Below are 115,343 nucleotides of genomic sequence, written 5' to 3'. Positions count from 1 at the left end.
ATGCAACGCAAGTTGCCAAATATCACACCAGATACAGAAATGACGACAGCCATAGCAGAACTACAAAAATTTAAACTACTTGGCGCACCAGTATTTGATAAAGATAAATGCCTAGTCGGATTTATATCTGAGCAAGAACTATTAAAACCACTTACGCAAAGCAGTTATTTTTGTGATGGGATGGTTAAAGTATCGCAACTTATGCAAACAAAGGTAGTGACCGTTAGCGGCGATACCAATATTATTGAGCTTGCAGAGCAAATGCAGCCCGGTAAACCAAAAAACTACCCTGTTGTAGAGGGTGTTAAAGTAATCGGCATGATCAGCCGAGCTGACGTACTTAAAGCACTTTACGATAATTATATAAGTTGCCAAACGCGTTAATTAAACTGACATTACAAATACAAAAATGCCGCTTATATAAAGCGGCATTTTTAATATTCTTAAATTAACGTGCGCTAACGATTGCTGAAAGTTCTTTTTTATCGCCATCGCTTAAAAATGCTATTTCTAATGCATTTTTTTGGGCTTTTTCCATATCAGCTTGAGATAAGCCAGCTTTAGGTGCTGCAACGGTATATTCGTACTCAATTTCAATGCCTTCAACCGCAGGGTCATCAGTATTAATACACGCTAAAATACCGTGATCTAAAAACTGTTTAAGTGGGTGCTTAGCTAAATCGTTTACTGTACTGGTTTGAATATTACTTGTTAAGCACGACTCAATGCCAATACGGTTATCGCGTAAGTAATCCATTAGTTTTGGATCTTCAATAGCTTTAACTCCATGCCCTATTCGGCTTGCACCTAGCTCATTAATTGCTTGCCAAATACTTGGAGCACCGAGTGCCTCTCCAGCATGAATAGTCGAAGCTAAATAAGCATTTCGTACTTGTTTAAAGTGCTCTACAAACAACTCACCAGGAAAGCCAATTTCGTCACCGGCTAAATCAACAGCAACTAAATCATTTTTAAATGCGAGTAAAGCATCAAGCTCTTTTTGACATGTTTTTACGCCATAAGTACGCGATAAAATACCAATCAAGTTAGCTTTTATATTTGCATCCTTTGTTGCTGATTTAATACCATCAACAACCGCCTCTACAACCCCTTCTGGGTGTAAACCTTGGCTTTGTGCCATGTAGTAAGGGCTAAATCGAAGCTCTACATAATCAAGGCCTTGTGCTTGTGCATCTTCAATGTTTTCAATCGCTATGCGTCTACACGCATCGTAGTCGCCAAGTACAGTGACACCCCAATCTAACTTTTGTAAAAAAGCCATAAGGTTTGGCTCAGGGTCAATAACTTGAACATGAGGAATTAATGCCTCAACGTTATCTGCAGGTAACTCTATATTAAACTGACGACCAAGTTCTAATATGGTTTGCGCACGTACATTACCATCTAAATGACGGTGAATATCTAGCAAAGGTAATTTTCTATTGATCATAATAGCAACCCAGTTTAGTTAAATTTGCGCGCATGATACGCAGATATAGTTATTTTTCAAGTCTATATGGTTTGCGTTAAGTTTAAGCGGTCATATGTCTGCTTTTTGTGCAAAAAATAACGTTACTTATTTATTTGATAAATAATGCCAAAGAGTTTTAAAAAGCGTATTTGCATCAATAGGTTTGGTAATATAACTATTCATTCCAGAGGCTAATGCCTTTTTAACGTCATCATCATGGGCGTTCGCCGATAGCCCTATTATGGGTAAATCAATTAACCCTAAATCACAACGAATTACTTTTGTTGCTTGGAGTCCATCCATTTTTGGCATCTGAATATCCATAAGAACAATGTCGTAGCTATTTTCGGTTAGCTTTTCTATGGCTTCAAAACCATCATTAGCAATGTCAGCAATACACCCTTTTGTTTTTAAAATGGCACTGGCAACATGCTGGTTAAGTGGGTTATCTTCGACTAAAAGTAACTTATAGTTTGCGAATGATAAGGTACTTACATCTATTTCGTCGTATTGCTGTTGAATTTGCTCTGCCTTTGGTAAAGGCGATATAAGCGGCAAACTAAATGTAAATGTAGAACCTTTACCTTCATAACTGACTAAATCAATTGCACCACCCATTAACTCAACCAACTTTCTGCAAATACTTAACCCTAAGCCTGTACCACCATATTGACGTGAGGTTGAGCTATCGGCTTGCGCAAACGGTTTAAACAATTGTTTTTGTGCTTCGCTACTAATACCAATACCCGTATCGTTAATACTAAAGTAAGTCATTTTTTTCGACTGCCAAATTTTCAGAGTGATCTCACCTTCCCCTGTAAATTTAACCGCATTATTGAGCAGATTCAGCAGCACTTGTTTTAAGCGGATTGGATCGGTATTAATGACCAAATTTGATGTTTTATCAAAATCGAGACTTAACTTTATTGATTTAATGTCAGCTTCAAACTGAAGTAAATTAAGCATTTCATCCGCTAAACTCGCTACGTTAATAGGCTCTTGCATTAAGTCTAGCTTGCCTGCTTCCATTTTTGAAAAGTCGAGCACATCGTTTAATACCCGCAGTAAAACACCCAGTGCTCCATCTGCTTGTTCAATGTAACTCCTTGCTTGTTGCCAATCATTCTGTTGCAGCGCTAAATAATGCAGCCCTTTTATACCGTTAATAGGGGTGCGGACTTCGTGACTCATGTTTGCTAAAAACTGCCCTTTAATATGACTCGCTTCATCTGCTTTTTGTTTTTCTTTGCGTAATGTATGCGTTTGCTTAGCCACTTGTTCGCGAATTTGTATGTTTGTACCTGTAACTGAAATCAAAAATGTAATCAGTAACCACACAAACAACATACCTACTATTTGTGCAAGCCAATACATTAACCAAGACGTTCTAACTATTGGTTCATATAACTCGACCTGCCACATGCGTTTGCCAATCAACAATTGATATTCTTTAAACAGCGTTTGCGAGTTATCGGTATCGGCAATATAAATTGCCTGCTTTTTCCCTGGTATCGTTGTATCAAAAAAACTGACTGAAATTGAGTTGTTGTGATCAAATAATAGTGTTTGCGATAAGCGTTTCAGACTGACAATCGCTGCCACAAAACCTTGAAAATCATCTTCGGTAGACGACTCTCCAAAAACAGGATATAAAAAGAGTACACCGTCTTCAGCTGTATTTTGGACCAAGTTAATTGGCTCACTTAGTGCAAGTTCATTAAGCTCTTTCGCTTTGCTAAGCGCTGCACCTCTTACTTTACTAGAAGCTAAATCAAACCCTAAAACACCTTCATTATCTTTTAAGGGATATACATATTTTACAGGAAAGTAATTACTACGAGTACCTGCAGGTTGCCAACCTCCATCAAGTGACTTTTCTTTTATATATAAAGGTTTGCCTGTGGCTGTATTTTCATGTGTTTCAAAATCTGCGAGTTTATTTGCTGGTACATAAGGTATCCATTCAAATGCTAAAATTTCTTGGCTATAGTCCAACTGCTTTGAAGTAAATTGTTTAAACTCTTTGAAATCCACGTCATTACTACTAGCAAAAAATGTAGCTAACAATCCTAAGTGAGCAGTAATACCATCGAGCTTCTGGCTTATAGCATTTTGCACAGTAAGTATTTTGGCTTCTTGCTTTTGAATGTCTTTTTCTTTTTTAACACTGGCAGCGCCATAAAAACTAACGCTGATTAGTATATAAATTAATAGTGAAGGTAAAATTACCAACATACGGTGGCGTACTTGCGTGTAATTAAAGGCTGCGAGCATGAGTGGAGTAAATATAAGTACACCGATACTGTCGCCAATCCACCATGCTATAAAGCTATCAAAAATAGCATGCGTAGGGATCACATTATTCAATGCTAATAAACTAGTTCCCACACCTGCAGCAATAACACAGCATATTGGTCCTGCTACTATTAAGCTCTGCACACTGTGTTTTAAAGAAGATAAATCTAGTGGAGCCTTTATAACATTTACTATAATTTGACGACCAATCCAAGCCTGTAAAACAGAGGCTAAAGTGACGCAAATAGCTTGTAAAAGCACATTAAAATGAAGAATATCTACGGTGTTATCAAGATGAATTAAGTTAGTACAGAAAGCACCAAGAATAAGGCCAATAAATGACTTACGTCCCCAAATTAAAAAGCTCGCTAAAGCAATTCCTGAGGGTGGCCAAGAGGCGACCGCATAGCCATCTACAGAAAGAAGTGAGTTGCTAAAATACCCAGTAAAAAAGTAAGCACAAGCCAAGCTAAGGGTTAATATTAAAAACTTTCTCAATGCTTGTGCTCCTGAACTACAAAAAATGCTAAGTAGTTATAGTGTAGTCATTTATTGATATAAAACGAGCGCCTTTTCTGCTTGTGCACTATTTTTATAACTTAAAACAGCTTGTTCAGAGAACTGTTTTTTATTATCACTATTCAGTGCTTTATCAAAAATTCTAGCTGCTAAGTCATAATCACCTTTAGCATTAGCAAGGCAAGCCAGCGCAAGTAATAGTGAATTATTTGAATCATCCTTTTTAAGGCGTTCTTGTATGTTTATTTGCAACTTAGGCGCATCGGCTGCTGTTGCTTTACTTAATATATTGGCAAGCTCTAAGTGTTGCTCATTGTGCTTAACCATTTTAATTAAGTCACTTTCAATAGCAGCCAATTGACCTGCTTGCGCCATTTGCATTAAATATGCGGTGTGGGCATGAGCTTGCAGCTTTTTCGGTAGCTGTTTATATTTTTCACTCAGTTTGTCTGCATCTAACGCATTAAAGTAGGCACTAAATAACTGCGTCCACTGTGCATCAGTAAGTGCTTTTTTGCGTAATAAACGCGGCAAAAAATCTTCCAGCGCACTAAAGTGTTGTTGCTGTACTAATACTTCTGCATAAAGTTTTAACTCAAGTGCGGTGGCTTTTTTAGCTTCTGCGCTAATACGCATTTGTGATTCAATCGCGCTACTGTCGCCACTTGCCAACCATAGCTTTGCTACTTTTAATTGATGCTCTGGGCTTATTTCAAATAAACGCTCAAGTGCTTTATCTGTTTGATTATTAGCAAGCGCTGCTTTTGCAAGTAATGCTAAGCGAATATCTTCAAACTTATCTGGTACGCTATTACCCGATAGAGCCTGCTCTACATGCTCATAATCATCATTAATAGCACTCCACAGAGCCTGCTCAATAGCTACTTGTTTGCGCTCTTGGCTACGTGCAAAAAAGCCATGTTTAGTATTATGATAAATCGATAATAAGTAGCGGATTAGCTTATATGTTAAATATAAAACAACAGCGGTAATGACTGCCATTATACAAAACGATACTATCGTGCCTTCTATCGTCGTATTGTTAAATGAAATAAGTACATAACCTTTTTCATCTAGCACAAATGGAGTAACCGCTAGTACAACAACAATAGCTACAATTAAAATAATTAGCCCTATCATTGCGCCCACTCCTTAACCTTTTGTGTGCTATTTAAGGTTATTTTTGGATTAAAATTAAGCTGCTCTTTTTCGAGTTTAGACAACGCTTTAAGTACCGTTTTGGTTGCATCATCGTCTTGCTTAAAGTACTCACCAACTAAACGTTTTGCTTCACTTAAGGCGCTAAAGAAAATACTCGCCTGCTTACTCATAAGTGCATCTTGTGCCTGAGTTATATTAAGCTTGATTCGTTGATTAATTAAATGGCGCTCTTGATCTGTAAGTAATGGCTCAATGGAAACACCTTCGTGCTGGCGAATAGTAATAAAGCTATCCACAATTTTATTCCAGCTATTACTCAGGTTTTGCTGCCAATCACTCACGTCATCACTTAAAGCATTTTCATCTATTGCAGCCGCTTCTTCTGGCAAGTTAACCGCATTAAAAACTAAATTATCAACGCTATTAAGTGCACTGTTTAGCTGTAAATAAATAGCCTCTGTTGCTATAGGTTTAAGGCTATCAAGTGTTTGTATGTCTTGCATAATAGCTTGGCGAACTTCAACTGTTCCTGGGTGTTCGCTAAGTAATGCATCTAAGCGCTTTAAAACAGCACTAGTGCCTTGGTAATCTTTTTCAGCCCATAGTTTAAATTCAGCCATACGCTGTAAGCTGGTTACTTCTTGTGGGTTTAAAGACGAGCCTTGTTGCTGCGCTTTTTGCAGGGCTGCTTTTAGCTCTTGCTGATTTTGAGCTGCACTTTCACTTAAGGTTGCGGCTACTTTTTTCTCACTATTAAACAGCGCTTGCTGCAAATTAGATTGCGCCGATTTAAGTGCTTGCAGCTCTTGAACGAGTAACTTATTTTTCTCGCTTAACTCATTAACGGCTAGGTTTTGCACCTTACCAGCATTTAATTTTTGATAAAACTCGTATCCAACACCAGAGGCCACAATTAACGAAATAAGAAGCGCAAGTGCTGCAACCTTACTTACCTTTTGTTTGTTTTTTTCTGTCGTATTTTTTGTAGCTGCTGGCTCTTGCTTAGCTGATTTAGCTGAGGCCGGGTTAGCTATTGTTGATGTGGCTTTTTCTGCCGTAACTGGCTTTGACTGTTCGCTCATGTTGCTACCTTGCTGATTTATGCAGGTAAACATAGCATTATCGCTAGCCCCTGCTGCAATGTGTATATTAGCCGAACTTACCTGTTGCAACTTTAAATAAGCGGCTATCCGCTCGCTTGCAACATAAAATCGGCACTGTTGTAACCATTGTAGTTGGTGTGCAGTAAGGCTTTTAAATATAGCATCAACTGCTGCATTACTTGTTATGACTATACCGTGTACATTCTGGCTTTTCCAGTGGTCTGTCCAGTTAGGGGTAATACTTTCTGTGGGTTCACGTTTGTACACAACACAATTATTTAAAAAAGCACCGCGCTCTTTTAGCGTTTTAGCTAACTCAGGGCGGCCACCTTGCCCCTTAACTAACACTATATTACTGCCATCAACCTCGGCGAGTGATTTGAGCGCAAGCAACCCTTCTGAATCATACTGCTTTGGTACTGCTGCGCGCACACCAAATTGCTCATATATAATGTCGGCTGTTTGTTGTCCAACCGCATAAAACTGCGCTTTGGTGTTTATATCGGGTTTTAATTGCGAAAGTGCACTGACTGCATCTTGCGATATAAATATTATTTTATCTGCATTTAACAGCGGACTAAGTTCAGTGCTGGAGGGTGTTAAATGCGTTATTTTTAATACCGGAAATAAAGACGCCTGATAACCCGCTTGCTCAAGTTGCTGTGCAAGGGCTGCGCCTTTTCCTTCGGGCCGAGTTATCAGAATATGTGTCATTTATGCGTCTCTATAAACTTCAGCTAATATTTTGTCTGCGCCTTGAGCTAGTAATTTTTTAGCAAGCTCAATACCTAGTTCTTCTGCGTCATTTACATGACCTGTTACTTCGTCACGTAAAATTTCGCTGCCATCAACAGCACCCACTAAACCACGCAAATGTACCTGCTCGCCATCAACTAATGCATAAGCACCAATAGGAACTTGGCAACCACCTTCTAAATAGCGGTTCATCGAACGCTCTGCATTTACGCGAATACGTGTTTGGGTATGCTCAAGTGGTGCAAGTAATGCTTTTGTTACTTCATCATCAATACGACATTCAATACCTACAGCGCCTTGACCATTTGCCGGTAATGACACTTCTGGCTCAATGTAGTCAGCAATACGCTTACTCATTTTTAAACGAATAAGCCCCGCTGCCGCTAAAATAATAGCATCGTATTGGCCATCATCTAATTTACCTAAACGCGTATTTACATTACCGCGCAAATCACGAATATCTAAATCAGGGCGAAGTGCTTTAATTTGGCACTGGCGGCGTAAGCTCGAAGTACCCACAATGGCGCCCTGTGGTAGCTCGTTTAAATTTGCAAAATTGTTTGATACAAACGCATCACGCGGATCTTCACGCTCACAAATAGTATACAGCTCTAATCCTTCTGGGAACTCTACTGGCACGTCCTTCATAGAATGCACGGCAATATCAGCTCGGCCATCTAACATAGCTTGCTCTAGCTCTTTAACAAATAAGCCTTTACCGCCAATTTTAGCCAATGGCGTATCTAAAATTATATCCCCTTGCGTCGACATTGGGACTAATTCTACGCGCACATCTGCATGAAAACGCTCAAGCTCTGCTTTTACAAATTCGGCCTGCCAAAGTGCTAAGGCGCTTTTGCGCGTTGCGATGCGTACTAATTTTGTTTTTTCTGTCATAGGGGTATCCAATTAATTACTGCGTTTAGCTAGTTTTAGTCAGCTAAAATTCTAAACTCTTTTTGGGCAATTAAATTGCCTTGCTCATCAACTACATCAACACGCCAATGGCCTGTTTGTGTGTCCATGATATTTTTTGTTGAGTACGTTCTGTAGCGAGGCGAAGTAACATTAAGTGTAATTTCAGCCATAGTTTCACCTTCAAACGACCAAACATGCTTAACTTGCTGGCCTTGAAGATTTTTAATCTCACTAAAAAACGATACGCCTTCATCAAACTGACTTAATCTAATATCAGCAGCAAACACATTAGTGGGCTCACGCTTACTTACTTTACGAGTAAGTACCGCACGGCTAATTTTACCCGTGTCTATTTGCGCGCCCAAAGCCACACTTGCCACTTGTGCTGTCGGCGAAAAACCTTCAGTGCCACTCAATGCGCCATCATCACTTTCTAACTCTAAAAGTAAGTCGCTTTGACTGGCTAGCTCAGCTACGTTTTGAGCTTCTGCGGTTTCTTCTTGCACATCATTATCAAGGTTTGAGTTTAACTCTGTATTAATGCTTTCGCTTTGTTCAGTAACACTATCGTTGTTAGCCAATAAAACAGGGGGATTATTTACAAGCTCAGCTTCATCAGATGTATTACTTGAAATGCTTAGTTGAGCCTCATTTTGCTCAGCTGACAACGGTTCAATCCGAGCTTGCATTACCTCTGCAGGCTCATTAGGGGTAGTGTTTACTGATGATTCAGGCTCAACATCCGTTACTTCAACGCTTGCCTGGTTTTGAGCGTTACTGCTAAAGCTTAAAAATTGCTCCTGCTCATTTGGATGCTCACCTTGCTCAGCACTGGCTGACGTTGTTAAGCCATACACAACTGCTGCAGAGGTCATTAATACCAACATAGCAATACTCACAATACGACGCCAATTCCACTCGTAGCTTACCGTTGGTACACTCTCTTGTAGTTCGCGTTTAACATTTGCTTTAATAACTATTTTTTGACTCATATTGACCTCAGCGGTTCCAAAATTAGCTTAAACGAGCAATTAACCATTGGCGAATAGCTTGCAATTCTTCTGCGCAAACTTGGTGGGCCATTGGATATTCTTGCCAGCTTACATCCATGTTATGTGCTGTTAATACTTCAAACGCACTTCTTCCCGCACTATGCGGTACAACGTTATCTTGGCTACCATGAGCCATAAATACGTTTAAATCAGTATGCTTTGCTTCATCAGCAAATTTTTGCGGCACACACATATAAGTAGAAAGCGCCATAACACCCCCAAGCTTTTGCTCAAAGCGCGGTGCTAAATGCAGAGACACAACACCACCTTGAGAAAAACCAGCTAAAATTATTTTATTAGCAGGTATGCCATTAGCAATTTCTTTATTAATTAACTCTTCTACCTTTGCAGCCGAATCCCTTACGCCTTGTTCATCGGCACGCTTATCTAATTCTATAGATTTAATATCGTACCAAGAGCGCATTTCCATGCCACCATTTATGGTGACCGGTTGTACTGGCGCATGCGGAAAAACAAACCGTATACCAAGCTCACTTGGTAAATTAAGCTGCGGAGCTACTGGCGCAAAACCATCCCCAGAGTCACCTAAACCATGTAACCAAATAACCGTTGCTTTGTGCTCACTTTGGGCTGCATATTCTACAAATTCTAAACTCATAGTGATGATTGCCACTTAACTTCTTGGCCTGCTTGGCGAGTTGAGGCTTCATTTATAAACGCCCAAAATTCAGCGCCAGAACGGTTATCAATCCATAACCCATCACGCATTTCAAAATGATGTCCGTTAAACTTAGTCGCAACCCATACTTGGTGAAGAGGTGCTTGCTTGTTAATCACTATTTTACTTTTATCAGGAAAAATTATTTCTAAAATACCTTGTGCCGATTCGTAATCTAAATCAGCTTCGCAATCATCAACCTGCTCTTCAATAGTGAACATAAGAGCTTCGGCTAATTGGTGATATTCGTGTTCAGTCATTGTTATTTCCTTTGCAGGCGAGCCGCCTAATATTGGGTACGTTTTAGCTTTGAATTAGCTTTAAAAATGTGCAGCTAGGGCCTGTTAACCTTTCAGGATTGAAATTTGTTCTATCTAGGGGCGATTTAATCGCGGCGCGAGGTTTGTAACCTAGTGGACTAAGTTAAAACCGAGCAACAAAGAGTAAATCGTTCCTAGGACGAACCCAACGGGCAGCGCAAATTCAACCTCGAGAGATAAACAAGTCCTAGTGTAACAGGAATAAAATCATCCGCGAATAGCTGCATTTTTTAGATATTCTGTTACTCTGCGATTATAAAGCCAGCAACCGTATTAATCTAATGAAAGCGACACATACCTTACAATTAAAAAAACTATTAATAAGCACTGTACTGTTAAGCGCCTTAGCTGGCTGCGGACAAAGCGGTCCGTTATATTTACCAGAGCAACAAACAGAGCAAAACCAACCTCAAAATACAGCTCAGCCAGCCACTACCGCTGAGCAAGCCAAAATATCGCAAAGTCAGGAGCAATAAATGGATTATTTTAACTACAAAAACAACCAATTATTTGCCGAAGACGTCAGTGTGGCAAGCATAGCGCAGCAATACGGTACGCCGTGTTATGTGTACTCGCGCGCTACATTTGAGCGCCATTATTTAGCGTTTGCTAACGCCACTAAAAATCATAAAAGCTTGGTGTGTTACGCCGTAAAAGCAAACTCAAATATTGCCGTGCTTAATATATTAGCGCGCCTAGGATCGGGTTTTGATATTGTATCCAAAGGCGAACTTGCGCGTGTAATTAAAGCGGGAGGCGATGCTTCTAAAGTGGTTTTTTCGGGCGTGGCTAAAACAGCAGACGAAATAGCGTACGCATTAAAATTGGGGATTAAATGCTTTAACGTTGAATCAGCCTCTGAGCTTGAGCGTATTTCTGAAGTGGCTTGCGAGCTTAACTTAGAAGCGCCTATTTCTATTCGCGTAAACCCCGACATAGATGCAAAAACACATCCGTATATTTCTACTGGTTTAAAAGAAAATAAATTTGGTATTGATATACAAACTGCTGTAAGTGTTTATCAACAAGCAGCGGCTTTACCTGGTTTAAAAATTATTGGTGTTGATTGCCATATTGGCTCTCAATTAACTGAAGTAAGACCATTTTTAGAAGCCCTTGATAAACTCATGGCGCTTATTGATGAGCTAAAAACCAACGGTATTGAGCTAACTCACTTAGATATTGGTGGCGGTTTAGGCGTGCCATATAACAATGAGCAACCACCACACCCAAGTGAATATGCAGCGCAAGTTACCGAGCGCTTAGCTAACTATAAACACCTTGAACTAATTTTTGAACCAGGGCGCGCTATTGCAGCTAACGCAGGTATTTTAGTTACTCAAGTTGAATTTATTAAACAAAACCAAGACAAATTTTTTGCCATTGTAGATGCAGGTATGAACGACATGCTTCGCCCTGCGCTTTATCAAGCGTGGCAGAAAATCATTCCGGTATCAGTTCGCGACGACGAAACACCTACTCACAACTTTGATATTGTGGGTCCGGTGTGCGAAACCGGCGACTTTTTAGGAAAAGATCGTGAACTAGCGCTTAAACAAGGCGACTTACTCGCACAGCGAAGTGCTGGTGCATATGGCTTTACCATGAGTTCAAACTACAACTCGCGCCCGCGTGTTGCAGAAATAATGGTAGATGGTCAGCAGCACCATCTTATTCGTGAACGCGAAACTATTGAAAGCCTTTATCAAGGTGAGAAAGTTTTACCATAAACGTTTTTGTCTACTAGCTGCTCTGTGGCATGATTAGCACAGAGCAAAACCGAATTAGAGCGCTATGTTAGTTAATTTTTCCAAAATGCACGGCTTAGGCAACGACTTTGTTGTGATTGATAACATTACACAAAATGTTTTTTTGTCGCGAGATCAAATCAAAAAACTGGCAGATCGCCATTTTGGCATTGGCTTTGACCAATTGCTAATGGTTGAAGCGCCATACTCTCCTGATCTCGACTTTCATTATCGAATATTTAATGCCGATGGTACCGAAGTAGAACAATGCGGTAACGGCGCACGCTGTTTTGCCCGCTTTGTACGTATGAAGGGCCTTACTAACAAGCATAAAATTACTGTGTCGACCAAGTCGGGCAACTTAACGCTCTACATAGAAAAAGACGGTCAAGTAACGGTTAACATGGGTCATCCAAATTTTGAGCCAAGTAAAATCCCTTTAAAAGCGAGCAAGCGTGAGCTTACTTATATTATTAGAACCGAAGAACACACTGTATTTAGTGGCGCGGTATCTATGGGTAACCCGCATTGCGTGCTAGAAGTTGACGACGTAACTACCGCGCAAGTTGATATATTGGGTCCATTACTTGAAAACCACGAACGTTTTCCGCAAAAAGCGAACATTGGCTTTATGCAAGTTGTATCGCATGAACACATTAAATTAAGAGTGTGGGAGCGAGGCGTTAACGAAACCCTAGCCTGTGGCACAGGTGCGTGTGCAGCAATGGTTATTGGTCACATGCAAAATAAATTATCAACAACCGTTCAAGTAGATTTACCAGGCGGTAGCTTACAAGTACGTTGGAGTGGCGAAGGTCACCCAGTACGCATGACTGGCCCCGCAGAGCATGTGTTCGACGGGCAAGTAGCGCTATGAGCGAGCTAAGTAAAGAACAGGTTATTGATTACTTACATCAACATCCTGATTTTTTGGTTCAACACCCGGAGCTACTCGCACAACTTGAGCTGCAACAGCAAGCTCAAGGTGCAACGTCGCTGGTACATATTCAGCAACGCCAATTACGCGAGCACAACACGCTTTTAAAAAACCAAATAGATGCTATGAGCAAGCATGCAACGCAAAACGAGCTCGTATATCGCTTGTTTAGCCAGTGCCATCGCCAGCTTTGGAATCATGACGATTTTGACACTCTTGCAAATAATCTGCGTAATATAATATGCTCAAGTGAAGATGTTAGCGACTGCAAATTAGTAAAATATAATCCCGAGTACGACGAGCTTATTTCACATCGCCTTACCCATTCTGGGCATTATTTAGGGCGTATTAATCAGCAAGAGCGCGAATTATTATTTAGTGAAGATACACAATCCGTCGCTATTTATTTAATTGGCGACACCAAGCACCCTATCGCTATTTTGGCGTTTGGTAGCAGTAACGTAAACCATTTTGAGCCCGCTCAAGATAATCTGTTTGTACTCGACTTTATAAACGCATTACACCTGCGGTTGCAAAAACTAGCATGAGTGACGATGCGCCTAATATTACCCAGTTAAGCGACAGTTGGCGTACACCCATAACGCTATTTAGCGATTATTTAAAGTTTGAAAAACAATATTCAGCGCACACCGTTAATCAATATGTAAGCCAGCTTGGCTTTGCAGCCCTTTATTTTAGCAAATTATGTGATGACTGGTTTGGCGTGCAAGGCGAGCATATTCGCCGCTACAGCATGGCACTACGCTCAAAACAATTAAGTGGGCGTACTATTAGTTTAAAGCTCAGCTGCATTCGTAGTTTGTATAAGTTTTTAAAAGCAAAAAATATTGCCGAGCAATCGCATTACCATAATCCGGCGGTGGGTATAAAAGGTCCTAAGTTTGCAAAGCCCCTACCTAAAAATCTCGATGTGGATCAAATGGCACGCTTGCTCGAAATACCCGACGACGAGCCTCTCGCAATTAGAGATAAAGCAATGATGGAGCTTATGTATTCATCAGGGCTGCGTATAAGTGAGTTAGTTGGCGCTAACATGCAAGATATTAGTGCTGCCAATGGCGAAATTTTAGTGCGTGGTAAAGGCAATAAAGAGCGATTAATTCCGGTGGGCAAAAAAGCGTTAGATGCATTAAAAAAATGGCTCACAATACGCCCTCAGTTTGCAAAGCCCGATGAAATAGCAGTATTTTTAAGTAGCCAAAAAAATCGTATTTCGATTCGCCAAGTGCGCCTGCGTATGCAAGAGTGGGGAATAAAACAAGGCATTAGCTCGCAGGTTCACCCGCATAAGCTGCGCCACTCGTTTGCGTCACATATTTTAGAATCATCTGGTGATTTACGCGCCGTGCAAGAATTACTAGGGCACAGCAGTTTGTCGGCTACACAAGTATATACACATTTAGATTTTCAGCATTTAGCCAAGGTGTACGACAACACTCACCCTCGCGCAAAAAAACGAACTGATTAGGAAAATAAATATGATCCGATTTAATCGTGCTATTAAGCCATTTTCTGTCATGAGCTTTGATTTAGACGACACGCTATACAGCAATCACCCTATTATAAAAGCAGCCGTTAAAGCCCAACAAAATTATTTAAACGCACTACGGGGCTATCAAGAGCAAGGTCCAAAGTACTGGCAACTATGCCGAGAACTTGCCGTAATACAAAACCCAGATCTCGCGGATGATGTAACTAAATGGCGCAAACACACCCTACGTTTAGCGCTTTCTAAACTTGGGTTTACCGCAGATGAAGTAGAGCGCCATGCAAATGCCGCCTATAACGCCTTTGCCGACGCGCGCAGCAACATAGTAGTAAGCGATGACGTACTTAACTTACTAGATAACCTAGCCCAGCACTTTACGCTTGTTGCAATTACTAATGGTAATGTTGAAATTGAACGCTTTAACTTACACGATAAATTTGAACTCGTACTGCAAGCAGGTATGCACGGTAAAGCAAAACCTCACAGCACCTTATTTGATAAAGCAGCCACACATTTAAACGTTGCTAAAAGCGATATTTTACATATTGGTGATAGCCTAGATACCGACGTACAAGGCGCAAATAATGCCGGTTGCCAATCGGTATGGTTAAACGATCAAGGTGCCAATTATGCTTATAAAGGGCTGGCCGATATTGAAATAGCCAATATTCATGCCTTAACGCACTTTATTAAATAATACCAATTGCATTAAATAAGTGTTCTATTATAGCGCTAAGAAAATAGCACAATAACAAGGCGAAAATTGTGACATATAGTTGTTCTATATGAATAATTTTTAACGCAGTTAGTGAGTTATTTAATGCGATAAAATGATCATGTTTTAATAAAATTGGTATAACCTATTAAAAATAAGAGGTCACAATGAGCCACTATACCAAGCTAATCACCTTGCTATTAATTGGCTCGCTTAGCCTTAACGCTTATTTATTATGGCCGCAGCCTGCGTTAACTACACCACAAAAAACGCAAAGTGCCCAGCAAAGCATATCGCCTAAACAACAAGATACGTTACTAAATACGGCAAAGCAGCAATTTAAACAACACCAATTTGAAGTCGCACTTAGTAGCTATCAACAACTCAAAAACAGCAATCCAGAAAGTGCAAAAAAACTTTATTCATCGTGGCTGATACAGCTTAAAACATGGCTAAATAGCAATTTATTACTCAGCGAATCATTTCTCAATGCGCTATTAAATAACAGCCCTTATAACGTAGAATTACTTAATTTACAGGTTGAGTATTTAATAAATAGTGAGCAAACACAAAACGCCATTATTGCTTTATTTGAGCTGAATTCATTACTACCTGCTGATCAGCAAAACAACGTAAATACACGCTTAAATACGCTCACTCAAAACGAATTACACACGTTAACTGAGCAACAAAATTGGCAAGCTATTATTGAGCAAACACAAATTTGGCTTGATTATAAAAGCGATAACGCGCAGTTTTTATATCCGCTTGCGTACGCCTACTTTCAGCAAGGCGATTTAATTAGTGCACAAGCAACCCTTGATCGAATGCCAAACCAGCACAATCTAAAAAGCCAAGTGCAAACACTGCAAGCTATGATCAATAAAGCACAATCGCAAGACGACTTTGTTGCTTTAACGCCTTACGGCGCGCATTACTTAATAAACACCGAAATAAATAATAATCTATCGACCGAACTAATGATTGATACAGGCGCAAGCGTAACCTCACTACCTACAAGTATAATTGAGCAAATTTCGCCACAGCCTTTATATTTAGGCGATATAACAATAAATACAGCGAATGGTCAAATTGTTGTAAAACGTTATCAAATTGAATCGTTTAAAGTGGGCTCGCAAATTATTTATGGCTTTGAAGTGCTAAGCATTGAAAACACACGCGGACAAGGTTTGCTAGGGATGAACTTTTTATCGCGATTTAAATTCAATATAAATCAGCAAACAGATGAGCTAGAGTTGAGCGCTAAATAATTAAAAATCCAAAGGTAACACATGACACTAAATAACTATTTAAAAGCACTTGCTGAAAATCCAAAAAGCATTCAATTTACCGATACAATGGCGGTGATTGAAGCAAATTACGACTTTACTGCATGTGGCTTTAATAACCATGGATTACTTAGCGCTGCGAGTGAGAACAACGGCTCATGTAAAATTTTTGCGTTTGCTAAATTAAACGATTTAAGTAAACAAAATACGTTAGATTGCTTTGGTAAGTTTTACCGAGAAGACGTGCTGCAAAACCCAAAAGGCGATGATCACCTAAATATTCGCACTTTTATGTTAGCACCAGAGGCAACACCTTTTTTAGGTATTACCTTTGAAGGCGAGCCACTAAAAGAAAAATAGCCAGCAAAAATTAAAGTGGCTTTTCCATAAAGTAACGCGTACCTGAGCGTGGGTAATTATTAAGTTGATACTTAACACTATAACCGCGCTTTTCGTAAAAAGGTTTTGCTTGAAAATCAAGTGTATCAAGCTGAGCAGTTGTTGCTCCTAGCTCAATAGCAGCTTGCTCAAGTGCCGTTAGCAATTTATCTGCAAGCCCTTTACCTCGTGCACTATCGCTACACCAAAGCCAACTAATCATCAGCCAATTTCCAAACACACACCCACTAATACCGGCAACAAGCTCGCCTTGCTCATCAGTAAATTTATAGCCTAATGGCACTCTTTGCGCATCAAAATGCTGGGCGTTAAATTCAACCATTTGTGCGCGAAGCGCTGAGTTTAACGCATCGGTATTATCTACTTTTAATTGATACATTTATCGCCCTTAAAAAGCAGATACTAGCAAATTAGCTCAATCAATAAAGATTATTTTTACCGTAAGGTACTTCAAGCATATTGCTGCCGGTTTTTTCTGGCTGGCCGCACATTTCATCGTAAGCGCTTGTTTGGCGCAGTACCATTTCGGCATACGCTATTTTGTCAAAACGCTTTTGAACATGCAGTGGGCTTAGCGCTCTTAAAAACTCACCGCTGTTTTCTGTTACATAGTATTCAACGTTATTAATCATTACTGATACTTGATAAAGCGCCATATCTAACGAGTGAACAATGACTTTTTGTAGCGGCTCGTGCTTTTTTAACTGTGAAAATTTAATACCCATCTTGGCTACCTTTTTATATTTAACCTGAGTTCTGGTTATTTAACATTATCGATACGCAGCTTTGCTATAATCACGATCAAATTTTTATTAGCCGCTGGCGTCACACGTTATGAGCACAAAAATCCGACTCGCTAAATATATTGCCCATGCAGGTATTTGTTCTCGTAAACAGGCATCGCGTTTAATTGATGAAGGTGTTGTGACTGTAAATAATCGCCCAGCAAATCATATTGATCACGTTGATGAGCAAGACACAATAATAGTGAACGAAAAAGAAATTAAAGGTGCTGCCGATTTAGTTTATTTTGCGTATCACAAACCAGTGGGTATTGATTGCAAATTAAATATTGATGACTCAGCCAGCCTTATCCACCATTTGCCCAATCTCACCCGTGTTTACCCTATTGGACGATTAGATAAAGACTCTCGCGGTTTACTTATTTTGACCAACGATGGGGATTTTTGTAACCAACTAATACATCCTGACTTCCACCAGCCTAAACATTATTTAGTCACCGTACATAAGCCTTTAGACGATGCTTTTTGTAAAAAAATGGCAGCAGGCGTACCCGTTGATAAACACATAACCCTACCTTGTGAGGTAAGTAAAATAGCCAGTAACCAGTTTAGTATTGTTTTAAAGCAGGGGCTAAACAGGCAAATACGTAAAATGGCGCATTACTGCGGATACAAAGTTATTGATTTATATAGAGCGCAATTTAGTGACCTTGTACTTGAGGATTTAAACCTCCCTGAAGGGCAGTATATCCGCATTAATAAAGCTGATATTTTAAAAGCCCACAGCTAACCTCCTGCCTATTAGTTTAAATAACACACTAAAAAGTTAAAAAATAAACTTGCATTTATGGATTACAGGTGTAGTCTTTTATTAAAGATTACATTTGTAGGCAATAGCATGATTGAGTTATCAAAAGCAGAATTTGACGTGCTCGACGCACTTTGGATTAACTACCCCGCCACCGCGAGCCAAATAATTGAACGCTTAAGCGACGATAAGCAATGGCACGAAAAAACAATTAAAACCCTACTAGGTCGACTAGTAAAAAAAGGCGCACTTACATTTGAAAAAGAAGGTCGCCAATATATTTATATGCCGTGTATTGAGCGCGCCGACTACACCTTAAAAGAAAGCCAAAACTTTATTGAGCGCTTTTTTAGTGGGCGTATTGCGCCACTTGTAAGTGGTTTTGCTAAATCGGAGCAGCTTTCTCAGCAAGATATAAACGAGCTTAAAAAAGTCATAGATGACTGGGAAAAAAACCAAAAGTAAGGGATTAACATGGTTATTCAAACTGGTTTTAATTGGTTGATTGAGCAGCAATTACTATTAAGTATTTTGTTTTATGGATTTATTTTACTCGAGCGATTTGGTTTAAAAGCCCTTGGCTCACGGTTTGTATATAAATTAGCATGGCTATTACCTGCAGCATTGGTTATTGCTAATTTACCAAATGCGGTTAAACCACTGCAAAATAGCAATATTAGCCATTACTTAATCACCCCTAACCAGCCCTTTATACATGAAATGGATATTAGCTGGGCGCTCATGTATGCACTTATTACCGCAGGGTTATTAATAGCTAGTTTTATTACGCATACCCGTTTTGTTAAAAGCCTGCAGTTAACTGAGTTAACACAATTTGAAGGCACTCTTGCCACTGGTGTTAAAACCTACACCAGTCAACATGTAGCCACACCAATGGTGGTCGGGATTTTAAACAGCAAACTGGTGTTACCGAGTAACTATAATACTCAGTTTGATAAAGCCACATTAGCGCTTATTTTAGAGCACGAAAACGTACACATTAAACGCAAAGACAACTTAACAAACGCACTTATATTACTGCCTACTCTTTTACTTTGGTTTAACCCACTAGCTTGGTTTTGTTACGCAAGTATGCGCCGACTACAAGAGCTGACTTGTGATGAACGGGTACTTAGCAATAAAACCACACAACAACATATTTTATATAGCAAAGCCTTAATAAACTGCGCGGCGAATGCGCCCACAGGGCTTATGGCTTATTCACACTACGGAGATAAAAAAACCATGTTACAACGACTAACTAATATAAAACACAGCGGGGAGCGTTCAAAGTTTGCTAAAGGTGGCTTATTACTTGTAGCCGCAAGCATGCTAAGCGGCTTAGCAATTGCAAAGCAACCAGAAGTAAATAAAACGCAAGAGGAACATATTTCACCAACAATACGCATTGAACCTGTTTATCCAATACAAGCAGCTCAACAAGGGATCAGCGGCTCTGTTGTATTAAAATACGATATTGCAGCAAACGGTAAAACAAAAAACATTAGTGTTATTCAATCTAAACCTAAAAATGTTTTTGATAAATCAGCGAAAGAGGCGCTAGCAAAATGGAAATATAAAGCATCAGATTCAGGTTTTGAAGATGTACTTGTGCAACTAGATTTTGCGATTAATAGTGAAGTGGCGCCTACCGATTTAATAGAGCGAATTAAAGTATCGCATTAACACCTCGAGTTGTTCAAGACTACAAAGCAAGCGCCCTTTTAGGCTGCTTGCTTTGTGGTTTTACGCTATAAAGTTACAAACTCACCACAATCATGGCAATGGCTGTACCCAAACCAATAAACCACACTAATGAGCGAATTATATCTAGGTTCATATAGTAAAATACGCAATACAAAATACGCGACACAATATGCGTAACAGCTAGCATTTCGGTTACTGCACCTACAGAGTTAGTGCCCAGTACAACTGCAATAGCGACAGCAAAAACAGCAAGCGATTCAAAACAGTTTTGATGAGCAGCAAGCGCCCGTGCACCAAAGCCGGTTAATTTTTTTTGTTGCGCCCTAGGATGTTTATTGTCGTATCGACCTAATTTTGCCATTGCTATAGCAACCGGCACTTTTGCAAAGTAAGGCATTAATACCGCAAGTAATGCACATACAACTAATGTTGTCATAATTTATCCTTTTGATGTTTCGGATAATTTAGCATAAGCGAAATAAAAAAGCCGCCAGATGCGTTTTATGACAAACGCTGGCGGCTAACAATAACATCAGGCTTACTATAGCTAAATTTATCCTCAAACCCGTGCGACATAATGTCGCAGATGATGAATATTCAACATCATAGTTAATGCATCGCTTTACTTCACAAAGCTTGTTAACTTTACTGCCTTACATTTTAACGATGACGACCATGACCTGGATATTTTTCACTTTTTTAGCCGCCTTTATGCAAGCATGGCGTAATGCCTTGCAAAGTAAATTAAGTAACGATGTGAGTGTGGCTGGCGTAACCCTCTCTCGCTTTATTATTGCAGGCCCTATTGCTGCCGTGTATTTATATGGCCTTTATCAATATCAAGATACCGCCATGCCTACGTTTAATAATGCCTTTTGGGGATTTATTGTAGGCGCAAGTGTGATGCAAATACTTGCCACTGGTTTAATGGTTAAGTTATTTAAAATGAATAATTACGCCGTAGGTGCTGGTCTTGCCAAAAGCGAGGCGTTAGTGGCTGCTATTTTAGGTGTATTATTTTTTGGCTCGGCACTTTCTTTACTCGGCTGGCTTGGTGTGTTTTTTGGCGCTATTGCCGTATTGCTACTCAGCGGCATAACAAGCGTTAAACACTTTAATGCTAAAACGGCATTACTAGGCCTTGCTTGTGGTACTTGCTTTGCACTTACCTCACTGTGGGTACGTGAAGCGAGCTTAAATTCAGGATTATTATTCCCACACTCAGCCGCTTGGGTTTTGCTGTTTGTAATTAGCTTACAAACACTAATACTACTGGGCTATTTATTATTAAAAGAGCCGCAAACGCTCAGTAAATTGTGGTACTACAAAGGCACTACAGCCGCTATTAGTGTTTTTAGTTGTATCGGCTCTATTGGCTGGTTTAGTGCAATGAGCTTACAACATGTTGCTTACGTTAAAACACTTGGACAGGTTGAAGTATTTTTTACCATGCTAATTGCCGTACTTTGGTTAAAGCAGCCACTTAAAAAACAAGATACTGCAGGCTTAATACTCATAGCCATTGCCGCTGTTTTGGTTATGTTGCCGAATTAATGGCAACATAAAAAAGCGCAGGCTTTTATACCTGCGCTATTCATAATTAAGCGTTTATTCAAATTACCAATTAAGAGCTGATTTTTAGTGTTATCACACCACTAATAATCATTAATACTCCCGCAATACGACCAAACGTAGCGGCATCGTTATAAAACAATATACCCACTAAAAACGTACCGGCGGCGCCAATACCAGTCCACACCGCGTATGAGGTGCCCATTGATATTTGCTTTTGGGCAAGCCACAACATAAAACCACTCGCGACCATAAATGCCACCGCTATTGCAATACCCTGCCAGCGAGTATCTGAGTTTTGCGAAATTTTTAAACCTATCGGCCAGCCAATTTCAAGTAAACCGGCAATAACCAAATAAATCCACGCCATTAAACATCTCTCTTTTTCAATATAACTTCATATAAATCTTCGCGACGATCTTTTAAGTTACGCACTGTGCCTTCGCTGTGAAGAATTTTTAACTTATCCATATCAAGGTCACTAAATAACAGCATTTCTGTATTAGGTGTGGCTTCGTTAAGTGTTGCATCGTGCGGGAACGAAAAGTCCGATGGCGTTAACACAGCCGATTGTGAGTACTGCACATCAAGGCTTTCTACTTGTGGTAAGTTACCTACCGAGCCTGCAATAACCACATAACATTCGTTTTCTATTGCACGCGCTTGTGCACAATGGCGCACACGTAAGTAGCTGTTTTTAGTGTCGGTCCAAAATGGGACAAACAAAATATCTAACCCTTGTTTTGCTAATATGCGTGAAAGCTCAGGAAACTCTACGTCATAACAAATTTGAATACCTACACGCCCAGCATCGGTTTCAAATACAGCAATTTTGTCGCCGCCTTGAATAACCCAATCGTTTTGTTCATGCGGGGTAATATGTATTTTACGTTGCTCGTCTATTTTACCGCTGCGGTGGCATAAATAACTTACGTTATAAATTTTATCGTCTTCGGCAAGCGGCATAGAGCCGGTAATAATATTGGCGTTGTATTCTATTGCCATACGCGACATCGCGTTTTTAAACGTTTCGGTATATTCCGCTAAATAACGAATCGCTTCAGTTTGGTTGCTTTGATTTCCTAAGCCCATTAATGGCGCGTTAAAAAACTCAGGGAATAGGATAAAGTCACTTTTGTAGTCAGATACGGTATCTACAAAGTATTCAACCTGTTTTAGCATTTCTTCAACCGATTCAACACAACGCATTTGCCATTGCACAGCACCTACGCGCACAATTGATTTAGTTGACTCGAGTACCGTGTCGGTTGGTTCATACATAATGTTATTCCACTCAAGCAAAGTGGCGTAACCAACTGACTCTTGATCCTCCGGTAGGTACTTTTTAAGTAAACGCTTTACCTGAAAATCGTTAGATAACTGAAAGCTTAAAATAGGATCGTATAACTCTCTCTGATCTACTTTTGCAATGTATTCCATTGGCGTCATTTCACTACTGTGATTGTAATAACGTGGAATACGACCACCCGCTAAAATAGCGCGTAGGTTATATTGGCGGCACAGTTCTTTACGGGCATCATAAAGGCGACGACCTAATCGCATGCCTCTGTGAGTTTCGCTAATGGCCACATCTAAGCCGTATAGCGCATCGCCGTCGGTATCGCTAAATACACGGTCGTGACCATCTGCAATGTCTTCGTACGTATGCGGGTTTGAAAAACGTGTGTAATCAACTTGTACACTTAATGCTAAGCCCACCAGCACACCGTCATCTACAATACCTATTTGCCCTTCAGGAAATTGGTCTATTAATCTAAAAATGGTATGACTTGGCCACGCACCACCTAAATCGGGATACGCTTGATCCATCAAGGTTTTAATTTGCGGATATTGCTCTCTGGTTAAGTTACAAATTTCAAGATGGGTTTTTTCTGCCGACATACACAACTCCTTTAGGCATAAGAAAATAAAAGCCGAATGTACGCTCGATTAAATCAAGAATACACTCAGCTTTGTATCATGTTTTTTACTTTAGATGTACTACTTTAAACTGCGATAAAAAAGTGTGGTTACTTTCTCTTTTGGTAACCAGCCTGCGTATTCAAGACCAAGTTCTGCCAATGGATCGGCTTTAAGTACTTGCTCTAAGCTTGCATTATTTTGCATTGCTTTTAGCATCACATCTTTCGCATTTTGAACTAGCTTACCATACGCTATCAGTCCTGAACGGTCACTTACCTTACCGTGTCCTGGTATTACTTTAGTGTTGTCGTCAATTTGTTTAACTACATCGTCTACTGCCGCTAAAATACCATCAACGCTGCCGCCGCTATCTACATCAACAAACGGTAAGCTGCCAAAATTAAAGTAAATGTCGCCCATGTGCACTATGTTGTCGTTACTAAAAAAGACAACCGAGTCGCCATCGGTATGTGCATGTTCGTAATGCACTACATGGGCGTGTTCATTATTAAAATGCAGTTTTAAATCGTGACCAAAACTAATGCGCGGTAAAAAGTCTGACCCTTCTCCATGCTGCTCTTCTAAACGTTTATGTACATTGTCGTGTGCTATAACGTGCGCACCCGCTTTAGCAAAGTTTTCGTTGCCACCGGTATGATCGCCATGATGATGTGTATTAATAACAAACTCTGCACTGCCTGGTTTTAAATCGCTAATCGTTTTTTTAATATCATCTGAGAGTTTGGCAAACTGATCATCAATAATATAAATGCCATCATCACCTACACTTGCTGCAATATTACCGCCTTGCCCAAATAGTACGTATACATGCTCACTTAGCTTTTGTGCTGTTACTGGTCCCTCGTCGGCTTGCGCTGCTGTACTTAGTAATAAACCTGTTATTAATGCGGGTAATATTTTTTTCATTTTAGTTCTCTGTTGTTTTATTGGTAATTATATAGAACGTGTTTAGCTATACTTTAGTTCATCGTGTCGGCTTTATTACTATTTGATGTATTAACTCTTGAGGCAATAAAGGTGTATGTTTACCCTCTACGTAATCACTAAACCCCGCTCTATAAAATTCAGAAAGAGGGTGCCCCGATTGCCCACCCGGAATAGCTAAAATTGCATGTTCTAAATGCCCAGGTTGGGCAATAAAGCGCTGCGATGCGCCAAAACTACGTCCTTGTACGGCGGGCATGTAGCTATCACCAAAACCCGCTGCTGTGGGCATATTTAATAACTTAGCAAGTAACGGCATTTGCTTTGCAAACGGATGCTCTATCACTAACTCATTGACCTTGCCCCACTGCCAGCTTTGTACATTATTACCAAATTGCTCAGTAAGCTTAGTGATAGTTTGGTTAAATGCACCGTGTAATTGTGCATCCCAGCTTTTAAATTGCGGGTTTATCCACGTATCGGGTTTGTTATTAATAAGCTGCCAAACTGCGGGCTCTAAATCTCGTTTTACGTATTTAAGTGTGCCTTGCTGTTTATTTAATTGGCTTTCAATATTACTAAATAAAATATTAATCACTTCATCGCGGTAGCGCTTAACTAAGGTATACCCTATGGAGGTTGAACACGCACATTGCTGCCAATTTTCGAGCGCTGTTATATATTGCTGATTTTTAGTTTTATCGGCTTTTAATTGCTTTAATAGCAGAGCATGCCAAGGCATTAAAAAGCGAGCTTGATTATCGAGCTGTAGTGCGTAAAAGTCGCTCTCTGCAAATGTTTTTTTTTCAAATAATCTATCGCGAATTTGACTCGAACGTGCACCGAGTGCATAGCCACCATTGCCAAAACGCGCGTTATCTTCAGCCGATACCACGCGAGAATTACCAGTCCATAATCGACCGTTTTGTGGGTTTTTAATAAAGGGACGTTCTAATTCGGTTTGCTGCCAAAGCACTGAGTAGTCATCGGCATTTACGCCAAGCTCACTTGGCGTTTTACGAGCAGGTATACCGCCCATATTTTTCCACGCTGCGTTACCTTGGCTATCTACCACTATTAGGTTTTGCACAGGTATTCCTACATCGCTTGCTACAGCAAGTGCATCATCTACTGTTTTGGCTTGCTCTAACTTTAAGAGTTGCATATTAACGGCGTAAGGCTGATGTGCAGCCCAGCTCAATGCATAAGGTTTTTCGTTAATGTATTTTACAGGGCCATATTCGCTGAGTAGTAATGAATAGTTTTCAACCTCCCCATCGGGTAATGCAATAGGTTCATCTACTTGCCATGTTTTACTATCATCGTTTAATGCAATCCAATCGGCTGTATCTAAATAACCGTTAGTAAATCCCCATGCAACATTGTTGTTAGTGCCAACAACAATGGCAGGTGCTCCGGGCAGCGATACACCGGTCACCTGAGTCTGCTCACCACTGTGCATGTAATTTAATTGTGCCCTGTACCAAATTACAGGTACTGCCATCGATAAATGCATATCATCCGACACCATACCAGCACCTGTTTTAGTAAGCGTTCCCGTAACAGCCCAGTTATTACTGCCGCGCTCTTGGTTGGCTTCAATACTTTTAACTGTATGCTCTGTTTGAGTGGGAAAAGTAGGTATACCGGCGTTATAAGGCGTTAATTTACTGCCATCAAGTGCGGCTTGGTACTTACTCGGTTGCGTTAAAAAATCAACCATTTGCTTTGTGTACGCTTGCTCAATTTGAATGAGTGCTTGGTCACGTTCAAATGTGGCGCTTTGTAAATCAAGGTACATGCTAAATATCACAAGTAGGCTGTCTTCGCTTTGCCATGGCTTTTGTGTTGCACCTGTTAGTAAATATTCAAAGCTTGAATACCCTACTTGCGCTAAACCTTCGTTTACACCTTGAGCGTAACTTTTAAGTAATTGCTTATCGGTCTCAGCCAGCGTTTGTAAAATAATTTGGCTGCGTTTACGCAATTGATGAAAACGCATTTTTTTATCGAGCCCCAACGCGGCTTCGCCAAATAATTCACTTAACTCGCCTGCGGCATTACGTCTTAGTAAATCCATTTGAAAAAATCGGTCTTGCCCATGCACATAACCTAAACCATAGGCTGCATCGTTTCGGCTATTTGCATTTATTACTGCTTGCCCTAGTGCATCGCGCGAAATTTTTACAGGATCTACTACCGCGTTACTACGTCCGTTTCCATCAAGGGCAGGTAAACTTAAACTAAGTACCCCATAAACAACGGCGGTACTTGCCAGCCCTAAAATCACAATTAATAATAACAAGCGTTTGATTACTTTAAACATCAACCTTTCCTTTGCACGTTTTGACCAAGCGTTAAGGACATATAATAACCACAGTTTTATTAAATAATAATGTTCTTGCTCGCAAAGGGTGAAATAAACATCAAAATCCACGATAATGTCAGCTCCACACATCGTGCAGAACTAGTTGAGATCAATATGACTGAAAAAACATTTATCAAAGGTAAAGACCGCGACCTAGAATCGTCAATCTTTACCATGCAAAACAAGCTTGAAGCCCTACACATTAATGTTGAAGAAGCGCTTTGGCTTAACCCTGTAGCTAACTGTTATTCGGTTCATATAAAAGACAGTGACTGCGGTGTTATGTTTACCAATGGTAAAGGCGCAACCGACAAAGCCTCTATTGCCTCAGCACTCGGTGAATACTTTGAGCGTTTAAGCTGTAACTACTTTTTTGCAGACTTTTATCTAGGTGAAGAATTTGCCAATGGCGAGTTTACTCATTACCCAACCGAAAAATGGTTTAAAGTTGAAGGCGACGAAGTACCACAAGGTATTATGGATGAAAGCTTATGGGATTACTTTGACCCAGAGCGCGAACTAAACGCATCACACCTTTTTGATTTTAACTCTGGCAATATTGATCGTGGCATTTGTACCCTGCCCTACACTCGCCAACGCGATAACCAAGACGTATACATTCCGGTAAACGTTATTGGTAATATTTTTGTATCTAACGGTATGAGCGCAGGTAACACAAAATTTGAAGCTCGCGTACAAGGTTTATCAGAAGTATTTGAGCGCGCGATTAAAAACCGCATCATCGCCGAAGGCATTTGTTTACCAATCGTGCCTGAAGACGTTGTTAAGCAATATCCTAAAATTCACGAAGCGTGTGAAGAGCTTCGCAGCCATGGCTTTCATTTACGTATTGCCGATGCATCACTTGGGGGGATTTACCCAGTAATGAGCGTAACGCTTATTAACCCAACTGATGGTTCTGTATTTGCTTCTTTTGGTGCTCACCCATCATTTGAAGTTGCACTTGAGCGTACCGTTACCGAGTTACTACAAGGTCGTCGTTTAGATCAACTAGATGTATTCCAACCTGCAACATTTGATAACGATGAAGTAGCAACACCAGAGAACATTGAACTGCACTTTATTGATTCAAGCGGTTTGATTTCGCATGATTTCTTCCGTGCAAAACCTGACTTTGAATTTGTACACTGGGACTTTAGCGGCACAACAGAGCAAGAATATAACTTCTGTACTGACCTGATTCACAGCATGGATCACGATATATACATCATGGATTACACGCACTTAAACGTATACGCATGTCGTATTTTAGTGCCGGGCATGTCAGATATTTACCCTGTTGATGAGCTTATTTGGCGCAACAACAACGAAGGCGCAAAATTTCGCGAAGCATTCCTATCGCTTGATCAGTACGATGCAGAGCAATGGATGGAAATTTACGACAGCCTAGAAGAAGCCGGTCATAGCGATATTATCCGCGCCGCAGAATTTATTGGCTTAGCAACTGATGCCGACACACCATGGCACACACTGCGTATAGGTGAGCTTAAAGCGCACCTATGTTTAGCCGCAGGCAGCGAAGAAGCCATTGATTGGGTTGACTGGATACTTCATACAGGCCAAGTAAACGAAGATGCAATGCGCCACTTCCGCTGTTTAAAAGCGATTCTTGAAATTAAATACGATGACGAGCGCGAATACGCTGATTACCAAGATGCATTAGGCTTAATGTTTGGTGCTAATAATGTAGCGCTGGCTATTGAAATTGCCGAAGGTGAAAAACAATTTAACGGTTTAACTTTTCCAGGTTTATCGCTTGAAGGCTTTAAAAAGCATGCGGCACTACTTGATGGTTACCGCAAGCTACAAGTAGCAAAGCAAAATCATTGGGCACGTGAAGTTAGCGATTCGTAACTCGCTAAACTACTAATTATAAAAAATAAACGGCGCATTTGTTAATGCGCCGTTTTCATTTATGTCATAAATTAGCTATAGTTAATTTGCCTAAATTAACGCCACGATGTAGCTAATGCCACCGTCTAGTAATAACAAAAAAACGAATGTTCATAACTTTAAGCTGACCTTTTGGTTATCGCTTACGCTAACTGTACTAGTTGGTGTTGTTCTTGATCGTATTAACTATAATCGTGTAAAAGATGCTCACCGCCTACAAATTCTTTCAGAAGTAAGTACTTATAGAGCTCAACTCGAATCAACCTTAGTTTCTAATATTCAACTAGTACGGGGTTTAGGTGTTGCCGTTGCCGCAGAACCGGGTTTAGAACAAGAACGCTTTGAACAAATCGCAGCCCCTCTTTTTGATACATCAAATGAACTTCGTAATATTGGTGGCGCTCCCAATATGGTCATTCAAATGACCTATCCTTTAAAAGGGAACGAAAAAGCAATTGGCCTTAATTTTTTAGATAATAAAAATCAGCGTACTGATGCACTTAGAGCCCGCGATACCAACACAATTATTATGGCAGGACCGCTAACATTAGTTCAGGGGGGGGAAGCATTAATCGCCAGGGTTCCGGTGTATACCCCTCCCAATAATGAGTTTTGGGGCTTGTTGTCGGTTGTACTCGATATTGACAAGGTTTATATCAATTCTGGCGTTTACGAATTAGAAAAACAGTACAACGTTGCCATTCAAGGACGTAATGGTTTAGGTAAAAAAGGCGAGTTTTTTTTCGGCAATCAAAATATTATTCAGCAAGATCCTCTTGAGTTCACTCTAAATTTTCAAGGCGGCAGCTGGCAGTTATATGTAGCGCCAAAAATCGGTTGGAGCCCTCCTATTTCATCAATATGGTCACTTCGGTTATCGATTATTATTATTTGCGGATTATTAATCTGGGCCTTTTTATTCTTTTTGAAAATGCTTAATCGTCAGCAACAAAACGAAAAAATGCTTGAAGCAATGAGTGATCTAGCTCAAATAGGCGCATGGTCATTTAACTTAGAAACTAAACAAGTGTATTGGTCTGATATGACCAAAAAACTATTTAAATACCCATTAAATAACCAACCAGAATGGCCTAAAGATTTAAACTACTTTAAAAAAGGCACTAGCCGAGAAACAATTAAACCTTTAATTGAACGAGCCATAAAATATGGTGAAAGCTACGAAGTTGAATTAGAAGTAATGGATGCAGAAGGTGAATCTGTTTGGGTACTCGTACATGGTGAAGCAGAACGAAAGAATGGACGATGCACACGCATTTTTGGCTCACTACAAAATATTGATACCCGTAAAAAAATTGAATTAGAAAATAATAAAACCGCATTACATAACGAAATTTTAGCTTCTCTTACCGTTAATAAATTAATATTAAATGGGCAACTTAGCCAATCGAAAGATATTATCACTAAGGCAATCTGCCAAGCATTCGATATTAAACGTGCCAGTATTTGGTTTTTTAATGAAGACAAGTCTCAACTAAGCCCCTTTGCCATACATAGCAAACATTCGTCTAGTGACAAAATTGACTCTATTTGGCTAAGAAAAAACAACCCCGGCTTTTTTAATGCAATAGATCATCAAGCAGTATTTAATGCACCCGATGCACTAGAACACCCAATACTCGCACCAATTAAAGAGCAGTATTTAATGCCACTCGAGATTAAATCAATGCTGTGCGTAATTATTCCTGCGGGAAGTGGTGCTATAGGCGTTGTTTGCGCCGAGCAATGTCAATCCAAGCGCCACTGGTCTAAAAACGAAGAAAGCTTTTTAATTGCCGTTGCAGCGTTAATTGGCAGCTTGCACTCGAGCCAGCAACGAATTGAAACTGAACAAAAGCTGGTTGCCGCCAAAGAAACTGCAGAACAAGCTGTTGAAGCTAAAAGTGAATTTTTAGCAAGTATGAGCCACGAAATTCGCACACCAATGAATGGTGTTTTAGGCATGCTTAATATAATTAAGCAAACGCAACTAGACCTACAGCAAAAGCATCATATCGAACTTGCTCAGTCATCAGCTCAATCTTTACTTAATATAATTAACGACATATTAGACTTTTCTAAAATTGAAGCCGGTAAGCTCGATATTGAAAACGTGCAATTTAACCTACCTCGGTTATTAGGAGAAGTGGTTGAGTCGTTTGCTTTAAAAGTAGAGCAAAACAATACAAAACTTATTTTAGATGCCACTCAAATTACAGTTAGCGAAATAATTAGTGATCCGAACCGCTTACGCCAAATTTTGAATAACTTAATTGGCAACGCCGTTAAATTTACTATTGATGGCGAAGTAGTTATTACCGCCAAAGTGGATGAAACAACGGATGGCTCGTTCCTACAATGTTCGATTATTGATACTGGCATTGGTATTGACCCTAAAAAACAAGCGTCGTTATTTGATTCGTTTACACAAGCAGATACCTCAACTACACGCCAGTTTGGGGGCACAGGGCTTGGCCTTGCCATAGTAAAACAACTGTGTGAGCTGATGAACGGTGAAGTAAGCGTAAACAGCATGCAAGGTGAAGGAAGTACATTTTCTTTCACAATACAAATACAGCCTCGCTTAAGTAAAGAACAAGATTTACCGAGTCATTTAATTAAAAACAAACATATTTTAATTATTGATGAGTGCTCGTTAAATGCAAATACAGCCAGCAAACAACTCACAGTATGGGGTGCAAAGGTTAATTGCATACATGACTATCTTGAGGTTGATGATTATTTAAATAATGTAACCACCCACCCTGAAGCTATTTTAGTTGATTACTACTTTTTTGAAAAAGCGCCGCAAACGCATATAACTGCGCTTAAAAACTTTATAAATATGCATAGTTGCAAGTTAGTTCTTATGGCGCCAATGAGTTATTCACCTGAGGAGTCTAAAGTAGGTATGGAAGTCGACTGTATGATTTTCAAACCACTCACTCCCTCTGATTTATTTGACTCACTCACTAACGATAAATACATTGAACAACAGCAGCAACAAGCACAACTACAAAATAAACTAACTAAAGCACCAGTACTCGATTCATCAGAACCACAACTACTGCTCGTTGAAGACAATAAAATAAACCAAGTAGTTGCCTCGGCGCTATTAAAGCAAGCAGGTGTGACTTTTGATATTGCTGAAAATGGGCTTGAGGCAATTGTAAAACTCAATGCAAAACAAGGTAAGCCATATAAGCTAGTTTTAATGGATTGCCAAATGCCTGAAATGGATGGCTACCAAGCCACTAAAGCCATTAGAGAAGGCGATGCAGGTAAGGGTAATGAAAATATTACTATTATTGCACTTACAGCCAATGCCATGCAGGGCGATAAAGAAAAATGCCTAGCAGCAGGCATGAACGACTATTTAAGTAAGCCGCTCGATTTAGCCGCACTAAAACCTAAACTCCAGCAATGGCTTGGTATCCAATAAAGGTGTAAGCTAATAAAATACGCTTACTAATTTGAGATTATTTATGCAGTTATCAGCAAATCAACAACGTATTCTTGGTTGCTTACTAGAAAAACAAAGCACAACGCCAGAACATTATCCGCTATCGTTAAACGCTCTAGTGAACGCATGTAATCAAAAGTCTAATCGCGATCCTGTGTTAAATCTTACAGATAGTGACGTGCAAAACGCACTTGATGAACTAATAGACATGCGCTTGGTAACTATAGATGAAGGGCTTTCTGGTCGAGTAAATAAATACGACCACCGCTTTTGCAACACTGAGTTTAGTAATCTGCAATTTTCTGCTCAGCAACGTGCCATTGTTTGTTTATTACTTTTACGTGGTGCCCAAACCCCAGGTGAATTAAGAACTCGCAGTGCTAGGCTTGCTGATTTTAATAACGTAAATGAAGTAGAAACAGCGCTCAATAAACTGATTGAAAGCGATTACGCCCGTAAATTAGAACGAGAAGCAGGTAAACGCGACAGCCGATACATTCATTTATTTGGCGAACAACAAAATAATCCCGCCGATGCCTTTGTTGCTCTACCAAGCGAAGTAATTAAAGATAAAGAATTAAGTGATTTACTGGCAGAAGTAGAAGAATTAAAAGTAGAGCTTCGCAGAATAAAAGCTCATTTAAAACTTTAATTAATTAAAACTAAATCACATAATAAGTTTATTGCGTATCACATATTAAATTTTATAAGGAGCTGGCAATGCGCGCCGAAATTATGGCTGAAATGAAGGTTCAGCCAACTATTGATGTAAATGCTGAGATAACTCGCCGGGTTGCTTTTATTAAAGCACGTTTAGTAGCAGCTCACTCACGATCACTAATATTGGGTATTAGTGGTGGTGTTGACTCATCAACTTGTGGCCGCTTATGTCAACTTGCCGTAAACGAGCTAAATAAAGAACACGATACTGACAAATACCAATTTATTGCTGTGCGCTTACCTTATGGCGTACAAGCCGATGAAGACGAAGCGCAAATGGCGGTTGATTTTATCCAGCCAAGTAAACGTATGACCGTAAACGTACAACCTGCTGCTGATGCACTGCATGAGCAAGCGATAGCTGCTGTAGTTGGCTGTGGTGAAGCACTGCCTGAGCAAGCTCAGATAGATTTTATTAAAGGTAATGTTAAAGCACGCCAACGTATGGTTGCTCAGTACGAAATTGCAGGTTTTTGCCAAGGCTTAGTAGTGGGTACCGATCATAGTGCTGAAAACATTACTGGTTTTTATACTAAATTTGGTGACGGCGCGTGCGATTTAGCTCCGCTATTTGGTTTATCAAAACGCCAAGTGCGTGCACTTGCTACTGCACTCGGTGCCCCAGCTTTATTAGTAGAAAAAGCACCTACAGCTGATTTAGAAAGCGACCGCCCAGGCTTAACAGATGAAGAAGCACTTGGTTTGAGCTATGAGCAAATTGATGACTTTTTAGAAGGTAAATCTGTTTCTAAAGACGTTGAACAAAAGCTTGTAAGTATTTACATGCGTACACAACATAAGCGCCAACCAATTCCGACAATTTACGATTAATGTTTTAGTAAATAAAATAAAGCAATTAACGCCTTTGAGGATTAATTGCTTTTTTGATCGGCAGATTAAGAAACTGCGTATATTTTAGTAAATTAACGCTTTAAATTTTATAATACCAATTGCGTTAAATTAGTGATCTATTATAGCCCTAAGAAAATAGCGATAGATCGATCTTGTTTTAACAACATTGGTATAAGTTACCCGCCAAAGAGAACACTGCCTTATATGACATCGCCCATCTTAATTACCGGCGCAGGCCAACGTATTGGTTTAGCGCTCGCTCAGCATTATATAGCCCAAGGGCAGGCTGTTATTATTACGTATCGTACTCGCCACAACGCTGTTGATAAATTAGAGCAACTAGGCGCTGTATGTATTTATGCCGATTTTAGTACCGATGACGGTATAAGTGCATTTATAAATACGCTTAAAGAGCATACAACATCGCTGCGCGCTATTGTTCACAATGCATCAAGCTGGGACTGCGAAGCTAACAATCCTGACTTTGCAGTACTGTTCGATAATATGATGCGTATACACGCCAAAACACCGTATTTAATTAATTTAATGTGCGCTGAGCTGCTTATAAACTATCAGCAAAGTGAAAAAGTACCTGCTGATATAATTCACCTTACTGATTATGTAGTTGAAACAGGCAGCCCTAAACACTTAGCTTATGCAGCAAGTAAAGCAGCTCTCGATAACTTAACTAAATCGTTTAGCGCTAAATATGCGCCAAACATAAAAGTAAACTCGGTTGCTCCATCACTCATTATTTTTAATGAACATGACGATGAGCAATATCGAGCTAAGACCCTTAAAAAATCATTAATGGGCATTGAACCCGGATGCCAAGAAATTATCAATAGCATTGATTTACTATTACAAAGCCACTACATCACAGGGCGCTCTTTGCCTGTTGATGGCGGCCGTCATTTAAAGTAAATATAAATAAACTGAGATATTTATGCACAATGAATTAAAAGAAAGTTACGAAAAAATCATCACCGCAGTAGGCGAAGATGCTAACCGCGAAGGCTTACTTGATACGCCAAAACGTGCTGCAAAAGCAATGGAATATTTAACGCAAGGATATCGTCAAACGCTTGATGAAATAACTAATAAAGCGGTATTTACATCTGACGCTGACGACATGGTGTTAGTGCAAGACATAGAGCTTTACTCTATGTGTGAGCATCATTTACTACCTTTTATTGGCCGTTGCCATATTGCTTATATTCCAAACGGTAAAGTATTAGGCTTGTCTAAATTTGCACGTATTGTTGATATGTTTTCACGCCGTTTTCAAATTCAAGAACAGCTAACGCATCAAATCGCTAAAGCAGTTGAAGAAGTTACTGGCGCTAAAGGTGTGGGCGTTATTGTTGAAGCAAAACACATGTGTATGATGATGCGTGGTGTAGAAAAGCAAAATTCAAGCATGCGTACATCAGTAATGTTAGGTAACTTTAGAAGCGACCCTAAAACACGCAACGAATTTTTGCAGCTTATAAAAGGTTAACCCTATGGCTAATGCAATTATTAACGTTACTAATTTGCGCCTGCGTACGTTTATTGGCTTTAACCCCGATGAGCGTGAAAAAAAGCAAGATGTAGTGATCAACCTAGAGATTCACTACCCTGCTGATGACGCGTGTAAAACGGATGAAGTTGACCAAGCACTTAATTATAAAGTGATCACCAAAGAAGTAATTAGCTTAGTAGAGCAAGGCCACTTTTTACTGCTCGAAAAATTAGTGGCTGAAATTCTTGCGGTTTGTCACGCACACCCAAGTGTTCATTACGCTAAAGCACGTGTTGATAAACCGCATGCACTGCGTTTTGCCGACTCAGTGTCGTTAACGCTTGATTGGGCTAAATAAGGCCTTAAAAAACTTATTTAAAAAAGCTTTTCGAATCCTACGGCAAGGGCGATAACCGCTAAATAGCGCGCGCCTTTGCCTAGTGTTACTAGTAATAAAAACAGACTAAAGCGTACTTTAAATATCCCCCCAATTACAGTTAGCGGATCGCCTACTACTGGCAGCCAAGCAAACAACAAACTATACACACCGTATTTATTAAATTGCTTTTGTGCGTTATCAAGCCCTTTTTGCGATACCGGAAACCATTTTTTATCTTTAAAACGCAGTACTTGTGTACCTAACCAGTAATTAACGCAGCTTCCCAATACATTTCCAAGTGTTGATACGCACCACATAAGCCATAAATTAACTTTACCTTGGGCAATCATCCCCACCATTATCACCTCAGAAGAGCTAGGCAGTAATGTGGCAGATATAAATGCGCTAATAAATAACGTGAGATAAAGCATAATGCCCTTATGGCTAAACGTAAAAACCCAGCCTATAGCTGGGTTTATAATACCAATTTTATTAAAAACATGATCATTCTAGCGTATTAAATAACTCACTAACGACGTTAAAAATTATTTATATAGAACAACTATGTATCATAATTTTAGCCTTGTTATTGAGCTATTTTCTTATCGCTATAATAGATCACTAATTTAATGCAATTGGTATAAAAATAACTGAGGTTTTATTTTATCAAATTTAAACTAAACGGGTAATTAAACTCTTTACCTTCGTTAGCTTTAATACTTGCCATTACAACCATTACAAACCCAAAAATTGCCACTATAGGTAGTAATATTAAGCCTACTGCTACAAACATCAGTAAAAAACAAACTACATATGCAATTGCCATCGTTATTTGAAAGTTAAGCGCCTTTTTACCGTGCACGTCAACAACTGGCATCTCATCTCTTTTAATTAACCACACAATTAATGGCCCAATTATTAAGCCAAACGGCACAATAAATCCGGCAAGCGCACTCAAATGGCATAACATAGCCCACATACGGTCATCTTTATTAACTGGTTCAACCTGTTGATTTTCTTCCATAACACTCTCCTTTTTGTTTTATGTATGTTGCCTCTTAACTAAACAAATGTCTACAAATCAACCAACGTATTTGTATTTAAAAATCACAGCGTAAAATCTTGTGATAAAAAAGTGATAAGTTTGTGAGAGTTTCTGGAGACGATTATTCAATACTTAACTCGAATCATCACTTACAGGAATAATAATGAAAACTTCTACATTAACAATTGCAATTCTTTTAGCGGCAGCTAGCCAATCGACTATGGCCGCAGAATTAGACCTAAAAGTTACTAACCTAACCAAGGGTATTCACTTTACTCCACTGTTAATTACAGCACACAACAGCGAAGACACACTATTTGAAGTAGCAACGCAAGCATCTACAGCATTACAAACAATGGCTGAAGGCGGTAATATTGCAGAGCTAGTTGCACAAGCAACTGCAGCGGGCAGTGATATGGCTGCAAATCCAGCTGAAGGTTTACTTGCACCAGCCGCATCTACAACGGCAACACTTACCACTATCGACGGTAACGAGTACCTATCATTAACTGCAATGATGCTACCAACTAATGATGGCTTTGTAGGCTTAAACAGCTGGAAAATCCCAACAGAAGCGGGTACTTACACAATTAATTTAAATGCTTACGATGCAGGCACAGAACAGAACAATGAGCTTGTAGTTGAAGGCTCTGGTGCACCAGGTACCCCAGGTATTCCTGCGGCTCCAGGTGGCGACGCTGGCACTGGCGGTACTGGTATATTAAGTGGTGATACAAATACAAGCATCCATATTCACCCAGGTAGCTTAGGTGATGACGATTTAGAAGCGGGTAATAGCGATTTAAGTAATACAGTACACAGATGGTTAAACCCAGTAGCGCAATTAACCGTTACAGTTAAGTAGGAGCATGATTATGTCATCTGCTAACAACCTTAAAAAAAGTCTACTAGTGCTTGCACTTGCAACCACACTTGCAGCGTGTAGCGATAATGATAACGACCCAGTTGTTGAAGAGCCGGTCGTTGTTGAGCCAATTGTTGTAGAACCTGTGATCAGTGAGTTTACTATTACTTTTAGTAACTTAACTGCAGGACAGCCTTTGTCACCACTCTCTGTCATTGCTTTTGAAGATGAAACACCTTGGTCATTCGGTACCACAGCTTCTGTTGGTTTAGAAATGCTTGCAGAAAGCGGTGCAAATGAAGAATACCTCAGCTATGAAAGTGCACTTGCTGCAGTTTCAGCTGAAGGCGCTATTGGCCCTGGTGAAACCACCACAGTAATAATTACTGTTGAAGAACAAGAAACGCTTAATTTGTCATTTGCTGCCATGCTTGGGAATACAAATGATGCTTTTACCGGTCTTAGTTCTTTAGATGTATCAACATTAGAAGTTGGCGGTTCGTTATCACGCACTACGACTGCTTATGATGCGGGTACGGAAGCAAATACAGAAACAGCTGAAACTGTGCCAGGTCCTGCCGCTAGCGGTGAAGGGTTTAACGAAATACGTGACGATACAGCCGATATAATAACGATGCATCCAGGCATTGTTTCAAATCAAGATGGATTATCTACATCAGCACTTGGTGTTGAACATAAGTTTGATAACCCAGTATCGAAAATAGTAATTACGCGCACGCAGTAACGTTCCAGCTTGTAATGGGGAAGTAAGGGAGCACGGATGCCCCCCTTTTTACGAGGTAATACATGCGTCACGAAAAAATATTAGTAGTAGAAGATGACAGAGAAATAGGTAAGTTAATTACCACGCAGCTAACGTCGCTTAACTTACATGTTGATCATGTTGTAAGCGCAGAACTTGCCTTAAAAAAAATAGCTAAGCATCCCTACGGACTTATTTTACTCGATATAAACTTACCCCAAATGGATGGTTTGAGCTTATGCCGAAAAATAAAAGAGCATTACCCAACTACCTCCGTAATTTTACTCACCGCGCTTAGTAGCGATATGGACAGAGTTATTGGCCTTGAAATGGGCGCCGATGATTATATTTGTAAACCCTTTTTTGCACGCGAATTACAAGCCAGAGTAAAAACCCAATTACGCCACAGAGCACAACTACTCGCTAGCCAAAATAACGACAACTCCCCCGTTGATAGCGAACAAACACTAAATGTAGGCTCACTCAATATAGAATTTAGTTCGCACCAAGTGTATTTAGGCAAGCAAGCCCTTAACCTTACCGCCACCGAATTTGATTTACTCGTTTACTTTGCACGCCATCCTAATCATGTTTTTAGCCGCCAGCAGTTACTCGATAAAGTATGGGGTTACCAACACAGTGGTTACGAGCACACGGTTAATTCACATATAAACCGCTTACGTGCCAAGCTAGAAGAACACCAACAAGCGCCTATCATCGAAACAGTTTGGGGTGTTGGTTACAAACTAAACCCTAGCCAACTCAATTAAGACACCTATTATGAAATTATCTTTGTATCAAAAATTAGCTATATCGCTAGTCGTGATTTTTTGTTTTATTTGCGCCCTAGTTTACGGCTGGAGCAAGCAACTGGAACTCACCTCAAAACACCACGCCGAACAAAATCTGCACTTAGCGTTAGCGGAACATTTAGTACAAGATAACCCACTAATAAAAGAAGGTGTTTACGACTATAAAGCGCTTGAAAACCTCTTTCATACCTTAATGTTATTAGGTCCTGCGTTTGAATTTTATTTTGTAGACGAAACCGGAAAAATTCTTACTTACTCAGCAAAGCCGGGTAAAGTTAAACGCACGCATATTAGTTTAACGCCTTTAAAAAGGCTGATTAACGACCCAAGCGCTGCACCTATTTATGGTGATAATCCTCGTAATAAAGAGCAACAAAAAATATTTTCAGCCGCGCCAGTATTTAATCAAGATAAGCTACAAGGTTATTTATATGTAATTATTGGTGGTGAGGCTTACGATACCTCACTAAGCACTGTAAAAAATAATGATAAGTTATGGCTAGCTGCTTTATGGCTTGGCTCTGCACTCGCATTTTTATTTATTGCGATGCTAATTTTACTACGTTTTTTTACCAACCCAATTCAGCGCTTAGCACGCGATGTTAGTAATATTGAAGCCGCTAACTACAGCCTTACCGACACCAAGCTAAGTAACTATTCAACGCAAAAAAGTAACGAAGTGCATAGTTTAGGGCGAAGTATTCAAGCCATGCTAACGCGTATTAATGAGCAGTTTAAAGCGCTTGAACAAGGCGATAAACAACGCAAAGAGTTACTAACTCACTTATCGCACGACCTACGTACACCACTTGCTTCACTGCAGGGGTTTTTAGAAGTATTAAATCAGTCAGGCGAGCAGCTAAGTAAAAAAGAGCAGCAAGAATACTTGCAGGTATCGCTTAATAATTGTGGGCAATTAAAGCTACTCATAGAGCAAATATTTGAGCTTGCTCACTTAGAAAATGGCGAAATAAGTATAAATAAAGAAACCTTTAATTTAGGTGAGCTTATTTACGATTGCATGGCAAAATTTAGTTTAGCCGTTGATAAAAAAGGCATTAGTTTGTCGGTAGAACCTGCGATTTGTGATTTTCCTGTGGTTGCCGATATAGCTAAATTAGAGCGCGTGTTAAGTAACTTAATTGATAATGCAATTAGGCATACCCCTCGCGGCGGCAGCATTGCAGTACATGTAAAACGCAGTGACGATAATCAACTATTTGTGCATGTATCAGACACGGGCGTAGGCATAAAAGAAGATGAGCTGAATGCTATTTTTGATCCGCACTACCAAGCAAGTAATTCTAATAAAGAAGGGCGCCAGCAAGGTGGTTTAGGATTGGCTATTTGCAGAGGGTTATTAAAACTGATGGATAGCGAAATTTACGTACAAAGTGAAATTGGTAAAGGCACTATGTTTAGCTTTAACTTGCCACAAAAAAAGGTGCTTTCTTAAAAAGCACCTTACATTTTTGTTTATTTTAAATATATAAATTAATTACTTTTTAATACCCGCTAAATCAAGCATAAATGCATAGTTTAGCGCGGTATCTTCTAAGCGCTTAAAGCGACCCGATGCGCCGCCGTGCCCTGCTTCCATATCTATTTTAAACAGTAACTTATTGTCATCAGTTTTATAGTCACGCAGCTTAGCAACCCATTTTGCAGGTTCAAAGTATTGAACTTGTGAATCGTGCAAGCCAGTCGTTACCAACATATTAGGATATGCTTGCTTAGATACTTGGTCGTATGGCGAGTAAGACAGCATGTAATCGTAATACGCTTTTTCGTTCGGATTACCCCACTCGCCGTATTCATTTGTTGTAAGCGGAATGCTCGCATCAAGCATCGTTGTTACTACATCTACAAACGGTACCGCAGCAACCATGCCTTTATAAAGCTCAGGCGCTTGGTTTGCTACTGCGCCCATTAATAAGCCACCAGCACTGCCACCTAACGCAAATATTTCATCTTTTGCACCATACTTTTGAGAAACCAGTGCTTTAGTTACGTCAACAAAGTCGTTAAATGTATTCTTTTTAGTGAGTAGCTTACCGTCTTCGTACCAAGGACGACCTAGCATTTGCGAGCCACGTACATGGGCAATTGCAAATACAAAACCACGGTCTAACAAGCTCAAGCGTGAGCTTGAGAACGTTGGATCCATGGTTGCGCCATAAGAACCGTAACCATATTGCAGTAGCGGGTTAGTGCCATCTTTTTTAAACGCATCTTTACGGTAAACTAAACTTACCGGTACTTTTATGCCATCGCGTGCTGTTACAAAAATACGCTCTGAAGCGTAATTGTCAGCATCAAAATCACCTAACACAACCTGTTGCTTAAGAAGCGTTTTATCGCCAGTCGCTAAATCTACATCGTACGATGAGCTTGGAGTGGTCATGCTTGTGTAGTAAACACGTAACGTGCTGCTATCTATATCGTTATTGCCATAAGTACCAATTGTATAAGCGCTATCGTTAAAGCTCAGTGGTAACTCTTTGCCTGTTTTTAAATTACGCGCAATCAACTTTGATTGGCCCATTTCACGTTCTTGGTAAACTAAGTAGTCATTAAATAAATCAATGCCTTCGAGTTTAATATCATCGCGCGCTGGGATCACACTTTGCCAATTAGCCTTGTCGCCTGCTTTATCAATATCAACTTTCATCAGCTGAAAATTTACAGCATTTAAATTAGTGACAATGTAGTAAGTATTCCCTAGCTTCGAAATATCATATTCAAGCCCTGCTTCGCGCTCAATTAAGCGTTTAGGCATTGCTTTGGTATCATCAGCACTTAATACAGATACGCCTGATGCAGCCGTGCTACTGTGCCAAATATAAATTTCCGATTCGTCTTTGCTTTTACTCATACCCATGTAGTAACTGGTATCAGTTTCTTCGTAAATTAGCTCATCATCAGCTTGCGATGTACCTAATGTATGACGATACACTTGGTAACCTAGTAGAGTTTGTAAATCTTTTTTAATGTAGTAAACCGTTTTATTATCGTTTGCCCACACAATGCCACCGTTGGTGCCTTCAAGTGTGTCTTCGAGTAATTTACCGGTAGTTAAATCTTTTATTTTTACGCTATAAATACGACGGCTAACAGTATCTTCGCCATAAGCCATTAAATTGCCATTAGGGCTTACATCTAAACCACTTACTGCATAATAATCATGACCTTTAGCAAGCTCATTTACATCTAAAATAACTTGCTGATCGGTACCTGCAAAATCGCTGCTGCGTAAGTAAGTAGTGTACTCGTTATCGCCACGTGTTTGTGTTGAGTAAAAATAATCACCGTTTTTAACTGGGACCGAATCATCGTCTTTTTGAATACGCCCTTTTAACTCTTCAAACAACTCGCTTTGCAGTGTTTTAGTATGTGCGAGCATTGCATCAGTATACGTGTTTTCAGCTTCTAAGTAGTTAATTACCTCTGGTGCTTTACGTTCATCATCACGCAGCCAATAGTAATCATCTATACGTGTGTCACCATGAATAGTCATTTCATGTGGCACTTTTTTAGCAACCGGGGCAACAGCTTGGACTACTTGAACCGTTTTAACTTGTGTATTACTTTTTTTGGTTTCTTCAGGGGCTTGATTACAGCCACTTAAAATAGCGAGTGATAGTGCTGCGAGTGCGAATGGAGTACGTTTCATCAGTCAAAGTCCTTGTTGTATTTTTATTCTTTATTAAGTAATTAAATATACCTATAAATTAGAGTTTGTAGTTGTTTAGTTTGTGAAGCAATGTAAAAAGGGAGCCGTAGCTCCCTTTGTATAACTATTAAGTTATAAAATTACTTTTGTTTACGACGACGTATAAATGCAAATGGCGCTACTAGTAATGTTAACCATGCAAGTGAGCCAGATGAGCTCTTTTTGCTTTCTGGTGCTACAGTCTCTACTACTGGTGGTACAACTTTAGTAATACTTACAGTAACTACAGCAGGAGCAGATACATTACCGCGTACATCAATTGCAACAACTTGAAGTTCAGCTGATGAATCACCAGTTAACAATTCAGTATTAGTTACAACCACTTGTCCATCCGCATCAATACCAAAACCTTGGTGAGTACTTGATTGAACGTAGTATTCTGACACATCTAAGTCTTGCTCAGACTCAGTGATAGTTAGTGCACCAACAACCGTTCCGTTAGCAGCATCTTCTGAAACACTAAACTCACCACCAACTAGCATTGGGGCGTCGATTGCAGGAAGCTCTAACTCAGTACTACTCATCACTTTAACAATATCCAAACCAGATGTTTGTGATAATGCAAATGGACCGCTTGCTTCAACAATTGCTTTTTCACCCGGTTTAAGTGAAGTAACTGCTTCGCCAGTTTCCATAGAAGTAAGCGTTACACTTGGAGATGCTCCAAATGTAGTTGAGCCTTCAATACTATCGGTCTGAGTGAATACACCGGTAACATATGAAGGGTAACCCACAGATGCTTTAAAGTTCATATTCTCACCAAGCAATGAACCATCAACGTTTAGTAGCTCACTACAAGTTGAGAAGGTAATAGTATCTTCACCGGCTGAGTGATAAAGCGGAGTAACCCATGCTAACGAATCGTTACCAGCGCCATCAGTTTCACCAATTACTGTACGGCTACGGCCAGGGAATGCTGTTTCACGACCGCGGTCGTTATAGTTTTGCATAACTTGATCATAAACACCGTCATTATCAGTATCAACTTCTAATCTGTAGCCTGCTTGGAATACATGCGTTAACGGGTCACGTAATTGAATTGATGACGTTACAAAAATACCAGAGTCACAAGAGCTATCTGCAAATGCAGAGAAAGTAGTCGCTAAAATATTAAACTCAGCTTCTTCTCGTGTTTTCTCTGTGCCTGTTGCAACAATGCTTTCTGCAAAAGGAGTAATATCTGTTTGGCCGCTATTTTCAACAATAAGTGCCATTTCGTTATCAATGATTTGAGACGAAACGCTTAATTCTGTCGCAGCTTTTGGCATTGCATGATATACAACGTGTAAATCGTGGTCTGTATCAGTGCTTGCGTCATTAAATACCAATGCACCATCAAACTCTACTGAAGTAAGAGCAGCGCTTCTTGCAGCAATGTCGTCTGCACTAAATGGGTTTTCTAATTCCCACGCTGGTAGTTTTGTTGGATCAACAGTTAGCGTCACATCAAAGTTAATTGACTGACCTGCAGGGATTGTTACCGACTCAGGGAAATCCCAGCTAATTGCAGCTGTATCGTCATCATTTTGGTAGCGAGCTTCAGTACGCAGCGCATACGTTTTAGCATCTGATGAGAAGTTCTTAACAGTCACTGTTTTAGTTAGAGACTCTGTTCCAGCCATTGACACAAGGCCGAATGAAAGAGCCGCTTGTTTAGTATTAAACTGTGTATTATTAACCCATGCAGCAACTGGTAAGTTGACTGCTTTAGTTACATCAACCAAGCCTGAACCAATCATACTAATTGGAGCCAGTTCTGAGTCAGGACTGCTTGCTAAAGGCTCATTTGTTACATTTAAGTCAGCTGCATTCATTATTGTAGCTTTAATCTCAAATGCATTACGTTCAGGGTGAGCTTCACGTACCATTGCAACAGCACCGGCTGTAATAGGGCCTGAAAAAGATGTTCCAGATACAGGAGCTAGCTGATCTTGCGTGCCTGCTGCTGCAACTAATATACTAGTACCAGGGGCAGTAATTTCTGGTTTTAATAAACCATCCATCGAAGGGCCACGAGAAGAGAACGTAGCTACTGCACCTGCTGTAGTTTTAATTTTTACATCAATATCAAATGTTGCCGTATCGCCTGCAGCTAATTGAGCTTTTAAAGCAGCACCTGCAGCAAAATTAATACCTACACTTTTAATAGTTACATTGTCATCACTGCCACCCATTGGTGCAGGAGTGCCATCATCTGTGTTATTTGCAATCAGTACAAATTCAGCACCTTTCTTCTGTGCACTAAGTACTTTAACTGTAAATGCACATGCACCACGGTCAATTAAAACCGCTTTACCAGTAAAATCAACATCATCAGCAAAATCAACACAACCATCTTGGTTTGTGTCAGGGTACACTAAATCAATATCTGCACCTGTAATTACAAAGTCAGTTTGCGGACCAAAGCCTGATGCTTGAATATTACCTTCGATACCAGCAATAGTACCTGTAGCAGTACCAACTTCAGTTGTAGGATGAGTCATTGCGCCTACTGATAACGCATTTGGTGTCGTGCTTGGGCCACCAATACGGAATGGATGATCACCATCATTACCAGCTGAAATAACCATATTCACACCTAAATCAACAGCACGTTGAATTAGGTATTGCGCACCACCACCTGTATATGTATCGCCAAACTCGCCACCTAATGACATGTTCATAACATCTACGCGGTCTGAAATATCACCATCGCCATTTGGATCCATTGCAGCTTCTAATGCCGCAGCTTGAGCGGCACTTGGACAGCCACCACCACAAACAGAGTAAACATATAATTCAACATCTGGTGCAATACCATTTACTGAGTTTGAAGAAGACGTACCATGATTCGTTGCATCACCTGTAGAAGGAGAATTTGCAGCATCATTTTCAATTGGATCAGCATCGTCACGAATAAAATCGTAACCGCCTTGTACAATACCTTGTGGCCAATCAACCGTTGTAGGATCAGCTTGAGCAGCCTCGTATGCTTCTACAGTACCCTCACCACCAAATGCTTTGTGGGTATAGTCAATACCAGTATCTAGAACAGCCACACGCTGACCTTTACCAGTTACAATACCATCAACAATTAAAGGCTTAGCATTAATATATTCAGACGTTGCAGCTACATGTAATTCGTAGTCAAACATCGGTAATACTTTAGCCACTCGTGAATCTTTAGCTATTTTAGCTAAGGCTTCTGGTGTCGCCTGCACAATTAATGTTGGTGCTAATATTTTTGTTTTACCAATTATTTTTGCATCAAAGTCTAAGCTACTAAGCTCGTTGGCCATCGTGTTTTGAAGCAGCTCAACGTTAGCAATCATTTCACGACTGCTTGACGCTTCATAAGTGCCAGAAGCCACAGCATCAACAGAAGTTGCTGCACGTAAAACAATCATATGTGCTGAAGGCTGTTTTTGCTCAGATGCTAATTCTTTCAGCTGCTCTGCAGCTTGAGGTGCAATCGTTGCATTAGGTAAAGTTGCCGCATTAACAAAAGTAGCAAGAAATGCACTTGAGACTGCCGTAGCTATAGCAGTTTTTTTTATTATATTTTTAGCCATGAGTTCCCCTTGGATAGGTTATGTATTATTGTATTTGTATTAATCAAAATGATTATATTGTTGTACTGAATATAAAACTTTTGGTACAACCCAAGCAACACCTTGGTTACAAACACATGACATCAAATCCAAAAAACAAGAAAACACCACCTCAGCAAATTGATTTAAAACAATAAAGTTAAAAAATCATATTTGTGAACTAATGTAAACAACTCTAACTTTTTCTTGAGAAATGAATGAATAACGAAGTAATTAACATTTTAACCATGGCTAAAGTAATTCAAACGGCCGTTGCCCCTGTATTCTTAATCACGGGTATTGCTGCTACTTTAGGTGTTTTATCTAATCGTTTAGCACGAATTACCGATAGGGCACGTCAGCTAGAACGCAGACTAAAAGTAAGTACTGACGAGGACTTTAATAAATCACTCGCTACAGAGCTGCGCGCCCTTTTAAAGCGTTCTCGATGTATACATATTGCTTTTAGTTTAAGTGTATTAAGCGCACTACTTGTATGCGCTGTGGTTATGTTGTTATTTTTATCGCATATTCAATCTATAAACTTAGGCGTTACAATTGCCTGTTGTTTTGTAGCAGCAATGGCATTACTTATATGTGCATTTATGTCGTTACTTGGTGAGGTATTCTTAGCAACTAGAAGCATGCGTCGCGGGATGATATTTGCAGATATTGATATAAACGATTAAGTTTTAGTTAAATCTATCGTATTCACTTGAATAAATACGATGTTAGATACAAGATACCGAATTAAGAATTACAATTTTCAACAGGGGCAAACATGAAATTAAAAAAAGTATTAGCAACAATAGCACTGGCAACGTGTGCATTTAGCGTATCGGCAAATTCTGCATTTAAAGAGCCAAGTGACGCGATTGAATACCGCCAAGCTGCGTTTTCAATGATCTCAGTGCAAATTGGTGACATGGGCGCAATGCTAAAAGGTAAAGTACCTTTTGACGCAGAGCAATTTAAAATGCGTGCTAACAACGCTGCTGCACTTTCAAAAATGCCATGGGAAGCGTTTTACGAAGGAACAGATAAAGGCGACACAGCTGCACTTGCTGCTGTTTGGGCCGAAAATGCAACCTTTGTTGAAAAAGCGAATGCTTTTGCAGCAAATGCAGATAAGCTAGCGTTAGCTGCTCAATCGGGCGATAAAGCCGTAATTGGTAAAGCTTTTGGCGCATGGGCTAAAGGCTGTAAAGATTGCCATAAGCAATTTAAAGATTAATTATTGTTGTAGCCAGTTTAACAACAATAAATAGATAATAAAAAGCACTGAGCGTTAATAACGGTCAGTGCTTTTTTTATGTTTTTTATCTACGAGACTTTCACAGCTCGGCTTTTAAATGGGCGTTTAAATACGGCACCAATATCACCTAAAATAATATATAAACACGGTACTAATATAAGCGTTATTAACGTTGCAAACATAACAGCAAAGCCAAGTGCTACTGCCATAGGTATTACAAACTTAGCCTGCAGGCTTGTTTCAAACATAATAGGTAATACACCAGCAAAGGTTGTTATAGACGTTAATAGTATTGCTCTAAAGCGGGCACAACCAGCTTCTATTACTGCATTTTTAACGCTAACACCTTCGCGGCGAACTTGGTTTACATAATCTGTCATTACAAGTGAATCATTTATAACAACACCTGCTGCGGCAATTAAGCCAAATCCCGACATTAAGCTCATATCTAAATCAAACCAGTAATGACCCCAAATAGCCCCGGTTAAACTAAACGGAATAACCGACATTACAATAAGCGGTTGTGAATAGCTTTTAAGCGGCACAGCTAGCAGTATGTATACTAAAATCATTCCGCCAATAAAAAACATTATTTGCTCATTAGCTTGAGCTTGCTGCTCTTCTATTGCGCCACCAAGCTCTGATTTAACACTTGGGAATTCTTCTATTAGCTGTGGCAGTAGATTTTCTTTTACTTGCTTAACCACTTCGCCTGGCTCAATTTGCTCTTCATCAATATTGCCATAAACATACACGGTACGGTAACCACCTTCACGGCGTATATAGCTAATACCTGGCGTTTCTGTTAGCTCTACTACATCACCAAGAAGTACTTCTCGCCCTTGTGGGGTAGTAACAACGGTGTGTTTAAGCGATGAAAATGCCTCACGAGTCAGCTTAGGGTAACGTACCATTACGCGTACTTCTTCGCCGTTTCGGATTACACGCTGTGCTTCGCCACCATAAAAACTAGCACCCACTTGATTTGCAATGCCGGCTAAATCTAAGCCTAAATCGTAAGCAACGGGTTTAAGGCTCATTTGCACTTCTTTGCTCGCAGGATCTATGGTTGAGCTAATATCAAACAACCCTTTTTGCTGTTGAAGTAATTGAATAAAACGACGACCCGCTTGATTTAAAGTATCTATGTCTGAGCCATACAGTAAATAGCCAAACTCGCCGCCGCCATTACCACCGCCGCCACCAACATCGTCTTGAATAGTTAACGACTTAATACCAGCAATAGTCGGCATAGCCTCACGCCAGCGACGCGAAAGTTCAAATGCATTGTATGGACGTGAATCTTCGTCAACTAATGGAGCTAGTAACTGCGACTCGGTTCTGCCTTGGTTAAATACCAATACATCACGAATAATTTTTTGACCAAATTCACGCTCAGTTTCTTCATCGACTCTAAGTACCATAGCTTCTATTTCACGAATAGCCGCAATGGTTTGTAAGTCAGAAACGTTGTCGTTCATTTCTACTTGAATTTGTGGAAAGTCGTGCGGCACTTTAGGAGTTGGAACTGTACGTACTTTATTAGACGTAATAAGTGCAATACTGATTATAAACATTGCAATAAAAGCAAACAAAACAGTCCAGCGCCAATCAACACACTTAGCAATAAAACGTTTATATGGGCCATTTACGAAACCAAAAAAGCGTGTATTGAAGCGATCGCGCCAACCACCTTTTTTAATCGGCGAAAAGTGCGTATGAGCAATGTGAGCTGGCAGTATCAGCTTTGATTCAATCAAACTAAATACTAAACACAGCATTACTACAACGGCTATACCATAAAAGAAGGCACTTTCTGGCCCGCTCGACATTGTGAATGGTGCAAATACAGCAATTGTTGTTAACACACCAAAGGTTGCTGGGGTCGCGACTCGGTTAGCGCCACGCACAACATTTTCTACACCACCGCCGCTTTTTTCAACTTCGGTGTAGGCAGCTTCCCCTATCACTATGGCATCATCCACCACTATGCCGAGCACCATTATAAAAGCGAATAACGAAATAATGTTAATGCTAATGCCAAATAGTGGCATCATCATCATGGCTCCTAAAAAACAAACAGGTAAGCCAATCATTACCCAAAGCGCTAGTTTAAAACGCAAGAATAACGACAACATAATTGCCACCAAAATGGCACCTTGAAACAGGTTAGCTTTCATCATATCAAGGCGAGCATTTAGGTAATAGGTCATATCCATTAATGGCTCTAATCGAATACCTGGCGGTAGCTGCTTATTTTTTTGATCAATAAACGCTTTAACCGAATCCGCAACGGGAATCATGTTTTGCTCTTGCGTTGCTTTTACCGATAAATACACCGCGTTTTCGCCATTAAACTTAAAGTAGCGCTCACCTTCGGTAAATTGATCTTTAATAACTGCAATATCTTGCAGTAAAACTTTAGCGCCATACTCGCCAATTTTTACCGGAATTTGTCTAAACTCTTCACCTGAGTAAAACTGATTCTCGACGCGAACAGAAATAACACCTGCGTCGGTTTTTAGCTGCCCCGCCGAAAAGTTAGCTGAGTAACGGCGTACCGCATTCATCACATCACTAAGGGTTAGATTATATTGGCGCAGCGTATCGGGCTCTATTTCAATTGCTATTTCATCAAGAGGAACATCGTTTACCACTAACGACACGTTAGATAACTGTAGTAACTCATCCTCTATTTGGTTTGCTATCGGCTTAAGCTCTGTAAGTGGTAAATCAGCAACGAGCGTCATACCTATTACGTCTTGCCTAAACTCAACCTGACTTATGGTGACCGGTTCCATACCTGCCGGAAAAGTCGCAATACCATCAACACGCAACTTTACTTTATCAAGCACATCGGTAAGTTTTGCATCGGTGTTTATTTCCAGGCTTGCTGTACCGCCATTTCTAAATGCGCGATACACGCCTTTTTTAATTTCGGTTATATCTTTAAGTGACTCTTCAACTTTTATAAGAATACTTTCTTCTATTTCCTGAGGAGAGGCACCTGGGTAATTAGCCTCAATATTAATGTAGTTAATCTCTACATTAGGAAACATTTGACGCTGAATCGTAAAGTAACTTATAGCCCCCATAATAATGATAAAAAACATCATTAAATTAGCGGCTACTGAATTATTAGCAAAGTAGGCAATTAGCCCTGTTTGTTTTTGTTGTATTGACTCGCTCATAACTATTACACCCTACAGCTGTTGCGTGTTTGAAGTGCTCGTTTCTGAGCTTTCAGGTTTTGCAGCTACACCTGCAATTTTAACCTGCATTCCTTTTTGCGGGTATTCAGGTAAAGTAATAACGAGTTTGTCATCGGCATTTAAACCACTGCTAATATAAAAATACTCACCCTCTTCTCGAATAACCGTTACTTTGCGAGGCTCTAGTTCTTGATTTTCGTTTACTACCCACACAGTCTGATTGTTAACCAAAGCTTGCGGTAAACGGTAAATATTATTAAGCATTGCACCTGCAAAATTTACCTGTACGTAGCTGCCAAACTTAATGGCTGGTTGTATGTTTTTAAGACCGTATGGGTCTTCTATACGCACGACTAGACTGCTCATACGCGTAGCGTTATCAACAATCCCTAGGTCGCGGTCAATTACACCTTCTCGGGTAAAGCTGTTTAGGCCTTTTTGAATAATCGTTGCGGTAATACCTTTAATACGCTCTGGTAAAAAAACGCTATCGAACCCTGCTATAGGAATAATCACTTCAGCAGTTTCAATATTATTGAGTTCAGCAACTTGCGAACCCATAGTGACAAATTGACCAACACCTACATTTCGGCTAATAACCAATGCATCGTAAGGGGCTGTTACTTCACAATTATCTAAGTCACGTTGTGCACGTTTTAATGCAGCTTGCGCCGACTTTACAGATGCCTGCGCACTTAGCACTTGAGGCTTACGTAAAAATAAGTCGGTACGCGCTTTACTTGGAAAACGCTTTGCTTCATCTGCGGCTACTTGAGCTTGCGCCTGCTCTTCAATCAAGCCTGCTTGTGCACGAGCAATTTCTGCCTCTGCAACAAGTACTGCTGCTTCGTAGTTGTCTTTTTCGATAGTGAATAACGTTTCACCGCGAGCAACGATGCCACCGGCTACAAAATTAGGATGCCAACTTAACACTTCACCCGACACCTGCGCCGAAAGCTGTGTACTTTCAAGAGGCTTTACTTCACCGTAGCTATTAATAATAACTTGATGATCGTTTGCAGCCACTGGCTCAACTTGCACTGTTGGACGAGTATCAATTACTTCTTTTTTTTCTGGCTCTTGTGCAATGGCATTTATTCCCATAAAGCCAACAACACCAACAATTAGCGCTACAAATGGAAAAACCCATCTAAGTGAATTTGTTTGCATATCCTATTATCCCCAAAATTCTATTAACGTCATAATACCAGAGCCATATGAAACATTAAGGTGACATTTGTAAGCAACTGTTGCAAATACATATAAACCACTGCTATTTAGGGCTATAAAAATAACTTTGCATGCAGCTCACCTCATTCGTTATATTTTGTTACAAACTTTTGTTTATTAATATCAGTTAATTAGCGTTGTACACTTAAATTTCGTCGCGAAGATGTGCGAAATTAAATTAATTTACGTACAGTCCAATTAAATTAACAAATATTAAAAGTCTCAAAATGAAATTAACGACCATCACCCTTGCGCTTAGCTTAGCGTTTGGCAGCCATGCATTTGCAGCCGATAAAAAAGACGAAAAAGAGCCAAAAACACTTAGCGAAATGATCAAAGGACAAACCGAATTTGCCGGTATATTTAGCCTTTATCAAGACGAAAAAACCGGTAAGCACCTTATGGTGATTAACGAGTCCCAACTTAATACGCCGTTTGTATATTTTGCGCACACTGTCGATGGCGTTACAGATGCAGGCCATTATCGTGGTTCGTACCGTGAAACTAAGTTAATTGAATTTAGAAAATACTTTGATCGTATCGATATCATTAGCAAAACACCTCGCTACAAATTTGACGAAAACAGTGCAATTTCAAAAGCGAGTGATGCCAATATTAGTGAAGCGGTACTTGCGAGCATTAAAATAGAAAAAGAAGAAGACGGTAAAATAGCATTTAACGTAAATAAGTTATTTTTAAGCGAAGCACTTCATAAAGTATCACCTACGCCAAATCCAGCTGATAAAAACGCCAAAAAGCGCTTTAAAGTAGGCAAATTAGACGATAAAAAATCACGCATTATTAAACAGCGTCCATACCCTAATAATCTAGACGTGGTTGTTGATTACGTATTTACTAACCCAAGCCCAACGGTACGTGGCTCAAATGCAGTAAGCGACCCACGTAGCGTATCGGTAAAAGTTCAGCACTCGTTTGTCGCTCTACCTAGCAATAACTACGCACCACGTATGGATGATGCGCGCATTGGTTATTTTACAAATCAATTTGATCAAATGACATCTGCCGATTGGGCACCTTATGAAGATGTTATAAAGCGTTGGGATCTACAAAAGAAAGACCCTAGTGCAGCACTTTCAGAGCCAGTAAAACCAATTACTTGGTGGATAGAAAACACCACACCTATCCAATGGCGCGATACTATTCGTGACGCTGTTTTAACGTGGAATACTTCTTTTGAAAAAGCCGGTTTTAAAAATGCCTTAGAGGTAAAAGTACAACCAGATGATGCAGACTGGGATGCGGGCGATATTAATTACAACGTACTGCGTTGGACTTCGTCACCTAAGCCTCCATTTGGCGGATACGGACCAGCACTTGCTAACCCATTAACAGGCGAAATACTGGGCTCAGACATTATGCTTGAGTTTGTATTTATGAAAAACCGTTGGATTTACGACACACTTTTCACTCAAGGAACAATGAGCCACGGTGAAGCAACAAATACCGGTGAGCTAAATTGCTCACTAGGGCATGAGATTCAACAAAATCTAATGCTTGCCAAAGGTCTTGCTAGCGGCGACAAAATTGAAGATAAAGAAATGCTTCGCCAAGGTCTAACGCAATTGGTACTTCACGAAGTTGGCCATACTTTAGGTCTTAACCACAATATGAAATCATCAATTTTGTGGGATGAAAAAGAAGTACACGACAAAAACAAAACCCAAGGCATAGTAACCGGCTCTGTTATGGATTATGCACCCGCTAACATTGCCCCAATTGGTATGCAGCAAGGTGATATTTTTCAAACAAAACCAGGCCCTTATGATGATTGGGCTATTAACTATGGCTACAGCGTAGCACTTGCAGATGAAGCTGCTGAGCAAGCTAGACTTGAAAAAATACTTGCTCGTTCAAGTGAACATGCCCTTGCCTTTGGTAACGATGCAGACGATATGCGCGCACCAGGTCGCCATATCGATCCACGTGTAATGATTGGTGATTTGTCGTCAAATCCTGCGGCCTATGGCGCAGATCGTATGGCGTTAATTAATAAATTATTTACTGAGCTAAAAGATAAAGCAACGGTTAAAGGTGAGTCTTACCAACAGCTTGTTACCTCTGCTAATAGCTTATTTGGTCAATACAGAGCTCAAGCGGGTGTTGTTTCTCGCCAAATTGGTGGTGTGTACGTTGAGCGTGCTGTAGTGGGTGATGCAAACGCAGATAAACCATTTACACCGGTATCTCTTGAACGTCAAACACAAGCGATGGATATATTAGCCAAGTTTGTATTTGCACCAGACGTACTACAAAACATGCAACCTCTATATAGCTACTTGCAACTGCAACGTCGTGGCTTTAATCACTTTGGTAAAAATGAAGACCCTAAAGCACACAAAATGATTTTAGGTATGCAAAAGTCTGTACTTGCGCAGCTATTACACCCAGCCGTATTACTGCGTATTTCTGATACTGCTTTGTACGGCAATGAATATAGCCTAACTCAGTTTATGCAAGATTTAACCGCTAATATTTTTGTGAAAAGCAAAGATGCAAATTCTATTAGTCACAACTTACAAATTGAGTATGTTAATCAGCTAATCGCAATTGCAGGTCTTGGCAAAGCAAGTAAGTACGATAACTTAGCTAAAACAGCTGCGTTATATCAGCTAACTCAAATAGCCGATACCAGCACTGCTTGGGGTGCAGATACAGCAACTAAAGCGCATAAAAAATATATTGATCGCTTAATTGCAAAAGCACTAGAAGCGTAAAATATCTCTACAAATTTAGTAAACCAAGGCCACGTTTAACGTGGCCTTTTTTATCACTTAATTCACAGATCAAATATAAATAGTGCCTTTTAAATACCTTACAGCATGCCCCGTTAAGGTGACGGTTGTATCACCCACTTCACATAGTAAATACCCGCCTCTGCTTGAAGCCTGATAAGCACTTAACGTAGTTTTACCCAATTGCTGCGCCCAGTAAGGTGCCAAGCCAGTATGAATAGAGCCTGTTACATAATCTTCGTCGCCACCGCTTGCAGGCCAAAAATAACGAGATATAAAATCATATTCAGCACTTGCAGCAGTGGCCACTACATCAAGTGGATAAAGCGTTTTTAAAAGCTCTGAGCTAGTTTTTAATTCAAGTATATGATCGGCGTTTTCATAAATAACAAAGTAGGCTTGGCGATTTTTAAGCACTTTACTCGGTTGCATAGACAGGCCATCAAGCAGTTGCTGAGGCACATTTTGCACTTCAACCGGTGCTTGTTTTGGAAAGGTCATTGCAAAGCTACCATCAGCGTTTTTATTAACGATTAGCTCGCCCACCGCATCAGCAATAAAGCGAATTTGCGATATGTTATGCTCTTCACATAAAACATAGGCAGCCGCAAGTGTGGCGTGACCACAAAAATCGATTTCCATTAACGGCGAAAACCAACGAATAGCAAAACTGCCATCGTCTTGCAGGCAGGTAAAAGCAGTTTCAGATACGTTATTCTCAGCGCCAATCTTTAGCATTAAATCGTCACTTAACCACGATTTTAGTGGGATCACTGCCGCATAGTTACCTTTAAATAACTCATTCGTAAACGCATCAATTTGATGAATAGCTAATTGCATTGTTTAAACTTTGTAATGATTAATAGCTTAAAACTGCCATACCTAAACTAAATTAGCACTTTTATTTTGGCTTTAAGCTATTACAGGCCGCATTCTATAATATTGCATACAACCAAATTGCACAGCATTGGTAAGCAACAGCATAATAAACATAAGTAAGTGCGCCGTGCTTGGAGCCGCTGTTGTAAGCTCAACAACTAAGCCGCAAATACCAGCAATAAACTGCAAGCTAAAGTAGCGCGCGCTTAAATTACTCACATTACCCGTACGCAATGTTTTATAAGTTTGCGGCATAACACGTACCGAACTCATCACAAGGCCAACATACGTTAAAGCGCTTAATACCGTTGCAGTATCGAGGCTTGAATTTAAAAGCAGTGAAAAAGGCAGTAACGAAAAACCTAGCATAGTAACCAGCTGTACACGTTCTCGTTTAGCTGCGTTATAACGTGCAAAAAAATATAAAATAAGCCCGCTTAACGCACCGGTTACAATAAATGGTAACGCAATATAAAAACGCTCAAAATAAATATTGTAGGTTATAAAATAAAGGCTTTGTGCTAACCCAAACGTCATCATCAATAGTGATAAACCTGAGACACTACGATTTTTTCGAATTTTGTTTAGTAATGGTAAAAAACTAAAAACCAGAATAAATGAAGACAATATAGGCAAATAATGCGCCAAAGCAACCTCGCTCGTTACATAAATGTTAATTAAAAGCAGAAATAAAAACATTTAATAAACATTTGTTTTAAAAGGCTTTTACTATGAGCGCGGCATTGTAGAGCCGCGTAAATTTAACTCAACTAAATAAGATATTCTTGTTTTAGGTACTGGCAAGCTAGGTATACAAAAACCGTAGAATTAAGTTCACGGTTTACCGGTTTAATAGAAAGCCTCACCGCTAAACTATTAAATAAAAATGATAGTTGTTATCATGCGCAAGTCATTAGCTGCTGTATATAAAACTACCTATGAGAAAAACTCTTTTTAAAATTCACAGTTGGATCGCTCTAATAGCTATCATTCCATTGATTGTTATTAGTATTACAGGGAGCGTATTAGTTTTTAAAAGTGAAATAGATGGCTTACTTATGCCAAGCAGCCACTTTGTTGTAAATGCACTGCCAGAGCGCATGCCAATCGACACGTTAATTGCCAAAACAGAGCATGCTTACCCTGAATATGTAGTAGGTAGTTGGGAAATATTTAACGATGATACAGCTGATCGGGTTTACTTAGTCAAACGCGGCACAGAGCAATGGTATAAGTTTCATTTAAACCAGTATACGGGTGACATTTTGTCTGAACCTGTTGGTACCAGCCATTATTTTACCGATTGGTTTTTAGAACTACATTACACTTTTTTACTGAACGACTTTAAAAACCTGCCAGGGCAAACAGGTACTGTACTAGGCTTCTTTTTTGCTCTGTTTTTATTGGTATTAGGTATTACTGGGCTTATTATTTATCGTAAATTTTGGCAGCGTCTATTTAGTGTGCGCTGGCGTGCAACACTGCAAATTGTACTTAGCGACATTCATAAAATGACGGGGGTTATAGGATCTCCCATCATTATTATTTTAGCTATCACAGGTGGCTACTTTAACTGGGCGGTGTGGTATCACGAAGTTATTGAACACGCAGAGGAAGAGCACTTTGTACTAACCAAAAACCTACACAGTAGCGATATTTCATTTCAACACATACTCAATGACAGTAAAAAACAAATACCCACTTTTAACGGCACGTTTTTAGTTATGCCACTCGAACCTGACGAAAATATTACTTTATTCGGCGAAGTCGATACCGCCAACCCACTTGCTAGTGAGTATGCCAATACGGTTAGCTATAACAAGCTAACAGGCGAGCACATAGCTAACTGGGATATTCGCGAAGTAGGCGTTGGCTGGCAGGTAATTGATAGCTTTAGAAAGCTTCATTTTGGCTACTTTGCAGGGCTAATAAGTAAAATACTGTGGTGCGTAATTGGTTTAAGCCCAGTGTGGCTAGCAGGTACTGGTTTTTACTTATGGTTTACTCGCCGAAAACGTAAAAAACAATCACAAAAAAACCGTTTAAATAAACGCCAAGTCACTAGGGCGTGTTGATCTTTGGTGGGTGAATTTGCAGCAGTATGTTTGGTTTTTAGGCAAGGCAGAGCCTATGTAGTGTGGTTATTCCCCATGAATAGGCGATAACGCAGCATAAATACCAAACATGCGCTGCCCTTTGGGTTCTTTCTAGGGACGATTGACTCTTTGTTGCTCGGTTTTTACTTAGTCCACTAGGTTACAAACCTCGCGCCGCGATTTAATCGCCCCTAGATTGAACAAATTTCAATCCACAAAGTTCAACATGCCCTAGCGTTTAAAAATAATAGCTTATGATTCATTTAATAATAAGCTATTTATAAATTATAAAAACAGCACTCTACATATTATTTATAGAAGAGAGTGCGCAATAATACTTAGTCATTTTGAGGGAGTAAACCTAACGCTAGTTGCATTAAAAGCGTCTCATTTAGAACAACTAAATAACGGAATTTTTGCCTTACTATCGACAAGATTTTTCTGCCTAAAAAGAATTATTAATTAATCTTCGCACATCCAAAAAAATGTTATCGCCAGCCTTTTAGTATTTAAATCATCTCCAAAATACTCAGATGCACTGTGAACAATACTACCTTTAAATATAATTAAACGATTAAAGCGATTCTCAATATCTATGTCTTTATACCATGCGCTATATGGAAGGCTACTTACATTAAGTGCATCAACAAGGTTAGCATAAGGAGGATCGACAATATTTCCTCCTGCCGCTTCATTTGCATACTTTAAACGATAAAAAGAGGTACCGGCAGAGGTAATTGGATCAGGATTTAAATACAAAACAGCAGCGTATCTACATAAATAACGATTATCTACATGAGGCCTAGAAGCCCCTTCTTCAGCCCCCACTAAAATTGCAGTATTGGTATCAACTACAACCTTATTGGAATCAGCAACCCATAATTTATTTTTTTTGATAACTGACTTAACATATTTTTCTATTTTTTTAAGCTGTTTACTATTTAGAGCATTAGGAGTGCGCATTCCAGGCCAAAGTTCTTTGGTATACGGCTTACCGTACTTCCAAACCTCTTTTTTTAAACATGAAGAACGAATAGCCATTGCTTCTTCATGTTTAAAAAACTCATCAACAACCCAATAGTTACTACCTAGTTCTGGCTTTTCATACCTTAAACCAGGTGCGTCGGAGGGGACGCTTGGAAGTACAACGCTCTTGGGAACTTTCTGATGCTTAAATGACATTGTCAAAATACTTATTTTATTAAAACAGCTCAGAATATAACATTTACTTAACAGTCATTTAAAGTGAATAATAAAACTCTACTTAGCGCATACCCAAAGCTACTACCGTTATTTTGCCTACAGCTCTGTATTAGGGCTGAGGGCATAGTTTATTAGTGTTTCATTATAAAACTATGGTCACATTAGTATTTAAGCCAAAATTTTATACATCGTAAATTTAGCATTAGTCCATTTATAAAATTTTTAGAAAAAACATCTATAACATTGATTAAAAACCCACCACATTGTAATGTAAAAATTAACAAAGGAGTGGGTTATGATATTTATCAAAATAGTTATTAGTATTACCTTTTTATTTTTAGTTGGATGTAACACAACCAAGGTTCAGCAAGTAGAACAACAAGTAGGGCTTGAACAACTATTAAACCATTCTTTGTTTAATAAACTCGACACACCTTCCGAGCACAGTATTTTTGAGTTACCGGATGCTGAAAAAGAAATGTTTTTAGCTTACGCCGAAAACCAAAAGCTATCCCAAATCCGTGATGACCGCATAATTTACAACTACCTCGAAAGCCAGATAGCTAACTTTAAATACCATGGCGATACACTTACTTCAGCTCAAACCCTAAAGCGTTCGCAAGGTAATTGCATTAGTTTAGCCATTTTAACGCAAAGCTACGCACAAGCTCTTGGGTTAGAAACAAGCTTTCAAGAAGTTACAAGTAAGCCCATATACGCAAAAGAAAATAATGTTGTTTATGTCGCTAATCACTTTAGAACAAAAGTATATGCTCCAAAAGTAGAGAAAAAAGATGATAATATTATTGAGTTTTTCAGAGCGGGCACATTAATCGACTACTTCCCTACCCGTCGCAGTTTTTATTCAAACAGCGCAGACTATAACGATTTAGTTTCTAAGTTTTATAGTAATTTAGCTGCCATAGCATTGGCAGACAAACAGCTGGATATTGCTTACTCACTTATTTTACAAGCAAACAAATACACCCCCAATGATCCTGAATTATTTAATATAGCGGGCATTTTGCATCGCCGAGCTGGTGATTTACAAAGCGCTAAAAACATCTATCAAACAGCACTTAGTAATAACGAAATAAGCATTAATTTAATCAGCAACTATCAGCTTTTAGCTAAAAAGTTAGGCGACAAAGAGCTTGTTAAAGAGCTCACCTCACAATTAGTTAATAAAGAAAAAGACCCATACGAATTACTAGTGATCGCTAAAAACAACTTACAAGCTGGCCACGCTCATCAGGCTAAAGCACACCTTGAGCAAGCGATTACTAAAGCGCCTTACATTGCTGAGCTATACTTGGAACTCGCAAAAGTTCGCTATCAACAAGGTAATATTAAACAAACACAAACCTTACTTGAGAAAGCAATTGAACTAGAACGTGATAATCAAAAACTCGATGTATATCAAGCTAAGTTACTATCCTTGCAGATGGATAAGTAACTTAGCCAATTAATATTTATAACGAATAATAAAAGCTCAGCCACGCTCGCATTTCATCTTCAAAACTGTCGCCTTCTACTCGCGACAGTCCCATATTAAACGTTAAATCGTTTACACCTGCTGGCCCCATTCCAAAACTAAAGTCACCTTGGTATTTTAAGCCGTAGCTTTGTGCGTATACGGTGTCGTCGAGTTGATGTTGCTTATAATAAAGCCACGGCATGCCTTCTTTAAAGCTAAAGCCGCCACCGTAGCCTTGATAGCGCTTTGCAGTTGCACTGTAAAAAGGCAGCTCAGATGAAAGTACATATTCACTATTTTGCTGCTGATTAATAAGATTTGAGCTAAAGCCACCTAATGCAAGGCTCCTGTCGTCACGTTGCTTTTGAGAAAAGTTTGCATAAAGAGGAATACCAAACGCTTTACCAAAAATTTTGGCGGCTAAATCATAACCTTGCCAATTATTACTTTTGCTACTGCCATCGTACCAACTCGCATAAATACTTTGGCCTATAGCAAAGTCTTGACGATCATATTGCCAATTTTGAGCAATACCTAAACGCGTCCAACTTTTATGGCTTTGCTTATAATCAGTGTAATTGTAGGCAAGCTCTGGCGTTAAACTTAACTGCCCAAATTTAACGGGGTAACTTATTGCGGCAAAACCACCACGGGCATCCATGTCTGCACTTAGACTTTGCTGAGACTGGCGCGATGTATCTAAATTGTAGTCAAACAGTGCAAGTTTCAGTTTTACATCAAGCGCATTATATTTTGCCTGCACATAACCACCGTGCAATGCCCCATCGTGTAAATCAGTGCTATAACCCGCTTGTAAGTCGAGCTGCTTTAATAAGTCGCTACTTTTAATGCTTAAATCTAACAAACTGGTAGAAGCCGAATAATATTGAGAGCCAATCGCGAAAGTAGCGTGCTGGTCGAGCACGTTGTAATTTGTTTGCTCTGTAGTGTCGTGCGTATATATTTTAGCTTTTGGAAGTATATGTTCGTTTACTATTAGCAGCGGTGCTTTTTTGTTAGCTGCAAACTCAGTAACTACAGTGCTTTTTATAGCTTTTGGCAGTGTTTTGATGCTTGGCCCATCTGCAGTTATCGAAAAATAGAGTAACGAGCCATCAGCCATTTCAATTGGGTGGGCAACGGCCTCTTGCCCTTGGGTTAACTTGGTGAGTGTTTTACTCTCTATGTTGTAGTTATAAATATCGGTGGCGCTATTTAAACCTGCAACAAAGTAAATTGACTCGCCATTATGGCTAAAGCTTGGCTGACTTAAATATTGATACCCGTTTGGCATAGGTACTAATTGCTGCTGATTGCCACCTACATCTTGTATATACAATTGCCAGTTTTCATTTAATGATGTTGATAAATAAACTAATTTAGTTTCATCAGGACTGAGTATTGGGTAATCGTAAGTTGTCTCAAGGCTTTTTGTAAATAATGGTGTGATGGTTTGCGTATTGAGATCAACCTTTACTAATTCAGAGTAGCCATCTCTTATTTGCTCGCCATACAAGGTTTCGCCGTTACTGGTTGCGTTAAAACGACGTATACCAGCAAGTTCGGTAAGTTGTGTAATATTTCCAGTGTCAGTGTTATAGCTAAATATGTCAGACACTTTGTTATAAATACCCGACTCTTCATTGCTGTACGCATTAAAATATAACGTTGTGTTATTTACCCATTGAGGGTTTGCAATACCAGCTCGGTTAATTTGATTAAGCACTTGTTTTTGTTCGCGCTTAAATACACTTGGCGCTGTATCGGGAATGTCTTGTGCATCGTTTTCGAGTAGCTCTTTTTGCGCTTTAGTAAACTCTTCTTGCGCTTTAATGTTGTCATCAGTGCTATAAATTATAAGCTTGGTATTACTCTCTTTATCTCGCTCAACAATCGCAATTTTACTACCATCTTTTGAAAGTACTGGGTTACTTGCATATAAGTTAAGCTCAAGCCAAAGTTCACTATTAAGTAACGGCTCCCCTTGCTCTATTTGCATTGCTTTATAGGTATATTCAGCTATAAATCGGCGATATAGCTTGGCTGCACTTTGCCCAAACACACCGCTAAATGCCTCATCAAAATTCCGCGTTTTTACGCCTTGCATTCGCGTCCAAACACTATCGAGTGTTTGTTCTGAATAGTTTTTCTCTAACCAATTTAAAAAGCGACTACCCATTAAATACGCCATTGAGCCGCCCATAAAGCCCTGCTCGCCATTTAACTGCCCATAGGTTGGCAGTGCGCCCTGTTGAGCAAATTCTCGCAGTATTGACTCTGAGTAGTTATCAAACAAACGTCCACGACCCGTCATTTTAGACTCAATCAATGTGGCATAACCTTCGGCTACCCAGCGCGGCGTATCACTGTAGGTTAAGTCGTATAAATCCCATATACCACGTACTTTCTGCTGCCAGTGATTGCGTGTAGGCTGTGCTAAGTGCACTAAGTGAATATATTCATGCAACACAAGCAACTGCTGCCAGCCAGAGCTGTTTGATATAACTGTGTCGGATTGTGGTGGGGTTGTAAAAAGTGCCATTACAGGGTTACTTGAGGTAGGTAATGCAAAGCCGTTTGCTGCATTTAGGGGGTCAAACACCACTACATCAACTGTTTTATCAAGTGCTCTGTTTTGCTGCTCAAGCACTTTGGTGCGTACTATTTCAAGCTCTGTTGCAGTTGATTTAGCAAAATCAGCATGCTCAACACTGTAGTGAATGTTGAAATGTTCAGTATGAATAGTTTGCCAATCGGCTGCAAAGCTTGGTGCTGCTAGTAATAAAGCTGATGCGATAAGTGTTTTTTTCATGAGCGTCCCTAAAAGAATTCCTTAATACCATCTAGGGTATTATTAAATGTCTTTCATGGGCAGTAAGAAAGTGTAATAAAGCATGTGCAAATGTGTATTTACACATGTTTTACTAGGGGAGTTTACATCCAGCTGCGAGTATCTGACTCAATCTGCTTAATTGTAAAATCAATAATAAAGTCAGCATCTTGCTGCTTTATGTAGGGCATAAATGCAAACCCTGAAGCAAGTTGTATATACAGGCTTTTTAAGCCTGATTTTCTCATTAAGTACGTACTTATACTGCGTGCACTTTGCGCTTTATAAAGCTCAAAAACACGGTAATGAACGCCAATCATACCTTTGCGTACAACCATGTAAAATCGGCCATTATCCTCATGCATGTAATAACCATAACGCTGATACGACAAAGTTACCAAGCCAGAAAACACCACCAAAACACCAAGGCTAATCAAAGTATTAATATCAGCAATAAAACAAAAGCCAAACACTAATACACTGGGTAACAGTGAATAAAAGCCTAAATTTTTATACAAAAGCGCTCGCTCTGCGCGCTTAAAAGCGAGTTTTTTACTATTAAACCACGGGTAAATCCACTGGCATACACTATCAACTTGTTCGCTATTTAATACAGGTAATACTAAGGTTTGTTTATTTTTTTTAGCCGCAACACCGGCTGCTATTCCGCCGCTACTTGCTTGCAAGCACTCAACGGTAAATCGCTTTAGTAATCGCCCCATTAGGTTTTGCTTAATAACAATAGATTGCACTTTATCCATGCTCATTGAAAGCTGATGGCGCTCTAACAAGCCAGCAATACGTTTAAATTTTTGACCTTTAAAATAAAGCTCAAAGTTATAAAAACGAATAAGCGACATAGTCACCGATAGCATCACCGCTACCAAAACTAGCAAAACAATTAAGGTGATCATCGCAAAGGTAGCAGCACTTGCCAGCATACCAAGCTCTTGTTGGTAAAAGCCTTCTACTTTGGTAATAATTTGCTTCTCTAAAAAATCAACAATCAGGTTTATAAAAGGGGCCAAAGCAGCGATTGCTAAAATAGCCATATTCGACATCAAACCAAATTTGGCTATTTCTTTATTGCTAATGCTTAGGCTGTTTTCGATAGTGTCTGTTTCGCTTTGTTCAGTATTTTGTATTTCTTGCTGTTGCTGCGCTTTAAAATCAAATATTTGTTTACGCATTTGCTGTGCGTAATCTTTAGTGACGCCAGGTAAAACAACTTCTTGCGACACACTGCCAGCGGCATCAAAAATACAATTAACTAAGTTTACGGGGGTAAAATAAAATGGCTCGGCAATATTAACGTTTTGCACACGGCCAAATTTAAGCGTAAGTCGCTCTTTTTTAAATACACCTTTGTTAAGCAATATTTCATTGTCGCTACTAATACAAAACTTAAAATTTAAATAATATAAAAATGAGTAAATAAGCAACGAAATTAGCGCAATCCCACCTGCAACCTGCGCCCAAAACAACTTATTTTCTACTTGAGTAACAAACACGACAAGCATAGGCAGTAAGTTTAAAAGGCCATCTTTTACAAAGCGCACACTAAAGTGCACAACAAAGTATAAAAGCGCCCAGGGCGATACTTTTTGCCAGTAAATAGGGCTCGCTTTATCTTCGATAGTTGCATTACTCATCGACTAAAGCTGCCTGAGTAGTTGCGTCGTCTTGGCGGTAGTTTTGTACAAATTGGCGCATATTTTTACAATCATCATGGGTTAGCCCACTAATTTGTAAATCGGCACTTACACCGCCAGCGCTAAATAATTTAATACTCGCAAGGCTAAGCTTTCGCTCTATTGGCCCTTGGTGTATTTCCATATGCTGTACACGCGCTAAAGGTAATACCGTCACTTGTTGCCAAATAACGCCTTTTTTAAAAGCAATGTCATGATTTCGCACTGCAAAACCTCGTAACCTCACACTTATCATGTTGTACGCCATAGATACGGCCACCAAAATAGGCATACCAATTAGCAAATACGTTTGTGCATTATTAGCAAAGGCTTCATTAAAATAACAAACAGCAATAAGCGCTCCAATTAGCGGTATATAAAACAGAAGCGAGCTAAGCTGTGTATGTAATAAGGCTTTATCAGCCAATGGCTTAAAGCTAATATCACTATGCTTTGGTAAATCCATTATTTGTTGATTGTTAAACACTATTTGTCCCTATTCCTGCTTTTAATTATGACTAGCTTACCAACTAATGGTGGTTATTAAGGTGTGGCTTTGTTTTGGCTCAAGCGTTACTTTATCTGTCAGTACATTAGCAGCCTCTAAGCAGAGCATTGTTTTATATTCATCATCAGCAAAGTTAGATAAGCGTTTTGATTTTTCTATCCATGGGTTCCACAGTACACACGAACTTGAGTTTTCGCGGCTCACATTAATAACACCTTCTGGCGTATTAATGGTTTGCACTGTACTTGCTTGTGTATAAACCATATCGGTTTCGCGATTAAAGCTTACAACATCATTTTGTACAAATGGCCCTTCACTAAACTCAATATATTGCGCGCCTTGCAAACCATCTACATGGGTATTTGTAATGTCTGATGTAGGAAAATAGGTATGTAGCGCTTGAGTAAAGCTAAATGGCGCACTCCCTAAGTTAGCGGTCGTTAAGCGAACCTGTAATTTATCGCTTAATACAAACTCAACTTTTAATGCTGACTGATGTGGCCAATACGTCGTATTAACAAGCTTCATGGGTAGCTTTAAACTAACTGTAATTTGCTCATCAGATTCGTGTACTTCATCAGCTTGCCACACACTTGTGCGCGCAAAACCATGGGCAGGCCAGCCATCATTAGCGTGTGTACCAAACCACGGCCAACAAATAGGAATACCACCTCGAATACTTGCCCCTTCTTGATAAGTTTCGTCTTGTGATACCCATATAAGTGGCTTGTTATTTTTAGGGATAAACTCGGTAATTTGCCCACCTTGCAAAAATATTTTTGCATCGCACTTTGAGCTAGCTATTTTAATAAACTCAAGACCGGTTTCGCTTTGCTCAATGCTAACTGATGGCGATAATTTCATACCTTCCCCTATAATACTGATACTAAAGATTTTTAATATTTGTGCAGAAACAATAATGCATGCTTAAAGTATACGCTATTGATATTAAATATTGATTGCTGAATTTGTTCATTGCCGATTAATACATATACAGTAAACTCACAAACAATTACTTTGTACTAACAGCTGTAAATGAATAATACTAAAGTCTATACAATAAGACTTGCCAATTATTCACAACATACGTACTGTGCGCAACTTAATGCACACAAGATGCTAAGAAAATTTACTATAATTTAAACAATATAATTTTACATTAGTTACTGCTCTAACTATTAAAAACCAACAAAAGCGGCCTAATGTGCAATATATTGTTTGAATTCAATTTATTTGATGTGTAACATTTCGCGATTACGGCAAACTACCGCCCCATCGATGAGATAAGCAAATGCAAAAATATGACGAGTTATTGGTTTCTTTACGTAAAGTGATCCGCGCGATTGACTTACATTCTAAGCAGCTAAATAAAACTTCGGGTTTAACTGGCCCACAATTGCTTATAATGCAAGAAGTTAAAAAAACCGATGGAATAACGGCGAGCCGTATTGCTCAAAACGTAAATTTAAGCCCAGCAACGGTTACCAATATTCTCGACAGAATAGAAAGCAGAAACTTAGTAACACGCGTACGCAGTCAAATGGATAAACGCAGAGTGAGCTTATACCTCACCGAGAAAGGAAAAGAGTTACTTGATAAAGCACCTCAGCCATTGCAAGAACACTTTATTGAAAAGTTTTCTGCGCTTGCTGAGTGGGAACAGAGCCTTTTACTCTCATCAATGCAGCGTGTAGCCGCGATGATGGATGCAGATAAATTAGATGCATCGCCCCTTCTAGAAGTTGGTGCACTTACTCAAGCTCCTAAAGAATAAACAATAAAAAAAACACATAGTTTTGTACTTACTCTAAACGTAAGGCGTTTTCTGACGTCTTGAATTTTTTATTTTTTAATCACAAGCAGAGCGGCTATTATGACTAAACTCTCAAAATTAACACTAGCACTAGTCCTAGGTGGTGTTACAAGCACTTCTTATGCGTCTGATGATCTAGACACACTACAAAGCCAACTTAAACAGCTAAAGCAACAAATGCAATTGCTTGAAAATAAGTTAGCTGATGAAAAAACAAAACAACAGCAAATTAATAAGCAGCACGAACAACAAGTTGCAAACATCAGTAAAAAATCTGATCAAAAAGTAGTTGAAGTTGCCGCAGCTGAACCTGAGAAAAAAGATGAAGGCATTAAAGTTGGTGGAGCAATACGCTTTAATTACAGCACCAACACATACGATGAAGATACCCAAGATCGCGGTGGCGATTTTGATTTTGATATTTTCCGTATAAATGTATCTGGTGAAATTAACGATATTTCACTTAACGGTGAAGTACGTTTTTACGATTATATGACCGTTGTTAAATATGCTTACTTAGGTTATGAGTTTGCAGATGGCTGGGAAGGACAAGCAGGTATTGCACCCGTGCCTTTTGGTAATGGCCCTTACAACTCACACAGCTACTTTTTCAGTACTAACTATTACGTAGGCCTAGAAGACGACTATGATTTAGGTGTAGTAGTAAAACGTAAACTTAAAGATAACTGGAAACTAGACCTAGGCTTTTTCAAAAATGATGAGCTAGGTGGTATAGACGGTGGCTCTTCAGATATTAACCATCGTTACTCTTACGACATTATTGGTAGTCGCTCAGCAGAGGAAGGTACATACGATGCACCTGGCTCTCGCATAGGCGAATACAATACGTTTGCCGGGCGTGCAACATATCAAATTGAACACAGCAAAAATATAACTACCGATGTGGGTGTATCACTATTAAGTGGTGGCTTACATGACGGTAACGATCGTGCAGGTAACTACGGCGCATGGGCATTTCATGTTGATAGCACAATTAACAACTGGAATATCCAATTTCAACACGGTGAATACGACTACGATCTAGACGACAGCAGCGACCGTTTTGTTGTTGGTGCGTATGCTTATTATGACACTGTATCTAGCGAAGCAACTATGACTAACTTTAACGTTGCTTATAATTACTCGCTTGATTGGGGTCCAGTTACCGACATTCAATTTTACAACGATTACGGTATTATTTATGACAAGTCTGACGATAGCGCAGATACATGGATGAACGTAACGGGTATGAGTGTTGCTGCAGGTGGTTTCTTTAGTTACTTCGACTTTATTCAAGCACGTAACCAGCCATTTATTGGCGGAACAATTATTGGTGATGGCGATACAGAACGTCGCTTCAACATAAATATTGGTTACTACTTCTAAACTGTTAACCGCATTTATTTTTAAAAGGGCAAACTTAGTTTGCCCTTTTTTATTGATTTTAAGCTACGAATTAATAGCTATTTAGCCTACAATTAGAGATACCATAACACGCCTAAAAAGAGCCTAAGTGAATATAAAAGCAGTGTTTATTTGTTATAAAAACTTATGGTTTAAAGCGCTTGGCTTAATACTTGTAGCCTTGGGTATTATTGGCATTGTGTTACCGGTCATGCCTACCACTATATTTTTTATTTTAGCGCTCACCTGCTTTACTCGCTCATCACCCGCGCTTGAACAATGGCTGTTAAACCACCCTCGTTACGGTGTAACTCTGCAGCAATGGCAAGCCCATAAAGTAGTGCCTGTTAAAGCCAAATGCTACGCCGCCATTGGCATGTTAATTGGATTTATATTTTTACTGTATTCAGCCGCCCCTATTTGGGTTATTTATCTCGTTGCAGTAATAGAAGTATCGGTAATGATTTACCTTATTTTAAGACCCTCCAGCCCTCCTAAGCATTAAATATTCATTTTTTACCTGCATACCACCTTTGTTTTAAAGTTTTTATGTAAAGATAAGTAAGTAAATTTGTAATAGCTAATGCAAATCATTATCATGTTGTAAATTTAATTTATTTACTGTTTTTATGTCGTTTATTAACAAGCGGGCTTTGTATAGCACAAGCCGTGCTCTACATATTTATATTTCTACAGCTTTGTTTTTTTTGCTTATTTTATTTTGCGTTAGCGGCATTGTGCTCAACCATATTGATTGGCTTAAAAACGATAAAAATAATGGCCAAGTAACGGCGGTAATTCCAGCTGAGCTAGTTACCAAAGCGAATGAACAGCTAAATACGCTGCCAACGCTTTACCCTGAAATAGAAGCTTACCTAGCCGAGCAATATGCACTTACAAAAGTAAAAAGCATTGAGTGGGAAAAAGAAGACGCGCTTGTCATGCTCGACTACCCACTGCCTGCTGGGTTTGCCTACGCAGAGCTTGATTTTACAACTGGCGAGCTAAATCTTGATTACCAAACAGGTGGCTTTTTAAGCCTTATTGGCGACTTACATAAAGGCCGCCATAGCGGTGAAGTATGGAGTTGGGTAATTGATATATCTGCCGTACTAATGATTTTATTTGCCATCACCGGCATGATTATTTTGTTTCAAAATAGAAAAAAACGCTTAGCAGGAATATGGATAACCTTACTAGGAGTCGTAACTCCACTGGTTATTTATTTATGTTGGGTTCCACAAATAAAAGGAGTGTCTTAATGGTTAAATTTAAATTATTTATAAGCGCCGCATTACTGCTCGTAGCTGCGTTTTTTCAAACAACAGCGCATGCACAAACACCACAGCTAGAGGTTGAATTAACGCTTCCCGACTTAGAAGTACAACCGTATCACCGTCCATACGTTGCAGTTTGGCTTGAAACACCAGAGCGCAAACACGTTACAACGCTTGCACTTTGGGTGCAAAAAGCAGAATGGTTTAAAGACTTACGCCAATGGTGGCGTAAAGCCGGTAAAAGTGACGCCAACTTTGACGGCATTAGCGGCGCAACAAAGCGCGCGGGTACTTACACTATAAATTGGCAAGGTAACGATTTAGACGGTAACCCAGTAAAACCAGGTAAATACTTACTAAATATTGAAGTTGTACGCGAAGAAGGCGGCAGAGATTACACCCGCGTTGAGCTCGATTTAACCAAATCAGGCAAGCTGACAATTGATGGTAAAAACGAGTTTTCACAAAGTTTCGTCACTGTAAGCACTAAGTAACTGCTACTTAATTATTTGAATTTAAGGAAATACAATGAAAATTAATTTATTAAAAACTGCATTAATCGGCGCATTGAGCTTATCTGCTTTAGTGTCAACTTCGGCAAGTGCACACGGACGTTGGTTACTACCTTCGCATACATCTTTATCAGGCGATAAAGCGCATTACGTAATGATTGACGCAAGTATTTCAAACGAAATTTTTGCACCAGACAAAGCCTTTAAACCTAAAGAAAAAGGCGCCGAGTACGACGACACATTATTAATGGCACTTGCGCCTAATGGTGAGCCAGTAAGCGACACCATCCGTGCTTATTACTTAAAACGTAAAAGCTCAGCTGCGGTAAGCTTAACAGAGCAAGGCACTTATCACATTGCAATGACCCAAAAGCCAATGTACATGACCTTCTATAAAAACGAAGAAGGTAAGCGCAAACGCGTATTTGGTAAAAAAACAGAAGCCGAGTTACCTAGCAATGCAAAAGATGTAACTACAACGAAGGTTGTTTCAACAGTAGATACATTTGTAAGCCGTAATGGCACCTCAAAGCCTGCACAGTTAGGTTTAGGCTTAGAGCTTAGCGGTCCAACGCATCCAAACGATTTATTTGTAGGTGAGCAAGCACGTTTTCAATTACTACAAGATGGTAAATCTGCTGGTGAAGGCATTGAAGTAAGCATTTTAAAAGGCGACACACGCTACCGTAACGACCGTGGCGAAGTAAAAGTAACGACCGATAAAGACGGGATGTTTACAATTACATGGAAAGAGCCAGGCCTATACCTAATCGAAACTTCTAACAAGGTTACCGTAAATGAAGAAGGCGTAGATGCAGGACGTTATGCATTATTTACAACGCTTGAAGTTGCCCCTGAATAATTTAAATCACTAAATTTAAAAAATTGAAAGGCCAAGCATTTGCTTGGCCTTTTTACGTCTTACTAACTTTTATCTAAAATTCCCTTGAATTCGCAACCATTCGACACAAGATTGCAACTACAACGATCCAAACGCCTATATCGCGCGTAAACAGTGACCTTATATGTTAACAACTTAGAATATCTTAGATAGTTTTTATCTTTGCACTAGGGTAGTCGCTTCTATATGATGCGCTCCTTTTCGACTAGCAGCTCTTGGGGAACAATTAATGACTTTTAAGCGTTTATCTGCAAATAAACTAGCACTTAGCTTGGCCGTTACCACTGCACTTAGCACACCTTACTCTATGGCCGTTGCCGCAGAGCAAGATAATCAAGCAGAAAAGAATATCGAAGTAATTTCGGTTACCGGTACTCGCAGAAGCTTACGCAGTATTGCCGAAAGTACGGTACCCGTAGATATTATTACCAGCGGTGATATGCAAAGTACGGGTCAGCTAGAAATAAGCCAAATACTAGCAAACCAAGTACCTAGCTTTAACTACCCAAGTGCCACTATGGGTGATGGTACTGACCATGCAAAACCAGCTGTTTTACGTGGATTAGCACCCGATCACACATTAGTACTTATAAACGGTAAACGCCGCCATGCCGGTGCGCTATTAAACTTAGCCGGTGTTGTTGGCCGAGGCTCTACAGCTGTTGATTTGAACATGATTCCAACCTCTGCAATTAAGCGTGTTGAAGTACTACGTGATGGCGCAGCCGCACAGTACGGTTCTGATGCAATTGCTGGGGTAATTAACATTGTACTTAAAGATGCCTCAGAAGGCGGTAGCGTAAGCGTAACGTACGGTAAATACGATACTCAAATGGCTGGTGTATCTCAACTAGAAAGCACCTATGCAGATGCAAACGGCGACTTAGCCTTTAATACCGGTGGCGACAGAGAAGTAAACGACGGTGCAACACGCACTGTTAGCGCAAACTCTGGTTTTGCGTTATCTGATAACGGTTTTGTAAACGTATCCATTGAGTACCGTGATAACGACTCAACTCAGCGCTCAGGTTTTGACCCTCGCGAACAATACAGCCGCCTTGATGATGGCAGCCTAGACCCACGCGAATTTACTATCGATCGTTACAACCACCGCTTTGGTAAAGCAGACCTTGAAGATTACGCGTTGTTTTACAACATGGGTTACGATTTAGATAACGGCTTAAACCTTTATTCATTTGGTAGCTACTCAAAGCGTGAAGGTAATTCAGGTGGTTTTTACCGCCGAGCAAAAGACAGCCGTAACGTTTTAGAAGTGTACCCAGATGGCTTTTTACCGCAAATTGAAACAGACGTACAAGACTACTCATTTGCATTGGGCTTACAAGGCGAAACTAACGACTGGACATGGGATGTAAGTACCAACTACGGCCGCAACGACTTTGGTTTCGGTGTTGTAAATAGCATTAATACATCACTAGGTGCCGACAGCCCAACCGAATTTGACAACGGTGCATTGGTTTACGATCAGTTTTTAGTAAACGCAACAGCCAATACCACTCTCGATTTAGGCTTACCTGATGACGTATTTTTTACCGTAGGTACTGAATATCGCCACGAAAGCTACAAAATAGAAGAAGGCGAAGAAGCGTCTTACATCACCGCACTTGATAGCGATGGTAACCCAATTGCAGCCGGTGGCGCGCAAGTACTTGCTGGTTTTGGACCAGAAAGTGCGACTGACGAAAGCCGTCATAACATCGCTTTATTTGTTGAGTTTGATACCTACTTAACAGAAAAGTGGAACGTCGTTTTAGCGGGTCGTTATGAAGATTACAGCGACTTTGGCGACACATTTACTTCTAAGCTTGCTTCGCGTTACAGCATTACTGAAAACCTATCGCTTCGTGGTGCAATTAGCACAGGTTTCCGTGCGCCATCTTTAGCGCAAAGCTCGTACCGCCAAATATCAACCGTACTTGAAAACAACCAACCATTTGAAGTTGGTTTATTCCCAACCGATTCTGCAGCAGCGCAAGCGCTAGGTGCACAGCCGTTAGATGCTGAAGAGTCAGTAAACGTTACTGCGGGCTTTATTTACACTCAAGACAGCTTTAGCTTAACTGTTGATGCGTACCGTATTGATATTGATGACCGTATTGTATTGTCTGAAAACTTAGAAGGCGATGCAGTTGTTGAAATACTACAAAATGCCGGTGAGCTAAATACCGAAAGCGTACGTTACTTTACCAACGCTATCGACTCACGCACGCAAGGTGTAGATATAGTTGCCACTTATAACCTAGATTTAGACAACTTAGGTGATTTACGTTTAAACGTAGCAGCTAACTTTAACGATACCGAAGTAACACACGTAAACGACAACCCAGCGCAGCTTAACTCACTAGGTGACGACTACGTAGTGTTTGCACGTCGTGAAGTAGGTCGCTTTGAAGAAGGCACGCCAGATAGCAAATGGAACCTATCAGCAGTGTGGAACTTTAACGAATGGCAAACAACGCTTCGTGCCACACGTTATGGTGAAGTCGCTGATATATCAACTACAGCTGATCGCGATGAATACCTAGACCCTAAATGGATCACCGACCTAGAAGTGGCATACCGTCCAGACGAATATTGGAAATTTGCCGTTGGTGCAAACAACTTGTTCGATCAGTACCCACAAGCCACCGTGGATAACATTGGTTACTCTGACTTTGGCCAAATATTCCCGTACACACCGTATGCGCCTTACGGATTAGACGGACGCTTTTTATACGGTAACATTACTTACAGCTTTTAATTAGTTCCCTAATAAAAGCAGAGCAATTATAAAAGGATGCATCGCGCATCCTTTTATATTAATAATTAGTTATTTTAACCACTTATTAGTATTTCAACTTTCATAAAAAACCACCACCCTATATAAAACAACAGCTTACATTTCGGCCTCATTTTTGCTCTATATTGTTTATATAAATACAAACAATAAATACCAAAGGACTAAACATGAGCTCATCAACACAATTAAGCATTGCAAAACCACTTTCACTTATTGGCGGAATTTTATTATTAAGTGGCTGTGTATTTCACATATCGCCAAGCGTTGCCTCAGTAAAGCAAACTCAACAGCTATCACTGCCAAGCAATAATCTTGAATATTTAAATGTGTTAAGCGGCGCAGGTGGCCTTGAAATAAAAGGCTCAAAAACGGCCACCAGCATTAGTGTTGATGCCACTATTTACACAGCCGATATTGAAGATGAGTACGAGCTAACGCTCGAGCAAGACGGTAAACAGGCAAAGCTTGTTGCCCAAAATAAAAGCCGTAATGGTATTAGCTTTTACAGTGGTCAATCTCCAAGTATTAATTTAGTGGTTACTGTACCAAGTAATCTAAATTTAGATATTGATGATGGCTCTGGCGACATTTTAATAAATGCTATGCAAAGCAATATTGATGTAAAAGACGGCTCAGGAGATTTAACTATAAGCGGTGCTAAAAACCTAACTATTAACGATGGCTCAGGTGAAGTAAACCTTGAAAACATCGCAGGTAATTTAGAATTAACAGACGGCTCTGGCAGTATTCATATAAACAACGTAAGCGGCAATGCAACTATTGAAGATGGATCTGGCGAAATGCACGTGAGCAGCATAACTGGTTCGCTAAACGTTGAAGATGGATCGGGTGATTTAGTAATAAGCCATATAAGCGGTGCAGTTAATGTTGATGATAACTCTGGCGACATGATCATTGAGCATATTGGCTCAAGCGTAACAATTGAAGACGGTTCGGGTGATATTCGCGTTAATCATGCAAAGGGGCTGACTATTACTGAGTCGGGCTCGGGCGATGTAAGTATCGATAATATTAGCGGTTCAGTAAAAGTAGCTGACTAGGGCGTGTTGACCTTTGTGGATTGAAATTTGTTCAATCCAAGGAAGATTAAATCGCGGCGCGAGGTTTGCACCTAGTGGGCTCGATAACTGCTCCTGCGTTATTCTACTGGCTTACATCCATGTAAGAATAAGTAAAAACCGAGCAACAAAGAGTTAATCGTCCCTAGAAAGAACCCAAAGGGCAGCGCATGTTTGGTATTTATGCTGCGTTATCGCCTATTCATGGGGAATAACCACACTACATAGGCTCCGCCTTGCCTAAAAACCAAACATACTGCTGCAAATTCACTCACCAATGATCAACACGCCCTAACAGTATGAGCTAAAAATAACGTATTTTCAGCCACATGAATTATTGTATTTTATAAGAACCTAAGTCATTCTATTTATGCTCAAATACCTTGAGCATAAATAGAACGACTTAGGATAAACGCGTGTTAGAAATTGCTTTAATTTATTTAGCAGCAGCCATAGTAGCTGTCCCTATTGCAAAACGAGTCGGACTTGGCTCAGTATTAGGTTATTTAATTGCCGGAATACTCATTGGCCCTTATGCGCTGGGTGTTGTGGGCGATCAAACAGATGTAATGCACTTCGCTGAATTTGGCGTAGTAATGATGCTGTTTTTAGTTGGTCTTGAACTACAACCTTCGCGTTTATGGACATTACGCCACTCTATTTTAGGGCTTGGTGGCTTACAGGTTGTGCTATCGGCAGCAGCTATATTTGCATTTTGTTATTGGTTTTTTGCCATGCATTGGCAAACCGCACTCGCCATTGGTTTAATGCTCGCACTCTCCTCTACCGCTATTGTGCTGCAAAGCCTTGAAGAAAAAGGCTGGCTAAAGCAAGAAGCCGGACAAAACGCTTTTTCGGTATTGCTGTTTCAAGACATCGCCATTATTCCTATTTTAGCCCTATTGCCACTGCTTGCATTTGCCCCGCAAACTAGCACAAAAGAAATCAGCGATTCGATTATTGCGAGCTGGCCTGTATGGCAACAAGTATGTGTATCGGTTGCGGTTATTGCCGCTATTATTGCCGGCGGTAAATATGTATCGGCGCCGTTATTTAGATACATTGCCCAAACGCACATGCGCGAAATATTTACTATTTTTGCACTGTTTTTAGTGGTCGCTATTGCACTGGTTATGCAAAGTATTGGTTTATCGCCTGCTTTGGGGACTTTTTTAGCCGGCGTTGTACTTGCCGAGAGCGAATTTAGACACGAATTAGAAGCCGATATAGAGCCCTTTAAAGGCTTACTTTTAGGATTGTTTTTTATAACTGTTGGCGCATCAATTAACTTTGAACTGCTATTTAACGAGTTTAGTACTGTTATTGCCTTAGTGGTTTTACTTATTGTAGTTAAAGCCTGCATTTTATTTGCCCTTGCCGTTACCTTTAAAATTAACAGTAAACAGCAGTTATTATTTGCCTTAGCCCTTGCCCAAGGGGGTGAGTTTGCATTTGTACTGCTAAGCGTAACCACCACCTTAAGTATTTTAACGCCCGAGCAAACCAGCCTTGTTACCTTAGTTGTGGCGGTATCAATGCTAATAGCGCCGTTATTACTTATGGTTTATGAACAAATACAAAAACGCAGCAGCAGTGCTATGCCTGAGTTTGATAAGCCAGAGCAAATTAGCACCGCTAAGCACGTAATTATTGCGGGCTACGGACGTTTTGGTCAAATTATGGGACGTTTACTGCACGCGCAAGGCTACGAAATTACCGTACTTGATCACAGCCCTAGCCAAATAGAATTACTACGCCGTTTTGGTAATACCGTATTTTATGGCGATGCCGCACGCCAAGAACTCCTTGAAGCCGCAGGCGCGCACACTGCGCAAATGCTGGTAATTGCAATAGACGACCCCGATAAAACCATTGAGATAATTAAGCTCGCGCATAAAAATTACCCGCAGCTTAAAATAGTTGCTCGCGCAATCGACCGCCGCCATGCGTATCAGTTACTTAATTTAAAAGTAGATGCGTTTAACCGCGAAACAGTCGACTCAGCTATTAACCTTGCCGTAGAAGCACTCGAGCTATTAGGTAACACTAAGCAAGATGCAGAACGTGCTGGTAAACTATTTAGAGACCACGACCGCGCTGCAGTACTGCAACTTGCTGCATTATGGGGAGACGACGCCAGCTACGGCGTAGCAGTTCGCCAACGTATGGAAGATTTAAAACAAGTTCTGCAACAAGATAAACAAGCACAAAGCGATTTAAATACCTGCGACAGCGGCGATTGCGAAGACGGCTTAACAGAAGTAGCGAGTAAGCCTAAAAAGCCTGATGATGCTCACCTTGAATAGTTTAGGTAGTTGGGTTTGTAGTGTCTGCGGATAGTGCTAAAACAGCATTAAGTGAACTTAAATAGTGGGTTGCGATATATAAACTCAATCCACTGTTTTAGATTGTTTTAAAGTGCTTATTATAACTCTACTTCAACTTTTCAAGGTACTTAGCAGCAGACCTTGTCACTGTGTATATAGGTGAACTTGTACCAACTTCGCTTATGAGTAGCAGATTTAATTTGACCAATGTATTCAAATCATCGGGTAAAAATTTGGGCTCTTCAATTTTAATAACACCAGGTTCATCAACAAATCCCATTGAAATTTTAGGAACTTCATTATCGTTAGCTCCCCAAGCAACATCAAAGAAATTTATTGAATTCATTTGAATAGAAGATGAGGTGGAAGAAACAATGCTTTTTAATATATGAATAGCTTGATCTGAAACTCCCTGAGTTGGATCTATTTCTTTAGCTATTTCTTTAAAATCATCAATTTGAGAAGCTAGCTGTAATAGCATAGCATCCAGATTAGCTAAACTTTTTTCAAGTTCTGTGTGGTTTTTAGTTAAAAGTTGCTTAATTTTCAAACCCAACAAATGATTGCTTTCTAGGCTCTCGATTAACCTACAGTGCCTACTATCGCTAAGCCATTGAATAAAATCATTATAATCCTCTCCACTACGAGCTCGTCCCTCTGACTTCCATACTGAAACGAGCCCAATAATTGTCGCTAATGAACTAAAAAGCTCCATAGTTACTCCATATTGATATCTAATTTTCTCAATTATCGCATGATTCTTTCATGCAGAAACTTGGCTTGAGTTATAACCACTCTATCAGGGGCGTTTTCTTATTTTCACGTCAAAACGTCCCTATTATATGAACTTCTATTAATATCAAATAGTGTAAATTATTACCAACTATAAATATTATGTGGCTGATGGTGTAGGTTTTATAAAAATAGGAAAGTGTTTGTTATATTACTGAGGTGGGAATGGCTTAAATTAATCTATTTTTGAAAAATTGGCTTGTAGCTCACAGCCGCCTGTCATTCTTTCAGCTATGAACTACAACATTTAAAAACTAGTGGTGATGCCCGCCTTGAATAGCCTCGCCCTGCTGGTTATAAAAGCCAGTTGCGCCGTGCTCAATAAAACCAAGGTTTATCATTTTAGCTAAAAATGGGTCGCCTTCGTTATCGCCAATGTCGGCGTAATCGGTGGTTTGAAAGCGATCCCACTGTGCAAATTGAGCGGTAATTAATGGCTCATTAGTGTTTACATTATTAAGGCTTAGCAATGTACTTGTTTGGCTTTTTTTATTACTAATACTAAATGTTTTAACTAACTTTGAATGCGTAATAAAGGCAAGGTTAAAGTCGTTGCCATTTTCGCTCAGTGTATAGTTTTTTACTTCATCACAGCCTTTTCCTTGTGTGCTTACTAAGGTCATTTTTTCGATTAAGTGGTTATCCACCAGCTGACTTTTAGCACTCCAATTTTGTACACCGCGTACCTCAGATGGTTGGTATTCAATACCGCGTTGCTGGGCATTAAAGTAACGTATTGGGCGTATTTGATTATTGGCTAAGTGCTGCCAAAGCTCGGTTAATACTTCACTTTGATGCGCTACTTGCTGATTGTTTCGCCAAAGGGTAAGTGACTCGCTACTTTGCTGCGCTTTATGGCTGTTGGTAATTTTATAATCCGCTTTTAATTGCTTGGCATCAATATCACATTGCGAGGCAAAGCTACTTGTACTTACAAGCGTGGCAATTATTAATAACGCTTTTTTCATTTAGCTATCTCTTATTTATATTTCAAGTTTATGGCAATAACATAACGATTATAAATGTCAGTTTAATGACAAAAACCCCGCACAGTATGCGGGGTTTTTTATTTAGATATATTTAACTAAATTTATAACTAGCCGGTATTTATTGCGCTAGTTTTTCGTCTGCTGCTTTTACAAAGTCAGCGGCAAAGTCCATTACATGGAATAAAAAGCTTTGCTCGTTTGTGCCTGTTACCAAGTGTGCGCCTGGTCCCATTGCATAAACGCCTACGTCTTCACCGGCATGTGTTTCAGAGCCCATTGGTACCAGTGCTTCTTGATGAAAACCAGGTGTTGTTGTATCAACATCAGTTAAATCAACACGCCCTGTAACAGGTGCAAACGCGTAACCTGCATCGGCATCGGTCTCGCTACCTAGGTTTCTAAAGCCACCACCATTGGTGTACCCAACCGTTGTATAAGGCATATCGTCGGCAGCTAAGCTTGGCTCAGTAGCGCCTACTGCAACCACTTTACCTAAAATTGGGTTACCGCGTTTAGGGTAACCGGCAATGGTAAATACATGGCTGTGATCGGCAGTTACAACTATTAATGTTTCTTCTGGGTTGGTGTTTTCCATCGCCACTTTAACGGCTTTAGCAAGCTCAATAGTGTCGTTTAACGCGTTATAAGCGTTACCCGCATGATGCGCGTGGTCAATTCGACCCGACTCAACGGTTAAGAAAAAACCTTGCTCGTTGTTATCAAGTACGTTTATTGCTTTTTCGGTCATTTGTGAAAGCGAAGGCTCGCCTGCTACATCGTTTGCGCGGTCAGCTTCGTACTGCATGTGGGATTCGTTAAATAAGCCAAACACTTTAGTGGCGTCGTCACTTATTGCATCAAAACCGGTTTGATCCATTACGTAAGTGCCATTTGGATATTGCGTTTTCCACTCTGCGGTTAAGTCGCGGTTATCTGTACGATCCCCTTCAACAGCACTTACTGCATCGGTTGAATTAAACGCGGCATCTTTTGGTAAAAAGTGACGACGACCGCCGCCCATTACTACGTCAATACCGTCTACATCAACACCACTGAAGCGTGCCTCTAGGTTGGCTTCAAAGTTAACCAGTTGCGATGCAATATCTTCACACGTTGCGGCACTTTCTGGCATATCGGAGATATCTTCCCAGTTACGCTCTGCCGATTTAGCATACGTTGCAGCTGGTGTTGCGTGAGTAATACGCGCTGTAGAAATAATACCTGTTGCTTTGCCTGCAATTTCAGCAAGCTCTAACGAGGTAACAAGTTCGTGCCCTTTGCCTGATGCACAATTACCACGTTCAACCGCTTCATCAATACCAATAACGCCCGCATCGGTTTTAACACCCGATGCCATTGCGGTCATAGTGCCTGCCGAATCTGGCGTTTGCGCATCTACGTTGTATGTTTTTACAAAGCCTGAAAAAGGCATAGTTTCAAAGCTTAACTGGTGTTCTTCACCCATTTCGCCCTCTAACTGACCCGCTAAAATACGTGCTGCGGTTATGGTAGAAATACCCATACCATCGCCAACAAATAAAATAACGTTTTTAGCTTTGCCTGATTCAGTAACAATGTTGCTACTGGCTGTTTGTGCTGCACCTAATTTTGTTTGTGCTTCACTAAACCACGTATTGCTAGTGAGCGAGGCTAACTGCTCGCTTGTTAACGACGTTGCAGGTGCATTACACACTAAATTAGTTGAGTTAACTTCGTCGCTATCTAGCACGTCGTTATTATTGGTATCTGCGCCTACTTGCGTCTCTACACCGCCGTTAATACACTGCTCAGAGCCCACTGCAATAGCGTTATCTACTGCGATAATATTGTTTTCATTTTTGTTATCGTCACTCGAGCAACCTGCTAGCGCGACCATTACTGCCAAAGAAAGTACCGTTAATTTGTTCATGTTAGCCGCCATTATTGCTGAGTTAGTTCAAGAGCTTGATTAATTAAATGAAATACAACGTTTTGTTCAATTACGCCCTGTGCTAGCTGAGCACCAGGACCTTTAGCATGTAAAGATATGTCTTCACCCGCGTGTGTTTCTGACCCCATTGGTACGGTTGCTTCTTGGTGAAAACCTGGGGTTGTTGTATCAACGCCATTTAGCTCAACACGCCCTGCTACAGCTGCACTTGTGTAACTTGCATCAGCATCAGTCTCGTCGCCTAGATTTCTAAAGCCTAAACCATTTGCGTAACCGACCGTGGTGTACGGCATATCGTCGGCGGCTAGGCTTGGTGTTGTTGAACCTACTGCAACTACTTGACCTAAAATTGGATTACCACGCTTAGGGTAGCCTGCAATAGTAAATACATGGCTGTGATCGGCGGTTACTAAAATAAGGGTTTCTTCTGGGTTGGTGTTATCTACCGCTGCTTGTACGGCTTTAGCAAACTCAATGGTGTCGTTAAGCGCGTTGTATGCATTACCCGCGTGGTGCGCGTGGTCAATTCGACCCGACTCAACCGTTAAGAAAAATCCGTTATCGTTTTTACCAAGCACTTCAATTGCTTTAGTGGTCATATCGGTAAGTGAAGGCTCGCCCGCTACATCGTTTGCGCGGTCAGCTTCGTACTGCATGTGGGATTCGTTAAATAAACCAAATACTTTAGTGGCGTCATCCGCTATTGCATCAAAGCCTGTTTGATCCATCACGTACGTAGCATCTGGGTATTGTGTTTGCCACTCAGTTACTAGGTTGCGCTCGTCAGTACGGTCGCCTTCTATAGCGCTTACTGCATCTGTTGAGTTAGCCGTTTCGTCTTTTGGTAAAAAGTGACGACGACCGCCACCCATTACAAAATCAAGGCCGTCTACGTCGGTACCTACAAATCGTGCTTCTAGGTTTTTTTCAAAGTTAACCAGTTGCGATGCAATGTCTTCACAGCCACCCGTTACGGCATCTTCTGGCATATCTGATACGTCTTCCCAGTTACGGTCAGCCGATTTAGCATATGTGGCAGCAGGAGTTGCATGAGTAATACGTGCTGTAGAAATAATACCGGTAGATAGCCCTTTAATTTCAGCCAATTCAGTTGCGGTAATTAGCTCGTTACCTGCCACTGTTGAACACACGCCGCGTTCAATATCTTCGTCTACACCAATAACGCCCACATCGGTTTTTACACCCGAAATAATAGCCGTCATCGTGCCGGCTGAGTCGGGAGTTTGAGCATCTACGTTATACGTTTTAACTTGTGCAGAGTACGGGAACTCTTCAAAACTTAAATAACCTTCTTCGCCAGATTGATTATTACGCTGCCCTTGTAAAATGCGCGCGGCGGTAAGTGTAGAAATACCCATGCCATCGCCAACAAATAAAATGACGTTTTTAGCTTTAGTGGCTTGTGTAGCCTGCGCTTGTGCTGTTTTTGTTGTTAGTTTAGTTTGCGCAGCGCTATACCAGCTGCTGTCTTTTTGGCTTTGCGGTAGTACATCAGCATGGCTAACTGCGCTAAACGCAAATGTTAGCGCGATTGCCGCAGCGACTTTTTTAATTTTCATCCGTAATTCCCATTGTTTAGTGGTTATTTTTTGAAATGTGTAAACACAAAAAAGATCAACCGCTGCACTATAGAAAACAGATGTGACTAATAAAGGTAATTTTGATGAAAGTAAAATGACTAAACTATTACAAAAATAAGTCATAAAAAAAGCGCAACGTGTTAAACGTTGCGCTTCTAAGGGAAATTATTGAGGGGGTTATTTAAATATTAAAAACGTGCTTTAAACGATACCCCAAAGTAGCGCTCTGCATCGCGCGGTATTTGGTAACGGAAGTTATCGCCACTGTAGGTAGTTACGTAGCTTTCGTCGGTTAAGTTTTTAGCAATAAGTGATACTCTAAACGCGTCATCTTTAAACGACAAACCCACACTTGCGTTTAAAATACCGTAATCTGGTAATAAAGCAGCTGGGTTAAATTCACCTACGTTGTCTGGTAGGTCTGAGTATTGCTCATCGGTGTAAATGTATGAGCTGTTTATGTGTACGTTAAAACCATGGTCGGTTTCAATAAAGTAATCAGCCGTTAGTGAGTATTTAAGATCTGGCGAAAATGGTACATCTAAACCTGAGCGGTCAGTACACGAGCCAGCGGCTACCTCTGCCGGACAATTAAACTCGTCAATTTCAGCTTTAATGTAAGCAACACCACCGGTAAGCGTTAGCGACTCTGTTGCAGCCCACATAAAGTCAACTTCAACACCTTGTGTGCTTACATCGCCCGCATTGGTTAAGCGGGTAATACAGGTGCCGTCTGAACAGTCAAAGTTGTTAGCTTGAAAGCCTTCAATTTCGGTTCTGAAAAGAGCCATGTTAAATACAAATTCGCGGCTTGCGTATTTGTAGCCTATTTCATAAGCGTCTGACTCTTCAGGTGCTATTTCGCGGCTGTCGTTATCTGGATTAAAGTTATAATAAATATTAAAACCAGGGCCTTTGTAACCTTGCGAGTAAGTACCGTATACCATTTGGCCATCGCCTAAATCGTATTGCATACCTAGACGACCCGATACGTTGGTTTCTTCGGCTTTGCCTTCATCATCTGTATTAAGTGTTGCTGGGCGCACGCCTACACCGGTGCGGCCATATACATCATTACTTACACGGCGATGCGTGTAAGACACTTCATCGTCGGTGTAACGAATACCAAATAAAACGCGTAAATCTTCAGATAAATCGTAGGTACCATCGGCAAAGGCTGCCCAGTTATTAAATTCTGTGCTCATAAAAGCAGTGGCCGATACAATATCGTTTGCGTTACAGCTAACGCCTAGGCCTTGTGTGTAACCTTCTAAGTCAGCAAGTGCTGTATCAAGCTCAGCGCCCGATAAGTTATTTTGCGCGTAAAAAGCCATTGCGCTATCAAGCTGGCCACCATTATTTTGACAACTTGCATCGCGAGTAAAGTTACGTTGTGAATCCATGTTCCAATAAAATAAGCCGGCAACATAATTAAATGGCCCAGCTAGGTTTGATGTAACTCTAAACTCTTGTGAAAACTGATCCCATTGCTGTGCACCAATATCATGTAACTGAAACGGCGCTCCAAATACCGGCTCGCTGCTGTCGCCAGCAATAGAGGTAAAGTCGCCTTCGCGGTATTCTGTGTTATCCCATGAACGCTGTGCTGTAATTGAAGTATACGTATAGTCGCCAATTGTTTTATCAACTTGCACCGAAAATGCGCTATGTTCGTCAATTGTGCGCGACTCGTAGTCATGGTCAACTTTGCGCTGGTCGAGGTCAATATCGGCTACACCATCCACAATGCCGTTACTGTTTGGCGCTGCTTTTGAATCAGGATTACGGCCACTTGGCAGGGCTTCTAAATCGGCACAACAGTCGTCATCTGCGTTATAAAACTCAGCTATAAATTTTACGCTTAAGTCGTCCTCTGGCTCATATTTAAATACAGCACGTGCACCTTCGCGGTCATAACCGTTTACTTTTTCGTTGTTGTAAACGTTATCAATGTAACCGTCAAACTTGCCTTTAAATACCGTTAAGCTAGCGGCTAAATCGTCGGTTAAACCGCCGCTTATAACACCTTTAAAACGGTATTCGTTATCTTGATAAAACGAGGTTTCTACGCTGCCGGTTGTGTCGTACGACGGATCTTTAGTGGTAATATTTACCACACCTGCTGAGGCGTTTTTGCCAAATAACGTACCTTGTGGCCCGCGTAATACCTCAATGCGGTCTACGTCGTATAAATCGGCAAATGCTTGACCCGAGCGGCCAAGTACCACGCCATCAACAACAGTTGCCACACTTGGTTCGGCAGCAATACTAAATGAAATAGTACCAATACCGCGCACTGTTAGCGCTGAGTTACGTGTTGTGGTGCCTTTTCTAAAGCTAACCGAAGGAACAAGTGACTGTAAGCCTTCCATGTTATTAGCAAAAGCTGAATTAATTTGATCGCTATTAAGCACCGATACCGCAACAGGTACTTCGTTTAAACTTTGCGTTCTTTTTTGTGAAGTAACGACTATTTTTTCAAATGTATCGTTTTTAGCTGTTTCTGTTTTTTGTTGTTCTTGTTCGGTTTGCTCTTGCTGTGCATGTACCTGCGCGCTAAGCGCTAAACCGGTTGTCATTGCTAACGTGACTGCCAAGCTTAAGACGGACTTTTTAGCTCTCATGTCATTCTCCATATTGTGCGTGTGCTGTGTGGTACCGCGCTAGCAATTGTGTGAGTTGCTAAAAAGCGGTGTCAGTGTGTGATGCTTTCCTTAAAGCTCTTATATCTTATATAAGAGCTTTAAATTTAAACAAACTATCTTACTAATGCAAACATTATGTGAATTAAATGTGATTTAAGTTTGGTATACAGAATATAGCCGCACGTTATGCGGCGTTTTTAGCCCCAATACGCGCCAAGCTATTTTCGTAACGAACCTGCCAACGACGTACACTCCACCAGCTAAGCACTAAAACAGTAGACCAAACAGCAACTAAACTTGGTACAAAGTACACACTGGTTCCACCCACTAATCCGAGCGGCGAAAACAATATATACAAGCTAACAATCAAGCCTACTAATACAATTGCGCAAGGTAATGCGTATTTCCAAGGATTAAGGTCTACCTCGGCTTTGCGTGTAAATTGCCATGGTGTTTTAAGTGGTTTGTAGTAACCAATACCCAGCATTATTGCCAATTCAATTAAGAACAAAATGGCGTAAATATGAATAAAGTTAATGTCTACATCCCATACAAATTTAAGCAAGGTGTAGGCAATAATATGGAATATAATCGCGACTTTAGCGCCCAGTGCAGGCACTTTTCGAGTAAATAAACCAACCAATACAATTGTGATGACCGGAATGTTGTAGAAACCTGTAAACACACGAATAATGTGCCATAAACCTTCAGGCGCAAACATCAATAATGGCGCAGTTATAAACGACAATATGGCAATAACAATACTGGTAATTTTGGCTACTTTTATAAGTTGGCCGTCTGTTACTTTATTTTTTTTCATTGGCTTATAAACGTCTAAGCAAAATAAGGTCGCCGCGCTATTGAGCAATGAATTAAATGAGCTAAATACAGCACCTAGCAATACGGCCAAAAAGAAGCCAGATAAATACTGTGGAAGTACTTCTTTTACCAAATGTGGGTAAGCTAAATCGATAGTTGGCAGGCTTTCGTGTTTATAAAGATGGTAAGCAATAACGCCTGGGATCATCATCATAAACGGTACTAGCACTTTAAAGTACCCTGAAAACAACACCCCTTTTTGACCTTCAACTAAGTTTTTAGCGCCCAATGTACGCTGGATCACATACTGATTAGTGCCCCAATAAAACAAATTAGCTAAGATCATCCCTGTAAAAATAGTGCCAAATGGCACGGGATCATCGCTACTACCAATAGCATTGAGCTTTTCTGTGTCGGTGTTTACTAGGGTGCTTAACCCTTCTGAAAAACTACCATCACCCAATGCAATTAAGCCCAGTGTTGGCACTAAAATACCAATAATTAATAACCCAACACCGTTAATGGTATCTGATACCGCAACCGCCTTTAAACCACCAAATACAGCATAAATAGCCCCAACTGAACCCACTGTAATAATGGTCACAATTAGGCTTGCTTGGTAGCTCATATTTAATAAGGTGGGTACATCAAAAAGTCTAAGTACGGCAATTGATCCTGAGTACAAAACAGAAGGGATCGTTATAAAACAATACCCTACCATAAATAAGATCACCGTCATGCGTCGTACGGTATCGTCAAAACGATCCCGTAAAAATTCAGGTAAGGTAGAAAACGCGCCCGCTAAATAACGAGGCAAAAAGATCAACGCCATAATAATGGTTGAGATCCCTGCGGTTACTTCCCACGCCATTGAGCTTAGGTTGTAACCATAAGCTGAGCCATTAAGGCCAATTAGTTGCTCGGCCGATAAGTTAGTGAGGATCATCGACCCTGCTATAAATGTACCTGTTAACCCACGACCCGCTAAAAAGTAGCCATCTTGGGTGTTAACTTCCCCTTTGGTTTTTTGGTACGAGATATATCCCACCAGCGCCATAAACGCCAAGCACGATAGCAGTGTCATGGTAATGTTCATACCTTCCATCTTGCGCCCCTTTTAGCTTACTTTACTCGGTAAAAAGTAAGCTAATATCTTTATTATTGTGTGTTGTATATGTGTTGTGTGTGTTTTTTATTAAGCCGAGTTTTATTTAGGCCATGCTGTTAATTGGCTCATGTCTTGTTCTGTGTGTTGAACCTCTGGGCCAAGCATTAGGCTGTCGCCTTCGCGTACAAATACTGCCATTTCTTCAAGTGCGAGTGTGTGCTCGTAGTACTTACTCCCTTCGTAAACTTGTTTATCGGGGAAGCGAATCCAATTGCCTTGCGGTAAATAAAACTTAACTTTACCATTTGGTACTACACACGGCACAACCAGTAATTTTTCACCGCACATAAATTGCTGATCAAAACTATGTGCCAGTACATCATCAGGAAATGCCAATACCATGGCACGCTGAATCGGCAAGCCTGTTTGCTGCGCTTGCTCTGCACATGTTTGTAAGTACGGAATTAACTGGTAGCGTAATTTAAGTGCTGCAAATACCGCATCACTTGCTTGCTCGGTGTAAGACCACGGTTCGCGAGGACCAATACCGTGTAAGCGCATATGTGCGCTAAATACCGACGCTTGTGCCCAGCGCACGTAAAGTTCTGCGTCGCGGGTGTCTTTGTAAAAACCACCAATGTCGGTTGCAAAAAATGGCCCACCCGACATACCCCACGCTAAACTGCCACGAATGCTTGCCGCTAAACCCTGCCAATCGGCTTGCGGATCGCCGCCCCACTGTGCAGGAAAGCGTTGGCTGCCCGTCCATGCTGAACGGCTAAACAAAAATGGCCCAGTTTTACAGTATTTTTCGGCGGCCTCAAAAACGCAGCGGTTGTACAACATGCTGTAAACGTTGTGCAGCCTAATACCGCTATCACCACTGTGAGATATCATATTGTCGTCTTCTAGCTGCTCGCCAAAATCCGCTTTTATCATATCTACGCCAAGCTCAAACAAAGGCTTATGCGATTCGAGCCAATATTCGTAAGCATCAGGGTGCGTAAAATCTAAAATACCCGATTCTGGCAGTGGCGTAAGTACTTCGCCAAATGGGCTTAAATCCCACTCGTACTGATACGCTTTGCCTGTGCGTTTGTCTTTTATTAGCCAACCGTTTTCGGCCGCTTTAGCAAATAATGGGTTATTTACCGAGATCATCGGGTATTCCCACACACAAATTTTAAAATCCATCGCTTTTAATTCATCAAGCACAGGTTTTGGGTCGGCGTAGCGTGTTGGGTCCCATTCAAATGCAAAGCGGGTGTCGGTGTCTTGCCATGCACGGCCATCAAGAGTAATTACGTCGCACGGCATATTTTTAGCGCGCACTTCGCGGGCAACACTAAGTAATTCGTCAGCATCTTTGTAATACGCTTTTGATAAAATAACACCAAAGCTCCACTGCGGTGGCACCGGTGCAAAACCTGTTAGCTCGCAGTAACGGTTGATGCTTTGGGCAGGTGTTTGTTCTTGATATAAAAATACATCTAGCGCGTCATCTTCAACTAAACATACATATGCACGTTGCGACCAAAGTGCATAACCTACGCCATGAGTTACCGGTGCGGGTGTATGTACAAATAAATTCCAGCCTTCTGGGCTCCATGCATACGGGGTATTTTTATAAGACTTTTCGGCGTTAACACCTAGCGCATCGTGGTTGTATGAACGAATAAGTTGGCCGCGTTTATCAAGCTTGCCCCATTTTTCGCCAAGACCATACACGGCTTCGTCGTAGTTAAGCTCTAGGCTTAATATCCAGCCGTTATCGGTTTTAGCTAGTGGCGGTAAACGGTGCTGGCGTACAAAGTGACCATCAGTTGCTGATTGCTGTACTAGCTCATCGTTTTTATAAAGTTTGAAATGAAAAGGGTCGCTGTAAAATTCTAGGCGGTATTCGCCACCACTTACGCTGTAATCATTATTGTTTTTGCTAAGTGTGAGGGGGTATTCTGATGGGGTTGTGGTTAATATTTTAAATTGCTCGTCATGCGTGGTGCCTGCATTTAAACGTAAGCCAAACTGGCTAATCGTTACGCTAATATCACCAAACTGAGTGGGCAAAACCAGCACATTACCTTGTAACTTTGGCTGTGCGGTTAAGCGTGCTGGCTCTATTGCGTTCCAGTCTGGCTCACGTAATTCAAATGCATTCATGGGAGTTCCTTAACCAATCATTAGTCTTGTATAAGACACAAGTTAAATAATTGTAATCCCCATGTCAACGTAAATAAACTCAAGATGAATTATTTACATCGCGATTTTTAAAATATCCCCGGCGCCGATGTTGCCACCAGCGATATACCACTTAGGCCAAGCAATGCAATTGCTATAATACGTACCCATTTAGCGTCAACGTAGGGCGTTAATTTACGAGCAAAATGCGTAACTAGCAACACTAAAGGAATAGCCGCTGCAATTAAAAACATAATGTCGAGCCCAGGCAAAGTACCAAATAAAGCGATACCTACACGTACTAGTCCACCAATAGTAAATACCGCTAATAACGTACTGCGAATAGCTTCAATAGACCAACTTTGCTTATAACATTGAAACACAAGCGGCGGCCCTGAGGTTGAAAACAACCCACCAAGTAACCCACTTACTCCACCGGCTATTAAAAATGAACGAGGACGACTTTGTTTATTTGTACGCTCGCGGCCAATCAGCATTAAAGCGCAGCAAAGCAAAATGCTTACACCTAAAGCAAAGTTTAAATAGTGTGTTAAATGCGACGACATATATTCAAGTAGTACAAAACCTAACAGCATTAGCGGAATACCGGTATACAACATAAGTTTTAGCTCGGGTACTTTTACCGAACTGCGGTTTTTAACGACCACGGTTGTTGAATTAACTAACCCCAGCAAACTCACTAAAAATGTAGTTGCCGTGAGTGGCAATACATCAAGTAACGTAAAGCTTGCAACCACCAGCAACCCAAAGCCAAACCCGCTAAGAGTTTGCATTACAGTGGCAAGGCTTAGGCACAGCGCCATAAGCAAAATGAGTTCAAAAGAAATACTGAGCACTTTTAATTTCCTAAGGGTGAGCTATTGTAGTGTAACGATTTGTTTTTAGGCATAATGTATATTTTGCGCCTATTAAACATTACAGCAGTAGTTCACGTTTAATTGAGCTAGCGCAAATATGCGTAAAAGGTTTCACCTATGCTATAACTACAGGTGGATTAAATTTAATGGTAAATAATAATGAGTAACTCTATGTTTGATCACAAATTAAGTGGCCCAAGCTTGGCTTTTCAACCACTTTACTTACAAGTGGCTGATTATATTAAACAGCTCATTGTTGAAAGACGTTGGGTACCTGGCGAAGCACTACCAAGCGAATTTCGCCTTGCTGAAGAATTTAACGTAAGCCAAGGTACAGTTCGTAAAGCACTAAACTTATTAACCGACAATAAAATAGTAACTCGTCGTCAAGGCGTTGGTACGTTTGTATCGCAACATACTGCGCAAGATGCCTTATTTAGGTTTTTTCCGTTACAAGCAGACGGTAAAGGTGCCGATTTGCCAAAGGCTGAACTGCTATCGGTTGAGCTTTGTGCAGCGCCAGTTGAAGTAATAGAAGCGTTACAACTCAATAAAAAAGACAAAGTTACCAAGCTTGTTCGTAGGCGTATTCTTGATAACGAATTTTGCATGAGCGAAACTATATACCTACCACAAAGCTACTTTCCTGATATACATCAAAGTAGTGATATTCCGCATACATTGTACCATTACTATCAGACCAAATTTAACCAAACTGTACACAAAACCCAAGACAGTATTAAAGCCGTACTTGCTACAATGGATGATGCCAAAATGCTTGCTATAAAAGCTGGCGATCCACTGCTGTTGGTATCACGCATTACCGAATCAATCGAAGGTAAACGTATTGAATACCGCCAAAGTAAATGCCGTAGCGATCATTACCACTATCAAATTGAACTTGATTAATTAAAAGCGTGTTTAGTGCTAAAAACCCACTTTAGCGCATAATAATTAAATATTTTTTAAAGGCAGCAAACGCTGCCTTTTTGCTGCCTGTAGGTTTTTTAACTGAACCATTTACTGCTTTGCTGTTAACACAGTATTGACACTGTTTGATTCGTATAATAACTTATGTCTTATACAAGACCTAAGTCATTATGCATTTTTAACAGGAATTCCCAATGAGTTCATTAAATAATATCCCTCCAGTAGGGTTCGGTTTATGGAAAGTCGCGCAAGAAGATTGTGCACAAACGGTATACCAAGCCATTAAGGCAGGTTACCGCCATCTTGATTGCGCATCAGACTACGGTAACGAAGAACAAGTAGGCGATGGCATCGCCCAAGCAATAAACGATGGCTTATGTACCCGTGAAGAATTATGGGTAACATCAAAACTGTGGAATACCTTTCATGCACCAGAGCATGTTGGCCTCGCGATTGATAAAACACTGAGTGATTTAAAGCTAGATTACCTAGACTTATACCTAATTCATTTTCCGATTGCGCAAACATTTGTGCCAATAGAAACCCGCTATCCACCAGAGTGGTTTGTTGACCCTACAGCGCAAAACCCACAAATGGAGCTTGCAAAAGTACCACTGTATTTAACGTGGCAAGCAATGGAAGAACAAGTACACAACAACAAAGCAAAACGCATTGGGATATGTAATTACTCAAGCGCACTGCTTCACGACTTAATGACCTACGCAAATATCAAACCCGCTATGTTGCAAATTGAGTCGCACCCTTATTTAACGCAAGAGCGATTAGTAAGACTCGCAAAGCAGTACGATATTCCGGTTACTGCGTTTTCACCACTGGGTGCGCTTTCATACCTTGAGCTAGAAATGGCTGATAAAACTGAATCAGTTCTTGAGCAAAGCGTTGTTAAAGCGGCCGCACACAATCATGGCAAAACGCCAGCACAAGTAGTTCTTCGCTGGGGCGTGCAACGCGGCACTGCCATTATTCCTAAAACCTCAAAACTTGAACGCATGAAAGAAAATCTCACACTGTTTGATTTTGAATTAACAGAGCAAGAAATGGCGCAAATTTCTGCGCTTAACAGTAATCGCCGATTCAACGACCCTGGGCACTTTTGTGAAGCTGCCTTTAACCGCTTTCACCCAATTTACGATTAGGAACATACAATGTCAGCTACCGAAATTAACTACGCCTCAGTGCCAACTCAATTAACATTCGATGATTCGGTTTTTCCGTGCATTGTTGTTAATAACAATAACGCCAGCACCGTTGAAGAAGCGGTAGCTTTCATTCGCGCAAATAAAAGTGAATTGGCTACAAAACTTCGCAGCTCAGGTGCTGTGTTGTTTCGTGGCTTTCCTGTAAATAGCGCCGAAACATTTGATACTTTTTCAGCCGGGTTTGATTATGACAATTTTACTTATAAAGAGTCACTGTCTAACGCGGTACGTATTAATTTTACCGAACGTGTATTTACAGCTAACGAAGCGCCAAAAGATGTAGAAATATACTTACATCACGAAATGGCGCAAACGCCTATTTCGCCAAGTAAATTATTCTTCTTTTGTAAATCGGCCGCAGAAGAAGGCGGTGCAACACCTCTTTGCCGATCAGATAAATTATTTAGTGCATTAAAAGAATACGACAGCAAGCTTGCCCATGACTTTGAACACAAAGGCCTAAAATATACCACCTATATGCCAGCCGCTGACGACGCAACATCAGGCCAAGGCCGAAGCTGGAAAAGTACGCTAAGTGTAGAAACCAAAGACGAAGCACATAATAAATTAACCGAACTTGGTTACGAGTGGGAATGGCTTGAAGACGGCTCACTAAAAGCCGTTACACCAGTACTGCCTGCTGTAGTAACTCTTGAAAACAACGTACAGGTTTTTTATAACCAACTGATTGCCGCTTACATGGGCTGGAAAGGTGTACGCGATAATCCATCAATTGCCATTACCTTTGGTGATGGTAGTGCGATTCCTAAAGTTGGACTTGATAAAATTGTGGAGCTTTCTAAAGTATTTACCTTTGATCTTGCATGGCAAGACGGTGACGTTGCTTTAGTTGATAACGAAATGGCTATGCATGGTCGTCGCCCTTTTACAGGTGAACGTAAGCGCCAAGTATTAGTAGCACTTACCGCAGCTAAAGCGTAATGCAGCGCTTAAGTAGTAAATTAAGCTGTAAAATATCACCTTTATGGCAAGGTGCCAGCATTGCTGCAATGACTGGCCTTGCCGCCTTATTTTTAAGCGAACATTATGGTGCGCCAGCCATGTTGTTTGCTTTGTTACTGGGTATGGCAGTCTCATTTTTGTATCAAAGCGATAGCCCTTGCGCCAAAGGTATCGATTTTACTGGCACCACGATTTTGCGTGTAGGTATAGTACTGCTAGGCACACGCATTGCGCTGGGAGATTTAGTAACACTGGGTTGGCAAACAGCACTTATGTTAGCGGGCGCCATATTTACCACTATTATTTTAGGTGTAGTGCTAGCGCGCGCATTTGGCTTACAAAAACGCTTTGGTGCACTAACAGGTGGCTCGGTTGCTATTTGTGGAGCGTCTGCTGCGCTGGCTATCTCGTCTATTATGCCAAACAGCGAACATAAAGAGCGCGACACCTTATTAACCGTTATTGGCGTAACAGCTATGTCGACCCTTGCTATGATCCTCTACCCTATTGTGGTTAATTATCTTGAGTTTGACGCCCATAATGCAGGTGTATTCTTAGGTGGCACAATACATGATGTAGCCCAGGTAGTGGGTGCAGGTTATTCGGTATCACCAGAGACAGGCGATATAGCAACTCTAACTAAACTTGTACGTGTTGCCATGCTACTACCTGTTGTACTTATTATGATGGTCGTTATTAATCGCTCAAACAAAGAAAAACACGGAGAATTACCTAAAGTACCTGGCTTTTTAATTGGCTTTGTAATACTCATGATAATAAATAGCTGCTTTTCACTTCCTACAATAGTACTTGAAACCGCTAACGAACTTTCGCAGTTCTTTTTAATTGCGGCTATTTCAGCTATAGGAATGAAAACTAATTTAGGAAAGCTTACCGAAGTAGGTATGAAACCCATTATTTTAATTGTGGCTGAAACACTTTGGATTGCATTATTAATACTTGGATTTGTAATTTGGAGCTAATGAATCAAGTTATTTAAGGTATATATCAAAAAAATCAGTAGGTAATTAGGTCATGTTTTAACCACTTAAAACTTGCATTTTGCCTACTCTAGAACCGCGTGCTAACACAAACATAAAGCATTGATTAAATTAAAATTAACTTAAATTCAGACGCAAAAAAGATCACCTAAATCATGACTGGTTAGTTAAAAAACAAACAAACTAATAAAGCACTTACTCTAAAATAAATTTACAATAGGGCTTGGTATATAGCTCAATTTACTGTTATCCTGCTTGGCATCGGGTTGACAGAAAACCCTATTTATTTGTAAGTACCACGTTGTTTTAGTAATAATCCTTCGCGTTATCCTCAGTTAAATGTATGTTTTCTTCCTGTTAAATTGCCTAATTTAAGGCGCACTTTTATTAATTCTTAGGATACTATTATGTCTAATACTACAACTGGTACAGTTAAATTTTTCAACGAAGCAAAAGGTTTTGGTTTCATCGAGCAAGAATCTGGTCCTGATGTTTTCGCACATTTCAGCGCAATCTCTGGCGACGGTTTCAAAACTCTAGCTGAAGGCCAACGTGTACAGTTTACTGTTACTCAAGGTCAAAAAGGTCCACAAGCTGAAAACATCGTTAGCATCTAATTGCTTTCGTTAAAATGGGTTAGCAATAACCCATTTTGAATACTAGTTTGAAAGAAGTTTTGTTTTATTTGTTAGTACCCCGTTGTTTTAGTAATAATCCTACGCGATATCCTCAAGTTAACTATTTTTTCCGGCTCAATCGCCTCTTTTCAAGCACACTTATATTAATTTTTTAGGATACATATTATGTCTACTACAACTACTGGTTCAGTAAAATGGTTTAACGAAGCAAAAGGTTTTGGTTTTATCGAGCAAGAATCTGGCGCAGACGTGTTCGCACATTTTAGCGCAATCTCTGGCGACGGTTTTAAAACTTTAGCTGAAGGCCAACGTGTACAGTTTACTGTTACTCAAGGTCAAAAAGGCCCACAAGCCGAGAACATTGTTAGCATCTAATTGCTACACAATTTAATGGGTTAGAGATAACCCATTAATATATTTACCTTTATAATTATTTAGTCGAATATCTTCAAAACCTCCTCTGTAAATATTTTCCAAGCGCAATCTCATTTGTATACACAACTCATTAATTAGTACATTTTTAAACACATTTACTACTATCTCTCTTGAGCGAAAGCTTTGTATTGCCTACAATAGCGCATACTTCATTCAATATAGAATATGACCATGAACGACACTACCGCAAAACCTGCTTTACCAGATCGCCTTTCTATTAATCCACGTAGCCCACATCATGTGGAAGAAGTTTTTGAACACGATATTGGTATCACGTTCAACGGCAAAGAGCGTTTTGATGTTGAAGAATACTGCATCAGCGAAGGTTGGATAAAGTTTGCATCTCCAAAAGGCCTTGATCGTCGCGGACAACCACTTTTACTTACAAGAAAAGGCACTGTTGAAGCCTTTTATAAGTAAGCTAATACTACTTACTAAAAAAGCGACACCATATTGGGTAGTCGCTTTTTTTGTGCCCTTTTAATAGGTTGAGCTTTTTTCATGCCCAACCTGATGAAGTTTCATTATGATTTTTTAAAAAATATGTTTGAATAGCGCCATAATATTTAGACATATAGAAGTCCATAAGTGAAAAAGGTAACGATTTTAGATGGCGGCATGGGACGTGAACTTAAGCGCATTGGCGCTCCGTTCTCACAGCCACTTTGGAGTGCACAGGCACTTATAGAAGCTCCTCAATATGTAGCACAAGCTCACCAAGGTTTTATAGATGCTGGCGCCGAAATAATTACGGTTAATAGCTACGCTTGTGTGCCGTTTCATTTAGGTGAAGAACGCTACGAAAGCCAAGGCGCGTTACTCGCAGAGCAAGCTGCCCTTATTGCTAATAAAGCAGCAAATAATGCAAAGCAAAACGTACTGGTTGCAGGATCACTACCACCTGCATTTGGTTCATACCGTCCCGATATATTTGAAAGTGAACGTGCTTTTACTATTTTAAATACCTTATACAATGCACAAAATCTCCATGTAGACCTCTGGCTTGGCGAAACAATATCGAGTATTGAAGAAGCACAAGTAATGGCAAGCGTACTTAAAGGCTCAACTAAGCCATGTTATTACGCATTTACCCTAAGTGACGAAGTAACTGAGCAGGCAACGCTGCGTTCAGGTGAGCTGGTAACCGATGCCATAACCGTACTACTTGAGCAGCAAAACATTGCAGGTATTTTCTTTAATTGCTCTATTCCTGAAGTTATTGAGCAAGCACTGCGTGATACTAATAACGTATTAACTAAGCAAAATAAAAAAGTAACGTTAGGCGCATTTGCTAACAGCTTTACTCCTATTTCAAGTGCTCACAAAGCAAATGAAGCAGTGCAAGACTACCGTGATTTATCTCCTGACGAGTATCTGGAATTTGCAAAACAATGGCATAGCCTTGGCGCTAATATTATTGGTGGTTGCTGCGGAATTAACCCAAGCCATATCGAAGCACTCGTGCAATGGAGAAATTCCATTGAAAAACCTTAACTTTGAGCTGGCTATTCCTGCAATTACATTAGTGATTACCTTATTAGTTATCTCAACTTTATATCCGGAGCAGTCACAATTATTAGCAAGCAACGCCATGCACTTTGTAACAGGCTGGTTTGGTTGGTTAGTAGAACTTGTGAGCTTGGCTTTAGTTGGTTTTTTATTTTGGTTAGCTTTTTCAAAGTACGGATCTATTAGATTAGGTGAAGAAAAAAAAGAGCACTCTAACTTTTCGTACGGCGGTATGATTTTTACCGCAGGTGTAGGTGCTTCTCTTATATATTGGGGAATTGGTGAGCCGATGTATTATTTGCAATCGCCACCACTTTTTGCCGAACCAAATAGCTACGCAGCAGCAGCTTGGTCTGTTACTTATTCTATTTTTCATTGGGGCGTGACTGGCTGGGCCATTTACTGCTTTCCGGCAATCCCGTTTGCGTACGCATTTTATGTACAAAAAAAGCGTACTTTAAAGCTCTCTACCCTTTGTGAACCGGTAGTAGGCAGTAATCCAGTTATCGCTAAAGCAATCGACTTACTGGCAATTTTTGGCACCCTTGCAGCTTTCGCAAGCTCGCTGGCGCTTACCGTATCTTTATTAAGTACTGGTATTTCTGCTTTGTTGGAGATTAAAAATAGCTTATTACTCCAAGGCAGTATTATTTTATTGTTTGTTTTAATGCTCGTTGCGGTAATGCTTGTTGGTTTTAAAAAAGGTATTAGCAAAGTGTCTGACTATACGGTGATAGCTGCAATATGCTTTGCCCTGTTTGTATTACTTGCAGCTGACTCTCAGTTTATTTTAAATAACTTTACTGACTCAATAGGTGTCATGCTCGATAACTTTTTTAGAATGTCGCTTTGGACCGATCCAGTTCAACAGGGCGGCTTTGCGCAATCGTGGACTCAATATTATTGGTTTTGGTATTACGCTTACTTAATTATGATGGGCCTTTTTATTACTCGCATTTCACGTGGGCGTACTATTAAAGAAGTTATTTTGTACACTATTTCGATGGGTTCGCTCGGCTGTGCATTTTTTATATCAATTTTTGGTGGTTATGCAGTATGGGCGCAGTTAGTTGGTGGCTTACCTGTTCAACAATGGATGAGCGAAGGCGGCTTAACGTTTGCTGTAGTGTCACTTATTCAAACTCTACCATCGGGTAATATTGGCTTAGTGTTATTTTTGGTTATTCAGTTTTTTTTAATGCTAACGACTATGTCAAGCGCAAGCGTTGCCACTGCTATGTTAACAACTAATAAGCTAGAGCTAAATGGCGACCCCGATCATAAAGTTAAGCTCCTATGGGCTGGTGCAATTGCACTCATTAGTTTTAGCGTATTTTTATGCGGTGGTGGGATAGATACCATTAAGTCACTCTGCGTTGTAGCTGGCCTGCCAATGATGTTTATTTACATGATTTTAGTAAAGCAATTAATGATGCAACTAAAGGGTGTAAATCAAATAGAAGCGCTTGAGCAGTATGAAAGTATAAATTCTGAAATGGTTAAAGTGAATTAAGCTAAATCTAGATTAATTACAGCATAGGCCTTACAAGATGTATAACTTTGTAAGGCCAATATTTTACTTTTAAATCAAGACAGCTGACCTACCTGTTCTACGACTTGTATATAATTTGAAAGATTTTTCTGCATACGGCAATTACGCTTTCGATTCGCTTCATACAACCCATCTTCTATATGATCTTTTAGGCTTTTTGCAGACGTCACTTGCGCACTTTGACTTGTATAAGTTGTATTAATTTTGGTATTTGGATCACAAATTATATGCATCGATTCTTGGGTTTTATAATTAGTAACTCCATTAAACATAACTGACGGTTCAAAATTATTAAGTTGAAACTCGTTAAATGTTTCGTTTTCCAGTGAAGCCGAAACATTTCTAATCCACAGGTTCTAAAGTAAGAATAGCTTTCAGGATGTCGGGTTAAGTAATATTTAACTAATGCTCTACTATTCTTTCCTAAGTATCCAATCTAAGCCTTGGATTGCTGTTGTTGGAAATGCGGTTGCATGATTAGCGCCGTCAATAACAACACTTTTTAATTCTATATTGTCACTTTTAAGCGCATTAATTTTTTGCGTTAGCTGCTTAGCACCTTCAACCATATTTTGCTCTTCGCCGAAAGCTGGCGTTTCCATAGATCCAACTGATATATATACCCTTATAGGCAATTTTGGCTTATTCACTTTTAACGCTAATAGTGCATTGTTATCAAACCAAACCGATGGGCTGCCAATAATATAATTGCTAAATAAATCGGGTGTCGTTAATAAAATAATCGCGCCAAATAAACCGCCTAACGAATGCCCCATGTAGGTTCTTTGTAAGTTACTGGCCCGATAGTTTTTTTCAATAAAAGGGAAAACTGTACTTTGTAAAAACTGAATATGCCCTTTGGCATTACCTGTTTGCTTTTTCCAATCTTTTGCAAAGGTAGGCGTGTAATCTCTAATTCGGCTGTTAGAGCCAGCGGACCCTTTTTCATAGCCAATTGCTACAATAATAGCCTGTTGCATTTTGCCACTATTCATAGGGAATCGTGTAGCCCCAGCAACGATGGGAAAGGTATACGGTGCATCGGTTACATAAATAACTGGATACGTTTTATTAGGCTGCTTTTGGTATGATTTAGGAAGCTGAATATACACAGGATACGCCCGCTCGCTAACGGGCTCAATGAGCTCAACCACGTTACTTCGGGGTATTGAATAAGGGGTATTTGCGCTTAATTTAAAACATATTAAGGCGCTTAAAAGCAAAAGAGATTTTAAAATAAGAGGCACTGTATTGGTTAACCTAAGCTAAAAATAAATTAAGTACCTACTTTAAAGTACTTTTAGCGAATATTTAAGCTATCCAAAAGAACAAAGTTTAAAGTGCCAGTATAGCTTTCGTTTAAACCACCTGCACTTATAGCATTAAACCACTTGATCTGGCTCACTGCCTGAACACGGGCAGTTGTCGTCATTCTGTTTAAGACATTGCTGATAATTAAACCAATGGGCTACAGCAATAAACGCTGAGCCTATTAAGGTTAGCGCTTTTTCGAGCACTTCATGGCCTAGCAATACGGCAAATATCATAAAAGCTAAGCCTGTTACACCAGACACCATATAACGTGTACGTTTATGTTTTTTACAGCCTAAACTCAATGCCAACAAACTGGTTGGCATTACCGCCGCAAGAATCCATAAATGAAATTGCTCACTATCTATTTGCAGTACAGCAAAGCTTGGTAATAACGCTAAAATAACCGGGGTTGCAAAACAATGCACTGTGCACATTACCGATAACCCTATTGCCATACGATCCATAACACTTTGACTCGACTTCATTATTTCCTCTACTAAATCAGTGTCTCCACTCAAAAACGTTACTTTTAAGGAGACATTTTAATAACATCAGTTAATTACTGTTGATATATTATAACATTACTCGCATAATTGATATAATATAACATCCAACAAGGTAGTCAAATGAAACGTAGATCACAATTAGCTGTTCTCATAGCAGCTTTATTGCCGGCTAGTGTGCTTGCATCCACAATAGAAGGCGTTGTTTTAAACAACAAAGGTAAAGTAGTTACCAATGCAACGGTAGAAGTTGAAGGCTCAGATCTTAAAGTAACCACCGATGAAAACGGTAAATTTGTTATAACAGAACTAAAAAATGGCTTAAAAGAGCTTCACGTTGTAGCCCCTGGTTATGCGCATCTTCATCGCGATATAACAATAACTAATGATGAAAACCAATCGGTTACTTTTAATTTAAAGCGCTCGCCTATTGAAGTTATTGATATTGAAGCGACCCCTATTCATATGTCGGCAATGGAATCTGCATCGCCTGTTAGTGTTTTATCTGGCGAACAACTAAGACGACAACAAGCTGCAACCCTTGGCGACAGCCTTGAAAAACTCCCAGGCGTTAATACAAATTTTCACGGTAAAGTAGCCAGCACGCCTATTATTCGTGGTTTAAGCGGCCCGCGTGTACTCATTACTCAAAATGGCCTTGATGTAAGTGATGTTTCGCGCGTTGGCCCCGATCACTCTGTTGCATCGGAGGCGTCTACCGCACAACAAATTGAAGTATTACGCGGCCCTGCAACGCTGTTTTATGGCAGTGGCGCAATTGGTGGTGTGGTTAATGTAGTAGATAACCGCGTACCTACCGACAGCACCACGCGTGGTGAATGGAACCTAGAACATAACTCGGTAGATAACCAAAAAGTGGCCTCGTTTAATGCCACAACAGGCACAGACTCGGTGGCTTTTTACGCCGATGCATTTTGGCGTGAGGCCGATGACTACGGGGTACCTGTAGCTGCCGATATAGATAGCGACGGTGAAGAGCATCGTGGTGACTATAAAGTTGAAAACAGTAATGAAGAGTCTGACGGTTTTACTGTTGGCGCTAGCTATTTAATGGATAACGGCTTTATTGGCTTAGCAGTAGAGCAATTTAATCGTCAATACGGTATTCCTGGTCATACGCACGGCGAGGAAGAAGAGGAAGAACACAACGACGAAGAAGAAAGCGTATTTGCTGATTTAGAGCAAACTAAAGTGCAATTATTAGGTGAGTACAACCTAGATAATAAATGGCTAAACAAAATAAATCTGCGCGTTGGCCATACCGACTACGAACACGCTGAAATTGAGAGCGGCGCTGTTGGCACTACCTTTAAAAACGAAACCAACGAATTACGCATAGACCTACTGCATAACCAATTTAACGAATGGAATGGCGGTATTAGCTTTCATTACAAGCAAAGCGATGTTGAAGCACAAGGTGAAGAGGCCTTTACTCCTCCATCAGAGACCGAAAGCTTTGCTGTAGCGTTAATGGAAGAAAGGCACTTTGGGAATTTTTTAGTGCAGTTAGGTGGGCGCATAGAGCGTGTAACAATTGAAGCAGGCGACGTATTACTGCCAAATATTGACGCTCACGCACACGATGAAGCGCAAGAAGCCGACGAGCATGATCATGACCACGAAGAAAGCGCAGAAACCACTCGCGTATTTGATGTAGAGCATGAATTTACGCCAGTCAGTTTATCGGCAGGGGTAGTATGGGATTTTACATCTAACTATAACTTAGGGCTGTCGGTATCGCGCTCTGAACGCGCACCTTCTACCTCTGAGTTGTTATCGTTTGGGCCGCATATTGGCACTGGCACTTACGAAGTAGGCGCACTATTTGATTTAGATGAAGATGGCCATTTGGGTTTATCTGAACAAGCAATTGACCTGGAAACAGCCAATAATATCGATTTAACCCTACGTAAAACTCAAGGCGATGTTGGCTTTATTTTAAATGCCTTTTACAACCAAGTAGATAACTACTATTACCAAATAGACACCGGTTTATACGCCGAAAGTGGACACGACCATGGCGATGAAGAAGGCGTTGACGAGCACGACCATTCATCAGAGCTACCCGTTTATTTATTTAAAACAGATGATGTAGTTTTACATGGTTTTGAAGCGCAAATTGCGTGGCAATTAACAGATGAGTTTAAGCTAGATGTATTCTCTGACTACGTTCGTGCACGCCTTAAAGACGGCGGCGATTTACCCCGTACACCACCGCTTCGTTTTGGCAGCGAGCTAACCTATCAAACAGATAAACTCAGTGCGCATATTCATGTAACTCGCTATCAAAAGCAAGACCGCACAGCCCCACAAGAAACAGCCACAGACGGTTACACCTTAGTTGATGCGAGCATCTCTTACGACCTTTCAGTGTTAAACCAAGATATGTCTGTGTACCTACGAGGCACTAACTTAACAGATACAGAAGCACGCGTGCACAGCTCGTTTGTAAAGGACATAGCGCCACGTCCAGGACGTAGTTTTGCGCTAGGTATTCGCGGTTATTTTTAAGCGTTAAAAAATTATAATTAAAGGAAATAAACATGAAAAAACTATATCAATTAAAGCTTATTACACTCGCTATTAGCGCTATATTTATTACGGCCTGTGGCGATGCCCAAACCAACATTGTGGAAAAAGATCCTATTGTTGTAGAAGACGAGCACAATCATGATGATGATGATGATCACGACCATGACGACGGCTATACCATAGACTCACTTGGCAGACTTGCCGTTCTGGCAGGTGACAGTAACGAAGCTAGCTTTTTTGATTTAGACAACCACGAATTACTTGATACATTTACACTAAACAATGACTCAAACACGTTATCTGCATCACCAGGCTTTCGTTATGCTGTTATTGCTAATCGTACTCAAGATTACCTAGGGTTTATAGACGGCGGTATGTGGCGCGAAGATCACGCAGAGCACTTGCATGATTATGAGCAAGGCCCTGCGTTTAGCAGCTACGAGCTAACAAGTGGTAGTCGCCCTACACACTTAATAACTCACGACGGGCAATTAGCAATATTTTACGATGGCGATGCAGAAACCGGTACGCCTGCCTCAGTAGAAGTGCTAACCGATAACGATATTACCAATACAACAGCTACACTCACGGGCATTAACTACGACATTAACATGCATGGTGTAGCTGAGCCTCGCGGCAAGCATTTACTCTCAACCATTCGCCGCGACGATGCAAGTAATACATCTAATGCCAAAGTACTTCCCGATCAAGTGGGTGTTTATCATCTTCACGATGGTAATTACGAACTAGAGCAAACGTTTGAAATAACCTGCCCCGATTTACACGGCGCAGCACAAAATCACGATTATGTTGTATTTGGTTGTGGTGATGGTGTATTGATTGCCCATCAGCAAGGTGATGTATACAGCGCTCAAAAAGTTGTAAATATAGATGCCGTAGGCGATCAGCGCATTGGTACTTTGTACGGCCATAAAAACAACGACACAATTTTTGGTATTGCCGCAGGGCATGATGGCAGTGGCTCAGTATTACTGAGTATTCATTCTGAAAATGCCGAAATGGAAGAAGTAGAATGGCAACTTGCTGATGGCGCAAGTGCTGTTTCTTATTCTTTTTCAGCCAGTGGTGAACACTTTTTAATACTCGACAGCCTAGGCTTTTTAAATGTACTTACTGGGCATAAACATGACGGTGAAATGCACTGGGAACTCGCAGGCCAAGTAGATATTACTCAAGCAGACGTAACCACAATGCCCGAAGGAATGAGCTTTAGTATGACAGTGGCGCAAAGTGGTCAGTTTGCTTATATTGCCGACCCAATTGCTCAACACATAGTGCAAGTGCACCTAGAAGACCTAGAAATTGAAAGTGAGCTAGAGTTAACTTTTCCACCTGCAAGCATTACCTGGTTAGGGATTGCACAAGAAATAGAAGATGAAGGTCACGACCATTAATTTAAAACTAACGCTTTAAATTAAAGCCACAAAACAAAAAACCCGTAATTAGGTTTACTAATTACGGGTTTTTACAGCTATTTATTTAGCTCTATTGTTACTTACGGCGCCAGCCACTCCACACATCATCTATATCATCGGCTTTATTTTTTTTCTTTTTCTTGCCTGTGCCTTCTGGTTTTGCCATTGGCTTTTCATTTTTAAGCGCATCAGCTGCATCAAGGTTTGCTTGGTTTACAGCAAAACCGGTTACTTCTTCACGCTCTAGGCGTAGTTTGTTTTTCTTCTCGATTATTTTAAAGTGATGCAAATCTTCATAATCAACCAATGAAAGCGCTAAGCCTACTTCACCAGCACGGCCGCTTCGGCCAATACGGTGCATATAATCAGCAGGACTGCGCGGTAAGTTAAAGTTTATTACCACTGGCAGCTTTTCAATATCTAAACCACGTGCGGCAATATCGGTTGCGATAAGTACTTCGATTTCGCCCGCTTTAAATTTTTCTATTACACGAGTTCGCTCACTTTGGCCTTTATCACCATGAAATACTTGCGCATTAACACCGCGCTTTTCAAGTTTGCTGGCTAAGTGCTCACAATCTTTTTTAGCGTTCACAAAAATCAGCGCTTGGCGCCATTTATGGGTTTTAATTAAATGCGCTAAAACCGTGGTTTTTTCACCTTTGTTAACACTAAACACGCGCTGTACAAGTGTACTTTCTTCTTTGTTTTGTACTTGTATTTCAACTGGATTATTAAGCAGCTCTTGCGTTAATTGTGTTACTTGCTCAGGGAAAGTAGCTGAAAACAACATAGTTTGTTTTTTAGCAAGCATAAGAGCCAACAAATTAGCCAGCTCTTCGGTAAAGCCAAGGCTTAGCATACGGTCGGCTTCATCAAGCACAAGCGTAGTTACATTATCGAGCTTAATCGCATTGCTTGAGATTAAATCGAGTAAACGACCTGGTGTTGCCACAATAATATCAGCGCCACCACGAAGTGCCTGCATTTGTGTATTAACCGACACACCACCAAACACCGCCACCGTTTTAATCGCGCCATTAAAATTTGCAGAATACGACTTAACACTATCGGCCACTTGTGTAGCAAGCTCACGGGTAGGTACCAAAATAAGCCCCGTTACAAAGTTACCTTTGCTCGCTGTTTTTTTAGAGCCTTGCTCTAAAAATAGCTTTTGTAGCATAGGCAAAGCAAATGTAGCTGTTTTACCTGAGCCAGTATTTGCCCCCGCAATTAAATCACTGCCCGCAAGCACACTAGGTATAGCCTTAGCTTGAATTGGCGTAGGCTGGGTATATTCCAAATCGGTTAAACGAGCTAATAGCTCTGGAATAAGGCCAAGTTCGGTAAACGTGCTAGGGCTTGTTGCTGAGGTCATAAAATTGTGGGCTTATTGCTAAAAAAGTAGCCTGTAATTTTAGCGTATTTGGCGCTTATTAAGTAGGGGTTAGTGATTTAAATATCTTTATCGACTAATTGCTTGAACACACGACCAACTTGATCATAACTTGCATAATTGTCAAAATCTTTACGTTCAAACACATAGCGGCGAGAACGCTTTATTTTTTGATAAATACGGTCAGTTGCAGTCATGGCTAATTCTCCTACGTTATGATTTTTTAATATAGCTTGAATCAAACACTGTTTAAAAATAATACGGCATAAATAAAATAAAAAACACGACAAAAACCATCAATGACATACACATAACTTCATGTTTAAAAGAATTATAAATACATCCTCTAATACAGACATGAATTTATAATTGCAATCGACCTAATTATTTACAATTAGGTTATTAAGCACCGTAATAATGATCTTTGAAGTTACAATATCTAAATTAACTATTTCCTTACAAAATTAGGGGATAAAAATTAAAGTAATTGGGCTGATTTAAATCTACTCTTTAGTGCTGAACGGTTTGAATAACGTGCCAGCAACTCATTTGTTTTCACTTTAAATTCAGCACTGTGATGCTGCATTTGAGCTAACTCAGACAAATCGACTAATATCATAATCGCTTGGTCATAGGGCTTGGCTTGCTTTTGCTCTATCAACTCCAGCACCGTTTGCCAAAGCTGCGTTTGTTTAGGTATAAGAGATGTAAGGTATGCCAAGCGCTCTTGCTGCTTAGCTTCAGCTATCGCTGCTACACGCTGCGATTTTATTTGCTCCGCTTGCTTTAATAAAGAACTCACTGTTACGGGATCAGAAGATGCAACTTCATCGGTATTGAGCGTCAAACGCTGGGTGAGTTTTTCCACTAACAATGGTTCTGCATCCAACAATCGTTGCAACCAGACGGTGCACTCTTGTGCTGATAAACTACCCAAGGTCATTAACTTAGGCACACCTGAAAGCTCAGGGCTACATTTAGCAACAGCAGTAATCAAGTCTCTCTCTAATTCAAATAACTCAGCTAATGCTTGCAACGATGGTTCAAGAGAGTTAAAACCAGCAGGTATCATCATGCTAGCGGCAGCAACATCACTTTCCCATTGCACTACTTTTAGCCACATTAAATACAATGGTCGATAATCACCATTAAGTATCATGGCACGGATGTCTGCTATTTCAGCCAGCTCACACCTACCTTCAATCCAACGACCACCTTCTTCATCAAAACTAATATCAAGCACAATTGAATCTGGCTCTTCGTACACACTAATCAAATCAGTAATGCTAAATACCCGTAATTTATCTACATCCACTAACCCTGCGGGTAACCGAATTAATAGCTGCACAGCTCCCCAATTGGCTTGATACAGCGCCAAATCAAAACCATACAATAACACCGTGTTTATATCTTCGGGGAAGTCACTATAGTGATATTGATATTGCGCGCTATAAGCGGTAACTTGCGCCCGTGAAGATAAACCTTGCATGTGCTGTTTTTGTTGATGCGTTAAAGGGGCATCAATGGCTTGAAATTGATATAACTGGTATTCACTCATAACAAAAATCACAGAAAATAATAATGCACCGAGGCTAACGAGAAATACTTTTTAAGGCAAATATATTGGTCTCATATACCTAAATAATCATTCGCCTCAGCCGACTTTTTTATGAAGAAAATTAAAAATCAGATTCCCAAAACGTACTTTTATCCTTCATAGTTCTACTACTTAGTGTGCTTTGTAACTCAGAGCATTTCGATAAAAAGTTAAAGTTCGACATCCTTGATTGGAAATAGTGAAATGTATCTGCTAATTGCTACTATTGCTTTTTCGTTATGGCGCGCAACGCGGCGATACTGTCTTGTAGCCCTTGTTCTTCTTTTAAAGCTCGGCGCTTTGCTTCATAGTTTTCATAAGCCTGTTTAGCTTTAATATCTGCCTGTTGTTTCGAAATATGCCCTTTGCCTTGCAATACATTTCGATCATTAAATTCAAGAAAGCTATCTAGTTTTTCATCCCAATCATTTAAAAACACTTGCTTACGACGTAGTGCTTGATCTTCAGCAAAATCAAGCCACATAGTAACAATTCTATTTAACTCGCTAACTTCTTCTTGGGTCAAATAATTTTTAGCGATGGTCACATCGCCTTTACGTACTTCATCACCTTTAAAAACGGTTAATCCTGCATTGGGTTTATCGGCATCTACGCGTGTAACAATAAGCTCAGCTGCGGTCATACCGGTTGTGGCATAGTGTAATTTGTTTTGAATACTTTGAAAAAAATGTGTTGTTTCTTTATTGCTGGGCTCGTAATCTGCAGCCATCGCAAATATCTCACGCACCCGTAAATACACTCTACGTTCACTGGTGCGAATATCACGAATGCGTTCAAGCATTTCATCAAAATAGTCTGGCACTAAAGAGTTATCAACGGCTGGGTTCTTTAACCTTTCATCGTCCATTGCAAACCCTTTAATAAGGTACTCTTGCAAGGTTTGCGTGGCCCAGCGTCTAAATTGGTTACCTCTATTTGACCTAACTCGGTAACCAATGGCAATAATCATAGCAAGGTTATAGTGCAGCTTGTTGCGCTCCACAGATCGACCGCCTTCCATTTGAACTTGTAAGTAATGCTTACAAGTTAAATTTTGTTCAAGTTCGCCTTCATCAAAAATAGCTTTAATATGCTGAGTAATAGCCTGAGGTGTTACTTGATACAGCTCTGAAATTGAAGCTTGTGTTAACCACAAGGTATCAGATTCAAAACGGCACTCAACCCTTGCTTTACCATCTTCAGAGGTAAAAAAAAGAAACTCACCATTCGGCGCTTTTTCATCCGATATTAATTCAGTCATTTTTTATCCGTTACATTCAGTTAAACTAAGTTTGCCTGTTAACATGTTTTTCCTAGTTTTTTCAAAACCTAATTGAATTAGCTGCTTTGCTACTTCTCAATCGTGTTCAAATTTTACTATGATCTTTAGATGTCAGGTCCACAGCCTCTGATTGCAATCTTAGTAGAACTACCTTTGTAATTACAAATAATAAAATTACGCACTCTTATTTTCTTCAACCACCGCATTAGCGAAAATGGCCAACCCCAAAAGGGCATTCATCTGCGGCTCTATCAAGTAGGTTTTTCATGGTTGGATAAGTTGAAAAATACAGCCTGCAATTTTAGCGTATTTAGAGCTTATGAAGTAGGGGTTAGTGATTTAAATGTCTTTTAGGTAACAGCAGCAAGTTTTGAGCTACAAGTTACGAACAGGTTTGTGATATTTATAGGCTTAGGTTTATCCGGCGCTTAATTAATGTGTTTAGAACAATCCTTTTATTCTAGGTGCTTGAATGAATTAAAGGTTACCCAATAAGCTTTTTCTGGAATCGATGGATTACCTAAATCCAATGCATCAGATGCCTCAATAAACTGTTTTGTCAGTTTTGGGATACTCATTTACGATAACTCAATACCCTATTGCCAACTTTAAGATTTCGGTTAAATTGCTTAGAGTTCCAGCTGTATTTGATGGACGCAGGTATTTGGGTAGATTTACCGTTAATGCTCCTCAATGACATCGCATCCATCTCAAAGTCTACACCGCGTAACTTTAAAATTTCACGCATGATCGCATCAGTGCCGCCAGGGCTTGTTGGCATCGGACTGTTAGTAAGACTATTAATCATTGCTTTAGTATATAAACCATAGCCAATTTTCATCAGTATGCCTTTATCGACTAATTGCTTTAACACACGACCAACCTGATCGTAGCTTGCATAATTGTCGAAATCTTTACGTTCAAACACATAGCGGCGAGAACGCTTTATTTTTTGATAAATACGGTCAGTTGCAGTCATGGTTAATTCTCCTACGTAATGATTTGTTTTAGTATAACCCAAATCACCTCTGCCTAAAAATAATACGGCACTGAAAAAAGAAAAAACACGGCAAAAAAAATCAAGATAAAAACATAAGCTGTTGTTTATAGGAAGATATAAATAAGTTAAACAAAACTGACATAAACTATAAATTGCAACCGACCTAACTATTGATAAAGCCTTAGTAAGCAACGTAATAATGTTCGTTAAATAAGAATCCATCAACTAAGTTGACAATATTATTAGCTCTTACTCAGTCCTGCTTGCAACCTAGCTTTTGTTTCTTTTAAGTAATTTATATAAGGATATGAGTCGTCTGCAATCTCTAAAGCAGACTCCATCTGTTCAAGCGCTTGGCGAGTATCACCCTGCATTTCATAGCCATAAGATAAGGCTGAAAACGCATCGACTGATTTTGGGTGATTTTTTATATTGTACTTAAACACTTCAATAGCACGGTCAAATTGCTTGCTGCCCGTTAAGTTATAACCGAGTGATCTAACAGCGCGATCCGGTGGCGCAATCTGCTCGCCCCATTGTTGAGATAAGTTTTGATAATAAGCATCAATAGAGGCTACATCGTCAGTTAAATCACTTATGGGCATTTGTTTAGGCAAAAATAAGTTGTGATATGCATTAAATGAACCAGCAACCGAAGTCAGGTTATGCGAGACACCATCAAACGCATCACTAAAGAAGCGTAGCTCTCGCACTTTATACGATTGCATAGCTTGCTGCAATTCATCGTACCTTTCGCGCATTATGCCAGCTTCTTCTCCGATATTGATGTAAACGTAACAGTTAAGCTTTTTCGTTTTAGCTATAAACGATTTTGTACTTTTTACCGATGCGCCATAGTTCCACCAAACCGCTGGGCTATACGCAATATGCGCTTGGAATAACTCAGGATTTGCCTGCAACGCATATAGCGTAAATACACCACCAGCAGATGCGCCAGCAATCACTTTATAATTATGCGTACGATAATTCTTATTAACTAAAGGAATGAGCTCTTGCTCAAAGAACGTCAAAAACTTTGCTGCGCCTCCGCCTTCACCTACCGGGCCTTGTCGCTCTTTATTAACTGTGGGGTATAAATCTCTTAAGCGATTAGTGTTTTCAATAGCGACAATAATAACCTCAGGCGCACGATTATTATTTTGCAGCCGATCCATTACAACACTTATAAGCGGTATATTACCCGCGCCATCTAGGCGATAAATTACAGGATAAACTTTGTCTGCATTAGCTTGGTAACTCTTTGGAAGTTGAACTACAACGGTACGTAGCTCATTTAAAATTACTGAATTGATAGTATGTGTTTGTTGCGTATAGCTAATGGTTTGCTGTTTTAAATCAGGCTCAGCTGGTGTGTTATTAGAAACTATAAATAAGCTACATATAAAAATGCAGTGAATAAACGCATAGCTAATCCTTTAGAAAATAGTGTGTTATTTAATCTAACAGGCTTTGAGGTACAAAAAAAGGCGCATTGAGCGCCTTTTTATCTTTAACAGGTAATTACCAACCTATTGATTTTACTCAACCGTAACCGATTTAGCTAAGTTACGTGGTTGGTCAACGTCAGTGCCTTTAATTACCGCTACGTAGTACGACAGTAGCTGCAATGGCAAGGTGTAAACAATTGGCGCAATAATGTCGTCAGTGTGGTTTACGTTGATTACACGCATTGTGTCGTCTGACTCAAAGTGTGAATCTTTATCTGCGAATACGTAAATAATGCCGCCACGTGCGCGTACTTCTTCTACGTTTGATTTAAGTTTTTCTAGCAATTCGTTATTTGGTGCTACAACAATAATTGGCATGTCGGCATCAATAAGTGCTAGTGGGCCATGTTTTAGCTCGCCAGCGGCGTAGGCTTCTGCATGAATGTACGAAATCTCTTTAAGCTTAAGCGCGCCTTCCATTGCAATTGGGTATTGCGAGCCACGGCCTAAAAACAGTGAGTGGTGTTTGTCGGCAAACTCTTCTGCAAGATCTGCAATACCATCAGCGAGTAATAATGTTTCTTCTAACTTAGCTGGAAGTACTTTAATTGCATTTACAATTGCGCTTTGATCAAGGCCTTTTTCCTGCGCTATAGACGCAGTAAGCATTAACAAACCAACTAACTGCGTAGTAAATGCTTTAGTAGATGCCACGCCTATTTCAGCGCCTGCTTTAGTCATAAAGGCAAGGTCTGATTCGCGTACAAGCGATGAACCAGGTACGTTACAAATAGTCATTGAGGCCATGTAACCTTGCTCTTTAGCTAGGCGTAATGCAGCTAGCGTATCGGCAGTTTCACCCGATTGAGAAATAGTAACAAGTAAGCTATTTTCATGAACAAACGACTGACGGTATCTAAATTCAGAAGCTATTTCTACATTACAGCTAACACCCGCAAACTGCTCAAGCCAGTAACGTGCAACCATACCTGAATGATAAGACGTACCACAGGCAATAATTTGCACATGTTTTACATCTTTAAATATTTGCTGAGCGCTTTCGCCAAAGGCATCAATTGCTACACGGTCGTCGTTTAAACGCCCTTCAAGAGTATTACGTACAGCAAGTGGCTGCTCGTAAATTTCTTTTAGCATGTAGTGACGGTAATCGCCTTTGCCTGATGCATCTTGCGTAATGTTTGATTCAATCACTTCACGCTCAACTGCGTTACCGTCTGCATCAAAAATTTCTACTGTGTCACGTGTAATACGTGCTACGTCGCCTTCTTCTAAAAAGATGAAGCTACGAGTAACAGGTAGTAATGCTAACTGATCAGACGCAATAAAGTTTTCGCCAAGGCCTAAACCAATAACAAGAGGACTACCTGAGCGCGCTACAATGATTTCGTTATCGTTGTCTTTATCAAATACAACAGTACCAAAAGCGCCTTCAAACTGTTTAACAGCTGCTTGTACTGATGCAAGTAACGTTGTGTGTTGTTTACGAAGTTGGTGAATTAAATGCACCATTACTTCTGTATCAGTGTCTGATAAGAATTCGTAACCATCTGCTTTAAGTGCTGTACGTAGACTCACGTGGTTTTCAATAATACCATTGTGCACAAGTGCTAACTGGTTGTTTGATACATGTGGGTGTGCATTTGCTTCTGTAACGCTACCATGTGTTGCCCAGCGCGTATGTGCAATACCTGTATGACCGCTAACACCTGCTTTTTCTAGAGCTGCTTCTACGTTAACTACTTTACCCACTGCTTTAACAGTATTAAGTGTGTTGCCATCAAGCAATGCTACGCCTGCTGAGTCATAACCACGGTATTCTAGGCGCTTAAGGCCTTCAACTAAAATTTTGTTTACTGGACGTTCTGCAACTGCCCCAACTATTCCACACATAGTGTCTCCATTAATTTTTAAAATACTTGCTACTGAGTAGCTATTGTATAATCTCTGCACAAATTAGTTTTACACCACACGCCTCAATTGCTTTGCGCTTATCGTCTGCTAAGCCATCGTCGGTTATTAATGTGGTTACTATTTTCCACGGTAATTCTAAATTTGGTATTTTTCGGCCAATCTTATCTGATTCAACCATTACAATTACTTCACGAGCGGCTTTTGCCATAACTTGGCTTAAACCAACTAGCTCATTAAAGGTAGTAGTACCGCGCTTTACATCTATGCCGTCAGCGCCAATAAATAGCTGATCAAAGTCGTAAGAACATAATACATTTTCAGCAACTTGCCCCTGAAATGACTCAGAATGTGGATCCCACGTTCCGCCGGTCATTAAAAGTGTCGGCTCGTTCTCGAGTGCTAATAAACGACTCGCTACTTTAATAGCGTTGGTCATAACAACTAGCCCACGCTTATCAGCAAGCTCAGGGATCATAGCTGCCGTAGTGCGTCCGCTATCAATAATAATGCGGTTATGATCTTTTATAAGTTTTGCTGCTGCTTTTGCTATTGCGACTTTGCGCTTTGAATCTACTTCATCGCTAACAATTTCTTTAGGTAGTGCAATAGCACCACCGTAGCGGCGAAGTAATAAGCCACTTTTTTCAAGCGAGGTTAAATCTTTTCGAATGGTTACTTCAGATGTTTGAAACTGCTGTGCTAACTTTTCAACGGCTACTTCACCTAATTCATTAACTTGAACCAGTATATTGTGACGACGCTGCTGTGTGTTTCGTTTAGTCATAAAGATCGTGAATTAAGTTTCATTTCGAAAGTTATGCGATTTTAAACGAAACAACTTAAATGGCAAGTGAACGAGCAAAAAAAACACAGTTTTATTCTAATAATAATAAAACTAAAAGTACGGTAAGCTATAACTAATTAAGTTATAAAGATAAATACAATGCAGTCATTTAACAGTATCAGTAAAGAATACTTAGCACAGCGAAAGCAAGCAGGTGAAACCTGCCGTTTATTTAATAAGAGCCCAAGTAAAGGCAACTTAAAACGTATCAAAGAGTTATTTTTAAAGTCGGGTGATGGTGTAATTATAGAATCAGGTTTTCATTGCGATTACGGCAATCAAATAGTTATTGGTGATCGTACTTTTATGAATATTAATTGCACACTTCTCGACTCGCCATTAGCCAATCACTCAATCACCATAGGTGATGACTGCTTAATAGGCCCGAACGTTCAGCTTTTAGCTGTGTCACATGCTACTAATCCAGCAGAAAGGCTTAATAAGGAAAACTTTGCAGCACCTATCGCGTTAGGCAATAACGTATGGGTTGGCGCAGGTGCTATTATTTTAGCGGGTGTGAGTATTGGTGAAAATAGTGTTGTGGGTGCGGGTGCTGTGGTTACTAAAAATGTAATGCCTAATACTGTAGTAGCGGGTAACCCAGCTCGTGAAATAAGAACACTGTAGCTATTCTCGATGTGATTTTAGCGTCGGGAGTCGCAGCGCTCGCCCAACCTACGTGCTAGGTGTTGATGTGAGTGTGTGTTAATTGCGCGCATTTCACTTTTCTGCAGACGTAAAAAAGCCCGAATCGTTAGATTCGGCTTTCTACAATTTGAAGCCTGGTGATGTCGTAGTGCCCACAGCGGTGGAGAGTCACGTAGCAAATGCTACTGTATTGGCCGACTGAGTTATTGAGGGATTTTTCATGATTTTAACGTCGGTAGTCGCTACGCCCGCCCTACGTGATAGGTGTTGATGTGAAAGTGTGTTAATTGTGCGTATTTTACCTTTCTGTAGACGTAAAAAAGCCCGAATCGTTAGATTCGGGCTTTTTACAATTTGAAGCCTGGTAATGTCCTACTTTCACATAGCAAATGCTACACTAT

96 protein-coding genes (1 of these 96 running past the window's edge) are annotated in these 115,343 nt (G+C 40.2%); 50 read left to right on the top strand and 46 right to left on the bottom strand.

The window, feature by feature from the left end:
* Positions 1-384: the 3' portion of a CBS domain-containing protein gene (locus tag GQR38_RS14905; protein ID WP_024592608.1), read on the top strand. It extends 27 nt beyond the left edge of the window; 384 of the gene's 411 nt are visible here — the last part of the coding sequence; the start codon falls outside the window, past its left edge; the stop codon is at positions 382-384.
* A gap of 64 nt (positions 385-448) precedes the next feature.
* Here the strand turns inward: GQR38_RS14905 and add are convergent, their stop codons facing one another.
* The 8 genes from add to cyaY all read right to left on the bottom strand — a co-directional run bounded on the left by add (position 449) and on the right by cyaY (position 10,214).
* Positions 449-1,450, bottom strand: coding sequence for an adenosine deaminase (gene add, locus GQR38_RS14900; RefSeq protein WP_024592609.1), 1,002 nt, complete (start codon positions 1,448-1,450; stop codon positions 449-451).
* Between the two features lie 126 nt (positions 1,451-1,576).
* The gene (locus GQR38_RS14895) at positions 1,577-4,264 is read right to left on the bottom strand and encodes a CHASE domain-containing protein (RefSeq protein WP_165722709.1); all 2,688 of its coding nucleotides are present in this window, start codon (positions 4,262-4,264) and stop codon (positions 1,577-1,579) included.
* Positions 4,265-4,315: 51 nt separating this feature from the next.
* Positions 4,316-5,425, bottom strand: a complete 1,110-nt coding sequence (locus GQR38_RS14890; protein WP_010554570.1) for a heme biosynthesis HemY N-terminal domain-containing protein — start codon at positions 5,423-5,425, stop codon at positions 4,316-4,318.
* The gene (locus GQR38_RS14885) at positions 5,422-7,263 is read right to left on the bottom strand and encodes a uroporphyrinogen-III C-methyltransferase (RefSeq protein ID WP_165722708.1); all 1,842 of its coding nucleotides are present in this window, start codon (positions 7,261-7,263) and stop codon (positions 5,422-5,424) included. The genes GQR38_RS14890 and GQR38_RS14885 overlap by 4 nt, the downstream gene beginning before the upstream one ends.
* The gene (gene hemC / locus GQR38_RS14880; protein WP_010554568.1) at positions 7,264-8,202 is read right to left on the bottom strand and encodes a hydroxymethylbilane synthase; all 939 of its coding nucleotides are present in this window, start codon (positions 8,200-8,202) and stop codon (positions 7,264-7,266) included. It lies immediately after the preceding gene.
* A gap of 35 nt (positions 8,203-8,237) precedes the next feature.
* Positions 8,238-9,215 carry a DUF2914 domain-containing protein gene (locus tag GQR38_RS14875; RefSeq protein ID WP_165722707.1) on the bottom strand — a complete coding sequence of 326 codons (978 nt, stop codon included), beginning with the start codon at positions 9,213-9,215 and terminating at the stop codon, positions 8,238-8,240.
* A gap of 22 nt (positions 9,216-9,237) precedes the next feature.
* Positions 9,238-9,894, bottom strand: a complete 657-nt coding sequence (locus GQR38_RS14870; protein ID WP_007580555.1) for a dienelactone hydrolase family protein — start codon at positions 9,892-9,894, stop codon at positions 9,238-9,240.
* Positions 9,891-10,214 (bottom strand): iron donor protein CyaY, encoded by a 324-nt coding sequence (gene cyaY, locus GQR38_RS14865; RefSeq protein WP_002960979.1) that lies wholly within the window; start codon positions 10,212-10,214, stop codon positions 9,891-9,893. The genes GQR38_RS14870 and cyaY overlap by 4 nt, the downstream gene beginning before the upstream one ends.
* A gap of 341 nt (positions 10,215-10,555) precedes the next feature.
* Here cyaY and GQR38_RS14860 point away from each other — a divergent pair, with 341 nt between their 5' ends.
* The 8 genes from GQR38_RS14860 (at position 10,556) to GQR38_RS14825 (ending at position 16,833) form a co-directional block, all read left to right on the top strand.
* Positions 10,556-10,750, top strand: coding sequence for a lipoprotein (locus tag GQR38_RS14860; RefSeq protein ID WP_024592613.1), 195 nt, complete (start codon positions 10,556-10,558; stop codon positions 10,748-10,750).
* Complete coding sequence (gene lysA, locus GQR38_RS14855) at positions 10,751-12,004, top strand: diaminopimelate decarboxylase (RefSeq protein ID WP_024589650.1); 1,254 nt, start codon at positions 10,751-10,753, stop codon at positions 12,002-12,004. It abuts the gene before it with no gap.
* A gap of 64 nt (positions 12,005-12,068) precedes the next feature.
* Entirely contained in the window at positions 12,069-12,899 is an 831-nt protein-coding gene (dapF, locus tag GQR38_RS14850; RefSeq protein ID WP_007580548.1) for a diaminopimelate epimerase, read from the top strand.
* Entirely contained in the window at positions 12,896-13,507 is a 612-nt protein-coding gene (locus tag GQR38_RS14845; protein ID WP_165722706.1) for a DUF484 family protein, read from the top strand. Before dapF ends, GQR38_RS14845 begins: the two co-directional genes overlap by 4 nt.
* Positions 13,504-14,448, top strand: a complete 945-nt coding sequence (locus tag GQR38_RS14840; RefSeq protein WP_165722705.1) for a tyrosine recombinase XerC — start codon at positions 13,504-13,506, stop codon at positions 14,446-14,448. The genes GQR38_RS14845 and GQR38_RS14840 overlap by 4 nt, the downstream gene beginning before the upstream one ends.
* Positions 14,449-14,458: 10 nt before the next feature.
* The gene (locus GQR38_RS14835) at positions 14,459-15,166 is read left to right on the top strand and encodes an HAD-IA family hydrolase (RefSeq protein WP_165722704.1); all 708 of its coding nucleotides are present in this window, start codon (positions 14,459-14,461) and stop codon (positions 15,164-15,166) included.
* A gap of 185 nt (positions 15,167-15,351) precedes the next feature.
* On the top strand, positions 15,352-16,455 hold the full coding sequence (locus GQR38_RS14830) for a retroviral-like aspartic protease family protein (protein WP_165722703.1): 1,104 nt from the start codon (positions 15,352-15,354) through the stop codon (positions 16,453-16,455).
* A gap of 21 nt (positions 16,456-16,476) precedes the next feature.
* Positions 16,477-16,833 carry a HopJ type III effector protein gene (locus tag GQR38_RS14825; protein ID WP_024592619.1) on the top strand — a complete coding sequence of 119 codons (357 nt, stop codon included), beginning with the start codon at positions 16,477-16,479 and terminating at the stop codon, positions 16,831-16,833.
* Positions 16,834-16,843: 10 nt separating this feature from the next.
* On the opposite strand, the gene GQR38_RS14820 is transcribed toward GQR38_RS14825, so the two are convergent.
* Both GQR38_RS14820 and GQR38_RS14815 read right to left on the bottom strand, forming a co-directional pair.
* Positions 16,844-17,251 carry a GNAT family N-acetyltransferase gene (locus tag GQR38_RS14820; RefSeq protein ID WP_165722702.1) on the bottom strand — a complete coding sequence of 136 codons (408 nt, stop codon included), beginning with the start codon at positions 17,249-17,251 and terminating at the stop codon, positions 16,844-16,846.
* A 40-nt stretch (positions 17,252-17,291) separates the two neighbouring features.
* Positions 17,292-17,597 carry a DUF6482 family protein gene (locus tag GQR38_RS14815; protein ID WP_165722701.1) on the bottom strand — a complete coding sequence of 102 codons (306 nt, stop codon included), beginning with the start codon at positions 17,595-17,597 and terminating at the stop codon, positions 17,292-17,294.
* A 109-nt stretch (positions 17,598-17,706) separates the two neighbouring features.
* Between GQR38_RS14815 and GQR38_RS14810 the strand changes: the two genes are divergently transcribed.
* From GQR38_RS14810 to GQR38_RS14800, 3 genes are all read left to right on the top strand, one after another.
* Positions 17,707-18,405, top strand: coding sequence for a pseudouridine synthase (locus GQR38_RS14810; protein WP_165722700.1), 699 nt, complete (start codon positions 17,707-17,709; stop codon positions 18,403-18,405).
* 108 nt (positions 18,406-18,513) lie between these two features.
* Positions 18,514-18,888, top strand: a complete 375-nt coding sequence (locus tag GQR38_RS14805; protein WP_165722699.1) for a BlaI/MecI/CopY family transcriptional regulator — start codon at positions 18,514-18,516, stop codon at positions 18,886-18,888.
* Positions 18,889-18,897: 9 nt separating this feature from the next.
* Positions 18,898-20,109, top strand: coding sequence for a TonB family protein (locus GQR38_RS14800; protein WP_165722698.1), 1,212 nt, complete (start codon positions 18,898-18,900; stop codon positions 20,107-20,109).
* A 73-nt stretch (positions 20,110-20,182) separates the two neighbouring features.
* On the opposite strand, the gene GQR38_RS14795 is transcribed toward GQR38_RS14800, so the two are convergent.
* Positions 20,183-20,566 carry an MAPEG family protein gene (locus GQR38_RS14795; protein ID WP_010554555.1) on the bottom strand — a complete coding sequence of 128 codons (384 nt, stop codon included), beginning with the start codon at positions 20,564-20,566 and terminating at the stop codon, positions 20,183-20,185.
* 239 nt (positions 20,567-20,805) lie between these two features.
* Between GQR38_RS14795 and GQR38_RS14790 the strand changes: the two genes are divergently transcribed.
* Entirely contained in the window at positions 20,806-21,684 is an 879-nt protein-coding gene (locus tag GQR38_RS14790; RefSeq protein ID WP_197103186.1) for a DMT family transporter, read from the top strand.
* A gap of 70 nt (positions 21,685-21,754) precedes the next feature.
* Here the strand turns inward: GQR38_RS14790 and GQR38_RS14785 are convergent, their stop codons facing one another.
* The 4 genes from GQR38_RS14785 to GQR38_RS14770 form a co-directional block, all read right to left on the bottom strand.
* A complete protein-coding gene (locus GQR38_RS14785) occupies positions 21,755-22,072 on the bottom strand; it encodes a multidrug efflux SMR transporter (protein WP_165722697.1) in 318 nt (105 codons plus the stop codon).
* A complete protein-coding gene (locus GQR38_RS14780; RefSeq protein WP_010554553.1) occupies positions 22,072-23,604 on the bottom strand; it encodes a bifunctional GNAT family N-acetyltransferase/carbon-nitrogen hydrolase family protein in 1,533 nt (510 codons plus the stop codon). The genes GQR38_RS14785 and GQR38_RS14780 overlap by 1 nt, the downstream gene beginning before the upstream one ends.
* Before the next feature lie 99 nt (positions 23,605-23,703).
* A complete protein-coding gene (locus GQR38_RS14775) occupies positions 23,704-24,552 on the bottom strand; it encodes an MBL fold metallo-hydrolase (RefSeq protein ID WP_007580517.1) in 849 nt (282 codons plus the stop codon).
* A 58-nt stretch (positions 24,553-24,610) separates the two neighbouring features.
* Complete coding sequence (locus tag GQR38_RS14770; protein WP_165722696.1) at positions 24,611-26,896, bottom strand: penicillin acylase family protein; 2,286 nt, start codon at positions 26,894-26,896, stop codon at positions 24,611-24,613.
* 156 nt (positions 26,897-27,052) lie between these two features.
* On the opposite strand from GQR38_RS14770, the gene ycaO reads away from it, so the two are divergent.
* The 7 genes from ycaO (at position 27,053) to folX (ending at position 35,746) form a co-directional block, all read left to right on the top strand.
* A complete protein-coding gene (gene ycaO, locus GQR38_RS14765) occupies positions 27,053-28,813 on the top strand; it encodes a 30S ribosomal protein S12 methylthiotransferase accessory factor YcaO (RefSeq protein WP_165722695.1) in 1,761 nt (586 codons plus the stop codon).
* Between the two features lie 115 nt (positions 28,814-28,928).
* The gene (locus GQR38_RS14760) at positions 28,929-32,291 is read left to right on the top strand and encodes an ATP-binding protein (protein WP_165722694.1); all 3,363 of its coding nucleotides are present in this window, start codon (positions 28,929-28,931) and stop codon (positions 32,289-32,291) included.
* A 43-nt stretch (positions 32,292-32,334) separates the two neighbouring features.
* Positions 32,335-32,964: a YceH family protein gene (locus GQR38_RS14755; protein WP_165722693.1), complete on the top strand. Its 630-nt coding sequence runs from the start codon at positions 32,335-32,337 to the stop codon at positions 32,962-32,964.
* Positions 32,965-33,032: 68 nt separating this feature from the next.
* On the top strand, positions 33,033-33,863 hold the full coding sequence (gene nadE, locus GQR38_RS14750; RefSeq protein ID WP_165722692.1) for an ammonia-dependent NAD(+) synthetase: 831 nt from the start codon (positions 33,033-33,035) through the stop codon (positions 33,861-33,863).
* A 225-nt stretch (positions 33,864-34,088) separates the two neighbouring features.
* Positions 34,089-34,808 carry a dihydromonapterin reductase gene (gene folM / locus GQR38_RS14745; protein WP_007580509.1) on the top strand — a complete coding sequence of 240 codons (720 nt, stop codon included), beginning with the start codon at positions 34,089-34,091 and terminating at the stop codon, positions 34,806-34,808.
* Positions 34,809-34,830: 22 nt separating this feature from the next.
* On the top strand, positions 34,831-35,385 hold the full coding sequence (gene folE, locus GQR38_RS14740) for a GTP cyclohydrolase I FolE (protein ID WP_002962341.1): 555 nt from the start codon (positions 34,831-34,833) through the stop codon (positions 35,383-35,385).
* Between the two features lie 4 nt (positions 35,386-35,389).
* Positions 35,390-35,746 (top strand): dihydroneopterin triphosphate 2'-epimerase, encoded by a 357-nt coding sequence (gene folX / locus GQR38_RS14735; protein WP_002962340.1) that lies wholly within the window; start codon positions 35,390-35,392, stop codon positions 35,744-35,746.
* 17 nt (positions 35,747-35,763) lie between these two features.
* Here folX and GQR38_RS14730 read toward each other — a convergent pair whose 3' ends face one another.
* Positions 35,764-36,198 carry a YqaA family protein gene (locus GQR38_RS14730; RefSeq protein WP_165722691.1) on the bottom strand — a complete coding sequence of 145 codons (435 nt, stop codon included), beginning with the start codon at positions 36,196-36,198 and terminating at the stop codon, positions 35,764-35,766.
* Between the two features lie 227 nt (positions 36,199-36,425).
* Positions 36,426-36,791: a DUF4870 domain-containing protein gene (locus GQR38_RS14725; RefSeq protein WP_165722690.1), complete on the bottom strand. Its 366-nt coding sequence runs from the start codon at positions 36,789-36,791 to the stop codon at positions 36,426-36,428.
* Between the two features lie 184 nt (positions 36,792-36,975).
* Here GQR38_RS14725 and GQR38_RS14720 point away from each other — a divergent pair, with 184 nt between their 5' ends.
* The 4 genes from GQR38_RS14720 to GQR38_RS14705 all read left to right on the top strand — a co-directional run bounded on the left by GQR38_RS14720 (position 36,976) and on the right by GQR38_RS14705 (position 40,708).
* Positions 36,976-37,677, top strand: coding sequence for a spondin domain-containing protein (locus GQR38_RS14720; protein WP_165722689.1), 702 nt, complete (start codon positions 36,976-36,978; stop codon positions 37,675-37,677).
* Positions 37,678-37,687: 10 nt separating this feature from the next.
* Positions 37,688-38,422, top strand: a complete 735-nt coding sequence (locus tag GQR38_RS14715; RefSeq protein ID WP_165722688.1) for a spondin domain-containing protein — start codon at positions 37,688-37,690, stop codon at positions 38,420-38,422.
* Between the two features lie 62 nt (positions 38,423-38,484).
* The gene (locus GQR38_RS14710; protein WP_007580488.1) at positions 38,485-39,210 is read left to right on the top strand and encodes a response regulator transcription factor; all 726 of its coding nucleotides are present in this window, start codon (positions 38,485-38,487) and stop codon (positions 39,208-39,210) included.
* 10 nt (positions 39,211-39,220) lie between these two features.
* On the top strand, positions 39,221-40,708 hold the full coding sequence (locus tag GQR38_RS14705; protein ID WP_007580487.1) for a HAMP domain-containing sensor histidine kinase: 1,488 nt from the start codon (positions 39,221-39,223) through the stop codon (positions 40,706-40,708).
* 42 nt (positions 40,709-40,750) lie between these two features.
* Here the strand turns inward: GQR38_RS14705 and GQR38_RS14700 are convergent, their stop codons facing one another.
* Both GQR38_RS14700 and GQR38_RS14695 read right to left on the bottom strand, forming a co-directional pair.
* Positions 40,751-42,925, bottom strand: coding sequence for a S9 family peptidase (locus GQR38_RS14700; RefSeq protein WP_165722687.1), 2,175 nt, complete (start codon positions 42,923-42,925; stop codon positions 40,751-40,753).
* A 140-nt stretch (positions 42,926-43,065) separates the two neighbouring features.
* The gene (locus tag GQR38_RS14695; protein ID WP_165722686.1) at positions 43,066-46,536 is read right to left on the bottom strand and encodes a S8 family serine peptidase; all 3,471 of its coding nucleotides are present in this window, start codon (positions 46,534-46,536) and stop codon (positions 43,066-43,068) included.
* A gap of 236 nt (positions 46,537-46,772) precedes the next feature.
* Between GQR38_RS14695 and GQR38_RS14690 the strand changes: the two genes are divergently transcribed.
* Positions 46,773-47,243, top strand: a complete 471-nt coding sequence (locus GQR38_RS14690) for a DUF2721 domain-containing protein (RefSeq protein ID WP_007377300.1) — start codon at positions 46,773-46,775, stop codon at positions 47,241-47,243.
* A 92-nt stretch (positions 47,244-47,335) separates the two neighbouring features.
* Positions 47,336-47,788 carry a cytochrome c gene (locus tag GQR38_RS14685; RefSeq protein WP_007580483.1) on the top strand — a complete coding sequence of 151 codons (453 nt, stop codon included), beginning with the start codon at positions 47,336-47,338 and terminating at the stop codon, positions 47,786-47,788.
* Between the two features lie 89 nt (positions 47,789-47,877).
* Here the strand turns inward: GQR38_RS14685 and GQR38_RS14680 are convergent, their stop codons facing one another.
* Positions 47,878-51,000, bottom strand: a complete 3,123-nt coding sequence (locus GQR38_RS14680) for an efflux RND transporter permease subunit (RefSeq protein WP_010554540.1) — start codon at positions 50,998-51,000, stop codon at positions 47,878-47,880.
* Positions 51,001-51,012: 12 nt separating this feature from the next.
* Positions 51,013-52,191 carry an efflux RND transporter periplasmic adaptor subunit gene (locus tag GQR38_RS14675; protein WP_007580481.1) on the bottom strand — a complete coding sequence of 393 codons (1,179 nt, stop codon included), beginning with the start codon at positions 52,189-52,191 and terminating at the stop codon, positions 51,013-51,015.
* Between the two features lie 287 nt (positions 52,192-52,478).
* Between GQR38_RS14675 and GQR38_RS14670 the strand changes: the two genes are divergently transcribed.
* On the top strand, positions 52,479-54,986 hold the full coding sequence (locus tag GQR38_RS14670) for a zinc-dependent metalloprotease (protein ID WP_165722685.1): 2,508 nt from the start codon (positions 52,479-52,481) through the stop codon (positions 54,984-54,986).
* A gap of 69 nt (positions 54,987-55,055) precedes the next feature.
* On the opposite strand, the gene GQR38_RS14665 is transcribed toward GQR38_RS14670, so the two are convergent.
* Positions 55,056-55,844 carry a PhzF family phenazine biosynthesis protein gene (locus GQR38_RS14665; protein ID WP_165722684.1) on the bottom strand — a complete coding sequence of 263 codons (789 nt, stop codon included), beginning with the start codon at positions 55,842-55,844 and terminating at the stop codon, positions 55,056-55,058.
* A 72-nt stretch (positions 55,845-55,916) separates the two neighbouring features.
* The gene (locus tag GQR38_RS14660; protein ID WP_165722718.1) at positions 55,917-56,531 is read right to left on the bottom strand and encodes a PQ-loop repeat-containing protein; all 615 of its coding nucleotides are present in this window, start codon (positions 56,529-56,531) and stop codon (positions 55,917-55,919) included.
* Between the two features lie 290 nt (positions 56,532-56,821).
* On the opposite strand from GQR38_RS14660, the gene GQR38_RS14655 reads away from it, so the two are divergent.
* Entirely contained in the window at positions 56,822-57,958 is a 1,137-nt protein-coding gene (locus GQR38_RS14655) for a PepSY-associated TM helix domain-containing protein (RefSeq protein ID WP_165722683.1), read from the top strand.
* Positions 57,959-58,441: 483 nt separating this feature from the next.
* Here GQR38_RS14655 and GQR38_RS14650 read toward each other — a convergent pair whose 3' ends face one another.
* Positions 58,442-59,161 carry a DUF6445 family protein gene (locus GQR38_RS14650; RefSeq protein ID WP_007580474.1) on the bottom strand — a complete coding sequence of 240 codons (720 nt, stop codon included), beginning with the start codon at positions 59,159-59,161 and terminating at the stop codon, positions 58,442-58,444.
* A gap of 316 nt (positions 59,162-59,477) precedes the next feature.
* Between GQR38_RS14650 and GQR38_RS14645 the strand changes: the two genes are divergently transcribed.
* Positions 59,478-60,638, top strand: coding sequence for a tetratricopeptide repeat protein (locus tag GQR38_RS14645; RefSeq protein ID WP_165722682.1), 1,161 nt, complete (start codon positions 59,478-59,480; stop codon positions 60,636-60,638).
* A gap of 16 nt (positions 60,639-60,654) precedes the next feature.
* Here GQR38_RS14645 and GQR38_RS14640 read toward each other — a convergent pair whose 3' ends face one another.
* From GQR38_RS14640 to GQR38_RS14625, 4 genes are all read right to left on the bottom strand, one after another.
* A complete protein-coding gene (locus GQR38_RS14640; protein WP_165722681.1) occupies positions 60,655-63,471 on the bottom strand; it encodes a PD40 domain-containing protein in 2,817 nt (938 codons plus the stop codon).
* Positions 63,472-63,593: 122 nt separating this feature from the next.
* Entirely contained in the window at positions 63,594-65,141 is a 1,548-nt protein-coding gene (locus GQR38_RS14635; protein WP_165722680.1) for a PH domain-containing protein, read from the bottom strand.
* The gene (locus tag GQR38_RS14630) at positions 65,134-65,667 is read right to left on the bottom strand and encodes a PH domain-containing protein (RefSeq protein ID WP_101163834.1); all 534 of its coding nucleotides are present in this window, start codon (positions 65,665-65,667) and stop codon (positions 65,134-65,136) included. Before GQR38_RS14630 ends, GQR38_RS14635 begins: the two co-directional genes overlap by 8 nt.
* Positions 65,668-65,703: 36 nt before the next feature.
* Complete coding sequence (locus GQR38_RS14625; RefSeq protein ID WP_007580460.1) at positions 65,704-66,552, bottom strand: D-hexose-6-phosphate mutarotase; 849 nt, start codon at positions 66,550-66,552, stop codon at positions 65,704-65,706.
* Positions 66,553-66,979: 427 nt separating this feature from the next.
* Between GQR38_RS14625 and GQR38_RS14620 the strand changes: the two genes are divergently transcribed.
* The 9 genes from GQR38_RS14620 (at position 66,980) to GQR38_RS14580 (ending at position 77,780) form a co-directional block, all read left to right on the top strand.
* Positions 66,980-67,462: a MarR family transcriptional regulator gene (locus GQR38_RS14620; RefSeq protein ID WP_010554531.1), complete on the top strand. Its 483-nt coding sequence runs from the start codon at positions 66,980-66,982 to the stop codon at positions 67,460-67,462.
* A gap of 99 nt (positions 67,463-67,561) precedes the next feature.
* Positions 67,562-68,887, top strand: coding sequence for a carbohydrate porin (locus tag GQR38_RS14615; protein WP_165722679.1), 1,326 nt, complete (start codon positions 67,562-67,564; stop codon positions 68,885-68,887).
* Positions 68,888-69,014: 127 nt separating this feature from the next.
* Positions 69,015-69,410, top strand: a complete 396-nt coding sequence (locus GQR38_RS14610; protein ID WP_007580453.1) for a YbaN family protein — start codon at positions 69,015-69,017, stop codon at positions 69,408-69,410.
* 124 nt (positions 69,411-69,534) lie between these two features.
* Positions 69,535-70,167, top strand: a complete 633-nt coding sequence (locus tag GQR38_RS14605) for a PepSY-associated TM helix domain-containing protein (RefSeq protein WP_165722678.1) — start codon at positions 69,535-69,537, stop codon at positions 70,165-70,167.
* Complete coding sequence (locus tag GQR38_RS14600) at positions 70,167-70,676, top strand: DUF2271 domain-containing protein (RefSeq protein ID WP_165722677.1); 510 nt, start codon at positions 70,167-70,169, stop codon at positions 70,674-70,676. The genes GQR38_RS14605 and GQR38_RS14600 overlap by 1 nt, the downstream gene beginning before the upstream one ends.
* 34 nt (positions 70,677-70,710) lie before the next feature.
* Entirely contained in the window at positions 70,711-71,556 is an 846-nt protein-coding gene (locus GQR38_RS14595) for a DUF4198 domain-containing protein (protein WP_165722675.1), read from the top strand.
* Positions 71,557-71,824: 268 nt separating this feature from the next.
* Positions 71,825-74,356, top strand: coding sequence for a TonB-dependent receptor (locus tag GQR38_RS14590; protein WP_165722673.1), 2,532 nt, complete (start codon positions 71,825-71,827; stop codon positions 74,354-74,356).
* 206 nt (positions 74,357-74,562) lie between these two features.
* Positions 74,563-75,456 carry a DUF4097 domain-containing protein gene (locus tag GQR38_RS14585; RefSeq protein WP_165722671.1) on the top strand — a complete coding sequence of 298 codons (894 nt, stop codon included), beginning with the start codon at positions 74,563-74,565 and terminating at the stop codon, positions 75,454-75,456.
* 434 nt (positions 75,457-75,890) lie between these two features.
* Positions 75,891-77,780, top strand: coding sequence for a monovalent cation:proton antiporter-2 (CPA2) family protein (locus GQR38_RS14580; RefSeq protein WP_165722669.1), 1,890 nt, complete (start codon positions 75,891-75,893; stop codon positions 77,778-77,780).
* A 127-nt stretch (positions 77,781-77,907) separates the two neighbouring features.
* On the opposite strand, the gene GQR38_RS14575 is transcribed toward GQR38_RS14580, so the two are convergent.
* The 8 genes from GQR38_RS14575 to GQR38_RS14540 form a co-directional block, all read right to left on the bottom strand.
* Positions 77,908-78,516: a hypothetical protein gene (locus tag GQR38_RS14575; RefSeq protein WP_101162880.1), complete on the bottom strand. Its 609-nt coding sequence runs from the start codon at positions 78,514-78,516 to the stop codon at positions 77,908-77,910.
* A gap of 331 nt (positions 78,517-78,847) precedes the next feature.
* On the bottom strand, positions 78,848-79,561 hold the full coding sequence (locus GQR38_RS14570) for a hypothetical protein (protein ID WP_165722667.1): 714 nt from the start codon (positions 79,559-79,561) through the stop codon (positions 78,848-78,850).
* A gap of 139 nt (positions 79,562-79,700) precedes the next feature.
* Entirely contained in the window at positions 79,701-81,491 is a 1,791-nt protein-coding gene (locus tag GQR38_RS14565; protein ID WP_165722665.1) for an alkaline phosphatase, read from the bottom strand.
* A gap of 11 nt (positions 81,492-81,502) precedes the next feature.
* Positions 81,503-83,092, bottom strand: coding sequence for an alkaline phosphatase (locus tag GQR38_RS14560; protein ID WP_165722663.1), 1,590 nt, complete (start codon positions 83,090-83,092; stop codon positions 81,503-81,505).
* A gap of 209 nt (positions 83,093-83,301) precedes the next feature.
* Positions 83,302-85,737, bottom strand: coding sequence for a TonB-dependent receptor (locus tag GQR38_RS14555; RefSeq protein WP_101217640.1), 2,436 nt, complete (start codon positions 85,735-85,737; stop codon positions 83,302-83,304).
* Positions 85,738-85,942: 205 nt separating this feature from the next.
* Entirely contained in the window at positions 85,943-87,682 is a 1,740-nt protein-coding gene (locus tag GQR38_RS14550; protein WP_024589599.1) for a solute:sodium symporter family transporter, read from the bottom strand.
* Positions 87,683-87,784: 102 nt separating this feature from the next.
* Positions 87,785-89,845, bottom strand: a complete 2,061-nt coding sequence (locus GQR38_RS14545; RefSeq protein WP_165722661.1) for an alpha-xylosidase — start codon at positions 89,843-89,845, stop codon at positions 87,785-87,787.
* Positions 89,846-89,952: 107 nt separating this feature from the next.
* Complete coding sequence (locus tag GQR38_RS14540; RefSeq protein ID WP_024589597.1) at positions 89,953-90,720, bottom strand: sulfite exporter TauE/SafE family protein; 768 nt, start codon at positions 90,718-90,720, stop codon at positions 89,953-89,955.
* Between the two features lie 180 nt (positions 90,721-90,900).
* On the opposite strand from GQR38_RS14540, the gene GQR38_RS14535 reads away from it, so the two are divergent.
* From GQR38_RS14535 to GQR38_RS14495, 9 genes are all read left to right on the top strand, one after another.
* Positions 90,901-91,650, top strand: coding sequence for a GntR family transcriptional regulator (locus GQR38_RS14535; protein WP_024589596.1), 750 nt, complete (start codon positions 90,901-90,903; stop codon positions 91,648-91,650).
* Positions 91,651-91,865: 215 nt separating this feature from the next.
* Positions 91,866-92,828, top strand: a complete 963-nt coding sequence (locus GQR38_RS14530) for an aldo/keto reductase (RefSeq protein WP_024589595.1) — start codon at positions 91,866-91,868, stop codon at positions 92,826-92,828.
* 9 nt (positions 92,829-92,837) lie between these two features.
* Positions 92,838-93,833 carry a TauD/TfdA family dioxygenase gene (locus GQR38_RS14525; RefSeq protein ID WP_165722659.1) on the top strand — a complete coding sequence of 332 codons (996 nt, stop codon included), beginning with the start codon at positions 92,838-92,840 and terminating at the stop codon, positions 93,831-93,833.
* A complete protein-coding gene (locus tag GQR38_RS14520) occupies positions 93,833-94,837 on the top strand; it encodes a YeiH family protein (RefSeq protein WP_197118323.1) in 1,005 nt (334 codons plus the stop codon). The genes GQR38_RS14525 and GQR38_RS14520 overlap by 1 nt, the downstream gene beginning before the upstream one ends.
* Before the next feature lie 425 nt (positions 94,838-95,262).
* Positions 95,263-95,472 carry a cold-shock protein gene (locus GQR38_RS14515; RefSeq protein WP_006792548.1) on the top strand — a complete coding sequence of 70 codons (210 nt, stop codon included), beginning with the start codon at positions 95,263-95,265 and terminating at the stop codon, positions 95,470-95,472.
* A 186-nt stretch (positions 95,473-95,658) separates the two neighbouring features.
* Positions 95,659-95,868 carry a cold-shock protein gene (locus GQR38_RS14510; RefSeq protein WP_010554515.1) on the top strand — a complete coding sequence of 70 codons (210 nt, stop codon included), beginning with the start codon at positions 95,659-95,661 and terminating at the stop codon, positions 95,866-95,868.
* A gap of 231 nt (positions 95,869-96,099) precedes the next feature.
* A complete protein-coding gene (locus GQR38_RS14505; protein WP_002963088.1) occupies positions 96,100-96,348 on the top strand; it encodes a DUF3297 family protein in 249 nt (82 codons plus the stop codon).
* A 168-nt stretch (positions 96,349-96,516) separates the two neighbouring features.
* Positions 96,517-97,422: a homocysteine S-methyltransferase family protein gene (locus tag GQR38_RS14500; protein ID WP_165723076.1), complete on the top strand. Its 906-nt coding sequence runs from the start codon at positions 96,517-96,519 to the stop codon at positions 97,420-97,422.
* Positions 97,409-98,950 carry a BCCT family transporter gene (locus GQR38_RS14495; RefSeq protein ID WP_165723075.1) on the top strand — a complete coding sequence of 514 codons (1,542 nt, stop codon included), beginning with the start codon at positions 97,409-97,411 and terminating at the stop codon, positions 98,948-98,950. Before GQR38_RS14500 ends, GQR38_RS14495 begins: the two co-directional genes overlap by 14 nt.
* A 452-nt stretch (positions 98,951-99,402) precedes the next feature.
* On the opposite strand, the gene GQR38_RS14490 is transcribed toward GQR38_RS14495, so the two are convergent.
* Together GQR38_RS14490 and GQR38_RS14485 are read right to left on the bottom strand one after the other, a co-directional pair.
* Positions 99,403-100,236, bottom strand: coding sequence for an alpha/beta hydrolase-fold protein (locus tag GQR38_RS14490; protein WP_165723074.1), 834 nt, complete (start codon positions 100,234-100,236; stop codon positions 99,403-99,405).
* A gap of 135 nt (positions 100,237-100,371) precedes the next feature.
* Positions 100,372-100,788: a MerC domain-containing protein gene (locus tag GQR38_RS14485; RefSeq protein ID WP_165723077.1), complete on the bottom strand. Its 417-nt coding sequence runs from the start codon at positions 100,786-100,788 to the stop codon at positions 100,372-100,374.
* A 141-nt stretch (positions 100,789-100,929) separates the two neighbouring features.
* On the opposite strand from GQR38_RS14485, the gene GQR38_RS14480 reads away from it, so the two are divergent.
* Positions 100,930-103,338, top strand: coding sequence for a TonB-dependent receptor (locus GQR38_RS14480; protein ID WP_165723073.1), 2,409 nt, complete (start codon positions 100,930-100,932; stop codon positions 103,336-103,338).
* A gap of 32 nt (positions 103,339-103,370) precedes the next feature.
* Positions 103,371-104,774 carry a 5-methyltetrahydrofolate--homocysteine methyltransferase gene (locus GQR38_RS14475; protein ID WP_165723072.1) on the top strand — a complete coding sequence of 468 codons (1,404 nt, stop codon included), beginning with the start codon at positions 103,371-103,373 and terminating at the stop codon, positions 104,772-104,774.
* A gap of 97 nt (positions 104,775-104,871) precedes the next feature.
* Here the strand turns inward: GQR38_RS14475 and GQR38_RS14470 are convergent, their stop codons facing one another.
* The 8 genes from GQR38_RS14470 to GQR38_RS14435 form a co-directional block, all read right to left on the bottom strand.
* Positions 104,872-106,173: a DEAD/DEAH box helicase gene (locus GQR38_RS14470; protein WP_165723071.1), complete on the bottom strand. Its 1,302-nt coding sequence runs from the start codon at positions 106,171-106,173 to the stop codon at positions 104,872-104,874.
* A gap of 77 nt (positions 106,174-106,250) precedes the next feature.
* Positions 106,251-106,388 (bottom strand): hypothetical protein, encoded by a 138-nt coding sequence (locus GQR38_RS14465; protein WP_231388427.1) that lies wholly within the window; start codon positions 106,386-106,388, stop codon positions 106,251-106,253.
* Positions 106,389-106,669: 281 nt separating this feature from the next.
* On the bottom strand, positions 106,670-107,749 hold the full coding sequence (locus tag GQR38_RS14460; RefSeq protein WP_165723091.1) for a hypothetical protein: 1,080 nt from the start codon (positions 107,747-107,749) through the stop codon (positions 106,670-106,672).
* A gap of 262 nt (positions 107,750-108,011) precedes the next feature.
* The gene (gene rhuM, locus GQR38_RS14455) at positions 108,012-109,049 is read right to left on the bottom strand and encodes a RhuM family protein (RefSeq protein WP_196812459.1); all 1,038 of its coding nucleotides are present in this window, start codon (positions 109,047-109,049) and stop codon (positions 108,012-108,014) included.
* A gap of 595 nt (positions 109,050-109,644) precedes the next feature.
* Positions 109,645-110,049, bottom strand: a complete 405-nt coding sequence (locus tag GQR38_RS14450; RefSeq protein WP_024589673.1) for a DUF6088 family protein — start codon at positions 110,047-110,049, stop codon at positions 109,645-109,647.
* A 263-nt stretch (positions 110,050-110,312) separates the two neighbouring features.
* Complete coding sequence (locus GQR38_RS14445; protein WP_346774076.1) at positions 110,313-111,479, bottom strand: alpha/beta hydrolase-fold protein; 1,167 nt, start codon at positions 111,477-111,479, stop codon at positions 110,313-110,315.
* Positions 111,480-111,608: 129 nt separating this feature from the next.
* Positions 111,609-113,429 (bottom strand): glutamine--fructose-6-phosphate transaminase (isomerizing), encoded by a 1,821-nt coding sequence (gene glmS / locus GQR38_RS14440; protein ID WP_165723088.1) that lies wholly within the window; start codon positions 113,427-113,429, stop codon positions 111,609-111,611.
* Between the two features lie 40 nt (positions 113,430-113,469).
* Positions 113,470-114,234: a DeoR family transcriptional regulator gene (locus GQR38_RS14435; RefSeq protein ID WP_010554507.1), complete on the bottom strand. Its 765-nt coding sequence runs from the start codon at positions 114,232-114,234 to the stop codon at positions 113,470-113,472.
* Positions 114,235-114,393: 159 nt separating this feature from the next.
* On the opposite strand from GQR38_RS14435, the gene GQR38_RS14430 reads away from it, so the two are divergent.
* Positions 114,394-114,921: a sugar O-acetyltransferase gene (locus GQR38_RS14430; protein ID WP_165723087.1), complete on the top strand. Its 528-nt coding sequence runs from the start codon at positions 114,394-114,396 to the stop codon at positions 114,919-114,921.
* Positions 114,922-115,343 lie beyond the last annotated feature (422 nt).

Source organism: Pseudoalteromonas sp. c7(2019) (assembly GCF_011378625.1).
Classification (GTDB): domain Bacteria; phylum Pseudomonadota; class Gammaproteobacteria; order Enterobacterales; family Alteromonadaceae; genus Pseudoalteromonas; species Pseudoalteromonas arctica.
The sequence above is the reverse complement of the archived record's forward strand: the minus strand, read 5'-3'. Positions and strand labels throughout refer to the sequence as shown.

Excerpts from the sequence above, each read along its gene's own strand:
- lysA (WP_024589650.1), top strand. The coding sequence starts at position 10,751 with ATGGATTATTTTAACTACAAAAACAACCAATTATTTGCCGAAGACGTC.
- GQR38_RS14790 (WP_197103186.1), top strand. The coding sequence starts at position 20,806 with ATGACCTGGATATTTTTCACTTTTTTAGCCGCCTTTATGCAAGCATGG.
- GQR38_RS14635 (WP_165722680.1), bottom strand. The coding sequence starts at position 65,141 with ATGAGTAATGCAACTATCGAAGATAAAGCGAGCCCTATTTACTGGCAA.
- nadE (WP_165722692.1), top strand. The coding sequence starts at position 33,033 with ATGCGCGCCGAAATTATGGCTGAAATGAAGGTTCAGCCAACTATTGAT.
- GQR38_RS14885 (WP_165722708.1), bottom strand. The coding sequence starts at position 7,263 with ATGACACATATTCTGATAACTCGGCCCGAAGGAAAAGGCGCAGCCCTT.
- GQR38_RS14650 (WP_007580474.1), bottom strand. The coding sequence starts at position 59,161 with ATGTCATTTAAGCATCAGAAAGTTCCCAAGAGCGTTGTACTTCCAAGC.
- GQR38_RS14845 (WP_165722706.1), top strand. The coding sequence starts at position 12,896 with ATGAGCGAGCTAAGTAAAGAACAGGTTATTGATTACTTACATCAACAT.
- GQR38_RS14655 (WP_165722683.1), top strand. The coding sequence starts at position 56,822 with ATGAGAAAAACTCTTTTTAAAATTCACAGTTGGATCGCTCTAATAGCT.
- GQR38_RS14575 (WP_101162880.1), bottom strand. The coding sequence starts at position 78,516 with ATGGAGCTTTTTAGTTCATTAGCGACAATTATTGGGCTCGTTTCAGTA.
- GQR38_RS14615 (WP_165722679.1), top strand. The coding sequence starts at position 67,562 with ATGACTAAACTCTCAAAATTAACACTAGCACTAGTCCTAGGTGGTGTT.
- ycaO (WP_165722695.1), top strand. The coding sequence starts at position 27,053 with ATGACTGAAAAAACATTTATCAAAGGTAAAGACCGCGACCTAGAATCG.
- GQR38_RS14625 (WP_007580460.1), bottom strand. The coding sequence starts at position 66,552 with ATGAAATTATCGCCATCAGTTAGCATTGAGCAAAGCGAAACCGGTCTT.
- GQR38_RS14595 (WP_165722675.1), top strand. The coding sequence starts at position 70,711 with ATGAAAATTAATTTATTAAAAACTGCATTAATCGGCGCATTGAGCTTA.
- GQR38_RS14835 (WP_165722704.1), top strand. The coding sequence starts at position 14,459 with ATGATCCGATTTAATCGTGCTATTAAGCCATTTTCTGTCATGAGCTTT.
- GQR38_RS14770 (WP_165722696.1), bottom strand. The coding sequence starts at position 26,896 with ATGTTTAAAGTAATCAAACGCTTGTTATTATTAATTGTGATTTTAGGG.
- GQR38_RS14700 (WP_165722687.1), bottom strand. The coding sequence starts at position 42,925 with ATGAAACGTACTCCATTCGCACTCGCAGCACTATCACTCGCTATTTTA.
- rhuM (WP_196812459.1), bottom strand. The coding sequence starts at position 109,049 with ATGACTGAATTAATATCGGATGAAAAAGCGCCGAATGGTGAGTTTCTT.
- dapF (WP_007580548.1), top strand. The coding sequence starts at position 12,069 with ATGTTAGTTAATTTTTCCAAAATGCACGGCTTAGGCAACGACTTTGTT.
- GQR38_RS14695 (WP_165722686.1), bottom strand. The coding sequence starts at position 46,536 with ATGGCTAAAAATATAATAAAAAAAACTGCTATAGCTACGGCAGTCTCA.
- folE (WP_002962341.1), top strand. The coding sequence starts at position 34,831 with ATGCACAATGAATTAAAAGAAAGTTACGAAAAAATCATCACCGCAGTA.
- GQR38_RS14560 (WP_165722663.1), bottom strand. The coding sequence starts at position 83,092 with ATGAAAATTAAAAAAGTCGCTGCGGCAATCGCGCTAACATTTGCGTTT.
- GQR38_RS14830 (WP_165722703.1), top strand. The coding sequence starts at position 15,352 with ATGAGCCACTATACCAAGCTAATCACCTTGCTATTAATTGGCTCGCTT.
- GQR38_RS14545 (WP_165722661.1), bottom strand. The coding sequence starts at position 89,845 with ATGAATGCATTTGAATTACGTGAGCCAGACTGGAACGCAATAGAGCCA.
- GQR38_RS14665 (WP_165722684.1), bottom strand. The coding sequence starts at position 55,844 with ATGCAATTAGCTATTCATCAAATTGATGCGTTTACGAATGAGTTATTT.
- GQR38_RS14710 (WP_007580488.1), top strand. The coding sequence starts at position 38,485 with ATGCGTCACGAAAAAATATTAGTAGTAGAAGATGACAGAGAAATAGGT.
- GQR38_RS14620 (WP_010554531.1), top strand. The coding sequence starts at position 66,980 with ATGCAAAAATATGACGAGTTATTGGTTTCTTTACGTAAAGTGATCCGC.
- GQR38_RS14550 (WP_024589599.1), bottom strand. The coding sequence starts at position 87,682 with ATGGAAGGTATGAACATTACCATGACACTGCTATCGTGCTTGGCGTTT.
- GQR38_RS14785 (WP_165722697.1), bottom strand. The coding sequence starts at position 22,072 with ATGGCGTGGATTTATTTGGTTATTGCCGGTTTACTTGAAATTGGCTGG.
- GQR38_RS14680 (WP_010554540.1), bottom strand. The coding sequence starts at position 51,000 with ATGAGCGAGTCAATACAACAAAAACAAACAGGGCTAATTGCCTACTTT.
- GQR38_RS14870 (WP_007580555.1), bottom strand. The coding sequence starts at position 9,894 with ATGAGTTTAGAATTTGTAGAATATGCAGCCCAAAGTGAGCACAAAGCA.
- GQR38_RS14465 (WP_231388427.1), bottom strand. The coding sequence starts at position 106,388 with ATGACTGCAACTGACCGTATTTATCAAAAAATAAAGCGTTCTCGCCGC.
- GQR38_RS14875 (WP_165722707.1), bottom strand. The coding sequence starts at position 9,215 with ATGAGTCAAAAAATAGTTATTAAAGCAAATGTTAAACGCGAACTACAA.
- folX (WP_002962340.1), top strand. The coding sequence starts at position 35,390 with ATGGCTAATGCAATTATTAACGTTACTAATTTGCGCCTGCGTACGTTT.
- GQR38_RS14450 (WP_024589673.1), bottom strand. The coding sequence starts at position 110,049 with ATGACTGCAACTGACCGTATTTATCAAAAAATAAAGCGTTCTCGCCGC.
- GQR38_RS14810 (WP_165722700.1), top strand. The coding sequence starts at position 17,707 with ATGAGCACAAAAATCCGACTCGCTAAATATATTGCCCATGCAGGTATT.
- GQR38_RS14555 (WP_101217640.1), bottom strand. The coding sequence starts at position 85,737 with ATGAGAGCTAAAAAGTCCGTCTTAAGCTTGGCAGTCACGTTAGCAATG.
- GQR38_RS14890 (WP_010554570.1), bottom strand. The coding sequence starts at position 5,425 with ATGATAGGGCTAATTATTTTAATTGTAGCTATTGTTGTTGTACTAGCG.
- GQR38_RS14430 (WP_165723087.1), top strand. The coding sequence starts at position 114,394 with ATGCAGTCATTTAACAGTATCAGTAAAGAATACTTAGCACAGCGAAAG.
- GQR38_RS14760 (WP_165722694.1), top strand. The coding sequence starts at position 28,929 with ATGCCACCGTCTAGTAATAACAAAAAAACGAATGTTCATAACTTTAAG.
- GQR38_RS14715 (WP_165722688.1), top strand. The coding sequence starts at position 37,688 with ATGTCATCTGCTAACAACCTTAAAAAAAGTCTACTAGTGCTTGCACTT.
- GQR38_RS14800 (WP_165722698.1), top strand. The coding sequence starts at position 18,898 with ATGGTTATTCAAACTGGTTTTAATTGGTTGATTGAGCAGCAATTACTA.
- GQR38_RS14775 (WP_007580517.1), bottom strand. The coding sequence starts at position 24,552 with ATGAAAAAAATATTACCCGCATTAATAACAGGTTTATTACTAAGTACA.
- hemC (WP_010554568.1), bottom strand. The coding sequence starts at position 8,202 with ATGACAGAAAAAACAAAATTAGTACGCATCGCAACGCGCAAAAGCGCC.
- GQR38_RS14530 (WP_024589595.1), top strand. The coding sequence starts at position 91,866 with ATGAGTTCATTAAATAATATCCCTCCAGTAGGGTTCGGTTTATGGAAA.
- GQR38_RS14590 (WP_165722673.1), top strand. The coding sequence starts at position 71,825 with ATGACTTTTAAGCGTTTATCTGCAAATAAACTAGCACTTAGCTTGGCC.
- GQR38_RS14675 (WP_007580481.1), bottom strand. The coding sequence starts at position 52,191 with ATGCAAACAAATTCACTTAGATGGGTTTTTCCATTTGTAGCGCTAATT.
- GQR38_RS14460 (WP_165723091.1), bottom strand. The coding sequence starts at position 107,749 with ATGAGTGAATACCAGTTATATCAATTTCAAGCCATTGATGCCCCTTTA.
- GQR38_RS14505 (WP_002963088.1), top strand. The coding sequence starts at position 96,100 with ATGAACGACACTACCGCAAAACCTGCTTTACCAGATCGCCTTTCTATT.
- GQR38_RS14605 (WP_165722678.1), top strand. The coding sequence starts at position 69,535 with ATGTCGTTTATTAACAAGCGGGCTTTGTATAGCACAAGCCGTGCTCTA.
- GQR38_RS14720 (WP_165722689.1), top strand. The coding sequence starts at position 36,976 with ATGAAAACTTCTACATTAACAATTGCAATTCTTTTAGCGGCAGCTAGC.
- cyaY (WP_002960979.1), bottom strand. The coding sequence starts at position 10,214 with ATGACTGAACACGAATATCACCAATTAGCCGAAGCTCTTATGTTCACT.
- GQR38_RS14570 (WP_165722667.1), bottom strand. The coding sequence starts at position 79,561 with ATGAAAAAAGCGTTATTAATAATTGCCACGCTTGTAAGTACAAGTAGC.
- GQR38_RS14435 (WP_010554507.1), bottom strand. The coding sequence starts at position 114,234 with ATGACTAAACGAAACACACAGCAGCGTCGTCACAATATACTGGTTCAA.
- GQR38_RS14585 (WP_165722671.1), top strand. The coding sequence starts at position 74,563 with ATGAGCTCATCAACACAATTAAGCATTGCAAAACCACTTTCACTTATT.
- GQR38_RS14730 (WP_165722691.1), bottom strand. The coding sequence starts at position 36,198 with ATGCTTTATCTCACGTTATTTATTAGCGCATTTATATCTGCCACATTA.
- GQR38_RS14565 (WP_165722665.1), bottom strand. The coding sequence starts at position 81,491 with ATGAACAAATTAACGGTACTTTCTTTGGCAGTAATGGTCGCGCTAGCA.
- GQR38_RS14825 (WP_024592619.1), top strand. The coding sequence starts at position 16,477 with ATGACACTAAATAACTATTTAAAAGCACTTGCTGAAAATCCAAAAAGC.
- GQR38_RS14520 (WP_197118323.1), top strand. The coding sequence starts at position 93,833 with ATGCAGCGCTTAAGTAGTAAATTAAGCTGTAAAATATCACCTTTATGG.
- GQR38_RS14795 (WP_010554555.1), bottom strand. The coding sequence starts at position 20,566 with ATGACAACATTAGTTGTATGTGCATTACTTGCGGTATTAATGCCTTAC.
- GQR38_RS14535 (WP_024589596.1), top strand. The coding sequence starts at position 90,901 with ATGAGTAACTCTATGTTTGATCACAAATTAAGTGGCCCAAGCTTGGCT.
- GQR38_RS14840 (WP_165722705.1), top strand. The coding sequence starts at position 13,504 with ATGAGTGACGATGCGCCTAATATTACCCAGTTAAGCGACAGTTGGCGT.
- GQR38_RS14780 (WP_010554553.1), bottom strand. The coding sequence starts at position 23,604 with ATGTCGGCAGAAAAAACCCATCTTGAAATTTGTAACTTAACCAGAGAG.
- GQR38_RS14600 (WP_165722677.1), top strand. The coding sequence starts at position 70,167 with ATGGTTAAATTTAAATTATTTATAAGCGCCGCATTACTGCTCGTAGCT.
- GQR38_RS14725 (WP_165722690.1), bottom strand. The coding sequence starts at position 36,791 with ATGGAAGAAAATCAACAGGTTGAACCAGTTAATAAAGATGACCGTATG.
- GQR38_RS14690 (WP_007377300.1), top strand. The coding sequence starts at position 46,773 with ATGAATAACGAAGTAATTAACATTTTAACCATGGCTAAAGTAATTCAA.
- glmS (WP_165723088.1), bottom strand. The coding sequence starts at position 113,429 with ATGTGTGGAATAGTTGGGGCAGTTGCAGAACGTCCAGTAAACAAAATT.
- GQR38_RS14510 (WP_010554515.1), top strand. The coding sequence starts at position 95,659 with ATGTCTACTACAACTACTGGTTCAGTAAAATGGTTTAACGAAGCAAAA.
- GQR38_RS14860 (WP_024592613.1), top strand. The coding sequence starts at position 10,556 with ATGAAAGCGACACATACCTTACAATTAAAAAAACTATTAATAAGCACT.
- GQR38_RS14670 (WP_165722685.1), top strand. The coding sequence starts at position 52,479 with ATGAAATTAACGACCATCACCCTTGCGCTTAGCTTAGCGTTTGGCAGC.
- add (WP_024592609.1), bottom strand. The coding sequence starts at position 1,450 with ATGATCAATAGAAAATTACCTTTGCTAGATATTCACCGTCATTTAGAT.
- GQR38_RS14485 (WP_165723077.1), bottom strand. The coding sequence starts at position 100,788 with ATGAAGTCGAGTCAAAGTGTTATGGATCGTATGGCAATAGGGTTATCG.
- GQR38_RS14525 (WP_165722659.1), top strand. The coding sequence starts at position 92,838 with ATGTCAGCTACCGAAATTAACTACGCCTCAGTGCCAACTCAATTAACA.
- GQR38_RS14515 (WP_006792548.1), top strand. The coding sequence starts at position 95,263 with ATGTCTAATACTACAACTGGTACAGTTAAATTTTTCAACGAAGCAAAA.
- folM (WP_007580509.1), top strand. The coding sequence starts at position 34,089 with ATGACATCGCCCATCTTAATTACCGGCGCAGGCCAACGTATTGGTTTA.
- GQR38_RS14685 (WP_007580483.1), top strand. The coding sequence starts at position 47,336 with ATGAAATTAAAAAAAGTATTAGCAACAATAGCACTGGCAACGTGTGCA.
- GQR38_RS14640 (WP_165722681.1), bottom strand. The coding sequence starts at position 63,471 with ATGAAAAAAACACTTATCGCATCAGCTTTATTACTAGCAGCACCAAGC.
- GQR38_RS14820 (WP_165722702.1), bottom strand. The coding sequence starts at position 17,251 with ATGTATCAATTAAAAGTAGATAATACCGATGCGTTAAACTCAGCGCTT.
- GQR38_RS14805 (WP_165722699.1), top strand. The coding sequence starts at position 18,514 with ATGATTGAGTTATCAAAAGCAGAATTTGACGTGCTCGACGCACTTTGG.
- GQR38_RS14755 (WP_165722693.1), top strand. The coding sequence starts at position 32,335 with ATGCAGTTATCAGCAAATCAACAACGTATTCTTGGTTGCTTACTAGAA.
- GQR38_RS14480 (WP_165723073.1), top strand. The coding sequence starts at position 100,930 with ATGAAACGTAGATCACAATTAGCTGTTCTCATAGCAGCTTTATTGCCG.
- GQR38_RS14475 (WP_165723072.1), top strand. The coding sequence starts at position 103,371 with ATGAAAAAACTATATCAATTAAAGCTTATTACACTCGCTATTAGCGCT.
- GQR38_RS14645 (WP_165722682.1), top strand. The coding sequence starts at position 59,478 with ATGATATTTATCAAAATAGTTATTAGTATTACCTTTTTATTTTTAGTT.
- GQR38_RS14705 (WP_007580487.1), top strand. The coding sequence starts at position 39,221 with ATGAAATTATCTTTGTATCAAAAATTAGCTATATCGCTAGTCGTGATT.
- GQR38_RS14815 (WP_165722701.1), bottom strand. The coding sequence starts at position 17,597 with ATGGGTATTAAATTTTCACAGTTAAAAAAGCACGAGCCGCTACAAAAA.
- GQR38_RS14470 (WP_165723071.1), bottom strand. The coding sequence starts at position 106,173 with ATGACCTCAGCAACAAGCCCTAGCACGTTTACCGAACTTGGCCTTATT.